Raw genomic sequence first — 112,269 nt, forward strand, 5'->3', positions numbered from 1 at the left:
CTGCTGGTTTAGCGGCTGCTTTTGGAGCGGCTTTTTTCACTGCTGGTTTAGCGGCAGCTTTCTTCACTGCTGGTTTAGCAGCTGGCTTGGCAGCGGCTTTTTTCACAGCTGGTTTAGCGGCAGCTTTAGCGGCTGCTGGTTTTTTTGCTGGAGCAGCGGCTTTAGCGGCTGCAGGTTTCTTTGCTGGAGCAGCTTTCTTGGCTGCTGGTTTCTTTGCGGCGGTTGCCATGTTTAGTTCTCCTTCATCGGGGATGGGAAAAATTCGTTTACAAGATTTAAACCCGTCCAACCCGGGATTGGGCCAGGCGAATTATTCATCGGCGCAAACAGCATTCCGTTTGCGCTAATGAATTCGGCACTAGCTGAACTGCTGCATCTCCTCACAAGTGCAGCGCTTCAGCCATCGATCCACCCGCCGTCCGAGGCCGGCGCGGCGTGTGGATACAAATCTTGTCGCGACGTTTTGCGGTGGTCCGGGCGTGTCCTCAGCTCCTGGAACCTGCGTCGCAGCCACGTCGCGGTTTTCGTTTTCAAACAAAAAACCGCCCGGCCTGAATTGAATCAGGCAAGACGGTTGAACAAAAACGACGTGGTCTTGTGCATATCTGTGTGAATCTATGTCCCGTATCGCGGTCATCACTGCGTGGTGCGCCTTCAAATTTTTCGCACTTTTTAAATCACGCATTTTCAAGTTCGTAAAGTACACGAAAACCTTGTCGGTGCGCAACCAGCACGATAGAGATTCACGCGCTTTTTTTACGTTCGACGTGCGCCGGTTCACGCATGCATACCGATTCAAGCTGCTCGACTGCTTCGCTGCGCGCACTTCACGCGCGCTCAATCGGGTTCGGGAAGTGCCGCGCGCATCGCGCTGAAAAAACGCACTTCAAAGTAAGCCTTATGCAGACTGGGTTTCTTTGACGCCGCCAAAATCGGCCAGAAAATCACGCCACCCGCTTCCGAATCCGAGAGCGCTGGCGCAGGGTTCACGCGTCGTCGCAGCTCGCTGTTTTTAATTCGTCGCGATTATGAGACAGAGTAAGGCGAATAGCAAGCGGAATACAGCGCGAAGCCGCAGCGCATCTGCGTTTTAGTGCGTGTGTTCGAACGCGTTTGATCGCCGGCGCGATCATGTAAATCGACGTTAAGGCATGCGGAGACAGGCCGCGTTTGAATTGGTGCGCGCGCTTACTCGGCGTCTTCCAGCTTGCGGCGGGCCACCCACTCGTTCATGCCGGCGGCCATGCGCTTGAGCAGGCGGGCGAGGTCGCGGCGCTCGGCGCTGCTCCAATCGGCCATCAGTTCGCCGACGATCTCTTCGCGCATACGGTCGATGGCGTCCGCCATCTCGCGTCCGAGCTCCGTCACTTCCGCTTCGCGCACGCGCTTGTCGCGGGTGCCGGCGCGACGCACCACCAGTCCCAGTTCATCGAGACGCGCCACCTGGCGGCTGACGGTGGTGTAGTCGCGGCCGACCAGATCGGCCAGCTCCACCACGCCGATCGGACCGCGCCGGTCGATGCGCACCAGCAGGGGAAGCAGTGCACGCTCGAGCGGCATGGCCATCTCGGACATCAGTTCGACGTCGGGCTCGGGACGGCTCATGAAGCCGATGATGTCGAGCAGCGCGTCATGCAAATCGCGGATATCTTTATTCATATGTGCATTATACACATAGTTCTTGACACGATTTTTCGACCGGAATAATATGTGCAAAATACACATACATGGAGAGCAGCATGCACACTGATATTCTGATCTGCGGCGCCGGTGCGGCCGGCATGACACTGGCGATCGACCTCGCGCGCCGCAACGTGGACTTCGTTCTGATCGATCAGGCGGATGAGCCGTTCAGTGGTTCGCGCGGCAAAGGCATCCAGCCGCGCACCCTGGAAATCTTCGAAGCGCTGGACGTGGCCGACCGCATGATCGCCGCTGGTGGACGCTATCCGTCGCAGCGCCACTACGCGGCCGACGGCAGCTACCACGATGAAGTCTCGGTGCAGGCCAGCGCCGCCACGCCGGCCGAACCCTATGGCGAGCCGCTGATGCTGCCGCAGCACCTGACCGAAGGCATCCTGCGCACACGGCTGGCGGAGCTGGGACATGCGCCGCGCTATGGCCATGCGCTGCTGGGATTTGAACAGGACGCCAACAGCGTCACCGCACGCGTGGCGTCCGTCGAGGAAGAGATCACGATACGCGCCCGCTACCTGATCGGCGCCGACGGCGGTCGCAGCACGGTGCGCAAAACCCTGGGCGTGGATTTTCCCGGCGAGTCGCTGGGCGCCCGCGCGGTGGTGGCCGACCTCACGCTCAGCGGCTTGACGCGCGAGGTATGGCATCGCTGGGGCAAAGGCGCTGGCCAGATTAGCCTCTGCCCTTTGCAAGGGACCACGCTATTCCAATTGCAGATGCCGATTCCGCTGGAAGGTGAGTTCGATCTGTCGGACGCCGGCCTCGCCGCCGCCATTGTCGAACGTACCGGGTGCGATGACATCGCGCTGCATGCCGTCCACTGGCGTTCGGACTACGCGATGAGCGCGCGGCTAGCAGAGCGCTATCGAGTGGGCCGCGTGTTCCTCGCCGGCGATGCGGCGCACGTGCATCCGCCGACCGGCGGGCAAGGCTTGAACACCAGCGTGCAGGATGCCTGGAACCTGGGGTGGAAACTGGCGGCCGTGCTGCGCGGCGCCGATGACGCGCTGCTCGACACTTATGAAGAAGAGCGGCGTGAGATCGCCGCCGGGATGCTGGGCATGTCCACCCGCCTGCTCGACGCCGCCCGCGAGCGTGGCGACCTGCGGCGAGGGCGCGAACAGCAGCAGCTGGATCTCGGCTATCCGGCATCCTCGCTGTCGCTCGACGAACGCGGCGACGATGCACCGCTGCGCGCCGGCTACCGCGCACCGGACGCACCACTGCTTGGCGCCGGTGGACAGCCGTGCCGTTTGTTTTCGCTATTGAAATCGGGAGATTGGATCATGCTGCGCTATGAAGCGCGGAGTGAACCGGTGATCGCTCCTCGCCGTGGCCTGCGCATCATCGACATCGGCCAGCATGCCGCCTTGCGCGATCAAGAGGGCCACCTGCGCACCGCCTACGGCTTCGCACCCGGCGACATCGCCCTGCTCCGCCCCGACGGCTATCTCGCCGTCCTCACCCACGACGAAAGCAGCGCGGCGCTGGCGGCATACATTGGCCGCTCATTGCATTAGGCGACGACGCTCCAGCCGTTCGCGGGCATCGGCCAGCGCGGAGCGCAGCTGGCGCTCCAGTTCCGCCTTGGGCGGCAGCTCGGTCCAATACTCGGCGACCGTGATGCCGTCCTTCTGCACCTGCAGCAGCTCGACCTGCTCGTGGCTCGACTCCGCGCACAGGATCAAACCAATAGGCGCCTCCTCGCCGGGCTGGCGCTCGTAGCGGTCCAACCACTTGAGATAGAGCTCCATCTGCCCCTTGTGCGCCGCCTTGAAGCGTCCCAGCTTCAACTCAATCGCCACCAGCCGCCGCAAACGCCGATGAAAGAACAGCAGATCAAGATAAAAGTCCTCACCATCAATCACCATCCGCTTCTTCCGCTCGACGAAAGCAAAGCCCTGGCCTAACTCCAGGATGAACGCCTTCAACTGAATCAGAATGGCCGCCTCCAGATCCGCCTCATCGTGACCATCGCGCAGACCAAGGAAATCCAGAAAATACGGATCCTTGAACACCGCTTCGGGCGCACCCTCTGGCGCTGAAAGTTCGGCACTGGCGATCTCGTGACGCTCATAGGCTTTCCGCTCAATCTGCCGACGCAGCTCGCGCATGCTCCATCGCTCCGCCGCGCTTTGCCGGGCATAGTACAAGCGAGCGGCCTCTTTTTTTAGTGGTATGAGATACAGAAAGTGTGTCCAACTCAATTGTCGCATCAGTGATGCGACAATTTCCTGGTCGGAAAAGGCTTGAGAAAATTGCACCATACGGCGAAGATTCTGCACCTCGAAGCCGCGGCCAAACTCCCGTTCCAGTTTCTGGGCTCAGTTCGGCATTGACTGTGGCAGCCAATCGCTGCCGGCTGGCGCAATGAGACTGCGTAACTCCGCATGCAAGGACTCCACATCACCGGTCAGCAAATGGGAACGCCTGAAATGACAAAAGCCCTGCAATGCAGGGCTTTTGGTTCGGGGCTGAGGGAGATTAGTCCCAGTTCAGCGCGCCGCCGGTCTGGTATTCGATGACGCGGGTTTCGAAGAAGTTACGCTCTTTCTTCAGGTCGATCATCTCGCTCATCCACGGGAATGGGTTTTCTTCCTGATCGAACAGCGCTTCCAGGCCGATCTGGGTGGCGCGGCGGTTGGCGATGAAGCGCAGGTAGCCTTTGAACATGGTGGCGTTCAGGCCCAGCACGCCGCGTGGCATGGTGTCTTCGGCGTAGGCGTACTCCAGTTCCACCGCTTTCAGGAACAGCTGCTTGATCTCTTCCTTGAAGGCCGGGGTCCACAGCAGCGGGTTTTCCATCTTGATGGTGTTGATCAGGTCGATGCCGAAGTTGCAGTGCATCGATTCGTCACGCAGGATGTACTGGTACTGCTCGGCGGCGCCCATCATCTTGTTCTGACGGCCCAGCGCCAGGATCTGGGTGAAGCCGACGTAGAAGAACAGGCCTTCCATCAGGCAGGCGAACACGATCAGCGATTTGAGCAGTTTCTGGTCCTGCTCCACGGTGCCGGTGGTGAAGGCCGGGTCGGTCAGGGTGTCGATGAACGGAATCAGGAACTCGTCCTTGTCGCGGATCGATTTGACTTCGTTATAGGCGTTGAAGATCTCTTGCTCGTCCAGGCCCAGCGATTCGACGATGTACTGGTAGGCGTGGGTGTGGATCGCTTCTTCAAACGCCTGGCGCAGCAGGTACTGGCGGCACTCAGGAGCGGTGATGTGGCGGTAGGTGCCCAGCACGATGTTGTTGGCGGCCAGCGAGTCGGCGGTGACGAAGAAGCCCAGGTTGCGCTTGACCAGGCGACGCTCGTCGTCGGTCAGGCCGTTCGGGTTCTTCCACAGCTCGATGTCGCGCTGCATGTTCACTTCCTGCGGCATCCAGTGGTTGGCGCAGCCGGCCAGGTATTTGTCCCAGGCCCATTTGTATTTGAACGGCACCAGCTGATTGACGTCGGTTTTGCCGTTGATGATGCGCTTGTCGTCCGCGTTGACGCGCAGCGCGACTTGCTCAGCGCTGCCCTCGGTGGCCAGCGCGGCTTGATTTACTACTGGTTTGGCCGATGCGGCCTCGTCGTCCCAGGACAGCGACATAATGAGTTCCTTCTGAGTTCTGTATATATTAGTACCAATGTCGTCCCCGCGCAGGCGGGGACCCAATTGGATTCCGGCCTACGCCGGAATGACGGCTGTTATTGGCAGGCTTCGCATTCCTCGAAACCGTCGTCGCCTGGACGCAGGTAGCAGGCGGCGCCGTCTTCTTCGGTCGAGGCGGCAGCGACAGGCGCTGGCGCCGGTGCTGCACTTGCTGCAGCCAAGCCGCCATCCACTGGCACCGCGTTCAGGGCGCCGGTCTTGGAGGTCGACTTCTCGGTGTGAGTGGCCGAGGTGGTGCGCAGGTAGTAGGTGGTTTTCAGGCCACGCAGCCATGCCAGCTTGTAGGTTTCGTCCAGCTTCTTGCCCGAGGCGCCAGCCATGTAGATGTTCAGCGACTGTGCCTGGTCGATCCATTTCTGGCGACGCGAGGCAGCTTCCACCAGCCAGCTAGGCGACACTTCGAACGCGGTTGCATAAATGTCACGCAGGTCGTTCGGGATGCGGTCGATCTTGGCCAGCGAACCGTCGAAGTATTTCAGGTCGGCGATCATCACCTCGTCCCACAGGTCGCGTGCTTTCAGGTCACGTACCAGGTAGGCGTTGATCTCGGTGAACTCGCCCGACAGGTTGGACTTCACGTACAGGTTCTGGAAGGTCGGTTCGATGCAAGCCGACACGCCGATGATGTTCGAAATGGTCGCGGTCGGAGCGATCGCCACGCAGTTCGAGTTACGCATGCCGAACTTCTTGATGCGCTCGCGCACCGGGGTCCAGTCCATCGCCGACGACAGGTCTTGCTCCAGGTAGCCGCCGCGCTCTTCGGCCAGCAGTTTGATCGAGTCCTGTGGCAGGATGCCGCGATCCCACAGCGAACCTTTGTACGAAGCGTAGTGGCCGCGTTCTTCAGCCAGTTCGGTCGAGGCCAGGTAGGCGTAGTAGCAGACGGCTTCCATCGAGGTGTCGGCGAACTGCACCGATTCCATCGACGAGAACGGCACACGCATCATGTGCAGGCAGTCCTGGAAGCCCATCACGCCCAGGCCCACCGGACGGTGACGCATATTGGCGTTACGCGCTTTTTCCACCGCGTAGTAGTTAATGTCGATCACGTTATCCAGCATGCGCATCGCGGTGCGGATGGTTTTCTGCAGCTTGACGTGATCCAGCTTGCCCTCTTTCATGTGGGCCGGCAGGTTGACCGAACCCAGGTTGCAGACGGCGATTTCGTCCGGACCGGTGTTCAGGGTGATCTCGGTGCACAGGTTCGAGCTGTGGACCATGCCCACGTGCTGCTGCGGCGAACGGATGTTGCAAGGATCTTTGAAGGTGATCCAAGGGTGGCCGGTTTCGAACAGCATCGACAGCATCTTGCGCCACAGGTCCAGCGCCTGGATTTTCTTGAACACGCGGATTTCGCCGGCGGCCGCCTTGGCTTCGTAGCCCAGGTAGGCTTTTTCGAAGGCCTTGCCGACCAGGTCGTGCAGGTCAGGCGTGTCGGATGGCGAGAACAGGGTCCATTCGCCTTTTTCCATCACGCGCTTCATGAACAGGTCTGGAATCCAGTTGGCGGTGTTCATGTCGTGGGTGCGGCGGCGGTCGTCGCCGGTGTTCTTGCGCAGGTCCAGGAACTCTTCGATGTCCATGTGCCAGGTTTCCAGGTAGGCGCAGACCGCGCCCTTGCGCTTGCCGCCCTGGTTGACCGCCACGGCGGTGTCGTTGACCACTTTCAGGAACGGCACCACGCCTTGCGATTTGCCGTTGGTGCCCTTGATGTGGGCGCCCAGTGCACGCACAGGGGTCCAGTCGTTACCCAGGCCGCCGGCGAATTTCGCCAGCAGGGCGTTTTCCTTGATGGCGTCGTAGATGCCTTCCAGATCGTCCGAGACGGTGGTCAGGTAGCACGACGACAGCTGCGAACGCAGGGTGCCCGAGTTGAACAGGGTCGGGGTCGACGACATGAAGTCGAAGGTCGACAGCAGGTTGTAGAACTCGATGGCGCGCGCTTCGCGGTCGGTTTCGTTCAGGGCCAGGCCCATTGCGACCCGCATGTAGAAGGCCTGTGGCATTTCGATGCGGACATCGCGCACGTGCAGGAAGTAGCGGTCGTACAGGGTTTGCAGGCCGATGTAGCCGAACTGCAGGTCGCGGTCGGCGACGATGGCTTTGGCCAGGCGGGCCAGGTCGAATTCACCGAGTTTGGTGTCCAGCAGTTCGGCCGCGATACCTTTGGCGATGTACTGCGGGAAGTAGGTCACGTATTCGGCGGCGGCGGCGGCTTGCGCGACTTCCTTGCCGAAGACTTCCTTGCGGATAGTGTGCAGCAGGATGCGGGCGGTCACTTGCGAGTAAGCCGGATCCTTTTCCATCAGCGCGCGGGCAGCCAGGATGGCGGATTTGTGCAGCTCTTCGACCGGCACGCCGTCGTACAGGTTTTTCAGGGTTTCAGCGACGATGGCGTCGGCATCCACGTGTTTTTCCAGGCCCTGGCAGGCAGCGCCGATCAGGCTGGTCACGCGGCTCAGTTCCAGCGGCTTGCGCTCGCCGTTTTCCAGCACGTGGATTTGCGGTGCGGCGATGGTGGCGGCGCCCGAAGCTTCCTTGGCGGCGCGGCGCTCTTCCATTTGCTTGGCGCGGTACAGCACGTAGGCGCGGGCAACGTCATGTTCGCCCGAGCGCATCAGGGCCAGTTCAACCTGGTCTTGCACGTCTTCGATGTGGAAAGTGCCGCCCGATGGCTGGCGGCGCACCAGTGCCGACACCACGCTGGCGGTCAGCTGTTCCACCAGTTCACGGATGCGGGCCGAAGCTGCGCCCTGGCCGCCATTCACGGCCAGGAAGGCCTTGGTCATGGCGACTGCAATTTTCGACGGTTCAAACGCCACAACCGCGCCGTTACGGCGGATGATGCGATAGTCACCGAGGTCGCTCGCTGCCGTTGCCGGGCTGCTGGCGGTACTCGCAGCCACTGCTGGTACCAGTGCTGGATTGATGGTGATGTCTTGAGTAGATTGCATTTAAGCTCCCCGGTTACAACGCGCAGTCGTTGCTGCCCGCATATGTATGTTTAACAAGAATTAGTGTCACGGCAACCACTAGATCTAGTGCCGGACCCAACTCGATCCACTGATTGTAGTAGCCGCCTTTTCCCCGTGCAAGGGGAAATTTTGTCGTTTACGGCAATTTTTCTATTGACTTTGCGGAAGGCCCTTTACTACGCGCAATCCCGCGATAGCGCTCACTAACGCGGGCTCTTGCAGTGCCTTTTGATTAAGCAGTTTTTGATAATATTCCCAATCAAACAACGGCCCCGGATCGGTTTTCCGGCCCGGCGCGATGTGTTCATGTCCCTGCACGTCGGCCAACGGATAGTGCTGCTTCAGCGCCAGCGTCAGTTCGGCCAGCGCGTCGTACTGCGCCGCCTCGAACGGCACGAAATCGCTGCCTTCCAGCTCCACACCGATAGCAAAATCATTACATTTCTCGCGCCCGCAAAAGCGCGACACGCCGGCATGCCAGGCGCGATCGTTGGCGGAAACGTATTGAATTACCTTGCCGTCCCGGCGGATAAAAAAGTGGCTGGAAACCTTCAGGCCACGCAGGTCGGCGAACGAGGGGTCAGCATTATAATCGATCCGGCCGGTGAACAGGTCGGACACGTGCGGACCGCCGAATTGGCCGCCCGGCAGCGAGATGTTGTGCACCACCAGCAGGGTGATGTCGTCCGGCGCCGGGCCGGGGCGCGCATCGAAATACGGGCTGTCGTAGCGCTGCGCCAGCGGCAGCCAGCCATCAAATCCACTCACCGCATTCACGTCTCCGGCTCCTGGATGTTCAGTTTCTGCATTTGATAGCGCAGCTGGCGGAAGCTGATGCCCAGCAGCTGCGCAGCTTGCGTGCGGTTGAACTGGGTCTGCGCCAGCGCCCGCAGGATGATGTCGCGCTCGATCTGGTTCAGGTAGTCGGGCAGGCTGGCCGGCAGCGCATCGAGCGGCAGCGGCGGCGTGGCGACAGCCATCGGCGCGGTCGGCGCCGGCATCGGCACTATCGCCTCCACGGCTTCGGCCGGCTTGCCGCCTTTCAGCGCCAGGTCGCCGACCTCGATCACGCCATCGTCGGCAAAGGCCAGCGCCCGTTCGAGGATGTTTTCCAGCTCGCGCACATTGCCGGGGAAGGAATAGCCTTTCAACGCTTCCAGCACGCCGGTCCCCAGCACCACCTTGTGCTCGAAGGTGCCGAGCCGTTCGAGGATGGCGCCGGTCAGTTCGCCCAGATCGTCGAGCCGCTCGCGCAGCGGTGGCAGCGTCAGTTCGATCACGTTCAGGCGGTAGAACAAATCCTGGCGGAAGCTGCCCTGCTCCACGCACTGCGCCAGGTTCTTGTGGGTGGCGCTGACGATGCGCACATCGACCGGCTCCTCGGCGGTGGCGCCGATCTTGCGCACGCGCCGCTCCTGGATCGCGCGCAGCAGCTTGACCTGCATCGCCAGCGGCAGGTCGGCCACTTCGTCGAGCATCAGGGTGCCGCCATTGGCGGCCTGGAAGAAGCCTTCGCGGTCGTCGGCCGCGCCGGTGAAAGAGCCCTTGCGGTAGCCGAAGAACTCCGCTTCCATCAGCGCTTCCGGGATCGCGCCGCAGTTGACGGCGATGAAGGGCTTGCCGGCACGCGAGCTTTGCGCATGGATTTCGCGCGCCGCCAGTTCCTTGCCGCTGCCCGATTCGCCGTGGATGTAGACCGGCGCCATCGAGCGCGCCAGCCGCGCGATCTGCGCGCGCAGCGCCTGGATCACGGCCGACTCGCCGCGCAGGCGGCTGGTGACCGGCGTCGCGCTTGGCGCCGGCGCTGCTTCCGGTCCGGCGTTCAGGCGCAGCGCCGACTGCACCATCACGCGCAGCTGGTCCAGCGCCACCGGCTTGGAGATGTAATCGAAGGCGCCGGCTTTCAGCGCCACCACCGCGTTGTCGGCGCTGCCGAAGGCGGTCACCACCGCCACCGGCGTGTTCTTGTAGGCGGCCGTGACTTCGCGCACCAGCTCCAGCCCCAGGCCGTCCGGCAGGCGCATATCGGTCAGCACCAGTTGGTATTCCGTCCCTGCCAGCAGCGCGCGCGCCTCGGCCAGCGTGGCCGCGCTGTCGACGTCCAGCCCCATTTTCAGCAGGGTCAGTTCCAGCAGTTCGCGCAGGTCGGCCTCGTCGTCGACGACCAGCACGCGCGGCGAACGCGGGGCCTGAGGGGAACGTGCACTCATTAAACAGCCTTTCCTTGCGTCTGCCCGTGCGAGGCGAAAGTAATGACAAAGCGCCCGCTCAACGCCGGGCTGCCGTCGGCGCTGTCCCTGTTATCAAAACGGTATTCATAGTCCAGCCGCGCTTCGTTATTCAAACACAATTCCCGCGCCAGATACAGCCCCAGCCCGGTGCCCTTGCTGGAGGTGGTGTAAAACGGCTCGAACAAGTGGGCCCGCACTTCGGGCGAAATGCCGGGGCCGTCGTCCTGCACATGCAGTTCCAGCCGCTGCGCCTTGTCGCGCACCGCGTCGAGGCGGATCGAAGCCGGCCCGCCGCTGGCGTAGCGCACCGCGTTGTTCAGCAGGTTGAGCACCACCTCGCGCAGGTGCAGCGCATCGAAGCGCACCAGCGTGCCCGGGGCCACCGTGACGTCGACGATCTCCGGCGCCAGCCCGTGGGTGTCGATGAATTCCGCGCGCAGCTCGGCCAGGAAGACGTCCAGCGCCAGCGGCTCGCTGTGCTGCTGCGCCTTGCGCGACAGCTGCAGGATGTCCTCCACCATGCGGTTGACGCGGCTGACGTTGTCGCCAACGATCTTCAACAGGCGCTGGTGCACCGGGTCGCTGATGTCCTCGCCCAGCAGCGCGGTGGCGTGGCCGATGGCCGACAGCGGATTGCGCACCTCGTGCGCGATGCTGGCGGTCAGGCGCCCCATCGAGGCCAGCTTCAATTGCTGCGCCTGATTTTCAATGCCGGTCACGTCCTGCAGGAAGATCACGCTGCGCGGCGCGCCCAGCCCGTGGGTGTCGGCGGCGGCGAAGCGCACTTTCAGATGCGCGGCCAGGTCGCGGCGCGCGCTCCAGGCGGCGGTCATGCCTTCCAGTGCGGCGTCGTTGAATGGTTTGATGGCCAGGAATGCGGTGGCCTGCGTGGTGTCTTCGCGCCAGGCGTGATAGGCCTGCGCCAGCGGCGCCAGCGCCACGGCGGCCGACAGTTTGAACTTGAGCTCCGGCCCGACCAGGCCAAGCATCTGCTGCGCCGCCGGATTGCCGGCCACCACCTGCCCGTCCGCATCGACCACCAGGATGCCGTCGCCGATGTTGGCCATCACCAGCCGGTTGACGGCCTGCTGCACGCTGATCTCGACCCCGCGCTGGTTGGCCAGTTCCTCCTGCCCGATCAACTTGGCGGCCATGCGGTTCACCACCAGCACGGCGGCCAGGAAGGCGGCGCCGTACAAGCCGGCCTGCATCACATCGCGGTCGCTGTCGAACAGGAAGATTTGCCAGGTGGTGTCGCCGAGCAGGAACAGCGTCACCAGCGAGGCGCAGAACAGCGCCACCACCAGCGGCGCCAGGATGGCCAGCCCGGCCAGCGGGAACAAATACAGGATCGCCAGCCCGCTGCGCATGCCGCCGCCGGCCAGGTAGAGCAAGGAAATGATCGCCAGGTCGCAGGCGATCTGCGACAGCAGTTGCAGCACGAAGCGGCGCTGCACGTACACCGCCGACAATGCAAAGCCGATCGCCAGCCCGAGGTAGACCAGGCAGATTTGCAGGTAAAGATACTGGCCGGAGGCGCGCAGGCCGCGATTGTCGAAACTCAGGTAGACCAGCAGCACCAGCGCGATCACCACGCGCGTGGCGTTCAGCGTTTGCAGCGAGCGCCAGAAGGTAGCGCGCGATTCGGCCGACAGGGCTTGCAGGCGCGTGGTCACGGCCGCCGGGCGTTATGCGGACGGCAGTGCGGCGTGGGCCGCGCTGCAATAGTCACGGCCGTTGGCCTGCACCGTTTCCGAGGCCGGATAGAAGATGCCGCAGTGCGCGCATTGCAGCATCACCTCGGCGTCGTTGGCCGCCTGCGAACGCGAACGCGCTTGCGGCGACGGCGACGGCGCCGGCTGCTGCGGCGGCTGTTGTTGGCGGAACTGCTGCTGGTGGCGCTTCTGCGCCTCGCGGATCTTGGAACGGATCGCGAAGATCACCAGGAATACCAGCGCCAACCAGAAAATAATACGGCTCATGCCCAACCCTTATGCAAAACCACTTCAAACACAAAACGGCTGCCGACGTAGGCCAGCAGCAAAGTCGCAAAGCCGGCCAGCGTGAAACTCAGCGCCGTCTTGCCGCGCCAGCCACGGAAGCGGCGGCCGGCCAGCAGCGCGGCAAACAGCACCCACGACAGCAGCGTGAACACCGACTTGTGATCCCATTTCAGCGCCTGCCCGAACAGCTGTTCCGAGAACACGATGCCCGACAACACGGTCAGGGTCAGGAAGGCGAAGCCGAAGCCTATCATGCGGAACAACAGCTTTTCCATCGTCAGCAGCGCCGGCAGCTGGTCCAGCGCGCCGGACAAAAAGGACTGGCGGTCGGTGCGCGCATGCAGGCGCGCCTCCTGCAAGGCCATCAGCACGGCGTGGAAGGCGGCGATGGTCAGCGTCGAATACGCCATCGTGGCGATCGCGATGTGCCAGCCGAACAGCGGCGACTTGCCCTCCAGCGGCACCAGGTTGCCGGGGAAGAGCAGCTGCAGCAGCGCCGCCACGGCGGCCACCGGCATCACCAGCCGGCGCAAGCCGTCCAGGCTGAAGTTCTGGTTCTCGATCCAGTAGGCCGCTACCGACACCCACAGGGCCGACGACAGCATGGCGGCAAAGCCGAAGCGCAGCGCGCCGCCGGCGGCGATTTCCGACCACAGGCCGGCGCCATGCAGCAGCCATGCGGCCAGGGTGACGGCCGAAATCAGGCCGCCCCGGCGCGATGGCAGCGCGGCGCACACTATATACAGCACGATGGCTGCGATAAAAGAATAAGTCTGCATCCCGGCAGTCTACACCATCATTTAAACCAGCATCAGTCCACGGCAGCCATGCGCAGCTCGTCGTGATGATGGCGCTGCTGCTCTTCCATCACCAGCTGGCCCAGCTCGCGCTTGAGGGCATTGAATTCGGCGGACGCCGGATCGCGCAGGCGCGGCAGGTCGATCAAGATATCGCGCTTGACGGTGCCGGGGCGATAGGTCATCACCACGATGCGGTCGGCCAGGTAAATCGCCTCCTCGATCGAGTGGGTGACGAAGATGATGGTCTTTTTCAGCTCGGACCAGATGCGCAGCAGTTCATCCTGCAGGTTGCGGCGCGTGAGCGCGTCCAGGGCGCCGAACGGCTCGTCCATCAGCATGATGGGCGAATCGAGCGCCAGCACGCGGGCGATCGCCACCCGCTGGCGCATCCCGCCCGACAGGTCTTTCGGGTAGCGGTTGCGGAAGTCCTGCAGGGACAGCATGTTGAGCAGCTTGTCAACCGTGGCCGTGACCTGCGCTTTCGGCTGGCCCTTGATCTCCAGGCCGAAGCCGATATTGTCGGCCACCGTCATCCACGGGAACAGCGCGTATTCCTGGAACACCATGCCGCGCTCCGGACCGGGCGCGGTCACCAGCCTGCCGTCGGCGGTGATGCTGCCGGACGACGGCGGCGCAAAGCCGGCCACCGCGTTCAGCAGGGTCGACTTGCCGCAGCCGGAAGGACCGAGCAGGCACACGAACTGGCCCTGCGGGATTTCCAGGTTGATGTCCTTGAGCGCCACCACTTCGCGTTCGGCGGTCTGGAACACCTTGTTCACTTGCGAGACGAGGATGTGCGACATCAGTTCTCCAATCCACGGTGCCAGCGCAGCAGGTAGTTATTCAGCTTGTTCATGCCGACGTCGATGGCCAAGCCGATCAGGCCAATCGTAATCATGCCGGCGATGATTTTGTCGGACCAGAAGTACTCGCGCGCTTCGAGGATGCGGAAGCCGAGGCCATTGTTCACCGCCACCATCTCGGCCACGATCACCACGATGAAGGCGGTGCCGATGCCGATCCGCACGCCGGACAGGATGTAAGGCACGGCCGCCGGCAGGATCACGCGGGTGAACATGGTGAAGCCGGAGGCGCCGAGGTTGCGCGCGGCGCGGATGTAAATCCCGTCGACCTGGCGCACGCCGGCGATGGTATTCATCAGCACCGGGAAGAAAGCGCCCAGCGCGATCAGGAACACGGCCGGCGGGTTACCGAGCCCGAACCACAGCATCGACAAGGGGATGTAGGCGATCGGCGGGATCGGCCGCACCATCTGCACCAGCACATTGAACCAGTCGTAGACGCGGTTGCTCATGCCCATCGCCAGCCCGAGCGGCAGGGCCAGGCCGCCGCCGATCAGGAAGCCGACCACCACGCGGTACAAGCTGCTCAGGGAATCGGTAATCAGCTCGCCGGAGACGGCCCAGTGCAGCCAGCTGCCGGCGGCCGGATCATACGGCTGCAGCGGCAGCAGGTAGGCGATCCACTTCTCCGCCACCGCCAGCGGCGACGGCAGCACTTGCGGGTTGACCCAGCCCAGTGCGGCCACCGTTTGCCACACGGCCACCACCACGGCCGGCAGCACCAGGCCGATGCCGATCTGCCGCAAGGAAGACGCGCGCGCGGAGGCCGTCATTACTTCACGCCCAGCGATTTCTTGGCCGCGTCCAGCAGGTCGGTCTTGACCCAGTCCTTGGCCACCGGCGGCTTGGCCATGCGGCCGACGCCGGTCTTGACCATCACGTCGGTGGTGATCTGGATGTGCTCGGGCGTGATGTCGTAGCTGTACGGCGAATTGCCGATGGCGTCGTCGAAATCATCCTTGGTGATCTGGCCTTTAAAGACCACCTCGCGCACATACTTCTCGGCCACCGCCTTGTTCTCGATGAACAGCTTGGTGGACTGGACGAAGCAGTTCATGAACTTCTCGGCCAGCGGGCGCTTCTCTTTATAGAACTTCTCGGTCATCACCATCGTGCGCACCGGCTCGCCGATCGGGGTGTCGTAGGGCTTGAGGATCTCGGTGCCGAAGCCCTTGTTGATGGCTTGCGAGGATTGCGGCTCGGACTGCATCATGGCGTCGATCTGCTTGCCGAGCAGCGCCTGATTAAGGTCGGCGTAGGCCAGGAACACCAGCTGCACATCCTTGCCCGGCTGGTCGGACACGGTCAGGCCGTTTTGCTGCAGCTCGGCCAGCAGCAGCACTTCCTGGATGCCGCCGCGCGTGACGCCGACTTTCTTGCCCTTGAGGTCCTTGACGGTTTTCAGTTTGAGGTCGGCGCGGCTGACCAATTGCGCGCCGCCCTTGGCAAAGCCGGCCACCACGAAGATCGGCGCGCCGCCGGCGCGGCCCGAGATGGCGGCCTCGGAGGCGGTGGTGCCGACATCGAGCTCGCCGGCGATAATCGCCTGCATCACATCGAGGCCCTTGGCGAACACCCGCTCCTCGACCTTGATGCCGCACTTGGGCGCGATTTCCTTGATATACGAGACGGCGCCGTAGTGGGCGAACTTGAGGTTCCCCAGGCGGACGACTTCCTGGGCCTGGGCGCTGCCAACGGCGGCGGTCATGACTACGGCGGTGCAAAGCGCTTTCAGTTTCATCCGTCTCTCCCAAAAGGTGGTTTGAAGAAATCATACCAAGCCCGGCAGGTCTTGCCTATCAGCGCATTCTGACCCCGCGTATGCGCTCAAGGCGCTCGCTGCTGGGCGGGTGGCTGGACAGGTAGCCCATATCGCCACCCTGCTGCTGTTCCAGCTTTTGCAGCTGGGTGAAGACCTCGACCAGCGGTTGCACGCCGAGACCGTTGTGCAGCATCATGGCGACCGCGTAATCGTCGGCGTCGCGCTCGGCGTCGCGCGAATACTTCATGTCCAGCAGCAGCGCCGGCGCGGTGGCCATCAGGGCCGACATGTCGCCGAACACCAGACCGGAAATCGCCGTCACCACCGAGCCCTGGATCAGGCGGCGCATGCCGTGGTGATGGTGCAGGTGGCCCAGCTCGTGGCCCAGCACCGCCATCACGGCGTCGTCGCTGGCCAGCAGCTTGACCATCTGGTCGGTCATCACAATATCGCCCGACGGCAGCGCGAAGGCGTTGGGACCGACCCGGCTGCTACGGAATTGCAACCGCCATGCCGGCGCCGCGCCCTCCCCCGGCGGCTGCAACTGGCGCAGACGCGCGGTCAGCGCGGCCTGCCGTTGCGGCGTCAAGGCCGACGGCGCGAGGATGTGTTTGTCGAGCAGCGCCAGCACGCCGTCGCCCAGCTGCCGCTCCACTTGCGGCGGCAGCGCGGCGGCGATGCCGGCCGCCAGCGCCGGCAACAGGTACAGATAGCCGAGCCACAGCAGTGCCACTGTGGCGGCGGCCGAGGCCAGCACCGCGCGCCAGCTGTGCTGCAGGCGCACCACCAGGCCGTCGCGGTGGCCGGTCTCGTGCAACAGCGCGGCAAAAGCCTCGCCGTCGTCCACTTCGAGGAAGGCGCCGTCGGCAAAGCTGACTTTGCGCGCGGCGTGGCGGCTGCGCTCGGACACGTGCAGCGCCTGCAGCGGTTCGCGCCGTTCGGCCTCGCCGCGCAGCACGGCGTGGCCGTCTTCCACGCTCAGCGTGACGCGGTGCAGGCGCGAGCTGCGGCCGTCGAAATAGCGGGCGGCGACTGCGCTCATTTACATCGACAAATCGAAATCGAAGAAATCGGCCGCGCCTTCGCCGGTGGCGCCGACGTCGTCCTGTGGCGCAGCCAGCACATCGTCCAGCGAACCTTCCGGCAGCAGCGCGATCGATTCAAGGCGGTAGCGCAGCGTGCGCACGCGGGCGAACGGCAGGAACAGGCCCAGCGTGCAGATCACGGCCAGGTAGTTGGTCAGCGTGATGAACACCATGCGGCCCCACTTCATGTCGGACTGGAAGCGGTGCTGCTCCAGGCTGGTGTGGTTCCACACCAGGTTTTGCGTCAACTGCATGAACAGCGGGTAGACCAGGAAGAACCAGGCGTAGCCTGCCAGCACCACGTAGCCGGCTTCGGCGGCGTGGGCGTCGGCGGCGCCGGCCGTGCCATCGGCCGGCGACACGCCCGCCATGATCAGCCACGCCAGCGCGCCAAAACCACCGAGGCCGATCAGCACAAACCAGCCATACAGTTTATAAAAATCGCTGACCTCGGCGTCGAAGGAAAAGCGCGCAGTGCCGTAGCGGGCGCTGTTGTGGGTCCAGGCCTTGGCGCGCTGGTGCACAAACGGGATGGCCAGGCCGGCGGTCACGCCGCTCAGCCACGGGCGCACCATGTAGTTGATGTAGGCGTCGTGCAGGTCGCCGGCAAAGCGGAAGCGCAGACCGCGGTAGCCGGTGTTGTGCAGGCGGAAGCGCACGCTCTTCCACATGAACCACGGCGCAACCGCCACCAGCAGCAGCACGCCCAGCACGGCCTGGCCGGGCGAGCCGCGCAGCGCCAGCGCATAAATGCCGACAAACAGCCCGGCCAGGATGCGGCCCTTGAGGATGGACACCGGATTGCCGTGGTACTCGAAGCTGCTGCCGGCCAGCTCGGTGCTGGAATAGAAGTACTGATTGCGGCGCACCTTGGCCCAGGCCGAATAGATGCCCAGCGTAACGATGGTCAGCAGCAGGTTGACGATCCAGATGCGGAAATACTCGCTGCCGCTGGCGCGGAACGTGATGCGCTGCGGCCCCGGCGTCTCGGCGGCGGGCGCCGGCGGCGCGGTCGGGGCGGCGTCCAGTAACTGCTCCATGCTGTCTCCTGTCAGGAATCAAATAGTTGCCAAGACGATGCGCTTTTTAGTCAATATTGTCAACGAGAAATTGTAATTTTTGACAACACCAGCAAATCCGCCGGGTGCGGAGCGATGCGGTAAAATGGCGGCCAAATCTTCAACTGACCGATCACCATGCTAGATAACCTGACTCAACGCCTTGCCAAGGTCGTCAAGACCATGCGCGGCGAGGCCCGCCTGACCGAAGCCAACACCGCCGAGATGCTGCGCGAAGTGCGCATGGCGCTGCTCGAGGCCGACGTCGCCCTGCCGGCGGTGCGCGAATTCATCGCCCGCGTCAAAGAAAAGGCCCTGGGCGAGGAAGTGATTTCCTCGCTGTCGCCGGGCCAGGCGCTGGTCGGCGTGGTGCAGCGCGAGCTGGCCTCCCTGATGGGCGCCGACCTCGGCCCGGAAGCGGCCCAGCTCAGCTTTGCCCAGCAGCCGCCCGCCATCATCCTGATGGCCGGTCTGCAAGGTGTGGGTAAAACCACCACCGTCGGCAAGCTGGCCAAGTATTTAAAAGAAGAAAAGAAAAAGAAAGTGCTGACGGTGTCGGCCGACGTCTACCGTCCGGCCGCGATCGCCCAGCTGCAATCGGTGACCGCGCAGGTCGGCGCCGACTTCTTCCCGTCCACTGCACAGGACAAACCGGTCGACATCGCGCTGGGCGCGCTGGACTGGGCCAAGAAGCACTACCACGACGTGCTGATCATCGACACCGCCGGCCGTCTCGGTATCGATGAGCAGATGATGCAGGAAATCGCCGCCGTGCACGGCGCGGTCAAGCCGATCGAAACCCTGTTCGTGGTCGACGCCATGCTGGGCCAGGATGCGATCAACACCGCCAAGGCCTTCAACGACGCGCTGCCGCTGACCGGCATCGTGCTGACCAAGCTGGACGGCGATTCGCGCGGCGGCGCGGCGCTGTCGGTACGCCACATTACCGGCAAGCCGATCAAGTTTGCCGGCGTCTCGGAAAAGCTGGACGGCCTGGAAGCCTTCGACCCGGCGCGCATGGCCAACCGGGTGCTGGGCATGGGCGACATCCTGGCGCTGGTGGAAGAAGCCCGTAAGGGCGTGGACGCCAAGGCGGCCGCCGAGCTGGCGGCCAAGGTCAAGTCGGGCGCCAAGTTCGACATGAACGACTTCAAGGCGCAGCTGAGCCAGATGAAGAACATGGGCGGCATGGCCAGCCTGGTCGACAAGCTGCCGGCGCAGTTCCAGCAGGCGGCCGGCAACGCCAACATGGACCAGGCCGACAAGCAGGTGCGGCGCATGGTCGGCATCATCGACTCCATGACCAAGGCCGAACGCGCCAAGCCGGAGCTGATCAAGGCCACCCGCAAGCGCCGCATCGCGGCCGGCGCCGGCGTGCAGGTGCAGGAAGTAAACCGCATGCTGAACCAGTTCGAGCAGATGCAAACCATGATGAAGAAGCTGTCCGGCGGCGGCATGATGAAGATGATGCGCGCCATGAAGGGCATGATGCCGGGCATGCGCTAGGGGCGAAAACCACGTAAACCGGGGCTACGCCCCGTGTTTACGTAGTGTTTCCGGGAAAAAACGCAAAAAACAGTTGCGCATAGGTTAAATCCCCACCAATATTAGCCGGTGCGATCAATTGCGCAATTTTCCATGTGTTCGTTAAGGAGGCTCGAATATGGCAACAGCCAAAAAAGCAGCACCAGCTAAGAAACCGGCAGCGAAGCCTGCCGCGAAGAAAGCAGCACCAGCAGCAAAAGCAGCAGCCAAACCAGCCGCAGTGAAAAAAGCACCCGCAGCACGCAAGCCTAACGCCGCTTTCATGAAAGCGATGACGCCGTCCGCCTCGCTGGCCGCGATCGTCGGCGCAGCAGCCCTGCCGCGCACCGAAGTGACCAAAAAAGTGTGGGACTACATCAAGAAGCACGACCTGCAAGATCCAGCCAACCGTCGCAACATCAACGCCGACGACAAACTGAAAGCCGTGTTCGGCGGCAAAGCCCAAGTCTCCATGTTCGAAATGACCAAGCTGATTTCGGACCACCTGAAATAATCAGGCACAAAAAAACCGGGAACTTCCCGGTTTTTTTATTTCCAGTTATTCCACGCCTTCAGCACCGCATTCGGATACTCGGGCTTGCCCCGGCTGCCGTTGTAGCGGCCCAGCGCCAGGTACAGATTCCCCGCTTCCATATCGAGATACATGCGCAGGATGGCGCAGCCGTAGCGCAGATTGGTCTGCATGTCGAACAGCGCCCGGCGGTTGCGGTCGCCGATCACATTGGTCCAGAACGGCATCACCTGCATGTAGCCGCGCGCGCCGACGATCGAGACGGCGTATTTGCGGTAGGCCGACTCCACCTGGATCAAGCCCAGCACCATGCCCGGATCGAGCCCGGCGCGGCGCGCTTCATACCATACGGTGGCGAGGAATTCGTTGCGGGTCTGGTCGTCCGGCAGCTTGCGCTTGAGCCGGTAGGACATGGTCTCCAGCCAGTTCTGGTAGCGCGCCTGGTCGGACGGATTGCGGAAGGTCGGCGTCGGCGGCGTGGCGTCCTTGATGGCGTTCGACAGCGCCAGCCGCACCGAGTCGGCCAGCGCTTCTTCCTTCTGGTTGCCGGCCAGCGCCAGCGGCGCTGCTGCCAACAGCAGCGCCACGGCCAGCCAGCGCGACAGCGCGTTCATCACTGCGCCATTTTGCCTTTGATGAAGCCGAGGATGTCGGCCACCGGCACGGCGGTCGCCTCGGTGTCGCGGCGGCCCTGGTATTCCAGGTTGCCTTCCTTCAGGCCGCGGTCGCCGATCACCACGCGGTGCGGCACGCCGATCAGCTCCCAGTCGGCAAACATCTGGCCCGGACGGTGGCCACGGTCGTCGATGATGACGTCGATGCCGGCCGCCACCGCGTCGGCGTACAGCTTCTCGGCCGCTTCCTTGACCGCTACGCTGCGGTCCATGCCCATCGGGCACAGCACCAGCTCGAACGGCGCCAGCGCGGCCGGCCAGATGATGCCCTTGTCGTCGTAGTTCTGCTCGATCGCCGCGCCCAGGATGCGGGTGATGCCGATGCCGTAGCAGCCCATCTGCAGCGGCGCCGGTTTGCCGTTCTCGTCCAGGAAAGTGGCTTTCATGGCTTCCGAGTAGGCGGTGCCCAGCTGGAACACGTGGCCCACTTCGATGCCGCGCTCGATCGCCAGCACGCCCTTGCCGTCCGGCGAAGCGTCGCCTTCGACCACGTTGCGCAGGTCGGCCACCAGGGTCGGCTCGGCGCAGTCGCGGCCCCAGTTGGCGCCGGTGTAGTGGTAGCCGGCGTCGTTGGCGCCGCAGACGAAATCGGCCATGTTGGCCACGGTGCGGTCGGCCACCACGGTGACCGGGGCCTTGGTGCCGATCGGGCCCAGGTAGCCCGGCACGCAGCCGTACACTTCGAGGATCTCCGCCTCGGTCGAGAAGCGGTGCGCGGCCAGGCCCGGCACCTTGCCGACCTTGACTTCGTTCAGCTCGTGGTCGCCGCGCAGCAGCAGCATGAAGTACTGCTTGCTGACCTTGCCGTCGGCTTCCTGCTCGACGGTCAGGGCGATGGTCTTGACGGTGTTTGCCAGCGGCAGCTTGAGCAGCTCGGCCACGGCTTCGCACTTGGTGGCGTTCGGCGTGGCGGTCTTGGTCAGCGCCTGCGACGCGGCCGGACGGCTGGCGTTGATTGGCAGCGCTTCGGCCGCTTCCATATTGGCCGCGTAGTCCGAGCTCGGGCAGTACACCAGCGCGTCTTCGCCGGTGGAGGCGATCACGTGGAATTCGTGCGAACCGGTGCCGCCGATGGCGCCGTTATCGGCTGCTACCGCACGGAACTTCAGGCCGAAGCGGTTGAAAATGCGCACATAGGCGTCATACATGATCTTGTACGAGGCTTGCATGCCGGCCAGGTCGCGGTCGAACGAGTAGGCATCCTTCATGGTGAACTCGCGGCCGCGCATCAGGCCGAAGCGTGGACGGCGCTCGTCCCGGAATTTGGTCTGGATGTGGTAAAAATTCAACGGAAGTTGACGGTACGATTTAATTTCCGAACGGACAACATCGGTGATCACTTCCTCGGCGGTCGGCTGGAACGCGAATTCGCGGCCGTGGCGGTCTTTCACGCGCAGCAGTTCGGCGCCCATCTTGTCCCAGCGGCCGGTCTCCTGCCACAGCTCGGCCGGCTGGATCAGGGGCATCAGGAGCTCGATGGCGCTCGATTGGTTCATCTCTTCGCGCACGATGGCTTCCACCTTGCGGATGATTTTCAGGCCCATCGGCATGTAGGTGTAAATGCCGGAACCCAGGCGTTTGATCATGCCGGCGCGCATCATTAACTGATGGCTGACGATCTCGGCATCGGAAGGAGCTTCTTTAAGCGTGGAAATAAAAAAACGTGACGCGCGCATACGGTGAATTCTTTTTAAAAAGAGAGGGTTATAATCAACCTAATTTTAAAGGATTAGCTGGCTGATGCGTCCATACTTTATACAAATGCGTTCAATAATCGGCCCTGCCACCGCTTTCCTACCCGGAAATGCCCGGTGGGCGGCCTTTTTGTGGACAAAAATATAAGAGGGCTCACAGTCGCAGAAAGTTTGAGGTGCAATATGCTCGATCGGGAAGGGTTCCGCCCCAACGTCGGCATCATCCTGCTGAACGCCCATAACGAGGTGTGGTGGGGCAAGCGGGTGCGCGAGCACTCATGGCAGTTTCCGCAAGGCGGCATCAAATATGGAGAAACGCCGGAACAGGCGATGTACCGGGAGCTGGAAGAGGAGATCGGTCTGCGGGCCGAGCACGTCAAGATTGTCGGTCGCACCCGCGACTGGCTGCGCTATGAGGTGCCGGACCATTTCATCAAGCGGGAAATCCGCGGCCACTACCGTGGCCAGAAGCAGATCTGGTTCCTGTTGCGCATGTGCGCCCGGGACAACGACGTCAACCTGCGGTTGACCGACCATCCGGAATTTGACGCCTGGCGCTGGCATGACTACTGGGTGCCGCTCGATGTCGTGATTGAATTCAAGCGCGAGGTCTATCAGCGCGCCTTGCAGGAGCTGTCACGCTTCCTGACCTGGCCGCCGAATGGGCACGACCGCCGGCAACACGGTTCGCGCTATCTGCGCCAGCCGCATGCGCCGCGCACGGCCAATGGCAGTGCGCCAGCGGCGCCGGCCGCCGTGCCGGCCTGCGCGGCGGAGGAAGAGAAGAAGTAAAGCAAAACGGGACAGCGTGCTGTCCCGTTTTTTTTTCGCTTACAGAATCTGGCACGCCTCGTCGAACGCCAGGCGCGGCGCGCGCGGGCGGATCTTGGCCGGGTCGCCGTAGCCGATGTTGCAGATGAAGTTGGACTTGATGGCGGTGCCGGCAAAGAAGGCCGCGTCGACCTTGGCGTTGTCGAAGCCCGACATCGGGCCGACGTCCAGGCCCAGCGCGCGCGCCGCCAGGATCAGGTAGCCGCCCTGCAGCGAGGAATTGCGGAAGGCGGTCGACTGGATCGCCGCGTCGTTGCCGGCAAACCACGAGCGCGCATCGACCGCTGGCGACAGCTGCGGCAGCTTCTCGTAGAACTCCAGGTCCATGCCGACGATCACCGTGACCGGCGCGGCCAGCGTCTTGGCCAGGTTGCCTTCCGACAGCGCCGGCGCCAGCTTGGCCTTGGCCTCGGCCGAACGCACGAACACCAGCCGCGCCGGCGAACCGTTGGCGGCGGTCGGCGCCCAGCGCAGCGCGTCGTACAGCTGCTGCAGCTGTGCATCGGTGACGGCGCGGTCTTGCCAGCCGTTGTGGGTGTGGGCGTTGTAGAACAGGGTATCGAGGGCGGATTGGTTCAGCATGGTCTGCTCGTCAAGTTGGTGAAGGTGGCATCATAACAGCCCGCACACCATGCCCGCCTCCGGCAAGAGGTACAATGGCGCCATGTTTAATCCCTCTTCCGACGATGTGCGCCGCTTTTTCTGCGAGACCTTCCGCAAGCAGCGCGCCAATGAAATCCTGACGCCGCTCGAGACGATGGCGTCCGACTGGATCCGCCACCATCCCGAGTACCACGACGTCCTGAGCGACGTCGAGACCGCGCTCACCCGCGACTACCAGGTCGAGGGCGCGCAGGCCAATCCGTTTTTGCACCTGTCGATGCACCTGTCGATCGACGAGCAAATCTCGATCGACCAGCCGCCCGGCATCCGGGGACTGGCGACCGAACTCACGCTCAAGCTCGACGACGCGCACGCGGCGCAGCATGAAATCATGGAATGCCTGGGCGAGATGATCTGGAACGCCCAGCGCACCGGCACCCAGCCCGACGGCCTCGCCTACATCGAAGCAATCAAGCGCCGCCTCTAGAAGTCGTGCCGGCGAAGGCCGGCATCCAAGGTCAGGCCGCGCAAGATTGGGTTCCGGCCTGCGCCGGAACGACGCGGTTAGCGGTGGGTGGCCAGGCTGGTGGGCAGGCTGTGCAGGTAGGCCGCGACGTCCTTGATGTCCTGGTTGCTCAGCGGCTTGACCTGGCCGGTCATGATGGCGTTGTTGCGGCCGTTGGCGCCGTCGCCGCGCTTGTAGGCGGTCAGCGCGTGCTCAAGATAATCCCGGTGCTGGCCGGCCAGCTTCGGATAGCTGGGGTCGATCGGGGTGTTGAAGTCCTTGCCGTGGCAGCTGAAGCACGCGTATTTCTCGGTCAGCGCCTTGCCCGCGTCGACGTTGCCGCCCGCCTGCGCGGCGCCGGCCATCAGGGCGATGCCCACTACAGCGATCAGTTTTTTCATGTACTCAGTCCTCATTTCGGGTCGGCGCTACGGGTCTGCTGCGAGTAGAACGCCGCCACGTCGGCGATGTCCTGGTCCGACAGGCTGGCCGCGATGCCCTTCATGGACGGATGCTTGCGGTCCCCTTTTTTGTAGGCCTGCAACGCACTCTCGATGTATTTGGCCGACTGGCCGCCGATCATCGGCACTTGGTACACTTCAGGGAAGGTGGCTTTGTAGCCGGGAATGCCGTGGCAGCCGATACACATTTCTATCTTGGCCTTGGCGTTCTGGGCATTGCCCACAACTTCCGCAGCAACGGCGACGTGAGTCAAGCCTGCGAGCACGAGGAGTGCGGTGAGTTTTTTCATGGTGTCTCTAAGTAAGTAATCGGATACTGCTGTATATCGGATACTTCTACCACGGTGTCACTATATTGACTTTTGTACTATTTGTGCAGGGATTCTAACCCAAGTACTTTCCAGAAACAACAAAGCCGCCACCGGGCGCCACCGCCAAGTCGAGCACCGGCTCTAGCGTTTCCCCCTATACTGTTTTATCTTTTTCATTCTGGACCACGCACATGCAAGCACGTTTTGAAGGCTCCGACCAGTACGTCGCCACGGCCGACCTGAAACTGGCCGTCAACGCCGCCCTCACCCTGCAACGCCCGCTGCTGATCAAGGGCGAACCCGGCACCGGCAAGACCATGCTGGCCGAGGAAGTGGCCGCCGCGCTCAATATGCCGCTGATGCAGTGGCACGTCAAATCGACCACCAAGGCCCAGCAGGGCCTGTACGAGTACGACGCCGTGTCGCGCCTGCGCGACTCCCAGCTCGGCGACGAGCGCGTGCGCGATATCCACAACTACATCGTCAAGGGCGTGCTGTGGCAGGCCTTCACCGCGCCGGAGCCGGTGGTGCTCTTGATCGACGAGATCGACAAGGCCGACATCGAGTTCCCCAACGACCTGCTGCGCGAGCTCGATCGCATGGAGTTCTACGTCTACGAGACGCGCGAGATGGTGCAGGCCAAGCACCGCCCGCTGGTGATCATCACCTCCAACAACGAGAAGGAACTGCCGGACGCCTTCCTGCGCCGCTGCTTCTTCCACTACATCAAATTCCCCGACCGCGACACGATGGAGCAGATCGTCCAGGTGCACTACCCGCACCTGAAGCAGGAATTGCTGGCGCAGGCGCTGCAAACCTTCTATGAACTGCGCGAGGTGCAGGGCCTGAAGAAGAAGCCGTCGACCTCGGAGTTCCTCGACTGGCTCAAGCTGCTGATGGCCGAGGACATCCCGCCGGAAGCGCTGCGCAGCCAGGACCAGAAGGCCATCGTGCCGCCGCTGCACGGCGCACTGCTCAAGAACGAGCAGGATGTCCACCTGTTCGAGCGCCTGGTGTTCATGTCGCGGACCAACCGATGAATACCGTCCTGCCTGCCACGCTGGAACTGCACGGCGTGCGCCTGGAGCCGCTGGGCGCGCACCACGCCGACGGCTTGCGCGCGGCCGCCGGCGACGGCGAATTGTGGAACTTGCGCATCACCTCGGTGCCGGCGCCGGACGAGGTGGACGCCTACATCCACAAGGCCAGCCAGCAGCGCCCTACCCGGCTGGCGTTTGCCGTGATCGACACCGCCAGCGGCACCTTGATCGGCACCACCAGCTACCACGACATCGTGCCCGACATCGGCCGGCTCGAAATCGGCTACACCTGGTACGCCAAACGCTGGCAGCGCACCCACGTCAACACCACCTGCAAGCTGCTGCTGATGACGCACGCGTTCGAGACGCTGGGCGCGGCGCTGGTCGGCCTGCGCACCGATAATTTCAACCACGCCTCGCAGGCCGCGATCGAGCGGCTCGGCGCCAGGAAGGACGGCGTGCTGCGCCATCACGCGCTGCGCCGCGACGGCACCGTGCGCGACACCGTCATGTACAGCATCGCCGCCGGCGAGTGGGCCGAGATCAAGGCGCACCTGCGCTACAAGCTGGCGCAGCACGGGATGGAATGACATGCTGATCGATTTTTTCTTCACGCTCAAGGACGCCAAAGTCCCGGTCAGCATCAAGGAATTCCTGACGCTGCTGGAAGCCATGCAAAAACAAGTCATCAGCGGTTCGCTCGACGACTTTTACTACCTCGCGCGCCTGACGCTGGTGAAGGACGAAGCCCACTTCGACAAGTTCGACCGCGCCTTCGGCCTGTATTTCAAGGGCATCGCCGCCCGCTTCGACGACAACGGCAGCGTGCCGCTGGACTGGCTGGTGCAGCGCATGAAGCGCGAGCTCACGCCCGAGCAGATCGAGGCGCTGGAAAAATTCGGCTACGACAAGCTGATGGACCGCCTCAAGGAGCTGCTCAAGGAGCAGAAGGAACGCCACGAGGGCGGCAACAAGTGGATCGGCACCGGCGGCACTTCGCCGTTCGGCCACGGCGGCACCAACCCGGAAGGCATCCGCATCGGCGGCAAGGGCGGCAACCGCTCGGCCGTCAAAGTGTGGGAGGCGCGCAGCTACAAGGACTACGACGGCGAGCGCGAAATCGGCACGCGCAATATCAAGGTGGCGCTGCGGCGCCTGCGCAAGTTCGCGCGCCAGGGCGCGGCCGAGGAACTGGCGCTGGACGACACCATCCGCGCCACCGCCAGCAACGCCGGCTACCTCGATATCAAGATGCAGCCCGAGCGCAAGAACAATATCAAGGTGCTGATGCTGTTCGACGTCGGCGGCACGATGGACGACCATATCGAACGCACCGAGGAATTGTTCTCGGCCTCGAAGTCGGAGTTCAAGAACATGGAGTTCTTCTACTTCCACAACTGCGTCTACGATTATGTGTGGAAGAACAACCGGCGCCGCCATTCGGAGCGCTTCCCGACCTGGGATATCCTGCGCAAGTACCCGCCCGATACCAAGCTGATTTTCGTCGGCGACGCCACCATGAGCCCCTACGAGATTTTGCAGCCGGGCGGCTCGGTCGAGTACAACAACGAGGAGGCGGGCAGCGCCTGGCTGGCACGCTTCACGGCCGCCTTCCCCAAGTTCATCTGGCTCAATCCGGAGCCGGAGAATATCTGGCAGTACCGCCAGTCGATCGGCATCATGCGCCAGTTGATGAACAACCGCATGTTCCCGCTGACGATGGACGGCCTCGAACGCGCCATGCGCACGCTCAGCAAGTAGTCAAGGCAGCTGCAGGCGGTAGCCGACGGCCGTTTCCGTTAGCAGATACCGTGGCTGGGTCGGGTCGGCTTCCAGCTTGTGGCGCAGGTGGCCCATGTAGATGCGCAGGTAGTGGCCGTTCTCGGCCTGCGACGGCCCCCACACGGCGCGCAGCAGCTGCGGGTTGGTCATCACCCGGTTGGCATTGCCGGCCAGCACCGCCAGCAGCCGGTATTCGGTCGGCGTCAGGTGCACATGCTCGCCGTTGCGCGTGACGCGGCGCTGCTGCAAGTCCAGCGTCACTTCGCCGAAGCGGATCAGGCCATCGCTGGCGGCGGCCGGCTGGCGCTGGCGGCGCAAGGTGGCGCGCACCCGCGCCAGCAGTTCGCCGGTGCCGAATGGCTTGGTCAGGTAGTCGTCGGCGCCGGCGTCGAGCGCGCGGATTTTCTCGGCTTCGCTGACGCGCGCCGACAGCACGATCACCGGCACCGTCGACCATTTGCGCAAGTCGGCGACGAAGTCGACGCCGTCGCCGTCCGGCAGCCCGAGGTCGAGCACGATCAGGTCGGGCTGGCGCGTGCCGGCGTCGATCAGGCCGCGCTGCAGGCCGGCCGCCTCGTGCACCTGCCAGCCCTCCTGCTCCAGCGCGGCGCGCACGAAGCGGCGGATTTGCGGTTCGTCTTCGACCAGCAAGGCGGTCGGCGCGCTGTCAGTCATCTTGATCACTCATATGCTTCCTCGTCCGGCATGGCCGGCGGTGTGCCCAACGGCAGGGTAAAGGTGAAGGCGGCGCCGCCGGCGGCTTCGTTGGCGACTTCGTTGGCGGCGCTGATGCTGCCGCCGTGCGCTTCGACGATGGCGCGGCAGATCGCCAGCCCCAGTCCCACGCCCGGCTTGGCCGATTCGCGCTCGCCGCGCGTGAATTTTTCAAACAGCAGCTCGGCGCGGCCCGGCGGCAAGCCCGGACCGTCGTCGGCCACCGTCACTTGCAGCCAGGCGCCGTGCAGCGCGGCGCGGATGGCGATGCGCGCGCCGGGCGGCGTGTACTTGGCGGCGTTTTCCAGCAGGTTGGCCAGCACCCGCTCGATCAGCACCGCATCGTAGCGCACCAGCGGCAGGTCCGGCGCCAGCGCGGTGCTGACGCGGTGCGCCGTCAACTGGGCGGCGCTGGCGCGCAAAGCACTCCCCACCACCTCTTCCAGCGGCTGCCATTCCAGATGGAGTTTGACTTCGCCGCTCTGCAGGCGCGCCATGTCCAGCAGGTTGGCCACCCTTGTACTCATGCGCAGCGCTTCGGCGTGCAGCGCCTGCGCCGTCTCCTGCTGCGCCGCGCTCAGCGCCGGCGTCGAACCGGCCAGCCCTTCGGACAGGCCGACCAGCGAGGTCAGTGGCGTGCGCAGGTCGTGCGACAAGGCGGCCAGCAGCGAGTTGCGCAAGCGCTCGGACTCCATGCTGACCAGCGCCTGCTGCGCCACTTCGATGTAGTGCACGCGTTCCAGCGCGATGGCGGCCAGCGCGGCGAAGGTGTCCAGCTGCTGGCGCTGTTCCGGGATCAAGAGCCAGCGCCGCTGCCGCGGCTCGATCGCCAGCACGCCGCGCGTGCGCATCGGCGCCACCAGCGGCAGGTAGAAGATGCGGCTGGCCGGCAAGGTGCCGGTGCCCAGCCCGGCCGGCTCGGCGCGGTCGTAGGCCCATTGGGCGATGCCGGTGTCGAGCACCGACAGCGGCGCGCTGGTGGCCAGCTCGGCGGCCGTCAGCGGCGGCGCTTGCAGGCGGCCGTCGGCGTCCGGCAGCAGCAGCGTGGCGCGCGCGCGGAAGGCGCGCTGCAGCACGCTGCGGGTGCTGTCGAAGATTTGTTCGGTCTGCAGCACGCCGGACAGCTCGCGGGCGAATTCGTACAACGCGCGCGCACGCCGTTCGCGCTGCGCGGCGACGCGGGCCTGGAAGCGCAGGCCGGCCGTCAGGTGGCCGGTGATCAGGCCCACGGCCAGCATCACCACGAAGGTGATCAGGTACTGGAAGTCGCTGATGGCCAGCGTAAAGCGCGGCGGCACGAAGAAGAAGTCGAAGCAGGCCACGCTGCAGCAGGTCGCCAGCACCGACGGCCCGCGCCCGAAGCGCACCGCCACCAGCACCACCACCAGCAGGAACAGCATGGCGATGTTGGCCAGGTCGAGGTAGGCCAGCAAGGGCGTGGCCGCCAGCGCGGTGGCCACGCTGGCGGCCGCCGCCGCGAGGTAGCCCACCGCCCGCCGCCGGCCCGGCGCCGCAACGCCGCCCTCGCCGCCCTCGCCGCCGATACCGGCCGCACTGGCCGCGTCGGCATCGTGGTCGGCGGCGGAGGCGCCGCCCCAGCCGCCCGGCCAGGCGCCGCGCGCAGCGCCGTCGGCCTCGCTCCCCCCTGCCGCGCGGGCGCCGGGCGCCGGGTTGCGCGGCACGCCGATTTCGATCAGGTCGAGGTCCGGCGCGTAGCGCGCCAGCCGCTTGATGTGCGGCGCGCGCCACGGCTGCGGCCACGCGCTGCGGTGCGCGCGCCCCAGCACCAGCTTGGACAGGTTATGACCGCGCGCATACTCCAGCACTGTGGCGGCGATATCCTGCCCCGCCAGCACGGCGGTGGCCGCGCCGAGCTCCTCGGCCAGCTTCAGGTTTTTCAGAATTTGCTCGCGCTGCGCGGCCGGCAGCCGTTGCAAGGCCGGCGTCTCGACGTACACCGCGTGCCAGCCGGTGCCCAGCTGGCTGGCCAGGCGCGCCGTGCTGCGCACCGTGTGCTCGCCGTCGGCGCGCGGGCCGACGCAGGCCAGCAGCGCCGCCCCGGTCTTCCAGATCTCGGCGATCGACTGTTCGACCCGATACGCCCGCACATCGCCCTCGATGCGGTCGGCGGTGCGCCGCAGCGCCAGCTCGCGCAGCGCGATCAGGTTGCCCTTGCGGAAGAAGTTCCTGGCGGCGCGCGCGGCCTGCGCCGCCTGGTACACCTTGCCGCCCTGCAGGCGCGCCAGCAGTTCGTCGGCCGGCAGGTCGACCAGCACCACTTCGTCGGCCTGGTCGAACACGGTGTCGGGCACCGTCTCGGCCACGCGGATGCCGGTGATGCCGCCCACCACGTCGTTCAGGCTTTCCAGGTGCTGCACGTTGACGGTGGTGAGCACGTCGATACCGGCCTCCAGCAGTTCCTCGATATCCTGCCAGCGCTTCGGATGGCGCGAGCCGGGCGCGTTGGAGTGCGCCAGTTCGTCCATCAGGATCAGGGGCGGCTGCAGGGCCAGCGCGGCGTCGAGGTCGAATTCGGCCAGCTGCTTGCCGCGATAGGCCACCGCGCGCGGCGCCAGCTGCGGCAGGCCGGCCAGCATGGCGGCGGTGTCGGCGCGGCCGTGGGTTTCGACCACGCCGACCAGCACCGGCTGGCCGCTGTCGTGCAGCTGGCGCGCGGCGGCCAGCATGGCGCAGGTCTTGCCGACGCCGGCCGAGGCGCCGAAGTAGATGCGCAGCTTGCCGCGCGCGGCCTTGCGCTCCTGCGCCTGCACCTGCGCCAGCAGGGCGTCGGGGTCAGGTCGCGCGGGATCGGGTCGGACGGAGTCGGAGGGGAACATGGCCATGCCGCGATTTTACGCTCAGCCGCGCGAACGCGCTCGCGCCAGCGCCAGGTTCAGCGCCAGCACGTTGACGCGCGCCTCGCCGAAGAAGCCCAGGTACTGCGGCCGCGTCTCGCGCGCGATCAGCGCCAGCACCTGCTCGACGCCGATATGGCGCGCGGCGGCCACGCGGCCGGCCTGGTAGCGCGCCGCCGCCACGCTGATCTCGGGATCGAGGCCGCTGGCCGAGGCGGTCACCAGGTCGACCGGGATGGCGGCGCTGTTGGACGGATCGGCCGCACGCAGCGCCTCGATGCGGCCTTTGACGGCGTCCAGCAAGGCCGGGTTGGTCGGGCCCTGGTTGGCGCCGCCGGAACCGGCCGCGTTGTTGGGCATCGGCGTGGTGGCCGATGGCCGGCCCCAGAAGTACTGCGGCGAGGTGAAGGCCTGGCCGATCAGCGACGAGCCGACCGCCTTGCCGTCCACCTCGACGATGCTGCCGGCCGCCTGTTGCGGGAAGGCGGCCGCGCCGATGCCGGTCACGGCCAGCGGGTACAGCACGCCGCACACCAGGGTCAGTGCGGCAAACACGGTGAGGGCGGGACGAAGTTGCGATGCCATGACGGCCTCCTTATACAAGATTGAATGCGGCCAGCAGCAGGTCGATGGCCTTGATGCCGATGAATGGCAGGACGATGCCGCCCACGCCGTACAACAGCAGGTTGCGGCGCAGCAGGGCCACCGCACCGATCGCGCGGTAGCGCACGCCTTTCAGCGCCAGCGGGATCAGCACCATGATGATCAGCGCGTTGAAGATCACCGCCGACATGATGGCCGACGCCGGGCTGGCCAGGTGCATGATGTCGAGCGCCTTCAGCTGCGGGTAGGTGCCGACAAACGCCGCCGGGATGATGGCGAAGTATTTGGCGATGTCGTTCGAGATCGAGAAGGTGGTCAGCGAGCCGCGCGTCATCAGCATCTGCTTGCCGATTTCGACGATCTCCAGCAGCTTGGTCGGATTCGAATCCAGGTCGACCATGTTGCCGGCCTCCTTGGCCGCCTGCGTGCCCGAGTTCATCGCCACCGCGACGTCGGCCTGCGCCAGCGCCGGGGCGTCGTTGGTGCCGTCGCCGGTCATCGCGACCAGCCGGCCCTCGGACTGGTAGCTGCGGATCAGTTTCAGCTTGTCTTCCGGCGTGGCTTCGGCCAGGAAGTCGTCCACGCCCGCTTCGGCGGCAATCGCGGCGGCGGTCAGCTGATTATCGCCGGTGATCATCACGGTCTTGATGCCCATCCGGCGCAGTTCGGCGAAGCGCTCCTTGATGCCGCCCTTGACGATGTCCTTCAGCTCGACCACGCCCATCACCCGGCCGCCGTCGACCACCACCAGCGGCGTGCTGCCGCGGCGCGCGATGTCGTCCACCGCGCGCGCCACCTCGGCCGGATACGGCTGGCCCAGCGACGCCACATACTTGCGCACGGTGTCGGCCGCGCCCTTGCGGATCGCACGTTCTGCGATATCGACGCCGCTCATGCGCGTCTGCGCGGTGAACGGCACGAACACCGCGTTCAGCGCCGCCATCTCGCGCTCGCGGAGGTTGAACTTCTGCTTGGCCAGCACCACGATGCTGCGCCCCTCCGGCGTGTCGTCGGCCAGCGAGGCCAGTTGCGCCACGTCGGCCAGCTGCTGCTCGGACACGCCCGGCGCCGGCACGAAGGCGGCGGCCTGGCGGTTGCCCAGGGTGATGGTGCCGGTTTTATCGAGCAGCAGCACGTCGACGTCGCCGGCCGCCTCCACCGCGCGGCCCGAGGTGGCGATCACATTGGCTTGCATCATGCGGCTCATGCCGGCCACGCCGATCGCCGACAGCAGGCCGCCGATGGTGGTCGGGATCAGGCACACCAAGAGCGCGATCAGCACCGTGATGGTCACCGGCGCGCCGCTGCCGGCGGCGGCCACCGAAAACAGCGAGAACGGCAGCAGGGTCACGGTCACCACCAGAAACACGATGGTCAACGCCACCAGCAGGATGGTCAGGGCGATTTCGTTGGGCGTCTTCTGGCGCTTGGCGCCTTCCACCATCGAGATCATGCGGTCGAGGAAGGTCTCGCCCGGATTGGCGGAGACGCGCACCACCAGCCAGTCCGACAGCACGCGCGTACCGCCGGTGACGGACGAAAAATCGCCGCCCGACTCGCGGATCACCGGCGCCGATTCGCCGGTGATGGCGCTTTCGTCGACCGAGGCCACGCCTTCGATCACTTCGCCGTCGACCGGGATCACGTCGCCCGCTTCGACCAGCACATAGTGGCCCTTGCGCAGTTCCAGCGCCGGCGCCGGCAGCCAGGTGGTGCCATGCTTGGGCGTGGCCAGCTTCTTGGCCGTCACGCTTTGCTTCAGGCTGCGCAGCGACGCCGCCTGCGCCTTGCTGCGGCCCTCGGCCAGCGCTTCGGCGAAGTTGGCAAACAACACCGTGAACCACAGCCACACGGCGGTGGCGGCGATGAAGCCGAACGGCGCCTCGCCCTGCCCGCCCAGCGCCTGCGCCGCCAGCAGGGTGGTGAGGATGCTGCCGATGTAGACCACGAACATCACCGGGCTGCGCAACTGGGTGCGCGGATGCAGCTTGCGGAAGGCGTCGGCGATGGCCGGCAGCACCAGCGTCGACTCGAACATGCGCAGCTTCCTGGCCGGCGGATTGGTAAACAATGTACTCGCTTGTGACATGGTGACTCCTTATTGGGCAAACAACTGCAGGTGTTCGACGACCGGCCCGAGCGCCAGCGCCGGCACGTAATTGAGCACGCCGACCAGCGCCACCACGCCGCACAGCAGGCCGATGAACATGGCGCCGTGGGTCGGCATGGTGCCGGCGTTGGCGGCCAGGCGCTGCTTGCCGGCCAGCGCGCCGGCGATCGCCAGGATCGGCACGATCATGGCGAAGCGGCCGAACCACATGGCCACCGCCAGCATGCTGTTGTAGAACGGCGTGTTGGCCGACAGCCCGGCAAACGCGCTGCCGTTGTTGTTGGCGGCCGAGCTGAAGGCGTACAGGATTTCCGAGAAGCCGTGCGCGCCCGGATTGGCGATGCCGGCCGTGCCGGCCGCGCACAGCACGGCAATCGCGGTGCCGGCCAGCACCAGCGTCGGCGTCACCAGGATGGCGATCGCGGTCATCTTCATTTCATAGGCCTGGATTTTCTTGCCCAGGTATTCCGGCGTGCGGCCTATCATCAGGCCGGCGATGAACACCGCCATGATGGCGAAGACCAGCATGCCGTACAGGCCGGAGCCGACGCCGCCGAAGATCACTTCGCCGAACTGGATCAGCAGCATCGGCACCAGCCCGCCGACCGGCATGAAGGAGTCGTGCATGGCGTTGACCGCGCCGCACGAGGCGGCGGTGGTGACGGCCGCGAACAGCGCCGAGGCGCTGATGCCGAAGCGCGTCTCCTTGCCTTCCATGTTGCCGCCGGCCTGCAGCGCGCTGGCCGTCTGGTCGACGTTGAGCGCCTGCAGGCCCGGATGCGCGGCCTGCTCGGCGCCCAGCACGGCCAGCGTGCACGCCACGAACAGGATGGTCATCGCGCCCAGCACCGCCCAGCCCTGGCGCTGGTCGCCGACCATGCGGCCGAAGGCGAAGCACAGGCCGGCCGGGATCAGGAAGATCGCCAGCATCTGGGCGAAGTTGGTCAGCGCGGTCGGGTTTTCATACGGGTGCGCCGAGTTGGCGTTGAAGAAGCCGCCGCCATTGGTGCCCAGCATCTTGATCGCTTCCTGCGAGGCCACCGGGCCCATTGCGATGGTTTGCGTGGCGGCGACTGCGGTTTCGGTGGGCGACACGTTGTAGCTGACGGGATCGAGCAGTTGCACTTCTTTGTAGGCCGAGAAGTTCTGGATCACGCCCTGCCCCATCAGGAACACCGCGAACAACAGCGACAGCGGCAACAGCACGTACAAGGTGCAGCGCGTGATGTCGACCCAGAAATTGCCGATCGATTTGGCCGAGCGCGAGGCAAAGCCGCGGATCAGCGCATAGGCCACCGCCATGCCGGTGGCGGCCGAGAAGAAGTTCTGCGCCGCCAGCACCAGCATCTGGGTCAGGTAGCTCATGGTCTGCTCGCCGCTGTAGCCCTGCCAGTTGGTGTTGGCGACAAAGCTGACGGCGGTGTCGAACGCCGAATCCGGGCTGACATTGCCCAGCGCTTGTGGGTTGAGCGGCAGCCAGACCTGCACCCGCTGCAGGCCGTAGGTGACCAGCGCGCCGATCACGCTGAACAGCAGCAGCGACACGGCGTACGACTTCCAGCCTTGTCCCTGCTTGGGATCGACGCCGGCGGCGCGGTAGATCAGGTGTTCGATGCGCGCCATCCAGCGCAGGCCCGGCACGGCGGCGGCACCGGCGTCGCCAACACGCGCCAGCAGGATGCCGAGCGGCCAGGCCATTGCCAGCAGCACGGCCAGGAAGACGATCAACAGCACGATAGATTGCGTGGTCATGTTACAGGTCCTCCGCTTTCAGCAGGGCCGCCACCAGATACACCAGCAGGCAGGCCGACGCGATCGCGCCGATCACATAGAACGTGTTCATGGCTGGCCTCCCGGCGCGCTCAACTTGTCGCAGCCGGCGGCCATCGCCACCGTCAGCAGGAAAAACAGCGCCGTAGCGCCGATAAATACAAAGTCCATCACACCCTCACAGGTCTCGTTTTGATACCGGGAAGGTTAGCCAAAGCGGTCTAAAGATGGTGTAAAGACTTGGCGCCGGGGTGTAAACAAAGCGTAAAAATTTACGGCTTGTTTACGGGCGGCGCGCGATTATTGAGAACGTTTTTACGGGCCGCCCGCTACGCTGGATCCATCGCAACTACCGATGAACATCATGGACACTTGTTTACACGGCATCTGGGTGCCGCTGGTCACGCCGATGCTGCACGGCGAACTGGATCTGGCGCGCCTGCAGCGGCTGGCCGAGCGCGTGATCGACGACGGCGCCCACGGGCTGGTGGTGTGCGGCACCACCGGCGAGGCGCCGCAGCTGGACTTGTCCGAGCAGAGCGCGGCGCTGGCGGCGGTGCTGGAGGTGGCGCGCAAGCGCTGCCCGGTCTTGATGGGCATAGGCGGCAGCGATACCTTCGCCGCCGCCAGCCGGGTGCTGGAGTTTGATGACGCGGAACTGGCCGGCTATCTGGTGTCCACGCCGGCTTACGTGCGGCCGTCGCAGGAAGGTTTGCTGCGCCACTTCGAGACCATCGCCGGTGCCACCGGCCGCCCCATCGTGCTGTACAACGTGCCGGCGCGCACCGGTGTGCATCTTGAGCTGGCCACCGCGCGCAGGCTGGCGCAGCGGCCGCAGTTCGCCGCCATCAAGGAGGCCGGCGGCAGCCTGGGCCAGATCACCGCCCTGGTGCAGCAGACGCCGTTGTCGGTGCTGTGCGGCGACGATGTGCTGCTGTTCGCCGCGCTGTGCGGCGGCGCGCACGGGGCGATTTCGGCATCGGCGCATATCCGCACCGATTTGTATGTGCAGCTGTATGACCTGGTGCGCGCGCAGCGCCTGGCCGAGGCGCGCACGCTGGCGGCCGCGCTGCTGCCGATGATGCAGTTGCTGTTCTCCGAGCCGAATCCGGCGCCGCTGAAAGCCGCGCTGTCGATGCAAGGCTTGCTGCGCGATGAACTGCGCCTGCCAATGGTGGCCGCCACCACCGCCTGCAAGGGCCGGCTGGCAGCAGCGCTGGAAGCGCTCGACGCGCTGCCGGCCTACCGCGCCGCCCCGGCGGCTGCAGCGCCTGCGACGGCACATGGCGCGGCACGCTATTCGCTGGCTCACGCCGTGGTGGCCAAATGATCGTCGCCCTCACTGGTGTGGACGGCGACAGCGCCGTCGCCGATCTGGCCGAAGATCTGGCCATGCTGCGCGTGGCGGCCGGCAAGCGCGTACTGCTGGTGGCGCCGAATCCCGGCGCTTACGATGCGCAGCTGTACGACGATCTGGTGGTCAACGCCGCCCCGCAAGGTGCGCCCAAGGCCGATGCCGCGCTGGCGCGGGCGGGCGTGATTCTGGCGCTGCTGCGGCCGGAAGCGCTGGAACGGCAGGACGATTGCGCGCTGCTGCTGGCGCGCCTGCAACTGGCGCAGCGGGCCAATCCCGCTACCCGCGTGCTGGTGACGGTGGCGCATGGCCGCCGTCCGCTCACCGCGCATCAAGCGGGCAGCCTGCTGGTGTTTGTGGCCCAACTGCCGCACGCCCGCCTGGCCGACACGCTGGTGCTCGACGACAGCGCCAGCACCTACCACACGCGCCACAGCGAACTCGAACTGCCGGCCCACAAGCAGGAGCGCAAACTCTGCGCTCCAGAGGTCCGCCACCTCTACCGCGAAATTTTCCGCCCTGCCGGGAGGATATAGGGTGGGGGTCTTTTTTTTCGGCGTTTTACTAAAATTGCCTACTCCGTACTACCCACAACTAAATGCCGATATTCGGAACTAAAAGCGCGCATGCCCGCTCTAATACATATGCACCACAGATATTTTAGTAAACCATAGCGCGCTTTAGTAACGCTTAGCCGGAATTAGTAGCGCTTAGTAAAACGCCATTTTCGGAGACCCCCATCATGGGTACCTTCAGCTTTCCCTACCGCTTGCCGAATGAACTAATGGAGGAATTTGGCGCCTTTACCGGGCTGCACTGGTGCGGCTTGGAAATGGAAGCGCCCATTTGCGACGCCATTCGCGCCTATATGAAACCGCAGCCGGCGGCGCAGCTGCAACAGCAGGCCGTGACCGACACCGGTTATCAATGGAAGCAAGTCTTTCTGCCGGAAGGCACCCGGCTGCGCGCCAGCTTTGGCCGCACGCCGTATTTCGCCGTGGTGCAGGGCAGCGAAATCCGCAGCGGCGAGCAAACGCTGTCGCCGTCCGCCTTTGCCAACCTGAAGGGCAGCGGCAACCGCAACGCCTGGAAGGCCGTCTGGCTGCGTTTTCCGGGCAGCGAGCAATGGATACTGGCTGACACCTGCCGCGCGCAGCAAAAAACCCAGATCGCGCGCCTGTTTGGCGCCGCCGACCCGCAGCCAGCCGCCGCCGTGCCCGCAGCGCCGGCAAAACCGCCCGCCCGGCACAGCGCTGGCGCCTCAGGCCAAACCGTCAAGCGCAGCCGGAAAGGAAAGCGCCGCAAGCACGGCAAGCAGCACGGGCAGCACGCAGCAGCGCGCCGCCCCTCTTCCTAGAACACCTTGCTGATGGTCAGCTGCAGCGCGGTCTTGCCGAGGAATTTGCTGTTGGCGGCCGAGGTGTAGGCCGGCTCTTGCGCATTGGTGCCGATCACCGCCAGCGCGCCGGTCAGCACGCCGAAGTCCTTGCTCACGCCCAGCTTCCAGTCGGTATAGGACGCCGCATCGTTGTGCTTCACTTGCTGGCGGCCGGCATGCAGGTTGACAGTCCAGCCCTCGCCCGCATCGATATTGGCGCCGAGGTCCAGGTAGCCGCTGTTCTTGCTGTCGGCAAAGCCGAACAGATTGGTCACGGCGTGCGAATACTTCACATAGGCCGGGCCGTAGCCCAACTGGCCGTAGACCTCGGTGGTGTTGGCGCTGACCGGCAGCGCGTTGGACGCATACACATAGGTCAGCACGCCAACGTCATAGGACACCGCCTCGGCCACCTGCCCGCGCTTGCCGGCGTACAGGTCCAGCTCCACGCTGCCGTCGCCGCCCGCATCCTTGATCCAGGTGATGGTCGACGCCCACGCGCCCGCATACAGGCCGGTTGGATTATTCACATAATCCGCGCCGCCCTGCAAAGCCGGCTGCAAGCGCGTTTGCGAAATGCCGCGATAACGGTAGTCGCTGACCGCCGCCACGTTGAAGCTGACCGCGTTGTCCGGCACGGCGGCCGGCGCCGCCTCCTCGGCGTGAGCGGAAAACACAGCAGCCAGCGCCGCGACGAGTACAAACTTTTTCATAATAGTCCTATCAGTGGTTAAAAACTTCGCGGTACAGCGCGTCCATGTCGGCCGGCGCGGCGCCGCGAATGATGGTGCCGGCCAGCGTGGCCGACATCACCCGCGCCACGAAGGCGCGCACCGCGGCGCGCTCCTCGTCGCTGGGCGCGCCGTCCACGCCGACCAGTACAAACAGCACGCGCAAGCCCGGATTGAACATGCGCGCGGCATTGAGACGGGCAATCAGCTGGTACTGGCTGCCCAGATCGACCTGTCCCGGCGTCACCGGCACCACCGCAAGCCGCGCGGCGATCAGCGCGGCACGCGAATCGGCGGTGTCGCGGCCCTCGGTGTCGATCACGATGTCGTTGTAGCGGCTGCGCAGCAGTTCCAGCTGGTCCAGCAGCGCGCGGCCGGTAATGGCGCGCGCCGCCAGCTGCGGCTTGACGCCGGCCGCCGCCATCTCGCTGCACCACGCGCATGACGCCGCGCGCGGCGCGGTATCGAGCAACAGCACGCGCCGTCCGGCGCGCGCCCGCAGCAAGGCCAGGTTGTTGGCGACGATGGCCTGCCCGGCCACGCCGCACGCGCCGGCGATGGCGACGATCACGCCAGCCCCCGCGACGGCGCCGCCAGCGGCGTCATGCGGCCGAATTCGGCGCCCGGCAAGGCCCGCATCACCGCCACCATCACCTGCCCGGCCAGCGCGCGCGACAGGCACAGCCAGACCTTGGCCCGCTCGCCGTGGTCGCACGCTTGCACCCGCATGAATTGCATGGCGTCGCCGCAGGTGCGCACCACCAGCGCCCGCAGCTCGCCCAGCGCGGCCGCCTCCACGGTCAGCAGCATCAGGCAGGCGCGCGGCGCCGGTTTGGCGCGGCGCTGGGCGGCCTGGGTGTGGAAATAAGCGTGCATGACTAAGCTCCGGTTCAGCGTTTCGATACCGGAAAGCTTATCGGCCAACCCGTAAAAACGGTCTAAAAAGGCCTGCCTGCGTTGTAAACATCGTGTATAAATTGCGCGCTGCGCAATTTTTGCCGCGCAGCCTGCGCAGTTGAGGATAGAATACGCAAACAATGCATGAACTGTACATAAACCCAGTATCAAGAAAACAAGCTTGCTCGTATGGCCACTAAAAAACCCGTTTCCGACTACAGCGAATCATCCATCCGCGTCCTCAAGGGCCTGGAGCCCGTCAAGCAACGCCCGGGCATGTACACCCGCACCGAGAATCCGCTGCACATCATCCAGGAAGTGATCGACAATGCCGCCGACGAAGCGCTGGGCGGCAATTGCAGCACCATCGTCGTCACCCAGAACGCCGACGGCAGCATCACGGTCGAAGACGACGGCCGCGGCATCCCGGTCGGCCTGCACCCGGAAGAAGGCGTGCCGACGGTGGAAATCGTGTTTACGCGCCTGCACGCCGGCGGCAAATTCGACAAGGGCAGCGGCGGCGCCTACGCCTTCTCCGGCGGCCTGCACGGCGTCGGCGTATCGGTCACCAACGCGCTGTCCAAGCGCCTGGAGATCACGGTGTGGCGCAAGGAGCCCAACGGCACCGGCCTGCACCACCTGGTGTTTGAAAACGGCGACGTGGTCGAGCCGCTGACCTCCGTGGTGGCGCCGCGCGACGGCAAGAAGTCCGGCACCCGCGTCACCGCCTGGCCGGACGCCAAATATTTTGACTCCTCGGCCATCTCGCAGGTCGAGCTGCAACGCCTGCTGCGCTCCAAGGCGGTGCTGCTGCCGGGCGTGTCGGTCACGCTGAACAACGCCAAGACCGGCGAATCGCAGACCTGGCAGTACAAGGACGGCCTGCGCGGCTACCTGACCGAGGCGCTGGCGCAAGCGACCGACGGCGAGACCCTGATCCCGCTGTTCGAGGGCGAGCAGTTCGCCGGCCCCGACGCCGAAGGCTTCGCCGAGGGCGAAGGCGCGTCGTGGGTGGTGGCCTGGACCGAGCAAGGCGCCATCGTGCGCGAATCGTATGTCAACCTGATCCCCACGCCCAACGGCGGCACCCACGAATCGGGCCTGCGCGAGGGCCTGTACGGCGCGGTCAAGAACTTCGTCGAGATGCACTCGCTGCTGCCGAAAGGCGTCAAGCTGCTACCGGAGGACGTGTTCGCGCGCGCCTCGTTCGTGCTGTCGGCCAAGGTGCTCGACCCGCAGTTCCAGGGCCAGATCAAGGAACGCCTGAATTCGCGCGACGCCGTGCGGCTGGTGTCGAGCTTCTCCAAGCCGGCGCTGGAGCTGTGGCTCAACCACCACGTCGACTACGGCAAGAAGCTGGCCGAGCTGGTGATCAAGCAGGCGCAATCGCGCCTGCGCTCGGCGCAAAAAGTCGAGAAGAAGAAATCCTCGGGCGTGGCGGTCCTGCCGGGCAAGCTGACCGACTGCGAATCGAACGAGGCCGACCGCACCGAACTGTTCCTGGTCGAGGGCGACTCGGCCGGCGGCTCGGCCAAGATGGGCCGCGACAAGGAATTCCAGGCCATCCTGCCGCTGCGCGGCAAGGTGCTCAATTCGTGGGAGACCGACAAGGACCGCCTGTTCGCCAACAACGAGATCCACGACATCTCGGTGGCGATCGGCGTCGACCCGCACACCGTGCACGACACGCCCGACCTGTCGGGTCTGCGCTACGGCAAAATCTGCATCCTGTCCGATGCGGACGTCGACGGCTCGCACATCCAGGTGCTGCTGCTGACGCTGTTCTTCCGCCACTTCCCCGGCCTGATCGCCAACGGCAACATCTGCATCGCCCGTCCGCCGCTGTACCGCGTCGACGCGCCGGCGCGCGGCAAGAAGCCGATCCAGAAACTGTACGCGCTCGACGACGGCGAACTGGTGGCGATCGAGGACAAGCTGCGCAAGGACGGCCTGAAGGAAGGCGCCTGGTCGATCTCGCGCTTCAAGGGTCTGGGCGAGATGAACGCCGAGCAGCTGTGGGAAACCACCATGAATCCGGACACCCGCCGCCTGTTGCCGGTGTCGCTGGGCGGCTACGGCCACGGCGAATCGGCGGCGCGCTTCAATATGCTGATGGGGAAAGGCGAAGCGGCCGCGCGCCGCGCCTGGATCGAGGAACACGGCAACGAAGCTGAAGCCGATATTTGACGCACACCGTCATTCCGGCGCAGGCCGGAATCCATGCTGAGCCGGCCAAGACGCGCCGCATGGGTTCCGGCCTACGCCGGAACGACGAGGGACAGACAACACAAGCATACACACTATGACTCAAGCAAATCTCTTTGACGAACCGGCGCCGGAAGAAGTCCAGCCGGAGCCAGTCCAGGCGCCGCAAGTGGCGGCCATCGAAGCGCAGGCGGCGGAAGCCCTGACGGACGTTGCGGCGGAAACCGAGGCCACCGATGCAGCGGCCGATGCCGGCGGTGGCGACGACGGCAATGGCGGCAGCGGTGGCGGCGACGACGGCGGCGGCATGTTCGGCAACGGCGGCGGCGATGACGGCGGCGACTCGCTGACCCTGTCCACCTTCGCCGAACGCGCCTACCTCGACTACGCCATCTCGGTGGTCAAGGGCCGCGCCCTGCCCGACGTCTGCGACGGCCAGAAGCCGGTGCAGCGCCGCATCCTGTACGCGATGAACGAAATGGGCCTGAACAGCACCGCCAAGCCGCGCAAGTCGGCCACCGTGGTCGGCGACGTGCTCGGCAAGCTGCACCCGCACGGCGACCAGTCGGTGTACGACGCGATGGTGCGCATGGCGCAGGACTTCTCGCTGCGCTACCCGCTGATCGACGGCCAGGGCAACTTCGGCTCGCGCGACGGCGACGGCGCGGCGGCGATGCGCTACACCGAGGCGCGCCTGACGCCGATCGCCAAGGTGCTGCTGGACGAAATCAACCTCGGCACGGTCGACTTCCAGGCCAACTACGACGGCTCGACCGAAGAACCGTGCCTGCTGCCGGCGCGCCTGCCGATGGTGCTCTTGAACGGCGCCTCCGGCATCGCGGTCGGCCTGGCCACCGAAATCCCGTCGCACAACCTGGGCGAGGTGGCGCAGGCCGCCGTGGCCATGATCCGCAATCCGAAAATCTCGCACGCCGAGCTGATGGCGCTGGTGCCGGGCCCGGACTTCCCGGGCGGCGGCCAGATCATCACGCCGCCGTCGCAGATCGCCGACATGTACGCCACCGGCCGTGGCTCGATGAAGGTGCGCGCGCGCTGGAAGATCGAAGAACTGGCGCGCGGCCAGTGGCAGGCGGTGGTCACCGAACTGCCGCCGGGCACCTCGTCGCAGAAGGTGCTGGAAGAAATCGAAGAGCTGACCAATCCGAAGATCAAGCTGGGCAAGAAAGCCCTGTCGCCGGAACAGCTGGCGCTGAAATCGCTGATCCTGAATTCGCTGGATACGATACGCGACGAATCGGGCCGCGCGGCGCCGGTGCGCCTGGTGTTCGAGCCGAAATCGAAGAACCAGGACCAGACCGAATTCATGCTGATGATGCTGGCGCACACCTCGCTTGAATCGTCGGCCTCGATCAACCTGGTGATGATCGGCGGCGACGGCCGGCCGCGGCAAAAGGGATTGAGCGACATCCTGAGCGAGTGGATCACCTTCCGCTTCGCCACCGTCACGCGCCGCACGCAGTTCAAGCTGGGCAAGGTCGACGCCCGCATCCACATCCTGGAAGGGCGCCAGACCATCCTGCTGAATATCGATGAAGTGATCCACATCATCCGCAATTCGGACGAGCCGAAGGCGGCGCTGATCGAGCGCTTCAAGCTGTCGGAAATCCAGGCCGAAGACATCCTCGAGATCCGCCTGCGCCAGCTGGCGCGCCTGGAAGCGATCAAGATCGAACAGGAACTGGCCGAGCTGCGCAAGGAGCGCCAGATGCTGCAGGACCTGCTGGACAACCCATCGTCGATGAAGCGCGCCATCATCAAGGAAATCGAGAACGACGCCAAGACCTACGGCGATGCCCGCCGCACCCTGATCGAAGAAGCGCAAAAAGCCGTGGTCGAGCAGAAGGTGGTGGACGAACCGGTCACCGTGATCATCTCGGAGAAAGGCTGGATCCGCGCCCGCACCGGCATCGGCCACGACGCCACCCAGTTCACCTTCAAGGCCGGCGACGCGATCTACGGCGCGTTTGAATGCCGCACGGTCGACAACCTGCTGGCCTTTGGCAGCAACGGCAAAGTCTACTCGGTGCCGGTAGCGGCGCTGCCGAACGCGCGTGGCGACGGCGTGCCGGTCACCACCCTGATCGACCTGGCGCCGGGCGCGCGCGTGCTGCATTACTTTGCCGGCGCCGCCGCCACCCGCCTGCTGCTGGCCACCAGCGCCGGTTTCGGCTTCGAGACCAAGGCTGGCGACATGGTCAGCCGCATCAAGGGCGGCAAGTCGTTCATCACGCTCGACGACGGCGACGTGCCGCTGCCGCCGACCGTGATTCCGGACAGCGCCAGCGCAGTGGCGGTGCTGTCGTCGGGCGCGCGGGTGCTGGTGTTCGGCATGGACGAAATGAAGGTGCTGACCAACGGCGGCCGTGGCGTGATCCTGATGGAGCTGGCCGACAAGGAAACCCTGCTGGCGGCCAAGCCGATCAGCCAGAAAGGCGTGACCGTGTTCGGCACGGGGCGTGGCGGCAAGGCCCAGGAAGAGAAACTGTCGGCGTCGGCGCTGGCGGTCCACTTCGGCAAGCGCGCGCGCAAGGGCAAGGAACTGGCGACCAAGATCAAGCCGACCGGCCTGGTGCCGATCGTCTAACCCGCGTCGTCCCGGCGAAGGCCGGGACCCATAGAACGCGTGCGTCAACACAAAGCATGTGTTCTATGGATTCCGGCCTGCGCCGGAATGACGGTGCTTAGTGCTTGGCGGCGGCTTCTTTCACTTCGGCGTCGGTCTTGGCCTTGACGGCGGCGGTTTTGTTGGCGGCCAGCGCTTTGTCTTCGGTGGCGTCAACCGCCGCTTTGATGGCTTTGGCGTCAGCCTTCACGGTTTTCTTCTCGGCCTTTTCCTCGGCCTTGGCGATAGCCTTGTCGCCCTTGGCGGCGGCCTTGGCCTTGTCTTCAGGATCGGCCTTGGCGACCTTCTCGTTAGCCTTGGCAGCTTCCACCGCGACCTTGGCTTGCTGTTCCTCGTGCACCTTGTCGGCCTTGGCGATGGCCTTGTTGGCCTTCTTGTCGGCCTTGGCGTCGGCCTTCAGTTCCTTCTGTTCGGCCTTGGCCACGTCTTTGTTGGCCTCAGCTTGCGCTTTGGCGACGTCCGAGGTTTGGGCAAAAGCGGCGGTGGCGAACAGGCCTGCGATCAGGGTTGCAATGATTTTGTTCATGATGTGATCCCTTTCGGTGTGTTGTTTGAGTAAGTGAGACACAGCTTATTCCTCCAACGACACACCGACTGTACGCTAGCGTACTAAATCACCGTTTTGGCGCCGCGTACAAATCGATGATGGCGCTGATCGCATCGGCGCACACCGAGCAGAATTGCTCGCTGCGGTCGAACATGATGCACTGCATTTCAGGGCGATAGTAGCCGGTGGCTTCGTAGTTGGCGCCCTCGAACGCGCCCACCGTGTGGCGGTGCGGGTCGGCCGAGAACAAGGCCGTGCTTTGTTTGAGGTCGCGCGTGAACAAGGCGCTCATCTCGGACTCGGGGCGGTTGTTGGCGCGCAGCGCGGCGCGTTCCTGTTGATAGGCGCGCGACGCCGTCTCGTAGGTCGCTTTCGGCCACGGCGTCGGCAGCGGCGTGCCCTCCTTCACGAATTTCTTCCACTTGATATTGGCCGGGTCCTGCAGCGCGGTGGCGTTGGGCTCCCACGGTTCGCGGCGCTCGCCGCCGGTGGCGTAGGCCACCGGCGAGGTGTAGTACTCGTCGGCGAGGCCGGCAAAGTGGTGGCCGAATTCGTGCACGAACAGGTAGTTGGCCCAGTCGTTGTCGGCCGCCGCCGTGCTGAACTGGCCGAAGATGCCGCCGCCGCCGTAGGTCTCGTTGTTCACCAAGATCTCGATGAACTCATACGGCGCGTACTGCGCCAGCTCGCGCAAGGCGCGGTTGTCGGTGGTCAGCACATAACGCTCGCTGCCGAAGATGTCATAGCGGGTGCCCAGCGGCGACTCCTTGTGGACGCCGGTCGACGGCCGCGACACGCCCGATTCGCTGGTCGGCAGCGCGATGGCCCAGACGTTGAAATCCTTGGCGCGCTCCTTGAACGGCGAAGTGGCGAACAGGTGGTCGGCCAGGCGGCGTGCGGTGGCTTCGAACTTCTTCATATCGCGCCTGGTGTAGCCGTCGCCGACGATCAGCAGGTCGACCTTGTCCTCGGAGCGGCCGCTGACGCGGATGGCGATCGGCTTGACCGGCGCCGGCGGCTGCTTGCGGATCACATCCATCGCGTTCGGATCGACGTCGGCGCTCCATACCGGCACGAAGCGGTTGCCGTCGTCGCGCTTGAGGATGCGCACCTTGACCGGCTGCTCGGGACGCGGGAAGCGCACCGATTCCTGGAAGCCGCGATTGGCGTGGGCCGCTTCCTCGGTGCTGCGCCATTCGGCGAACACGGTGGAGAAGCCGCGCGAGTACAGCAGCTTGCCGGTTTTGGCGTCCGTTACTTCCACCAGGTTGTTGCCGCGATTGGTGGTGTCGATGGTCTGCGCCATGCTGCCGGGCCACGGCAGCGGCTCGACCACTACCCGCTCGACGGCGTAGTGCTCCTCTTTGGCGTTGCCGCTGTGGAGGTAGTCGAGGCGCATGGTGGCCGGCTGCGCGGCCAGCGCGGAGGCCGAGGCGCACAGCGCCAGCAAGGAGGTGAGGTAGCGGATCATGGGAGTCCTGGCGGTCAGTTGAAAACGTGACCGCCATTGTAATCCGGTGGCGGTGCCGCCGCGAGTGCGCCGCTTGGCTAGGTGCGCCACTTGCCGTTGCGGGCCGACGCGGCGACGGCGTCGGCCAGGCCGCTGATGCTCATGCCGTCGGCCAGTACCAGTCCGACCACGCGGGTCGGCTTGCGCGCAGCCACGGCGGCAGCCGCGCGGCCGCCCAGGTCGAAGCCGGCCAGCACCGCCTCGGGGATGTGCAGCGCGTCCATGAAGTCCAGCAGGTCCTGGCCGAGAACCGCTTGCTGATAGGCGCGCGGTGCGCTGGCGTCGGTGCCAGCATCGGAGACTGCGTCGAGCAGGCGCGTGCTGCCGTGGCCACGCAGGTAAGGCACCAGCACGCGGTAGCCTTGGCGTGCCAGGACAGGCGCGACTTCGGCGTAGCGCAGGATGTCGCCGGAAGCGCCGTGCAGCAGGATGATGGGATGGCCGTCGGCAGGACCGGCTTCGTGATAGCCGATGTCCAGCGTGTCGGTTTGCACCTGCTGCACCGGCAACGGCAGCAGCGGCTCTGCGCTCGCGATCAGCGGGGCGCCTACGATGGCGGCGGCGATGGCCGCGCCTCGCAGGAAGCGTCGGCGGTGATGGATCGTGTTGGTCATGGTGATGTCCTTTCGCAGATGGCGGTCACGCCGCCGAGATAATCAGTTCCGCTGCCAGCCAGCCGGCCAGCAGCTCGCCGGCTTTCGCCACGCCGTCCGCTTCGCCGCAGCGCGCGGCCAGCCAGTCGCATAGCGCGGCGAAGCTGCCGTCGGCCTGCAACTGCAACAGCGCCTCGTATTCCAGTGCATCGACCTGCTTCAGGTACGTGGTGTAGCCGCGCCGCCAGACCAGCAAGCCGCCCTGCTCCGTCAGCATTTCGCTTTCCGGCGGCGCGCGCTCATCCCACAGCGCCGACCACACCTGCTCCGCGTTGGTGAGCGCCGGCGCGCTGCGCAGCGACGGCGTCAATCGCAGCCGCGCCGTTTCCCAATCGACCTGCGCCAACGCTTCCAGCGCCAGCGGCGCGGCGTCGGCGGCCACGAAGGCCGCGCCCAGCGCGTGCTCGATCCACGCCACTTCCTGCACGTCGGGATTGTGCGGGTGCAGCGCGGCCAGTGTGTCCGCAAAACCGTCGGCATATGCGTCCAGCGTCCACGCGTGCGGCGGGTGCGCATCGATGTGCGTAATCGCCGCCGCCAGGAACAGCTCGTCGCCCAGCCACGCGTGCAGCTTGGGATAGCACGCCTTCAGACAGCCCACCAACTGCGCGCGGTAGTTGTTCTGGTAGACCGCCAGGCCGGCCATGATGCGCGCATGGCCGGCCTCCGCGTCCGCCGCGCCAGCCGAGCTAACGGCGCGTGCGGCGATATCGGGCGTGGCCGCCGTCAGCCATTGCTGGAAATCGCGCTGCAAGTCGGCCAGCATCATGCGGCCTCCCGCTGCGCGACCAGCGTACGATCCAGGGCATGCAAGGCGCCCAGCTGGCGCGCGATCGACAATTCGAACAGCAAGTCGTCCAGTGGCGGAATATGGTCATCGCGCTCGATCATGGTAGCGACCGGGCCGGTGCGCGCCATCACTTGCGCGTACAGCTGCCATACCGCCTCGCACACCGGGCTGTCGTGGGTATCGATCAGCAGGTCGGCGCCCTGGCTATGGCCGGCCAGGTGCACCTGGCGCACCGCTTCGTACGGTATGCCGTCGAGGAAATCGGCGGCGTTGAAGCCGTGATTGGTCGCGCTGACGTAGACGTTATTCACGTCCAGCAGCAAGCCGCAGCCGGTGCGCCGGCTCATCTCGCGCAGGAATTCCCACTCGCTCATGTCGGCGCCATCGAAGGCCAGGTAGCTCGATGGATTCTCGAACAGCATGGCGCGGCCCAATACCTCTTGCGCCTGATGGATGTTGGCGCACACCAGCGCCAGCGCTTCCTCGGTGTACGGCAGCGGCAGCAGGTCGTGCGAATTAAAGCCGCCCAGGCGCGACCAGCTCAGATGGTCGGACACGAACAGCGGCTCGATCTGGTCGACCAGCGCCTTCAGGCGCTTGAGGTAATCGGCGCGCAAGCTGTCGGCCGAGCCGATCGACATCGACACGCCGTGCAGCACCACCGGGTGGCGCTCGCGGATCTGGCGCAGGATGTGGCGCGGCTGGCCGCCGTCCACCATGAAGTTCTCGGAAATGACCTCGACAAAATCCACTGCCACCCGGTGTTCAAGGAAATCGCGGTAGTGCTCTTTGCGCAGGCCCAGTCCATAGCCTGAAAAGGGAGTGATATGCATCGCTGGCTCGCTGGTTGTTGGTAGAGGCCCGGCGCAAGCAATGGCCGGGCCGCGTGGGTTACTTCGGTTCGGTCAGGGTGCCGCCGGCGGCCAGGCAGGCGCTCTTGGTGCGTACCAGCACGCCCTCGCCCTTGCAGGTATTGAGGCCCTTGCAATCGTTCTTGGCGGTGGCGCACAGGCTGGTGCCCTTGCAGGTGTTGATGCCGTAGCAGCGGCCCAGCGGTTCCTTGGACGGTTCCTGTTTCTGGGTTTGCTCGGCGGCGTGGGCGTTGCCCAGGGCGGCCAGTGCCAGCAAGGCGGAAGCGGCGGCGAGGCTGAGGCGGGAATTGCTGTTCATGGTGTTACTCCTTCAGGTTATTGCGCGTTATGCGCGGCGGTCAAAATAACGTCGGCGACTTTCTCGGGCTGCGAGATGTAGACCAGGTGGCTGGCCTTGATCTCGGTGACCTTGGCGCCGGCGCGCTGGTACATCCAGCGTTGCAGATCAGGGCTGAGCGCGCGGTCCTCGGTCGAGACGATGGCGTAGCTAGGCTTGCTGCGCCATGCGGCCGACCAGACCTGGGTGCTGAACGTGGCGGTGGTGGCCGGCACTTGCGAGGCGGCCAGGAAGTTGGTGCGGTTCTCGGCCACGTCGGCGCCGAAGTCGGCGTGGAATTTGGCGCGGTCGAAGAACAGGTGGCCGTCCTGGGTGGCGATCACCGAATCGCTCGGCGACGGCATCGAGCCCAGTACCTGCGCCAGGCTTTCGCCGACATCGGGCAGCAGCGCGGAGACGTAGACCAAGGCCTTCACCTTGTCGCGCGCGCCGGCGGCCGAGATGATGGCGCCGCCCGAGCTGTGGCCGACCAGGATCACCGGGCCGACCTGCTGGTCGAGGATTTCGCGGGCGGCGGCAACGTCGTCGTCAAAGCTGGTGTGCGGCTGGTTGGCGATGCTGACGTGGTAGCCGGCGTGGTACAGGATGTCGAACACCACGCGCCAGCCGGAACCGTCGACAAAGGAGCCGGGGACGATGACGATGTTTTTGGCGCCGTCCGTGGCCGGGGCGGCGGCGGCAGCTTGCGCCGGCATCAGGCCGACGCCGGCCACCAGCAGCGTGGCGCCTATCGCGGCCGCCTTCAAGGCGAGCACGGTGCGCATTATTTCTTCTCCTTCGGCGTCAGCGAGCCGTAGCCCTTCGGCGTCTTGATCTTGGTGCAGGTGCCCTTCTCGACCAGGGTCCAGGCGTCGCCCTGGTAGTCGACGGTGGCGGTGCCGGCGCAGCTGGTGCCGGCGCCGGCGGCGCAGTCGTTGTGGCCGGCCTTGCTCACGCCGTAGCATTTTTCGGTGGCCGGCTTGGGCGCGTCGGCGGCGCTGGCGCCCAGTGCGGTCAGGCTCAGGGCCAGCGCGGCGGCCAGCGAGGTGCGGGGGATGATGGTCATGGTGTTTCCTTTCAGTTCAGGTGGTGGGAGTGATGGGATGAAAAGCGCACTCGATAACATCGCATGCGACAAACTACTTAAACAGGACGCGGTCGAGCGACCAGGCGCCGCCGCCCTGGGCGATCAGCGGCAGCAGCACGGCAGTCCACAGCAAGTGGGTCGGCCAGGCGGCGGGATAGACCAAGATTTCAATCACCGCCGTCATGCCCAGCAGCGCCAGCGCGGACAGGCGGGTGCACAGGCCCAGCACCAGCAGCAGCGGGAACAGGTGCTCGGCGTAGGCGGCGGCCGGCGCGGCGATCTCGGGCGGGATCAGCGGCAGCGCGTACTCGCTGCGGAACAATTCGTAGGTGAACGGCTTGATGGTCAGCAGGCCTTGCACCTTGGTGCGGCCGGACAGGAAGAACACGGCGGCGATGCCGACCCGCGCCAGCAGCAGTTGCAGGGCGGGTGGCAGCAGGGCCGGCAGGCGGGCGCGCAGCGGCGCGGTGAGTTGGTGCATGGGTGGCTCCGGGTTATTAATCGCATCCGTTTTCATCGGACGAGACGAATAATAAAACACGGTCGCCGCCGAAGTCAATCGCATTTGATTGAATCGGGCGCGAATTAATTATTTCTTATTGGGTGGTGAGCGACTGGCCGATGTCGAGTGGCCGGATGTCGAGCCGCATGCGCAGGATGGAGTAGCTGTGCGGCGCGGCCGAAGCGTAGCCGACGCTGTCGCGCGTTTTGCTGAGCGTGAACTGGAAGCCCAGCTCCGGCAGCGGCGTGTTGCGGCCGCTGGTGGCGATGCCGATCGCTTCGCTGCGGCGGTTGTTCATCAAGTTCTCCATCAGCTCCACCAGCGCGCCGCGCCCGAGGATGTCGGGCGAGAACACCGGGTCGGCCACCAGGTCGCGCCGCGCCGTCAGTTTGCCGCCGGCCTTGGCCGAGGACGGCGTGAAGGTGTGCGTGGCCAGGTCGTACAGATCGCCGCGATCGAGATAGCTGATCACCGCGTTGGAGACGTTGAAGCCGGCGCGGGCGGCGTCGGTGGTGGCGCGCGTCAGGTCGACCAGCAGCGCGCCCTTGCTGCCGACGATTTCCACCCGGCGATTCGGGTCCACCACCATCGCGGTGTTTTCGTCGATGCCGAGGCCGTACTTGTAGCCTTTCTTGAGCATGGCCGGGATCATGCGCGCGAAGCGGCCGCGCACCAGGAAGTGCTGGTCGACGAACACGTCGTCGCCGATGAAGCCGAGGCCGGGCGCGATCTCCTGCCCTTCGGTGACGCCGCCGCGCAGGGTGGCAAACACGGTCTTGGGCGCGTAGAACATGGTGCTGCTCATGACGGCCGCGCCGGCGCTGTTGCCGGCCACCACGCCGCCGCGCCGGTAGACGTCCCACACCGCATCCAGCACCGCGCTGCGCGTGCCGTCCTCGCGCACCAGCGCTTGCGTGATGCGGGCCTGGTCGCCGCCGGAGAAGAACACGCCGCCGGCGCCGCGCACGGCGTCGGCCAGCAGCGGGTCCTCGGCGGCCTGGCGGTAGTCGCTGTCGGCCAGCTTGACGGCCAATGGGATCTGGAAGGCGTCGGCGCCGTAGCGCTTGAGGTAGTCGACGATGGCTTGCGCCACCGGCGCCGGGTCGGCGGCGGCCGAGGCAAACACCGCGATGCGCGCGCCCGGGCCGCCGGCCAGCGCGACGATGCGCTGCCAGACGGCGTCGTTGTCGGGCTTGAGGCCGCCGCCGATGATGACCAGCGAGCCCTTGGCCGCAGCGGGCACGTCGCCGGCCATCGCGCCCAGCGGCATGGCCAGCATCAGGGCGGCGTGGAACAGGAATTTGATCGCCATGCGCATACACGCTCCAAAGAAAATGGGACGGGGCCCGCCGGTGAGCGCGGGCGCCGTCCCATTAATATACCTGAATGCGCGCTAGCGGTAGCGGTACAGCGGCTGCGCCAGCTGGATCGGCCGGATGTCCATGCGCAGCTTGAGCACCGAGTAGGCCTCCACCTCGGTCGAGCTGTAGCCGACGCTGTTGATGGTCTTGGAAAAACGGAACTCGAAACCCAGTTCCGGGTTGAAGTCGCGCGGGTTGCCGAAGGCGATGCCGATGGCTTCCTGCTGGGCGTTGTCGATCAGGTTGACCATCAAATCGAGCACCGCGTTGTTGCCCAAAATGTCGTTGGTGTAGACCGGCTCGCGGGTGTCGGGCTGGTTCGGGTCGAGCTTGTTGTCGGCCTTGTCCGGCGACGGCGTGAATTCGCGCGTGACCAGGTTGAACTTGTCGCCGCGATCGAGATAGCTGATGGTCGCATTCGAAATATTGAAGCCCTTGATGCCGCGGTCGGTCACCGCCGCCGACAAGTCCAGCAGCAGCGCGCCGCTGTAGCCGATGATTTCCACCTCGCGCTTGGCGTTCACCACCATCGCGGTGTTTTCATCGATGCCCAGGCCCATTTGGTAGCCCTTCTTCAGCATCACCGGGATCATGCGCGCGAAGCGGCCGCGCACCAGCAGGTGCTGGTCGACAAACACGTCGTCGCCGATGAAGCCGAGGCCGGCCGAAATCTCGTGGCCGTCGTTGACGCCCTGCTTGAGCATGTCCAGCGTCGACTTGGCGTCGTAGAACATGGTGGTGCTCATGATGGCGGCGCCGGCGCTGGAGCCGGCGATCACGCCGCCGTCGCGGTACACGTCCCACACCGCGTCCAGCGCCGCCGTGTGGCTGCCGTCCGGGCGCACCAGCGCGCGCGAGATGCGCGCCTGGTCGCCGCCGGTGAAGTAAATCCCGGTGGCCGAGTGGATCATGGCCACGGTTTCCGGGTCTTCGGCCGCCTTGCGGTAGTCGCTATTGGGCCAGGTCACGCCGAGCGGGATGGCAAACGCCTGGGCGCCGTACTGATTGAGCTTGTTGACGGTGGCCTGGGCGGCCGCTTCCGGGTTGATCGAGGCCGAGCCGAACACGCCGATGCGCGCGCCCTTGCCGCCGGCCAGCTGGACGATGCGCTGCCACACCTCGGCATTCTCGGTGCGCAGGCCGCCGCCGATGATGACCAGGTTGCCTGCCGGCGGCGCCAGCACCGGCTTGGGCGGCGGCACCGCCTTGGCCGGCTTGCTGCTCTTGCCCGGCACCTGCACCTTGGGCACGGCCACCGGCGTGGTGGTGGTGGCGGCCGCGTGCGCGGCGCCCCCCCACACCAGCAGCCACAGCATGCACCAGCGCATGCACAGCTGTGGCAGCGTCAAACCCGTTACTTTCATGTTCCCCTTCCGATCCCGTCCAGTGCTAGATGATACCAAGCAATTGCTTAAAAACGCATTACTTGAATGCGTAATTTACACTGGCGTAGAAGCGGCGGCCGCGGACGTCGGCATAGGTCGGGTCGTAGCCGGAGATGAAGTGGTAGGCCTGGTTGGAAAACGGCGGCGCGGTGTCGAACAGGTTCTGGATGCCGGCGCGCAGCTTGAGCGGCTTGCTCACCTGCCACGACGCGCTCAGGTCCCACAGCGAGTACGATTTCACGCGGTTGCGCGCCACCACGCTGCCGTCGTCGAGGTTGATGGCCGAGTTCTGGTCTTCATAGCCGCTCAGGAAGGTGTTGGCCAGGGTGGCGGCGTAGGGGCCGTAGTCCCAGTCCAGCGTGATGCTGTGGCGCCAGCGCTGCACCACGCCGTCGGTGACGTAGCGGCCCAGGTTGCTGACGAAGGGGCCGTCGTTCTCGTTCTGCAGCTTGGAGTCCAGCACATAGGTGCCCGACAGGCGGCCGCCGAAATTGCCGAGGAAGGTCTTGACGCCCTTGTAGTCGATGGTCAGGTCGAGCCCGGCCGCCTTCTGGGCGCCGCGGTTTTCCTTGTACAGGTCGATGTACTCGATGTACTGGTCCTCGTCGCGGTGGATCAGGTCGGCGTACTTGGTGGTGTTGGCCAGCAGCACGTCGTCGCCGATCTCGGCGATCAGGTCGGTGCGCTTGATGTTCCAGTAGTCGAGCGACAGCATCACCTGCTTGCTCGGCTGCAGCACCAGGCCGGCCGAGAACTGGCGGCTGCGCTCGGGCTTGAGGTTGGGGTTGGCGTGGCGGTGGGTGGTCCAGTTGTCGGCGCAGGAGGCGTAGTCGTAGTCGACCGTGGCGCAGTAGACCGGGTCGGGCAGCGTGGCGGTGCCGCTTTCCTGGGTCGGGCGGTACAGGTCGGTCATGGACGGCGCCCGGAAGCCGCGCCCGGCCGAGGCGCGCAGCAGGATGGTCGGCGCGGCCATGTAGCTGAGGCCGATTTTCGGGCTGGCGGCGCCGCCGACCACCTGGTAGTGGTCGTAACGCGCCGACAGCTGGGCCTCGAACTGCTTGGTGAGCGGCAGCAGCAGTTCGCCGTACACCGCCTTGATGTTGCGCGCATAGCTGGTGGCGCCGTCGCCGTCGGACCACTCGTCGTTGTTGATGTTGCCGCTCATCAGCAGCGCCGACGGGGTGTAGGTGGTCTTCTCGCGGCGCAGCTCGCCGCCGACGGCCAGCGCGGCGTCGCCGCCGGCCAGCGCGCCGAGCGCGTGCGAGAGCTTGAAGTCGAGCGAGTCCATCGTGCCGCGCGCGTGGCGCACCTCGTCGTTGACCTGGATGCTGTCCAGCAGGTCGCGGCCGGCCTGGCTCGACGGACCGAACGGGTTGATCAGGCCGGAGGCGATGCCCTCGATCAGCTTGTCCTTGAGCACGTAGCCGTGGGTGTCGCGGTCGCGCACCACGTTGACGCTGTGGTTGAAGCCGACGTCGTAGTCCCAGCCGTTGTGGCTGCCGGTCCAGCCGAGCACGTAGCGCTGGCTTTCGCTGGTCAGCTCCGAAGTGCGGCGGCCGGCCTCGCTCACGCGCATGCGCAGCAGCAGCTCGCTGTCGCCGACCGCGTCGTCCGAGCCGAGGTCGTATTTGGCCAGCGCCGGCACCATGCTGGCGTCGATGGTGGCGCCGTTGATGCGGGTGCTCGAGGCCACGTACCAGGTCTTGCTGCGGCTCAGCGCCACCTCGGCATACAGCTGGTTTTCCGGGTTCAGCTGCAGCACCCCGCGGCTCAGGAAGTTGGCCTTCTCGGCTTTCGGGTACAGCTCGGTGTCGCCCATGTAGTTGTAGGTGCAGCCATTGATGCCGCCGGTGCCGGTAGGCAGGTAGACATTGGCCGGGCCGTTGCAGGTCGGAATGGACAGATTGAAGGTGTTGCTGGCCAGCGGTTTGCCGTTGAGCAGGAAGCCATGATCGTTCAGGTATTCGCGCTGGTCGGTGCTGATGCGGATATTGGCCGGCGAGGTAAAGCCCGACAGCAGGTGCGGCAGGCGCTCGGTGATGTGCAGGTCGTCGATGAAGCTGCGCTGCGAGGTCGACAGCGCGTCGGTGCGCTGGAAGTCGGCCACCGCAAAGATATTGAAGCCGTCCTTGACCAGGTCGCCGTGGCCGGCGGTAATGGTGGCGGTGCGCTTGCCGGCGCCGCCTTCCTTGGTCTTCAGGCCGTAGGCGTTCAGCTCCACGCCCTGGAAGTCCTTGCGCGTGATGAAGTTGATCACGCCGCCGATGGCGTCGGTGCCGTACAGCGCCGAGGCGCCGTCCAGCAGCACTTCGACGCGGGCGATGGCGGCCGCCGGAATGTTGTTGAGGTCGACGCCGGTGTCGTCGCCGGGCGAGGCGAAGTTGGCCATGCGGCGGCCGTTCAGCAGCACCAGGGTGGACGAGGTGCCGATGCCGCGCAGGTTGGCGCTGTTGAAGCCGCGCTGGTCCTTGCCGTCGGTGATCGAGACGCTGTCGGTCAGGCCGCCGACGTTGGCCGACAGCCGCGCCAGGATTTCGCTGGCGGTGGTGACGCCGACCTTGTCGATCTCGTCGCGCGTGATCACCTGCACCGGCAGTGCGGTTTCCGATTCGATGCGCTTGATGGCCGAGCCGGTGATTTCCACCCGTGGCAGCGGCGCGGCGGCCGGCGCCGGCGCCTCCTGCGCCACCGCATTGCCGATCAGGCCGCTCACTGCGCCCACGCCCAGCGCCAGCCGCACGGCGCGCGTCATCATGGTGTTCCGCATATTCTCTCCCTGTTGATCGATATGTAAATAATTCATTTAAACTAACTGTACGCACATGTAGCCAAAAACTCAAGGCAACGCGCCGCCTTTGGCCGGTGCGCGATTTACTTTGTGAAAATAGTGCTACATACTCAATGCTTTATCATCCTCACGACTCCGCAGGGCACGCCATGCAAGCAATCACCCATCCCATTTCCAGCGCCCTCGCGCCGGCCGCGTACGCGCTCACCAGTTTCCACTTCGGCACGCCGGGCAGCGGCAAGAAGGTGTATATCCAGGGCTCGCTGCACGCCGACGAGGTGCCGGGCATGCTGGTGGCGCAATTCCTGCGCACCGAACTGGCGGCGCTGGAAGCGGCCGGCCAGATCCACGGCGAAATCATCCTGGTGCCGGCCGCCAATCCGATCGGGCTGGCGCAGGCCATCCACGGCGCCGCCTTCGGGCGCTTCGACCTGACCACCGGCGTCAATTTCAACCGCGCCTACAAGCACGTGGCCAACGACTTGAAGCAGTCGCTGGCGGGCAAGCTGGGGCAGGATGCGGCAGCCAATGTGGCGCTGATCCGCGCACACGCGCGCGCCTCGATCGCCGCCTGGACCCCGGCCACCGACGCCGAAACGCTCAAGAAAACCCTGATGACGCTGGCCATCGACGCCGACATCGTGCTTGACCTGCATTGCGATAACGAGGCGGTGCTGCACATCTACGCCGGCACGCCGCTGGCCGAAGCCATCGCGCCGCTGTCGGCGATTCTCGGCTCACACGCCACGCTGCTGGCCTACGAGGCCGGCGGCGAGCCGTTCGACGAGGCCTGCAGCCGGCTGTGGTGGGATCTCGACCAACACTTCGGGCACCAGTTCCCGATTCCGCCGGCCTGCCTGTCGACCACGGTGGAGCTGCGCGGCGAGCAGGAAGTCAGCTACGAGCTGGCGCGCAAGGACGCGGCCGGCCTGCTGCAATTCCTGACGCTGAACGGGGTGCTGGGCGACGCGGCGGCGCAGGCGGCGGCTACGGCGGCGGTGCCGGCGCCGCTGTGCGCGGCGACACCGCTGGAAGGCGTGGAGCCGCTGTATGCGCCGCATGCCGGGATACTGGTCTACACGCGCGAGCTCGGTGCGCGCGTGGCGGCCGGCGATGCCGTGGCCGATCTGATCGATCCGGTCAGCGGCGCGACCACGGTGTTGCGCGCGGCGGTGGACGGCGTGTTCTTTGCGCGCAGCGCGCACCGCCATGTGATTCGTGGCATGAACGTCGGCAAGGTGGCCGGCGCCAAGGCTTATCGTGAGGGCGACCTGCTGAGCGCATGATGAAGAAGAAACTCAAACTCCCCCATACCTTTGTCCTGCTGTTCATCATTCTGGCGCTGATCGCGGCGGCCACGTGGCTGGTCCCCGGCGGCAAGTACGACACGCATCTGGTCAATGGCAAGCAGCTGATTAATCCGGACAGCTTCCACTACATCGACAGCAATCCGCAAGGACTGGTGGCGCTGATGAAGGCGCCGATCAAGGGCTTCGTCGAGGCGGCGCAGATCATCGGCTTCGTGCTGATCGTCGGCGGCGCGTTTGCGGTGCTGCAGAAGACCGAGGCGATCGACTCGATGATCAAGTCGCTGGCGAAGGCGCATGCCAGTTCGAGGTTCATCCAGAAGGCGCTGATCCCGGTGTTCATCACCCTGTTCTCGATCGGCGGCGCGACCTTCGGCATGAACGAGGAGGCGATTCCGTTTATTTTGATCTTTGTGCCGCTGGCGCTGGCGCTGGGCTATGACACGGTGGTCGGCGTGTCGATTCCGTTTTTGGGCTCGCAGGTGGGCTTCTCGGCGGCGTTCCTGAATCCGTTCAACGTCGGCATCGCGCAGGGCATCGCCGGCGTGCCGGTGTTTTCCGGCTGGGGCTATCGCCTGATCGTGTGGGTGCTGGCGACCACCGTCACCATCGTGTTCATGATGTGGTACGCGGCGCGCGTCAAGCGCGATCCGACCTTGAGCCCGACCTATGCGCTCGATCTCGAGAAACGCAAGGAACTGCCGGCCGGCGGCATCGGCGAGTTCCACGGCATGATGGCGCGCCACAAGCTGGTGCTGGCGATCTTCGCCGGCTCGCTGGTGGTGATGGTGGGCGGCGTGGTGCACTACGACTGGTATATCGATGAAATCGCGGCGCTGTTCCTGTCGATGGCGATCGTGATCGGCCTGGTCGGCAAGCTCGATTCGACCCAGATCGTGGAAGGCTTCATGCAGGGTGCGCGCGACCTGGTCGGCACCGCGCTGGTGATCGCGCTGGCGCGCGGCACGCTGGTGCTGGCGCGCGACGCCCACATCATCGACACCATGCTGCATGCGCTGATGCCGCTGGTGCAGTCGGCGCATCCGGTGTTCGCGGCGTGGAAGATGTTTGGCATCCAGACCGTGATCAATTTCTTCATCCACTCGGGCAGCGGGCAGGCCGCGCTGACCATGCCGATCATGGCGCCGCTGGCCGACCTGGTGGGCGTGACGCGCCAGACCGCGATCCTGGCGTTCCAGTTCGGCGAGTTCACCACGCCGATGATCCCGACCTCCGGCATCACCGTCGGCGTGCTGGCACTGGCGCGCATCCCGTGGATCACCTGGGCCAAGTGGATGATTCCGCTGCAGCTGATTTACGCGGTGCTGGCGCTGGCCCTGCTGGTGCCGCCTTGCCTGATGAACTGGCAGTAATTCAATCGAGCTGCCGGCGCCCGTGCCGGCGGCGTTCAATGGCGTCACGGCGCGGGTTGGCCGCTTCGCCGGTGCGCCAGTCGCTGGCGCGCATCCAGCCCTGGTTGTGGTCGCGCTGTATCCAGATGTCGCGCCAGGCATTGCGCACGCAGCCGCATACTTCGTTGGCCCAGCCGCGCGGCGTGACGATGTTTCCGTCAGCGATCAGCAAGTCGCCTTCCACTTGGGCGTAGTGGCTGGTGTAGCCGTGGTTGATCCGCAGGCGCGTGCCGTGCGGCAGGAACAGGTTTTTCCACTGGTAGCCACGCTCGACCGGCCGGCCGCTATTGCGCGCCAGCCACGCCTTGATGGCGATCATGGCAATATCGCCTGGACTGCGCGGGTCGCGCTGCTTCCACAGCTCGTCGCACAGGGCGGTATATACCTTGTGGCTTACTTCCACAGTGACTGCCTCGTTTTGTCTCATTTTGCCTTCTCCGATGCCTCGTCCTTTCTATGTTAGACCGCGCGCTCCCTATGAAGGTTCAGCGGTTCGGCAAAAAAACGAGGCATATGGCGAGGCAAAACGAGACAAAACGAGGCAATGAGTGGGGAAGAGCAACCGTGTGTATATACCCGGCATCAGTTGGCGTAGATATTGGGCAGGTAGCGCTCCATCAGGGTGGCCGGGCGCGACGGCGGGGTGAAGCCGTAGCGGGCGTAGAGTTCGTGGGCGTCGCTGGTGGCCAGCATGAAGCGGCGCAGGCCCTGCAGGTCGGGATGCTCCAGCACCACCTCCACCAGCGCCTTGCCGATGCCCTGCCCGCGCCACTGCTCCACCACGAACACATCGGCCAGATAGGCAAAGGTGGCGCAATCGGTGGTGACGCGCGCAAACGCCACCTGCTTGCCCTCCAGATAAGCGCCGAAACACAGGGAATTATCGATGGCCCGCTCCACCACCGCCAGCGGAATGCCGATCGCCCAGGTCGAGTGCTCGCTCAGAAACTGATGAATCAATGGCACGTCGAGTGCCGTTTTATCGGTGCTGATGTGCAAAGTCGCCATGTTTTCCGTGATCAAATAGACAAGGTTGACGTATTTTAGTGCAGCTTGCGGTTTATAATCGCTGTTGATCCTACGCGCACTTCCTACTTTTGACTATGACTTCACAATTCTCCAAAAAGGCCGAAGCCTGGTCCGCCCGCTTCAGCGAACCCGTTTCCGACCTCGTTAAACGCTACACCGCCTCGGTATTCTTCGACAAGCGCCTGGCCAAGGCCGACATCCAGGGCTCGCTGGCGCACGCCGAAATGCTGGCCGCCCAAGGCATCATCAGCGCCCAAGACCGCGCCGAGATCGAGCGCGGCATGGCGCAAATCAGCGCCGAAATCGAGGCCGGCAGCTTTGAATGGCTGCTCGACCTGGAAGACGTCCACCTGAACATCGAAAAGCGCCTGACCGAGCTGGTCGGCGACGCCGGCAAGCGCCTGCACACCGGCCGTTCGCGCAACGACCAGGTGGCCACCGACATCCGCCTGTACGTGCGCTCGGCCATCGACGACGTGCTGGAACTGCTGAACGCCCTGCGCGCCGCCCTGACCGACCTGGCCGAAAAGAACGCCGACACCATCCTGCCGGGCTTCACCCACATGCAGGTGGCGCAGCCGATCACCTTCGGCCACCACATGCTGGCCTACGTTGAAATGTTCGGCCGCGACGCCGAGCGCATGGCCGACGCCCGCAAGCGCGTCAACCGCCTGCCGCTGGGCGCGGCCGCGCTGGCCGGCACCACCTTCCCGATCGACCGCGTGCGCGTGGCCAAGACGCTGGGCTTCGACGACGTCTGCCACAACTCGCTGGACGCCGTCTCCGACCGCGACTTCGCGATCGAGTTCACCGCCGCCGCCTCGCTCATCATGATGCACGTGTCGCGCATGTCGGAAGAGCTGATCATCTGGATGAGCCCGCGCGTCGGCTTCATCGACATCGCCGACCGCTTCTGCACCGGCTCGTCGATCATGCCGCAAAAGAAAAACCCGGACGTGCCGGAACTGGCGCGCGGCAAGACCGGCCGCGTGTTTGGCCACCTGATGGGCCTGCTGACCCTGATGAAAGGCCAGCCGCTGGCCTACAACAAGGACAACCAGGAAGACAAGGAACCGCTGTTCGACACCGTCGACACCCTGGTCGACACCCTGCGCATCTTTGCCGACATGGCCGGCGGCATCACCGTCAAGCCGGACAATATGCGCGCGGCCGCGCTGCAGGGCTATGCCACCGCCACCGACCTCGCCGACTATCTGGTCAAGAAGGGCCTGCCGTTCCGCGACGCCCACGAAGCCGTGGCCCACGCCGTGCGCGCCTGCGACGATCTGAAGATCGACCTGGCCGAAATGTCGCTGGAGCAACTGCGCGCCTTCTCGACCCTGATCGAGGACGACGTGTTTGCCGTGCTGACCCTGGAAGGCTCGGTCGCCGCGCGCGACCACGTCGGCGGCACCGCGCCGAACCAGGTGCGCCAGGCCATCGCCCGCGTGCGCGCCCAGCTGAAGTAATCCCCTCCGGCGCCGCCGTCCGGCGGCGCCGATCTGCCTGCTGTTTGATCTGGCGCAGTACCGTCCGCCGCCATCGTTCTAGCGTGAAGTCATCTACCACGGAGGATGACATGAAACCACGCACACTCACCCTGTTATTCGCCTGCATCGCCCTGACCGCGCTGCACGCCGGCGCCGCCCAACTGATGTCGGCCCCCATCACCACCGCCACGCCGCAGGACAGCGCCAGCCTGGTCGCGCGCCTCAACGCGCTCGACGCCCACCCCGGCGTCGACGCCAGCTACAGCTTCCGCATCAGCAGCCAGCACCCCGGCGTGGTCGGCCAGAAAATCACCCGCGCCCAGCACACCTACAAGGGCTTGCGCGTGTTCGGCTCCGAATCGGTGGTGGTGACCAACGCCGCCGGCGACATCCTCAGCGTGTCCGCCTCCGACCGCCGCCCCGGCCTGCAGCCGCAGGCGACCACGCCCGGCGGCGTGGCCCCGCCACCACCGCCAGCCGCGCCACTGCCCGCCGACCTCACGCCCAGCCTGAACAGCGAGGCCGCCATCGCCGCCGCCGTGCAGGCGATCGCCGCCGGCGCCAGCCACCGCTGGCCGCCCAGCGCCGAGCTGCTGATCTACCCGCTGATGAAAACCACCCGTACCGCCGCCGCCGCCAACAAGCCCGACGACCAGCTCAACGCCCTCGATGTCGTCGAGGTGGTGGACCGCTACGCGCTGGCCTGGCTGGTGCAGCTGCGCATGGCGCTTGACGGCAAGCTGGTCTACTACGACGTGGTGATCGACGCCCACAGCGGCGCCGTGATCGCCAAGTGGCCGGCGCTGCAAACCGTCACCGGCATCGGCAACAGCCAGTACAACGGGCAGGTGCCGATCAGCACCTCGGCCACCGCCGGCGGCTTCCAGATGCTCGACAGCGCGCGCGGCACGGGCGGGCGGTACGGCGGCATGGCCATCACCAACGCCAACCACAGCTCGCCCAACAACCCCGATCCCGGCGCCATCTACACCAACGCCAGCAACACCTGGGGCGACGGCCTGCAGTACAACGGCGGCAGCACCACCAGCGCCAACGGCCAGACCGCCGCCGTCAACGCGCTGTGGGGCCTGATGAACACCTACGACACCAACAAGAACGTGCTGGGCTGGCAATCGCTGGACGGCAACAACACCGCCACCTACATCGCCGCCCACGTCGGCACCGCCTACGACAACGCCTTCTACGACGACAGCTGCAAGTGCATGTACATCGGCGACGGCAACAGCTTCACCAGCCTGGGCGCGATCGACGTCATCGGCCACGAAATGTCGCACGGCGTGACCGCCTCCACCGCCGACCTGATCTACGCCGGCGAATCGGGCGGCCTCAACGAATCGAACTCCGACATCGGCGGCGAAATGGTGGAAGCCTACGCGCGCCACGGCGGCACCGGCGGCACCGTCCCGGCGGCCGGCAACGACTGGATGATGGGCAAGGAAATCAGCAAGAGCGGCCAGCCGCTGCGCTGGATGTACAAGCCGAGCAAGGACGGCCGCAGCCCGGATTCCTGGAACAGCAACCTCGGCAACCTCGACGTCCATTACTCGAGCGGCCCCAACAACCGCATGTTCTACTTCCTGGCGCAGGGTTCGAGCGCCGACCCGGCCAGCGACTACCACAGCCCCTACCTGACGCGCACGCCGGCCGCCATGAGCGGCATCGGCAGCGACAAGGCCTACCGCATCTGGTTCAAGGCGCTGACCACCAAATTCACCTCCTCCACCAACTATGCCGACGCCCGCAACAAGGTGCTGCAGGCGGCGCAGGAACTGTACGGCGCGACGTCGAAGGAAGCGATTGCCGTGCAGCGCGCCTACGCCGCCATCAACGTCGGCGCCGACATCGATGAAGCGGGCGGCGGCGGTGGCGGCGAGGCGGTCGAGCGCATCGTCAACGGCGGCTTCGAAAACGGCGTCACCGGCTGGAGCGGCACGACGTACGTGATCGGCGCCAATCCCGGCCAGCCGCCGTACGAAGGAACGCGCTACGCTTGGCTGGGCGGCAACGGCCGGCGCGCCACTGAAACGCTGACCCAGCGCGTCACCATTCCAGCCAACGCCGCCAGCGCGCAACTGAGCTTCGCGCTGCACATCGACACCGACGAAGGCGGCAACACCGTGTACGACACTATGACCGTCACCGTCCGCAGCGGCGGCAGCGGCGGCGCGGTGCTGGCCACGCTGGCCACCTACACCAACCTGACGCCGGCCGACGGTTACCAGATCCGCAGCTTCGACCTGCTGCCGTTCAAAGGGCAGACCGTCACGCTGTCGTTTGCCATGCGCGAAGACCGCTCGCTGCAAACGTCCTTCGTGCTCGACAAGGTCAGCCTGCTGACCAAATAATCAACGCAGCGACACGAACACCGGGTTCGAATAGAACCACAGGCTGCGGTAGTTGCGGTCGTTGATATCGTTGAAGCGCTGGGTGTTGTCGGTGGTGCCGGTGCGCTGGTCGGCCAGCGGTTCGCCGCCCTGCGTCAGTCCGGCGACATCCACGCCCAGGTTGGTGCCGCGCAGGCGGAAGTACTGGTTCTTGCTGGCGGTGGTTTCATAGGTGACGCTGTAATAACCGTCCGCATCCACCTTCCAGTCGGCCGCCGTGAAGCGCTTGACCACGCGCGCGCTGGCGTTGGTGGCGACGCTGTAGGCCGCGCTGCCCGGCGTCGCCCTGGCGCCGACATCGCCGGCGATCAGGTCGACGTGATCGACCACCGGCTTGACGTTGGCCGGCGTGCCGCTGTCGACCGGCTTCTCGTAATTGTTCTTCGCCGGCGACTTGAAGCGGATGGTGATGGTGACCTTGTCGCCGCTGGCCACTTTCAGTTCGCCGCCCATCTCCTTGCGGTCATCGCGGCTGGCCAGGTTGAAGTCCAGCGCGTTAATCAGGTCGCCGTAGACCGAGAACATCTTGCCCGAGCGCAGGCCGGCCAACAGGTCCCTGGCGCTGGGTGCGCCGGTGGCGCTGTTGAACACATAGTTCTTCGCATACTCGCCGGGGAAATAGCCGCTGCTGTTGCCGCCGACGATCTTGAAGTGGGTGTCGGAATCGGTCAGGTTCCAGATGCGGCGGCCCTCGCCCAGCAAGGCATCCCACGGCCCGCCCAACTTGGCGACCACGTAATCGACACCGCCATACACCCGCAGCAGCGCGTTGTCGTCGGTGTAGGCCGCCGTGTAGCCGCCGCGATCCGGCTCCATCTGGTTGCCCACCATGCCCTCGATGGCAAACATGATGTTGGGCGCGGCGTCGTTGAAGGCGCGGAAGTCGGCGATGCTGTAGCTGCCCTTGTTGCGCGACGGGTGATTGATCACCGCGTAGCTGGTATCCGGATAATTCTGTTTAAGCCAGTTGATCGCCTGCAGCGCATCGTCGGCGGTCTTGTTGTAGCGCGTCTCGCCGTACTTGGCCTTCCACGCCGCCACATCGGCGGCGTCGAACATGGCGGCGTCGCGCGTGGTGAACAGATATTCGAATTCCTTCATGCCCTTGGTGCTGGCGGCCGCGCCGTCGAACATGCCGATGCCGATATGGTCGTGGGTCGGCATATCCCATTCGAAGCCGGAGAAAATCAGCTTGTCGGCGTAGGTGCCGGCCGCCTGCAGCGCCTTCACATGCGGTGCCTCGTAGCGTTCAACGCCGAGCGACATCGGGATCGACGCCGCCAGCGTGACGCCCTTCTCGTCGCGGGTGGAGACGCGCAAGTGATTCGACACCGCCATCCAGTCCAGGCCATAGCTGGTGAAGGCCTTGGCCAGAATCTTGTCCAGCGTCTGGCTGACATCGGCGTCGGCCGACTGCGTGGTATGCGTGTGCAGATCGCCGGCGATCCAGCGGCCGGACGGCAGCGGCGGCACCACGCTTTGCGGCGCGTTGTCGCCGCCGCAGGCAGCGATGATCAGCACGGTGGCGATGACGGAAGGGAACAGCAGTTTTTTGTACGGCATGAGTGCATCCTGAAGTGTGAAACAGACGAGCGGGCACCATAACATTGGTGTATGACGGCCGAATGACCTGCTATCATCGGCAGTTCAAGCGAGCGATCCTCGCGCACAACATCAGGATATAAAAATGACTATAGGTATAGGCGGCAAGACCATCGACGAGGCATTGGCCTCCCTGTCGGACATGACTGCGGGCGCAGTCCCCATCGGCAAAGACGAACACCTGCAGCGCATCGCGCGCGCGCAAGCCTACATGCAGGCGCAAGGCATCGCCGCCATCTACCTCAACGCCGGCGCCAACCTGACCTACTTCACCGGCACCAAGTGGTACGCCAGCGAGCGCATGGTCGGCGCCATCCTGCCGGCGCAAGGCGCCATCGAATACATCGCCCCTGCTTTCGAAGAAAGCACCTTGAAGGACTTCATGCTGGTCGACGGCCCGGTCAACTGCTGGCACGAGCACGAAAGCCCGTACGCCTTGTTCGTCGCTGTGCTGAAACGCATGGGCATCGCGCCGAATCCTGCACAGCCGCCGCGCGTGGGCATCTGCGAAAGCGCCGCCTTCTTCATCTACGACGGCATCCGTCCGCTGGCCGACGGCTACGCGCTGGAGAATGCGCGCGCCGTCACCGCGCACTGCCGCACCCGCAAATCGGCCGCCGAAATCGCCCTGATGCAGCGCGCCAAGGACATGACGCTGGCGGTGCACATCGCCGCTGCCAGCATCCTGCGCGAGGGCATCACCACCAAGGAAGTGGAAGAATTCATCGACCGCGCGCACCGCAAGGTTGGCGCCTCCGGCTCGTATTTCGTGATCGTGCTGTTCGGCGAAGCCACCGCCTACCCGCACGGCGTGAGCTACGTGCAGACGCTGAAGTCCGGAGACACGGTGCTGATCGACACCGGCTGCAAACTGCACAACTACATCTCCGACATCACCCGCACCTACGTGTACGGCCCGATCAGCGAGCGCCAGCGTTCGGTATGGAACAGCGAAAAGAAAGCGCAAGCCGCCGCCTTCGCCGCCGCCCAGCTGAGCGTGCCGTGCGAGGAAGTGGACGCCGCCGCCCGCCATTCGCTGGAAGCGGACGGCTTCGGCCCCGGCTACAAGTTGCCCGGCCTGCCGCACCGCACCGGCCACGGCATCGGCCTCGACATCCACGAGTGGCCCTACCTGGTTGGCGGCGACAAAACGCCGCTGGACGTCGGCATGTGCTTCTCGAACGAACCGATGATCTGCATCCCGGGCGAATTCGGCGTGCGCCATGAAGACCACTTCTACATGACCGCCAGCGGCCCGAAATGGTTCACCGAACCAGCCCACAGCATCGACGACCCGTTTGGCTTGAAACGTTAATCTCTCAGGAGGCGTGCATGAAACGAGTGACTGGCATCGGCGGTATTTTCTTTTATGCGCAAGACCCCAAGGCGCTGGGCGAGTGGTACAAGCGCCATCTCGGTATCGACGTGCAAGCCTGGGGCGGCGCGGCGTTCGATTGGACCGACGATGACGGCAAGCCGACCGGCGGCACCACCGCGTGGTGTATCTCGGCCGCCGACAGCAACGCCTTCGCACCGGCCAGCAAACCATTCGTGGTGAATTACCGCGTGGCCGATCTGGCCGCGCTGCTGCAAGCCCTGCGCGACGAGGGCTGCAACGTGCTCGATAAAACCGACGATTCCGAGTTCGGCAAGTTCGGCTGGGTCATCGACCCGGAAGGGAACAAGTGCGAACTGTGGGAACCGCCGCCGGGCCAGTAATCAGCTGCGCTTCATCACCAGCGTGAGGATGTCGTAGCTGGCCACCAGCTCGTCGCGCTGGTTGGTCACCTGCACGTCCCACGCCACCACGCCCTGCCCCACGCCCTTGTCGTCGGTGCGGTTGCGATCGACCTTGCGCTTGCAGGTCAGGCGCGCGCGGATGGTGTCGCCGATCGCCACCGGCGCCACGAAGCGCAGGTTATCCAATCCATAGTTGGCCAGCACCGGCCCCGGCGCCGGCGACACGAACAAGCCCGCCGCCGCCGACAGCACGAAGTAGCCGTGCGCGATGCGCTGGCCGAACTGCGTGTCTTTCGCCGCCACCTCGTCGAAATGCATGTAGAAGTAGTCGCCCGAGACGCCGCCGAAGTTGACGATGTCGGCCTCGCTGACGGTGCGGCGATGGGTCAGCAGCGAATCGCCGATGGCCAGATCCTCGAAGTGCTTGCGGAACGGATGCAGCGCCTCTTCCTGCACCTTCGCACCGCGCACGTATTCGCCGGTCACCGCCGCCAGCATGGTCGGCGAGCCTTGCACCGCCGCGCGCTGCAGGAAGTGGCGCACCGCGCGGATGCCGCCCAGCTCTTCGCCGCCGCCAGCGCGTCCCGGACCGCCGTGCTTGAGCTGCGGCAGCGGCGAGCCGTGGCCGGTGGAATCCACCGCCGCCTCGCGCTCGAGCACCAGCACGCGGCCATGCGAGGCCGCCGCCATCGGCACCGCGTAGGCGGCAATCGCCGGCTCTTTGGTCACCAGCGTCGACACCAGCGAACCCTTGCCGCGCGCGGCCAGCGCCAGCGCTTCGTCGATGCCGTGATAACTGATGATGGTGCTGACCGGGCCAAACGCCTCGACGTCGTGCACCGCCTCATTGCCCATGCCGTCACGGCACAGCAGCAGCGTCGGCGCGAAGAACGCGCCTTCGCTCACGCCCTCGCCGACCGGCTTGAAGCCATCGCGCGCACTGAACAACACCTCGTTGCCGCGCGCGAGCAGTTCGACCCGCTCGGCCACATCGCGCTGCTGATCGCGCGACGCCAGCGCCCCCATGCGCACGCCGTCCACCGACGGATCGCCAACGCTGACTTTCGCCAGCCGCTCGCGCAGGCGTGTGCCCACCGCATCGACCAGATGATCGGGCACGATGATGCGGCGGATCGCGGTACACTTCTGCCCCGCCTTGCCGGTCATCTCGCGCGCCACCTCCTTCACGAACAGGTCGAACTCCGCATCGTCCGGCGTCACGTCCGGCGCCAGGATGGCGCAGTTGAGCGAATCCGCTTCGGCGGTGAACGGCACCGAGTTGGCGATCAGGTTGCGGTTGGTGCGCAGCCGCGCCGCCGTGTCGGCCGAGCCGGTGAAGGTCACCACGTCAGCGCCGCCGAGGCGGTCCAGCAGGTCGCCGGTGCCGCCGATCACCAGTTGCAGCGCGCCTTCCGGCAGCAGGCCGGATTCGTGCATCATGCGCACCAGCGCTTCGGTCAGGTAGCTGGTGGCGCTGGCCGGTTTGCCGATGCACGGCATGGCCGCCAGAAAGCTCGGCGCGAATTTCTCCAGCAGGCCCCAGATCGGGAAGTTGAAAGCGTTGATGTGCACCGCCAACCCGCCGCGCGGCACCAGGATGTGGGTGCCGGCAAAGCCGCCGTTCTTCCCGAGCGCCATCGCCGGGCCTTCATGCAGCACGTTGGACGACGGCAGCTCGCGGCTGCCCATGCTGGCGTAGGCGAACAGCGTGCCGGTGCCGCCTTCGATATCGACCCAGCTGTCGGCGCGGGTGGCGCCGGTCAGGTGCGAGATGGCGTACAGCTCTTCCTTGCGGCTCAGCAGGTACACGGCCAGCGCCTTCAGGCGCGCGGCGCGCTGCTGGAAATTCATCTGCATCAGCGCCGGGATGCCGCTCTTGCGCGCATAGCTCACCGCCTCGCCGAAGTCGATCTGGTCGGCGTGGGTGTGGTAGATCACGGCGTTGGTCAGGGCGCTGTGCAGCGGCGCGGCGGCCTCGCTGCCGATCCAGCGGCCGGCGATGAAGCTTTGTAAAGTCTGTGGCATGGTGCAGTCTCCGTTGATTATGCTGAGGCGTTCTTGTGCAAGTGCAGCGGCAGCGCGCTGTCCCACGCGATGCGCTTGCGGTCCGGCTCCGGCGCGGTGAGCGCTTCGGTCTCGCGCATGGTCTGCATGCTGCGCACCGCCAGCTCCTGGTACTGCCCGGTACCGTTGGTTTTCCATTGGATCTCGTCGTCACTCAATTCGCGCAGCACCTTGGCCGGCGAGCCGACCGCCATGCTGCGCGGCGGGATCTGCATCCCCGCGCGCACGAAGCTCATGGCGGCGACGATGCTGTCCGCGCCCACCACGGCGTTGTCCATGACGACGCTGTTCATGCCGACCAGCGCGTTGCGGCCAATGCGACAGCCGTGCAGCACAGCGCCGTGCCCGATATGGCCATCCTGCTCAACTACCGTATCGCAGCCGGGGAAGCCGTGCATCACGCAGGTGTCCTGCAGGTTGGCGCCTTCCTCCAGCACCAGCCGCCCGAAGTCGCCGCGCAGCGCCGCCAGCGGGCCAATATAGCAGCGCGGGCCGACGATCACATCGCCGATCAGCACCGCGCTCGGATGCACGTAGGCAGTCGGGTGAACCACCGGCGTGACGCCATTGATTTCATAAACCTTGACCATCGCTACTCCTTAGCCTTAGCCGCGCGGGCGCTGATCGATCACGCGGCGCGCCTTGCCGGTCAGCGTGCGCTCGATGCCGTTGGGCGGCAGCAGCGTAACCTTGGTGCTGACGCCGACGTTGGTCTTGATGCGCTGTTCCAGATCGCGGGCCAGCGCTTCGACTTCGCCGGCCGGCGCGCTGCTGGCCACCTCAGGACGCAGTTCGGCCCGCACTTCCAGCTTGTCGAGATGGCCGTCACGGCTGACAACGAGCTGATATTGCGGCGCCAGTTTCGGCATCTTGCAAATCAGTTCTTCGATCTGAGTCGGGAACACATTGACGCCACGGATAATCAGCATATCGTCCGAGCGCCCGGTGATCTTGCCGATGCGGCGCATGCTGCGCGAGGTCGGCGGCAGCAGGCGCGTGAGGTCGCGCGTGCGATAGCGGATGATGGGCAGCGCTTCCTTGCTCAGCGAGGTGAATACCAGCTCGCCCTCCTCGCCGTCCGGCAGCACCTCGCCGGTTTCGGGATCGATGATCTCCGGGTAGAAGTGGTCTTCCCATATCACCGGGCCGTCCTTGCTCTCGATGCACTCGCTGGCGACGCCGGGGCCCATCACTTCCGACAGGCCGTAGATGTCCACCGCGTCGATGCTGGCGCGCTGCTCGATCTCGGCGCGCATGGCGTCGGTCCACGGCTCAGCGCCGAAGATGCCGACCTTGAGCGAGCTGGCGGCGGCGTCCAGTCCCTGGCGCTGGAATTCCTCAATGATGTTCAACATGTAGGACGGCGTCACCATGATGATCGATGGTTTGAAGTCCTGGATCAGCTGCACCTGTTTCTCGGTCTGGCCGCCGGACATAGGCACCACGGTGCAGCCGAGACGTTCGGCGCCGTAGTGCGCGCCAAGGCCACCGGTGAACAGGCCGTAGCCGTAGGCGATGTGCACCATGTCGCCGCGCCGGCCGCCGGCAGCGCGGATCGAGCGCGCCACCACGTTGGCCCAGGTGTCGATGTCGTTCTGGGTGTAGCCGACCACAGTGGGCTTACCGGTAGTACCGCTCGATGCGTGCACACGCACCACGCGGTCTTGCGGCACGGCGAACAGGCCGAATGGGTAGTTGTCGCGCAGGTCCTTCTTGCCGGTGAACGGGAATTTGGCGAGATCGGCGAGCGTTTTCAAATCGTCCGGGTGGACACCGGCGGCGTCGAAGGCGGCGCGGTAGTGCGGCACGTTGTCATAGGCGTGGCGCAGCGTCCACTGCATGCGTTGCAGTTGCAGCGCTTGCAGCTCGTCGCGGCTGGCGCGTTCGATCGGTTCCAGATCGGACGGCGCGGGGGTGCGTTGGACCATCGGTGTCTCCTCGTTAGATGACGGTGCCGCTGATGCGGTGCGATTTGCCGCGGAACAGGGCGATGGTGCGGCCTTCCTGATTGGTGACCTTGACGTCATAGACGCCGCTCTTGCCGGCCAACGCTTGTTCGGTCGCGGTGGCGGTCAGCACATCGCCTTCGCGGCCGGGCGCGAGGTAGTCGATGGTGCAGGCTGCGCCGACGGTGGTGTGGTTATGGCTGTTGCAGGCGAAGGCGAAGGCGCTGTCTGCCAGCGTGAAAATGAAGCCGCCGTGACAGGTCTGGTGGCCATTCAGCATGTCGGCGCGCACCGGCATCGACATGCGCGCATAGCCGGGAGCGACGGCGTCGATGGTCATGCCGAGCGCTTGCGAGGCAGGATCGCGCGAGAACATCGCCGCCGCCACCGCCTCGGCCAGTGCCTGCGGATCGTCGTTCAGCTTAGTCATGAAAACGCCCTCCGCTCGCCTGCTTGCGGCGCAGCAGCGGCGAGACGCGGTAGCGGTCCTCGCCATAGCTGCTCGCCAAATTGGTCAGCACGCGCACAATGTGTTCAATGCCGACGGCGTCCGCCCACGCCAGCGGGCCGCGCGGGTAGTTGACGCCTTTCTGCATCGCGATGTCGGCGGCGGCGGCGCTGCACACGCCCTGGTTGACCGCATCCGCTGCCTCGTTGGCCAGCATGGCGACGGTGCGCATCACGGCCATGCCGGGCACGTCGTCCAGCCGCGTGACGGTGAAGCCGGCCGCTTGCAACAGGCCGACCACGGCGCGATACGCAGCCGGCGTGCATTGGTCGGCGCAGGCGACGGCGATGCGATTGGCGCCGCCGTAGTCCAGCGCGAGGTCGACCAATACCGTGTCCGGATGATGGTTGTCGCGCGCGCGCTGGGTGGCGCTGCGGCCGTCGGTCAGGTAGACGGCGGCGCCGTTGCAGTGGAAGGCCGGCGCATCGTCGTGCGGACCGGCTTGACGGATCGCCTCCGGTGTGCGGCGCTGCGCGATCTCGATACCAGCAGCACGCAGGCGCGCCGCCAGCGCATCAACCACCGCTCCGCCCACCGCATGCAAGGCTGCGCCCTGCTCCACCGTATAGCTCACATACTCCGGCTTCGGCTGCGGCGCCTCGGCCTGCGCCTGCAGCGTGGCGGCCGCATCGCCGTAGTGATAAAAGCCGCGCCCCGCCTTGCGGCCGAGGAAGCCGGCGTTCACCATCTCCTGCTGCAGCACCGACGGCGTAAAACGGGGATCGCCGAAGTAGGCGTTGAAGACCGACTGCGTGACCGAAAAATTCACGTCATGCCCGATCAAATCCATCAACTCAAAAGGCCCCATGCGGAAGCCGCCGGCCTCGCGCATCACGGCATCGATGGTGGCCGCATCGGCCGCCTGCTCATTCAACAAGCGCCAGCCCTCGGCGTAAAACGGCCGCGCCACGCGATTGACGATAAAACCCGGCGTCGACTTGGCGTGCACTGGAATCTTGCCCCACGCCGCCGCCGTGTCGTACACCGTCTGCGCAACGCCGCCATCGGTGGCGAGGCCGCTGACAACTTCACACAACGCCATCAACGGCACCGGATTAAAGAAGTGCATGCCCACCACGCGGCCCGGCAAGCGCAGCCCCGCCGCAATCGCCGTCACGGAAATCGACGAGGTATTGGTCGCCAAAATACAGTCATCCGCCACGATCGCCTCCAGCTGCGCAAACAGCCCGCGCTTGGCCTCGAGGTTTTCGACGATGGCCTCCACCACCATGCCCGCATCGGCCACGTCGTCCAGCGCAGGCGCAGCATGCAAGCGCGTCACAGCGGCCGCGCAGTCCGCAGCGCTGATCCGCTCCTTGGCGACCAGCTTGTCGAGCGCCGACGCTATCCCGGAAATCGCCTTGTCCACCGCTTCCGGGCGCGTGTCAAACAAGCGCACCGTGTAGCCGGCCACCGCCGCCACCTGCGCGATGCCCGCGCCCATTGCGCCGCTGCCGATCACCGCGACCGTGCGGCCGGTATACAGGGCCGTCATCTCAGCGCCCCTTGAATTGTGGCGCGCGCTTTTCCATGAAGGCGGCCACGCCCTCGCGGTAATCGTCGCTGCGACCCAGCTCACTCATCATGCCGCATTCCAGCGTCAGTTGCTGGTGCAGGCTGTTGTGCGGGCTGGCGTGCAAGGCCTGTTTGGTGAAGGCCAGTCCTTTGGTCGGCGCGGCGGCCAGCTGGCGCGCCATCGCCTGCACTTCGGCGGCGAAATCCTCGTCGGGAATCGCTTTCCAGATCAGGCCCCAGGCCTCGGCTTTTTCCGCCGTCAGTTTTTCACCCAGCATGGCCAGCCCCATCGCCCGCGCACTGCCGACGAGACGCGGTAGGAAGTAGGTGCCCCCAGTGTCGGGAATCAGGCCCAGTTTGCAGAACGCTTCGATGAACGAGGCCGACTTGGTCGCCAGTACGATGTCGCAGGCCAGCGCGATGTTGGCGCCGGCGCCGGCCGCCACGCCGTTGACGGCGCAGATCACCGGCAGCGGCAGGTGGCGCAGCGACTGCACCAGCGGCGCGTAGTTCTTCTCCACCGAGTCGCCCAGATCCACTGTGCGCGCGCCCGGCTCCACCGCGCGATCCGACAGGTCCTGCCCGGCGCAGAAGCCGCGACCGGCGCCGGTCAGCACCAGCACCCGAGCGGCGCCGCTGGCCGCTTCGCTGGCGACGCGCTTGAGCGCATGGCGCACTTCTTCGTGCATGGCCTGGGTGAAGCTATTCAGTTTGTCCGGGCGGTTCAGCGTCAGCGTGGCGACGCCGCCGCTGATGTCGAACAGGATGTTCTGGTAGTCCATGATGTCTCCGTGTTTTTATTCGGCCTGGTCGAAGTCGATGACGACTTTGGCGGTGGTGGGGAAGCTTTGGCAACTCAATACGTAGCCGCGCGCGATTTCATAGTCTTCCAGTGCGTAGTTGGCGTCCATGTCGACCTTGCCCTCAATGACTTTGCAGCGGCAGGTCGAGCACACGCCGCCCTTGCACGAGTAGCGCATGTCGAGGCCCGCGCGCAGGCCGGCGTCGAGCAGCGATTCCTTGTCCTGCTCCATCGTGAAGCTGGCGGCGTTGCCGTCCATGATGACGGTGACTTCGGTGTGCTGGTGCGCGGCTTCGGCGGCCGTGGCGCGCGGCTGGTGCGTGTGCTTGGGGATGCTGGCGGCGAACAGCTCGATCTTGATGTTCTGCTTCGGCATGCCGGCTTCCTGCAGCGCGGCCGAGACGCCGTGCATCATGTCTTCGGGGCCGCAGATGAAGGCGACGTCGATATCGTCGGCGCGCACCCAGTGCTGCAGGAATTGCGCGGCTTTCTCCTTGGTGATGCGGCCGTTGAACAATTCGATGTCCTGCTGCTCGCGGCTCATTACGTAGGCCAGCTTGAGACGCTCCATGTAAGTGTCCTTCAAGTCGGACAGTTCGTCCCGGAAGATGACCGAGGAGGAGGCCCGGTTGCCGTAGAAGAGCGTGAAGCGGCTGTGCGGTTCGGCCGCCAGCGTGGTCTTGATGATGGACAGGATGGGCGTGATGCCGCTGCCGGCCGCGAAGGCCAGGTAGTGCTTGCGGTTGGCCGCGTCCAGCGGGACGTTGAAGTGGCCCATCGGCGGCATCACGTCCAGCGTCTGGCCGGCCTGCAAGGTGTCGTTGGCCCAGCCGGAGAACAGGCCGCCGTGGGTGCGCTTGATGGCCACGCGCAGCGCGCCGTCCTGCACGGCGGAGCAGATCGAGTAGGAGCGGCGTACGTCTTCATCGCCGATTTTTGCGCGCAGGGTCAGGTGCTGGCCTTGCTGGAACCGGAAGCTGTTGCGCAGCTCGGGCGGCACGGCGAAGGTGACGGCGATGGTGTCGCGCGTTTCGTTGCGCACTTGGGCGATGGTCAGCGGATGGAATTTGCTCATGATCGTTTTAGTGGCACTTGAAGTAGTCGAAGGGTTCGCGGCAGGCCAGGCATTTGTACAGCGCCTTGCAGGGCGTGGAGCCGAACTGGCTGGTGATCTCGGTGTGGGTGGAGCCGCAGTGCGGGCAGGCCACGGTCGGCGCGACGGTGGCGCGGCGCGAGATGGCGGCCAGCGGGCCGGCAGCGTTGGCGCGCAGGCCGCTGATGTCGATCACTTGCTGCGCCGGTGGGGCGATGCCGTAGCCGCGCAGGGCGGCTTTGCCGGCGTCGCTCATCCAGTCTGTGGTCCAGGCGGGCGAGAGCTGGTTGTGCAGCCGCACTGTCGCTACGCCGTGCGTGTGCAGCGCTTCGGTGATGGCCTCGGCGATGACTTGCATGGCCGGGCAGCCGGAGTACGTTGGCGTGATGGTGACGTCGCACGCGCCGTCGGCGGCCACGCGTACCTCGCGTACGATGCCCAGGTCGACGATGCTGATGACTGGGATTTCGGGATCGGGCACGGCGGCGAGCCAGGCCCAGATTTGCTCAGCTTGGGTCGCAGCGGCGCACCGTCCGTCCTTCGCCGGAGCGACAGTGGCGGGTGCGGTGGCGGCGGCTTTCATGGCGGGCTCGCTGCTTACCACTCCGCGCCCGGATAGGCGCGCTGCAGGAACTGCATCTCGGCCAGGATGTAGCCAAGGTGCTCGCTGTGGCGGCCTTGCTTGCCGCCGCTTTGCATCCACGCATCGGCAGGCGGCATCGTCAGCGTGGCCTCGGCCAGAATCTCTCTGACATGCGCCAGCCAGTGCGCGCGCAGTTCGTCGGCGGCCGGCGCCACGCCGGCGGCGACCATCGCTTCATCCACCGCGTCGTAGGCGAACACTTCGCCGCTGTACATCCACAACTCGTTGACGGCGGCCTGGGTGCGCGCATGGCTGATCTCCGTGCCGTCGCCGAGGCGCACCATCAAGTCGCCGCTGCGGCGCAGGTGGTAAGTCACTTCCTTGAGCGACTTCTCGGCGATGGCGGCGATGCGCGCGTCGCTGCTGCGCGTCAGCGCTTCGATCAGGAAGTAATGCCAAGCGTCGAAGAAGAACTGGCGCACCAGCGTGTCGGCGTAGTTGCCATTCGGCTGTTCCAGCAGCAGGCAGTTCTTGAATTCATGTGCGTCGCGCAGGTAGGCCAGCTTGTCCTCGTCGCGGCCCGCGCCTTCCAGTTCGGCCGCGTACTCGTACCACATGCGGGTCTGGCCCAGCAGGTCCAGCGCCACATTGGTCAGCGCCATGTCTTCTTCCAGCGCCGGGCCCTTGCCGCACCACTGCGACAGCTGCTGGCTCAGGATCAGCGCATTGTCGCCGAGGCGCAGCAGGTAATTGACCTTGTTGTCCATGATGGTCGCGCCTTACAGGTTCTTGACTTCTTCCGGCATCGGGAAGAAGGTCGGGTGGCGGTACACCTTGCTGTTGGACGGCTCGAACAGCGCGCCCTTGTCGGCCGGGCTGCTGGCGACAATATCGGCCGCGCGCACCACCCAGATGCTGACGCCTTCATTGCGCCGCGTATAAACGTCGCGCGCGTTGTTGACCGCCATCTCGGCGTCCGGCGCGTGCAGGCTGCCGACGTGCTTGTGCGCCAGCCCGTGCTGGCTGCGGATGAAGATTTCCCACAGTGGCCATTCTTTGCTCATTGCTGTCTCCTTTATGCGGCGCGTGCGTTTTTCTTGTCGGCGTGGGCGACCAGCGCCTCGCGGAACCACTCGCCGTCGTCCCAGGCCTTGACGCGGGTGCGCAGGCGCTCGCGGTTGCACGGGCCATTGCCCTTCAGGACGTTCTGGAACTCGGTCCAGTCGATGGCGCCAAACTCGTAGTGGCCGGTCTCCGCGTTCCACTTCAGGTCCGGGTCGGGGATGGTCAGGCCGAGGTATTCGGCTTGCGGCACGGTCTGGTCGACCATGCGCTGGCGCAGTTCGTCGTTGGAGAACAGCTTGATGCGCCACTGCGCCGACTGCGCGCTGTTGACCGATTCCGCGTCCGAGGGGCCGAACATCATCAGCGACGGCCACCACCAGCGGTTCAGCGCATCCTGCGCCATCGCCTTCTGCTCGGGCGTGCCGCGCGCCAGCGACAGCATGATGTCGTAGCCCTGGCGCGCATGGAACGATTCTTCCTTGCACACGCGGATCATGGCGCGCGCATACGGGCCGTAGGAGCAGCGGCACAGCGGGATCTGGTTGATGATGGCCGAGCCGTCCACCAGCCAGCCGATCGCGCCCATGTCGGCCCACGACAGGGTCGGGTAATTGAAGATGCTCGAGTACTTGGCCTTGCCGCTGTGCAGGGCGGCCAGCAGTTCGTCGCGCGACACACCCAGCGTTTCGGCGGCGCTGTACAGGTACAGGCCGTGGCCGGCCTCGTCCTGGATCTTGGCCAGCAGGATCGATTTGCGCTTGAGGGTAGGCGCGCGCGTCACCCAGTTCCCCTCCGGCAGCTGGCCGACGATTTCCGAGTGGGCGTGCTGGGAGATTTGCCGGATCAGGGTCTTGCGGTAGGCCTCCGGCATCCAGTCCTTGGCCTCGATCTTGATGCCGTCGTCGATGCGGGCCTGGAAGGCTTGCTCTTCCGGGCTCATGTCGGCGGCCGTGCGGACTTGCTTGAGGCCGGTCTCCACCAGTTGTGCGTACATGGCTGTCTCCTCCTTCTCCACATATTACGATACGGATTTTTATTTAGCTACGATTATTTTGAATCATATTAAAATAATGTCTCTCATCAACTTTTACGTGCGCGGGCAAGTAAACTATGGTTTCCACGTCCAGCTTAATAAACCGCCTATGAATTGCAACGAATGGATCGCCAGCTTTTTGGCCACTGACCCGCCGCGCTCGAAATCGCTGGTGGTGACCATTTTTGGCGACGCCATCGTGCCGCACGGCGGCATGGTGTGGCTGGGCAGCCTGATCGAGCTGCTGGCGCCGTTCGGCGTCAACGACCGGCTGCTGCGCACCTCGGTGTTCCGGCTGGCGCAGGAAGGCTGGCTGGGCGCCCAGCGCGACGGCCGCCGCGCCTCCTACGCCATCACGCCGGACGCGATGGCGCGCTTCGTGCACGCCTACCGCCGCATCTACGCGCCGCCCAATGTGCACTGGGACGGCAGCTGGACCCTGGTGCTGAACGGCGACGGCGCACTCAACGCGGCCGAGCGCAGCGCGGTGCGCAAGGAATTGCTGTGGGAAGGCTACAGCGTGATCGCGCCCGGCATCATGGGCCACCCGGCCGCCGACGGCCCGGCGCTCGACGAGCTGCTCAAGCGGCTGGGCGTGGCCGGCAAGCTGTTCGTGGTACAGGGCAAGTCGATGCGGCAAGTGAGCGCGCGTCCGCTCAGCGACCTGGTGGCCGAAGGCTGGGATGTGGCCGGGGTGGCCGAGGGCTACAGCAAATTCATCGCCCAGTTCGAGCCGCTGCTGGCGGCCTTGCGCGCCACCGCCGATGCGGCCGACGGCCTGCCGCCGGGCGGCGCGGACGCAGATGGACTGGCCGGGGTGGAAGCCTGCGACCAGCCGCTGACGCCGGAAAAAGCCTTCGTGGTGCGCACCTTGTTGATGCACGCCTACCGCCGGGTGCAGCTGCACGACCCGCAGCTGCCGGTGGAACTGCTGCCGACGCCGTGGCCGGGCGCGCTGGCCTACGAGCTGGCGCGGCAAATCTACCTGCTGGTGTATGCGGCGGCCGAGCAACACATCGAGACTGCGCTGCGCCGCGAAGACGCCGCTGCCCCGGCCGCCGAAGCGGCCTTCTTCGACCGCTTCGGCGGGCTGGCCTGAAATCCGGGCAGGCGGGCGGACTACCCTGTATCATGTCGGCTCCGCGCCACAAGCGCGGGCGACTATTCCCATAGAATTCACCAGGATTCCGCCATGCCTATCAAAATCAGCCAGCAATTCGACGCCGGCGCCATCGAGGTGGTTCGCGCCGACGATCCGGCCGCCATCGACCTGAACATCCGCAAGGATTCCCACGCCGACATCATCCAGTGGTTCTACTACCGCGTGCAGGGCGCGCAGGGCACGCCGCTGACCATGAACTTCCTCAACGCCGGCAGCGCCGCCTACCCGGATGGCTGGAACGATTACCAGGCCGTGGCCAGCTACGACCGCGACAGCTGGTTCCGCGTGCCGACCAGCTACGACGGCAAGACCATGACCATCAACCACACGCCCGAGTACGACAGCGTGTACTACGCCTACTTCGAGCCGTATTCGTGGGAACGCCACCTGGCGCTGCTCGACAACGCCCAGCTGTCGCCGCTGGTCAAGCTGGTGGACCTGGGCAGCACGGTCGACGGCCGCGACCTCAATATGCTGGTGATCGGCGATCCGGAAGCGGAGCAGAAAGTGTGGGTCATCGCGCGCCAGCACCCGGGCGAGACGATGGCCGAGTGGTTCGTCGAAGGCATGGTCGAAGCGCTGCTGGATCCGGCCAATCCGTTCGGCCGCCAGTGCCTGAAGGAAGCGGTGTTCTACGTGGTGCCGAACATGAATCCGGACGGCTCGGTGCGCGGCAACCTGCGCACCAACGCGGCCGGCGCCAACCTCAACCGCGAATGGCTGAACCCGACGATGGAGCGCAGCCCGGAAGTGTTCCTGGTCAAGCAGAAGATGCACGAAGTGGGCGTCGACCTGTGCCTGGACATCCACGGCGACGAAGGCTTGCCGTACGTGTTCGTGGCCGGCAGCGAATCCTTGCCCAACTTCACGCCGGACCAGGCCGAAGCGCAGCAATACTTCATCGACAATTTCCTGATCGCCAGCCCGGACTTCCAGGATGAATTCGGCTACGGCGAAACGCCGTACACGCCGGAAACGCTGACGATGGGCTCGCCGCACATCACGCACGCCTTCGGCTGCCTGTCGCTGACGCTGGAGATGCCGTTCAAGGACAACGCCAACGATCCGGATCCGGAGACCGGCTGGAACGGCGCCCGCAGCGCCGAGCTGGGCAAGGCGATTCTGCAGCCGGTGCTGCAGTCGCTGTTGGCGCAGCAGTAAAGCCATCCCCTGCGGCGGCGCAAGGCGGCCGCCGCAGGGGAAAATAAACTGGACCTCAGGCGGCGCATTGGCGCGCCGCGTCTGGAGGTCCATCATGTTCCGTCCCCTCATGTTTTGCTGGCTGCTCGCTGGCTGCAGCATGCCCTGTCGTCCGCCGCAACTGGCGGATGCCCACACGACTTTTCCCGGTTTGATCGATCTGGCAGCACAGGCCAACGGCCACGCTGCCGATGTGCTGCTGGTGCACGGCATCTGCACCCATGACGCCAGCTGGGCCGGCGTGGTGGTGCCGCAACTGGCGCAAGCCTTGCGCGATGCGACGACGGCGCCGGCAGCGGCAGCGGCAGTTCCAGCTTCGGCCACCGGTGCAGCCGTGCACATCGTGCCCTCGGTGGTGGCCACGCCAGCTGGCCAACTACGCTTTGATGCGCTGATCTGGTCGCCGCTGACCGATGACCTCAAGCGCCAGCTATGCTACGACCAAAGCGGCAAGTCCTCGCTGTGCACCGGCACGCCGCCCTACCCGTACACGCGGGCGCGCCTCAACGCCCGCTTCAAGGATGGCCTGATCGATGACTGTTTGCCAGACGCCTTGATTTATCAGGGCGCAGCGCGCGAGACCATGCAGCTGCGCATGCGCGAGGCGGTCTTGCAAGTCTTGTCCGGGATGCGGCCGGAGGCGCCGCTGGTGGTGATTTCGCACAGCATGGGCAGCAAACTGTTGTTCGATACGCTGCTGCGCATGACGCAGGAACCGGCCGGTTCGATGGCGGCCACGCTGGCGCAACAAGCCATGCAGCGCATGCGCTTGCTGATCATGGCAGCCAACCAGATACCGCTGCTCTCGCTGGCCGAGCAACAGCCGGCCGCCAGCACCGCGCCCGCCGCCGTGCCGGGGGCAGACAGCCTGCAACAACTGCTGCGCCAACGCCGCGCACTGGCTGCCGCGCCGCCGCTCACCTTGGTGGCCTTCACCGATCCAAACGACCTGCTGTCCTACACGCTGCCGCCGGAGCGCTACGCAGCGCAAGGCGTCACGGTCCACAACATCCTGGTCTCCAACGCGCCGACCTACCTCGGCCTGCTGGAACGCCCCGATCTCGCCCACCTCGACTACCTGACCAATCCGGATGTGGGCCGCCTGATCGCCTGCGGCCAGCCCACGAGCAAGCTCTGCAAGTGAGCATACAGGCACGGTGTGTCTCACCCACACACCTCGCCTGAATTTGTCTGAGGCAGCGTGCGCAACGCCTGGCGCGACATCTGCATCCGCCGCACCTTCCGCGAAGGCTGGACACACGCCAGCGCATGGCGCGCCGCTGCTGGCGAGCGGCCCAAGCGCCCCGGCGTCAACCGCCGCCGGCGCTCGCGCCGCATCACCGATTAAGAACCGGCCACCACCATATTCTCGATCAGGATCGAGCCGGTCGACTTGGTGCCGCGCACCAGCACATCGTTACCGACCGCAACAATCTGCGCCAGCATATCCTTCATATTGCCGGCGATGGTGATCTCCTCCACCGGATACTGGATCACGCCATTCTCGACCCAGTAACCAGCCGCGCCACGCGAGTAATCGCCGGTGACGTAGTTGGTGCCCTGCCCCATCAGCTCAGTCACCAGCAAACCGGTGCCCATCTTGCGCAACATCCCCGCAAAATCATCACCAGCCGTGGTCAGCGAAGAAGTCAGCGACAAATTATGCGAACCGCCCGCATTGCCAGTCGTCTTCATGCCCAGCTTGCGTGCCGAGTAAGTCGACAGGAAATAGCCCTGCACCACGCCATCCTTGACCACATCGCGCTTGACCGTGCGCACGCCCTCTTCATCGAACGGCGCCGAGCCGACGCCGCCGATAATGTGTGGATCCTCATGAATCTGCACATGCTTAGGCAGCACCTGCTTGCCCAGCGAATCGAGCAGGAAGGTCGACTTGCGATACAGCGCCCCACCAGAAGTCGCCTGCACAAACGCGCCCAGCAGACCCGCCGCCAGCGGCGCCTCGAACAGCACCGGGCAGGTGCGCGTATCGATGCTGCGCGCATGCAAACGCGCCAGCGCGCGCTCGGCCGCATAACGGCCAATCGCTTCCGGCGACGACATCTTGCCCGCATCGCGCACCGACGAATACCAGTCGTCGCGCTGCATATGCTTGCCCTTGCCGGCGATCGGCGCCACCGACAGGGTGTGGCGCGAATACGGATAACCGCCGATAAAGCCACGCGAATTGGCCGCCACAAAGTGCGACTGCTGCACGTGCACGCCCGCGCCTTCCGAATTGGTGATGCGCGGATCGACCGCGAACGCGGCCGCCTCGGCGCGCTGCGCCAGCTTGACCGCCTCCTCGGTCGAAATCGACCACGGATAAAACAACTGCAAATCGCGCGGATTGCGCTCCAACTGGTCCTCATCGGCCAGACCGGCGCAATCGTCGTCGGCGGTGAAACGCGCGATGTTGTAGGCCGCCTCCACCGTCGCCTTCAGCGCGGCTGGCGAAAAATCGGACGTCGAGGCATTGCCGCGGCGCTGGCCGATGAACACCGTCACCCCCATGCCCTTGTCTTTATTCTGCTCGATGGTCTCGATCTGGCTCTTGCGCACCGACACCGACAGGCCGCTGCCCTCGCTGATTTCGACGGCACAATCGGTGCCGCCCTGGGCTTTCGCATAGCCCAGCACATCGCGTGCGAGCTGCTTTAACTGGTCCTGGGTGTGGGTGAAATGGGTATCGCTCATGGGCTGTTTTCTTCGGGTGGCCGCTAAAACAGTTATCATAGCAGTCGTTTACAGTTTAAGGGCGCAGCCTCGCGCCCGCAGGAAAGTTAATAATATGGTAAATCCTAATCGCAGCGGCGGCGGCGTCGGCTTCAGCTCGTCCGAATTCGAAGACGAATACGAACGTCCTTCCAAGTCCGAAATGAAGCGCCAGTCCGACGCGCTGCAGAAAATGGGCCAGGTGCTGGTCGAAGCCCCGCGCGACCGCGTCAAGCGCGTGCCGATGCCGGAAGACGTGCTGGACGCCATCCTCGAATGCCAGAACATCACCAACCACGAAGGCCGTCGCCGCCAGATGCAATTCATCGGCAAGAAAATGCGCACCCTGGATGAGGAAGAAGTGTCCATCATCCAGAAAGCCATCGACAGCTGGAAAGGCGCCTCCAAGGCGGAAACCGCCGCCATGCACGCGCTCGAGCGCCGCCGCGAAAAACTGCTGGCCGACGACAACGCCCTGACCGCCCTGCTGAGCGAAGCGCCGCACCTCGACGTCCAGCACCTGCGCACCCTGATCCGCAACGCGCGCAAGGAGCAGGCCGAGAACAAGCCGCCGAAAGCCTACCGCGAAATCTTCCAGATCCTGAAACAGCTGGAAGCCGACAAGCGCAAAGCGGCCAAAGGCGGCGACGACGCCGACGACGAAGCCGACGACATCGACGCCGATGACGAGTAATACCGCGCCCGCCGCCGCTGCCGCCGACGCGCCGCTGGTCGTCGGCCTGGTCTCGGTGTCCGACCGCGCCAGCGGCGGCGTCTATGCCGACCAGGGCATCCCGGCCCTGCAAGACTGGCTGGCGCGCGCCCTGACCACGCCGTTCCGCGTTGAAACCCGATTGATCGCCGACGAGCGCGCGCAGATCGAAGCCACGCTGGCCGAGCTGGCCGACGTCGCCCGCTGCCACCTGATCCTGACCACCGGCGGCACCGGCCCGGCGCGGCGCGACGTCACGCCCGAGGCCACGCTGGCGGTCGGCACCAAGGAAATGCCGGGCTTTGGCGAGCAAATGCGCCAGATCAGCCTGCACTTCGTGCCGACTGCCATCCTGTCGCGCCAGACCGCCGTGATCCGCGAAAGCGCCGACCACGCCGCCCTGATCCTCAACCTGCCGGGCCAGCCGAAAGCCATCGCCGAAACGCTGGGCGGCCTGAAGGACGCCGACGGCGCCACGCTGGTGGGCGGCATCTTTGCCGCCATCCCCTACTGCATCGACCTGATCGGCGGCCCCTACATGGAGACCGATCCGGCCGTGAGCAAAGCCTTCCGCCCGAAATCCGCCCTTCGCCAAGGAAAAGCATGACGAATAGTACAACTGCGCTGCTGCAAACCATCGAAAAAGAAACCGGCGCCAACCCGACCGTGGCCATCATCTGGATGCACGGCCTGGGCGCCGACGCCAACGACTTCGTGCCCATGCTGCACGAACTCGACCTGAGCGGCCTGCCGGCCATCCGCTTCATCTTCCCGAACGCCGAGACCATGCCGGTCACCATCAACGGCGGCTACGTGATGCGCGCCTGGTACGACATCGTCGCCACCGACCTCGGCCGGCAGGAAGACGAGAACGGCCTGCGCGCCTCGCAAGCCAGGGTGGAAGCGCTGATTGCCCGCGAAAACGCGCGCGGCATCCCGAATCAGCGCATCATCCTGGCCGGCTTCTCGCAAGGCTGCGCCATGACCCTGCAAACCGGCCTGCGCCAGACCCAGCCGCTGGCCGGCCTGCTGTGCCTGTCCGGCTACGTGCCAATCGCCGCCAAGGCCGCCGCCGAGCACACGCCCGAGAGCAAGCAAACGCCGATCTTCCTGGTGCACGGCCGCATGGACCCGGTGATCCCGATCGCCCGCGCCACCGCCTCGCGCGACCTGCTGCTCGACTGGGGCTACAAGGTCGAGTGGCACGACTACGCGATGCAGCACTCGCTGTGCCAGGAAGAAGTCGACCACATCAGCGCCTGGCTGAAGCAAGTCCTGTAACAATCCGGGGTCAGGTCCTCCAATCGCACACGGGCGCTACAGTGGCGGCGCGCTGGAGGGCGGCGCCGCCGTCTGCGCCGCGTTCATCACCATCGCCAGAAACGTGTAATAGCCGTTGATGCCCATCAGGTCGACCACGCCCTGCTCGCCGAACGCGGCCAGCGCCGCCGCGTAGGTCGCATCGTCCACCCGCTGCCGCTGGTGCAGCTGCACGCAGAACTCATACACCAGCGCCTCATCGGCCAGCAAGGCCGACGCCGCCGGCCGCTCACGCGCCGCGATGGCCGCAATCACCTCCTTCGCAATCCCGTAATCGCGCGCAATCGGCGCGTGGATCGCCCACTCCACCTGCTGGCTCCAGTGGCGCGCCGTCACCAGGATCGCCAGCTCCGTCAGGCGCGTGCCGATGGCGCTGCGGTAGCGCAGGTACTCGCCCATCTGCTGCGCCGCGCCCATCAGCTCCGGCGAACGGATCAAGGGCACGAACGGCCCATACAAGCCGCCGCGCGGGCCGTCGATCACCACCTGCGCCGCCACCTGCTGCGCCGCGCTCATCTCTGCAAACGGTATCGGTCCTAATCGATCCTTCATGCGATCTTCCATGCTGCCTCCCGCGAAAATATTCGCCCATGTTCCGGGATAAATCAAAAGCGCGCAAGCCGATCGCCGCTATCGTGGACAGTCTGCCCCCTCCAGAAAGGACGCACCATGAGCCACATCATCCACCGCAACCTGCATCGCCCGCCACCGGTCGCCGTGCGCGCCAGCGGCATCACCGTCACCGACAGCACCGGCCGCGCCTACCTCGACGCCAGCGGCGGCGCCGCCGTCTCCTCGCTCGGCCACGCCCATCCCGACGTGCTGGCCGCCATGCACGCCCAGATCGAGCGCAACGCCTACGCCCACACCGCCTTCTTCACCTGCGAGGCGGCCGAACAACTGGCGGCGCGGCTGGCGGCCGACGCGCCGGGCGACCTCGATCACGTCTACCTGGTCTCCGGCGGCTCGGAAGCGATGGAGACCGCGCTCAAGCTGGCGCGCCAGTACTGGCTGGAAGCGGGCCAGCCGCAGCGCAGCGTGTTCATCGCGCGCCGCCAGAGCTACCACGGCAACACCCTCGGCGCGCTGGCCGTGGGCGGCAACGAATGGCGGCGCGCGCCGTTCGCACCGCTGCTGATCGACGTGCCGCGCGTGGCGCCCTGCTACGAATACCGCGAGCGCGCCGACGGCCAGTCGACCGAAGACTACACCGCCGCCCTGCTGCGCGAACTGGAACAGGCCATCCTCGCCGCCGGCCCCGAAAACGTGATCGGCTTCGTGGCCGAAACCGTGGTCGGGGCGACCGCCGGCGCGGTGCCGCCCACGCCCGGCTACTTCCGCGGCGTGCGCAAACTGTGCGACCGGTACGGCCTGCTGTTGATCCTCGATGAAGTCATGTGCGGCATGGGCCGCTGCGGCACCCTGTACGCGTTCGAACAGGAAGGCGTGCTGCCCGACCTGGTGGTGCTGGGCAAAGGCCTGGGCGCCGGCTACCAGCCGATCGGCGCGGTGCTGGCGCGGGCCCACATCGTGCAGCGCCTGCGCGACGGCAGCGGCGCCTTCCAGCACGGCCACACCTACATGGGCCACCCGGTCGCTGCCGCCGCCGCGCTGGCGGTGCAGAACGTGATCCGGCGCGACAACCTGCTGGGCAGCGTCACCGTGCGTGGCGCAGCGCTAAGACGCATGCTGCGCGAAGCGTTCGGCGAACATCCGCACGTGGGCGACATACGCGGACGCGGGCTGTTGCTGGGATTGGAACTGGTGGCCGACCGCGACAGCAAAGCGCCGTTCGATCCGGCGCTGCGGCTGCACGCGCGCATCAAGGAAGAAGCGATGGCGCGCGGCCTGATGGTCTACCCGATGGGCGGCACCATCGACGGCCGGCGCGGCGACCACGTGCTGCTGGCGCCGCCCTTCATCGCCAGCGAGGCCGAGCTGGCAGAGATCACCAGCCGCCTCGCGGAGTCAGTTACATCAGCGCTTACTTCTGTGCTTTCCAGGCGATGACGTCCGCCTGCTGCTCGCCGACACCCGCAATCCCCAAGCGCAGCGTATCGCCCTTCTTCAGGAAACGCTGCGGCTTGCGGCCCATGCCCACGCCCGGCGGCGTGCCGGTGGCGATCACGTCGCCCGGCTCCAGCGTCATGAACTTCGACAGATAGCTGACAATCTGCGCCACCGTGAAAATCATGGTCGAGGTATTCCCGGTCTGCATACGCTTGCCGTTCAATTCCAGGTACAAATCCAGATCCTGCACATCGTAGATATCCTCCGGCGTCACCAGCCACGGGCCGACCGGGCCGAAAGTATCGCAGCCCTTGCCCTTGTCCCAGGTGCCGCCGCGCTCGAGCTGATACGCGCGCTCCGACACATCGTTGACCACCGTGTAGCCGGCGATGTACTTGTGCGCATCGGCCTCGCTCACATACTGCGCGCGCGTGCCGATGACGATGCCCAGCTCCACTTCCCAATCGGTCTTCTTCGAGCCTTGCGGCAGCATGATCGGATCGTCCGGGCCATTGAGCGCGCTGATCGCCTTCATGAACACGATCGGCTCCTTCGGCGCCGGCAGGCCCGCTTCGGCCGCGTGGTCGGCGTAATTGAGGCCGATGCAAATGAACTTGCCCACCTTCGCCACCGGCACACCGAAGCGCGGCGTGCCGCGCACCAGCGGCAGCGAGGCGTGCGCGATCTTCTCCAGCTTGCGCAGCGATTTCGGCGCCAGCGTGGCGGCGTCGATATCGTCGATCACGCCGGACAGCGCTCGCAGCTTGCCCTCATCGTCGATCAAGCCTGGTTTTTCTTTGCCGGGACGGCCATAACGTACAAGTCGCATACTTCACCTCAAATTAAAAGTTGGCGACATTCTACCCGTAGCGCTCCTGCCGCAGCCACTTGTTGGCGATGATCTTGGTGCCGCTGACCACCGGCGCGCCGCCGTGCAGCGTTTGCGGGTCCGGCTGGTGGTTGCTGTCGGTGTTGAGGAACCACAGCGCGCTGCCCTTCTTCGGGAACACCTCCAGCCCGAGATGCGGAAACACCGTGCCGCCGCCCTGCTCGACGTCGCACAGGTACAGCACGAAGGTGGCCAGCCGCTGGCCGCCGCGCGCCAGGTGCGCGCGGTGGCCGGCGCTGTCGGGATCGAGCCAGTCGTAGTGCGGGCGGTACTCCTGCGTCTTGCCGTACTTCTGCAGCTGGAACGGCTCGCTGCATTCGGGCGACCAGTGCGCCAGCGCCGCCAGCCGGCGGTCGATGCGCTCGGCCACCTCGGTCTCGCCGCGCTGGATGAACGCCATCTCGCTGGTGCGGCCCTCGTGCACCACACTGGCGCCGTCGGCTTCCGCCGTCACCGTGGAACGGGTGTAGCGCGCGCCGCAATGAGCGACGATGGCGTCGCACTCCTCGTCGCTGAGCACATTCCCCAGCAGGATCACCTGCGGCTTTTTCAGCACGAACAGCACCTCCACCTCGCGGTCGGGGGCGGCGATGCGGTTGCTGGAGACATCGATATAAGGCATTTCGCGCGGCGCCGAAAACGCGCTGGCCACGTCCGGCGCCGTTGCCGCTGCCGCCGCCGTCTGCGCACCGGCCGCGCCGCCGGCGCGCAGGCGCAGCGCCTCGTCGATCGCCGCGCGCGCCGCCGCCATGCTGTGCTGGCCGGAGCGCGCCATGCTGTTGGCCATGTCCAGCGGGCTGCAGCCGCGGTCCAGGTTTTCCGTGATCCAGCTGCGCCAGGTCAGCGGCAGCGAGGCAAAAGCATTGTCAGGTTGGGTCATCGCATCATCAGGAGCGGGTCGGATGGGAGACCCATTCTAACGGATTGCGCACACGCCGCCATACAAACCACAGCAATCCGGGCAGCTGCAGCAACACCAGCGCCGCAAACCCCGCCTGGTAGGCCGGCGCCGGATAATGGCCCAGCAAATCCGGCCGCCAGCAGCCCACCACCAGCCCGAAGCCCGCCTGCACCGCGAACGCGCCGAGGAAGATCAGCAAATTGAGGCAGGTGGCGGCACGCCCGGTCAGCGCGCCGGGCAGGCTTTGCGCGACGATGGTGTACTCGATGCCGGTCACCGTGCCGACCAGCGTGAACAGCACCGACAGCAACTGATAGCTGGGCCGCCAGTCGAACACAAAGCCCGTTTGCACCGCAATGAACAGCGCCACCCCGGCCGCCGCCACGCGGATCGGCTCCACGCCGCGCCGCCCGGCCCACTCGGTCACCATGCCGACCGCGATGGCGCCGAAGATCACCGCCGCCATGCCGAGATACAGCAGATAACCGGCCGCCTCCTCGCTGTAGCGTGCCACGTCGCCCAGCCAGCGCGAGATCCACAAGCCCTGGATGCCGAAGAACACCGTGTGCGGAATCAGCACCAGCGCGGCCGTCTCGCGGAAGGCACGATGGCGGTACACGGCGCGCATCGCCTCCAGCAACGGTGTCTTGCGCGCGCCGGGCGGCTGCGGCGGCGGCAGCGTGCGGATCAAAATGCCGGTCAGCGCGGCGGCGGCGGCCAGCCACAAAAACAACCCGCGCCAGTCCATGTAGTGCAGCGCCAGGCGCACCGGCAGCGTGGCCGACGCCGCGCCAAGGCCGCCGACCGCGATCAGATAGCCCTGCACCGACGGCAGCCGCGCCGGCGCGATCCAGGTGGAGATGGCCTTCACCGCCGACATGAAGCAGCCGCCGAGTCCCAGCCCGATCAGCGCACGCGCCACCAGCAATTGCGAGAACGTCTGGCCGCCGGCAAACGCCAGCGCGCCGACGCCGGCCAGCAGCAGCATCGGCAGTTGCACCCTGGCCGGTCCCCAGCGATCGAGCGCGATCCCGACCGGTAGCTGCGCCAGCGCAAAGGCCAGGAAGAAAGCGCTGGTCAGCAGCCCAAGCTGGCCGGGCGTGAGCGCCAGCGCCGCCACCAGCTGCGGCGCCAGCGTCGCATTCACCGTGCGCATCAGGCTCGATAAGAAGTGCCCGAGCGCGAACGGCAAAAACACCAGCACAAACACCGCGCGGCCGGAGAGCGGTTCGGCAGTCTGATCGCGCATGGTCCCCGCCTATGCCGCGCTATGCAGTGGAATCACCTTGCGCGATCCCGGCGCCTCGTGTGACACTGCGCCGAATTCGCTGCGCGCCCCGCCCTCCTCCTCGAAGAAAAACTTCTCCTTGCCGAACGCCGGTTTCAGCTCGTCCATCCACGTCGCATGCGGATCGAACTTCGCATAAAACGGCTTGCGCACCCAGTCCGCATTGCGCGCCTGCAGGAACTGCAAGGCAAACACCTTCTCGCCGCCGATCTGCGCGATGCCGTCGATCACCACCTTGCCGGGGAAAGCGCTCATCGACGGCCCGCGCACCGTGCGCGACAAGCCGGACACCATCTGGTACGCCGCCTGGAAAATCTCATGCGCGCGCGCCAGCGGCAACTGGAAATACTCGCGCGGCCCGGTATCGCGTTCGACGAACATGTAGTACGGGATCGCGCCGAGCCGCACGCCGGTCTGCCACAGCTCCGCCCACGACGCCGGATCCTCGTTGATATGCCGGATCAACGGCCCCTGCATGCGCAAGGTCGCGCCGGTGCCGACGATGCGCTTGACCGCCTGCTGCGCAATCGCCGGCCGCAGTTCCACTGCATGGTTGTAATGCCCCATGATCGCCATATTCTTGCCGCTGGCGACCACCCGCTCGAACAGCCGCAGAAGATCATCGGCATCGCGGTCCGTCACGAAACGCTGCGGCCAATACGCCACCGACTTGGTGCCGATGCGGATATTCTGGATATGCGCCAGGTCCGGCGCCAGCAACGGCTCAATGTAGGCTTCCAGCGAGCGCGTATTCATGATCAGCGGATCGCCGCCGGTGATCAGCACATCGGTCACCTCCGGATGCATGCGCAGGTAAGCCGCCAGCTCGTGCGACTCCTTGGCGTCGAACTTCATATCCTCCATGCCGACGAACTGCGGCCAGCGGAAGCAGAAGGTGCAGTAGGCGTGGCAGGTCTGCCCCGCACTCGGGAAGAACAGCACCGTCTCCTTGTACTTGTGCTGCAAGCCGCGCAAAGGCGCGTCGTTCACGCGCGGCACATTGTGCGTCATCTGCCCCGCCGGATGGGGATTCATGCGCATGCGGATGCGCCGCACCAGCTCCACCAGCGCCGGCTGGTCGGCCTTGCCCAGCACCAGTTCCTTCAGCCGCGCGTAGTCGTCCGGCGCCAGCATGTCGCGGTGCGGGAAGGTCAAACGGTAAATCGGATCGTCCGGGATGTTGTTCCAGTCGATCAAATGATCGAGCACATACTCGTTGGTGCGGAACGGCAGCACGTGCGACACCACCTGCACCGCCTCCTGCAAATCCGGCGGGATCCACTCCCATTGGCGCGAGTGCGAAATGGTCTGTCGTATGAACGGTTTGAATTTTGGCGTATCCATTGCGAGGTTTCCTTGGGTGGGTCAGAAAACTCCATGCTAGGCCGCGCGGCGGCGGCCGGATTGCCGCGCATCAACTGACGGACGGAAATGTTCCTGAGCTTGCGCCAGCGCAATTCGCGCCCGCGCCAGCCACGTACAGTTCATAGCGCCTACTCATCACACAGGAGCCCCCCATGAAAACCCTGCTCACCGCCATTTTGCTGGCCGCCGCTGCCTCGGCCTACGCCAGCGACCCGACCGAGAAAGACGCCATCGCGATGGCCGAAAAAGGCGCCGCCTTCATCAAGGCCAACGGCCAGGACGCCTTCCTCAAGAAAATCACCAGCAAGGACCCCGACTACCTGCAAGGCTCCTTGTACGTCGACGTGCGCGACATCAAGACCGGCATCGTGCTGGCGCATCCGGTCAACCCGTCCATCGTCGGCAAGGACCTGACCGACATCCCCGACGCCAACGGCAAGAAGTACCGGCGCGAGATCATCGAGCTGGCCGCCAAAAAAGGCCACGGCTGGGTCGACTACCAGTACAAGAATCCCACCACTGGCAAGATCGAACCCAAGACCACCTACATCCTGCGCGTCGGCGACGTGGTGCTGGAAGCCGGCATCTACAAAAAATAGCGAGAGGCGCATCATGCTGAACCAACTGCGTATCGGTCCCAAACTGCTGCTGGCGCCCCTGCTGGTGCTGGTGCTGCTGATTGCCACCGCCGGCGCGGCCTACGTCGGCATGGTGCGCCAGAACGCCTCGCTGGAAAACCTGGTGCAGGTGCGCGCGGCGCGACTGAAAACCGCCGCCGACGTCAGCGGCGAAGCGCGCTACGCCCACGCCCACATCTACCAGCTGCTGGCGTGGGTCAACGGCAGCTTCGCCCAGTCCCGCCTCGACGCGCTGTCGCGCGAGATCAAATCACGCCACGCCGCCATCGACGACCAGCTGCGCGCGCTCGACGCGCTGGCCGACGCCGGCGAGCGCCAGATCGTCGCCCAGTCGCTGCAGGCACTGGCCGCCTACCGCAAGGCCGTGCTGCAGACGATGGACATGGCGCAGATGGACCAGAGCATCGCCACCAATTCGATGGCCATCGCGGAAAAGCAGTTCCTGCTGCTGAACGAACAACTGGCGCAGCTGTCGGCGCTGGAGAAAAAACTCAGCGAGCAGGCGCACGCGCAAGCCAAGGCCGACTTCCACACGCTCAACACCACGATGGCCGTCATGGTGCTGCTGTCGATCGCGCTGTCGCTGGGCGTGACGATGGCGGTGCGCGGCGCCATGCTGCGCGACATCCGCGCCATCGCCGAGGTGGTGATGGCGCTGGCGGCGGGCCGCCTGGCCGCCGGCCGTCGCAACCACGGCCGCGACGAAATCGCCGACACCGCGCGCATGCTGGACCAGACGATGGCCAACCTGACGCAGACGCTGACCACCATCCTCGGCGCCGTGCATTCGATCGACACCGCCGCGCGCGAAATCGCCACCGGCAATCTCGATCTGTCCACCCGCACCGAGATGCAAGCCAGTTCGCTCGAACAAACCGCCAGCGCCATGAACACCCTGACGCAGGCGGTGCAAGCCAACGCCGCCAACGCGCGCGAGGCCTGCCAGCTGGCGGCCGGCGCCAGCGACCTGGCGCAGCACGGCGGCGCGGCGATGGAGGACGCGGTGCAGACGATGGCCTCGATCCGCGCCAGCTCGCGCCAGATCGTCGACATCATCGCCGTCATCGACGGCATCTCGTTCCAGACCAATATCCTGGCCTTGAACGCCGCCGTCGAAGCGGCGCGCGCCGGCGAGCAGGGACGCGGCTTCGCGGTGGTGGCCAGCGAGGTGCGCACGCTGGCACAGCGCTCGGCCGCCGCCGCCAAAGAAATCAAAACCCTGATCGCCGCCTCGGTCGCCACCATCGACAGCGGCAGCGCCACCGTGCAGCAGGCCGGCGAACGCATGGGCGGCATCGTGGCCGCCGTGCGGCAGGTGAACGACATCATCGCCCGCATCAGCGCCGCCAGCGCCGAGCAGGCGCAGGGCATCGCCGAAGTCAATCAAGCGGTGGGTCAGATGGACGATGTGACGCAGCAGAATGCCGCGCTGGTCGAGCAGGCCGCCGCTGCCGCCGCCAGCCTGCAGGAGCAGTCCGGCCAGCTGTCGCAGGCGGTGTCGGTGTTCAAGCTGGAGCCATCATCGCCGGTGGGGCTTGCTCAGAAAACGCGAGCCGGCTTCCACGAATCGCCACGGCAGTTCCACCGCCTTCGAGATGCCGATGCGCGTGCCGGCTAGCACCTGCATCTGCACCTGCGCCTCATGCTCATGCGCGCGCGGCAGCAGCAGGAACGGCGGCGCATCGAGCGGCAGGTTGTTATGCGCGCGCGTCACGCCCAGCGCCTGCGCCAGCCGTCCCGGCCCGGAACACAGCAAGCGCACCTCGTCGAGGCCGCGCCGTTCGCGCATGCGCGCCAGCCCGGCGGGATCGGCCAGCGGCTCCAGCGCCCGGATCAGCACCCCGGCGCCATGCCCCTGTTCCCGGCAGACGAAATTCAGGCACCAGTGCAAGCCATGCGAGCGGTACACATAGCTGCGCCCCGGCGGCCCGAACATCGAGAAATTGCGCTCGGTCTGGCCGATGTAGCAATGCGAGGCCGGCTCGCTGGCGTCGTAGGCCTCGGTCTCGACTATGCGGCCGCCGACGCCGTCCACCAGCAGCGTCACGCCGATCAGTTGGCGCGCCACCTCGGGCGAGGGCGCGCTGAAATCAATACCTGCCAGATCCATCATCATGTCAGTATTCTAATCGCTCAAATCGTGACAAAACCATATCGATTCACGGCAATAACCGCGAAAATATGGTTCAGTGCACAGAAAATCGCCACAAATTCACGCCTGTGCCCGCCGTATCCGGCGATAATCGAGGGTACGATTGCCCCGACCCCGAATTCACAATGACGACAGTAGCTGCCCCAGCCTTGCCAACCGAAAACGCGGTGGAAGACGCTTTGATGCGCTCCATCCGGATTCCGCCTCGGCCCAGCCTGCTCGTCGACCTGCAGCGCGAGCTGGCCAGGGACGACCCGTCGCCGCGCAACATCGCCCGCATCATCGGCAACGACGTCGGCATGTCCGGTGCCCTGCTCAAGCTGGCCAATTCGCCGTTCTTCGGCGCCGCGCGCAAGGCCAAGTCGGTCGAGCAGGCGATCAATTTCCTCGGCATCAACCAGTGCGCGGCCCTGCTCACCGGGCTGCTGGCGCGCCAGGCCATCGACGGCAACGAGGCCGACCTCAACGCCTTCTGGGAAGTGTCGGCGCGCCGCGCCCAGGCGCTGGTGTTCACCTCGCGCAAGCTGCGCATCGCCCCGCCCGACATCGCCCACACCTTCGGCCTGTTCTGCGACATCGGCGTGCCGCTGCTGATGAACCGCTTCGCCGACTATGCCGACACCTACGAGCAGGCCTGCAACGACGCCGGCCAGCTGTTTACCACCATCGAAGACCAGCGCTACAGCACCAATCATGCCGCCATCGGCTGCCTGCTGGCGCGCAACTGGGGCCTGTCGCCCGACGTCTCGTGGGCCATCCTGCTGCACCACGACTACCGCGTGCTGGACGACCCGTCCACCGACGACGCCATCCGCTCGCTGGTGGCGCTGTCGGTGCTGGCCGAAAAAGGCATCCAGCGCCTGCACGGGCGCAGCAGCTATGAATGGGAAAAAGGCGGCGACGCCGCCTGCCGCCACCTCGGCCTGACCGAGGACGAAACCGAAGACCTGCTCGAAGAGCTCAACGAAACCTTCCACACCGAACGATAAGAAGCATGCCGAAAAATAAGCGCCCGGTTCCGCGCAAATCCGCCAATTCCCCTGAAGTCAAAGACGAACAGAATACCCACGAGCTGTTCAGCCTCGCGCTGGATCTGGCCGACGAATCGGCCGGCGCCGACATCGTTGCCGCCAGCACCCGCGACGAACTGAAGCAGAAGCACCTCGACTTCCAGCGCCTGCTGCGCCGCCTGCTGGCGCAGGGCAAGGATGAAGTGCTGTACGGCGCCGTCGAACTGGCGCGCGAAGAATCCACCGACGGCTACCGCTACCTGCGCAGCGCCATCGAGGACGGCGCCGCCAACCTGCTGCTGCGCCGCGAGGACGCGCCGGAAATGGAAATCGACGCCTTCGCCATTCCGGTGTTCGTGCGCAGCCAGGGCGGCCTCGACCCGGCCTTTGACTTCCAGGACAGCGAGGCCTACGAGGCGCTGCTGGCCAGCTTCACCGACGCCGGCCTCGAAAGCAGCATGGCCAAGGTGGTGCTGGTCAGCCACGCCTACGACGCCGGCGAAGTCGAGCGCATCAGCTACGGCCAGCTGCACGCCATGCTGCGCGAAGCGGCGCACTCGCTGACCGAGAAAAAAATCGCCGCCGCGCCGGCGCTCGAGCGCAGCATGAAGCACGGCTGGTCGGCCACCGCCTTCGGCCCGGACGACAGCGCGGTCGAACTGCGCTACCTGCTCGGCTTCGCGCTGAAACGCGCCGACGATCCGTTCTACAAGGTGCCGGCCGGCGAGAAAGCCGCCGACGCCTACTTCGCCAAGCGCGCCGAGGCGTACCAGAAGTGGACCGAGCAGTACGCGCCGCTGGTGGCGCGCTGCCTGGGCCGCGCGCGCGGCGCCGATCCGGCGCTGAGCCTGAGCTTCCAGTACCAGGACCTGTTCTTCGGCGCCCGCGCCCAGGCCCAGTCCGAATACGACATGCTGCACCTGCTGTCCGAACTGAACCAGGCGCTGGCCGGCCACGACCCGGCCGCCGTGCAAGCGGTGATCGCGCCGTCCGAGGACGACGACCAGCCGCTGCTGCTGGTCGAGCTGTCGCAGGGCGGCGCGGTGCTGGCCACGGCCGCCAAGCCGCACGACCCGGCCGCCGACCTCGCCCTGGCGCTGGACGACCTGGCCGACGCCCTCGCCAGCCTCGGCCTGACCGATATTTCCGTCTCGGAAGATCCGCTGGACTGAAAGCGATTTCTTGTTTGACAGCCACCCGCGAGCCGAGGATACTTTCCTGCACGCGGGACGCAGATTCCGCAGCCTGGTGCGGTGCAGGCCTTGTGCTCCGCAGCAAAGGGAGACAGTCATGACATCATGGGCCCGCATCATTGGCACGGCGCTGTGCGCCGCAGCCTTCCTCGGCGGCTGCGCCAGCCAACCGGTGGCGCACCAAGCGCCCAGGCAGCAGCTGTTCCACGACCAGTTGTTCCAGCCATCCAGCGCGCCGGTCGACACCGACAGCGTGTTTGCCATCAGCCCGGCCATGCGCGCCTACGTGCAGCACGAAATCGGCAGTCCCGGCAACGGCAAGGATGTGCGCCGCCAGCTGTTCGATGCCCTCTACCGGCGCGACAAGCTGCAGCTCGAATACGACTCCGCCGTCACCCGCAACGCCGCCCAGACCTTCGAGGCGCGCGCCGGCAACTGCCTGTCGCTGGCCATCATGACCGCCGCCCTGGCGCGCGAGCTCAACCTGCCGGTGCAGTTCCAGCAAATCCAGGTCGACGAAGTGTGGAGCCGCGCCGGCAACCTCTACTTCGCCAGCAACCACGTCAACCTGGCGCTGGGCCGCCAGCGCAGCAGCAATCCCTACAACGCCAGCTACAACACCGACGGCGCCAACTCGCTGACGGTGGACTTCATCCCGGTGCCGCCCAAGGCGCGCGAAAACGCCACCCCGCTGACAGAGACCACCATCATCGCCATGTTCCTCAACAACCGCGCCGCCGAACTGCTGGCGGCGGGCAAGGTCGACGACGCCTACTGGTCGGCGCGCAAGGCGGCCGAGGTCGACCCGCTGTTCCTCAACGCCTACAACACCCTGGGCGTGATCTACCAGCACCACGGCAACCAGGACGCCGCCGAGCAGGCGCTGCGCTACGCGCTGTCGCAAGCGCCCGACAACACCATCTACCTGGCCAACCTGGCGCAATCGCTGGAAGCCGAGAACAAGCTCGATGAAGCGGCCGTGCTGCGCGCCCGCCTGGCCCAGCTGGAGCCGTTCCCGCCGTTCCACTTCTTCCACCTGGGGCAGGAAGCGATGAAGCTGGGCGACTACGCGCGCGCGCGCAAGATGTTCGAACGCGAACTGGAGCGGGTGCCCGACTACCATGAATTCCACTTCTGGCTGGCGGTGGCCAACTACCAGCTGGGCAACCTGCGCGCGGCCGACAAGCACATGGCCTTGGCCGTCAACAACAGCACCACGCGCGGCGACCACGAGCTGTACGCGGCCAAACTGGACCGCATCCGCGCCTACGAGGCCCAGCAGCGCGCAAAGCAATGACTATCCGGTGGTATGCTGAAACGGGCTGCAAGACGCTGAAACAAGCTGAAGCTTGACACTTAGTTGCGAACACGCAACAATTGCAAGTAAATTAAGCAGCTCTTACCACAAGGATTCCGTCATGCTGAGACTCAGGCCCGCCTGCGCCGCCATCCCCTTCTTTCTGGCCGCGTTGTTGACCGCTTGCGGCGGCGGTGGCGGTGGAGGCGGCAGCAGTGGCGGCGGCACCACGCCCAACGCCAGCCCGGCGCTCACCTTCACCCCATCCACCATTACCGCCAGCGCCCTGGCCGGCACCTCGCTGACCATGAACGTGATCGCCGCCGTGGCCCGCCCGGCCGACTTCAGCGGCGCCACCGTGTTTGCCACCATCACCGACAGCAACAACGTCATCCTCCCGACCTCGAGCGTGGTGCGCGACAGCGACAGCCAGTACCACGCCGTGCTGCTGTCGGCGCCGACGCTGGCGGCCGGCAACTACAAGGGCAGCTTCAGCGTGCGCCTGTGCAAGGACAGCGCCTGCGCCAGCCAGTTCCCCGGCTCGCCGGTGGCGCTGCCCTACGACCTCACCGTGCTGCCGGCCGGCAGCGCCACCTTCAGCGCCACCCCGGCCATGCCGCTCAACGCCAGCGCGCAAAACGGCGCCGCCGCCCCGGCCCCGGTCAGCGTGGCGATCGCCGCCACCGGCCGCAGCTGGACCGCCAGCAGCGGCGCCGGCTGGCTCAAGCTCAGCGCCGCCAGCGGCACCGGCGACGCCAGCCTGACCGTCAGCTACGACGCCACCGGCCTGGCGCAAGGCAGCTACACCAGCAGCGTCAGCATCAGCTCCAACGACAACCTGACCCTGACGCTGCCGGCCGTGCTGACCGTGCTGCCGCCGGGCCTGGTCCTGGGCAGCAACAGCATGACCTTCAGCGCCATCAACGGCGCGCCGATCCCGACCCAGGTGGTCAGCCTGGACACCGACACCAAGAACAGCGCCAGCTGGACCGCCAGCAGCAACGTCGGCTGGCTCAGCTTGTCGCCAACCGCTGGCGCCACCCCGGCCACCACCGTGCTGACCGTGAACCCGAGCGTGGGCCCGCTGGCCAGCGGCACCCACACCGGCGTCATCACCATCGTGCCGGCCGGACTCACCACGCGCACCCTGCCGGTAACGCTCAACCTGAGCAAGGCCACGCTGGCCACCTCGCAGTCGACCATCACCCTGGGCGGCACCTATGGCCGCGACTTCGGCAGCGGCCAGGATCTCAAGCTCAGCCTCAACACCGGCACCCTGAGCTGGCCGTGGAACCTCCCCCTCGTGCCGGCCTGGGCCACCGCGACCGCCACCGCCGGCACCGTCAACGCGGCCGGCGCCAGCATCACCTTCAAGGCCAAGCCGGCCAACGCCGCCACCGGCATCAGCACGGCCCTGCTGACGCCGGGCGCCACCATCAATGGCGACACCGTGGTGACGCCGGTGCTGCTGGCGATTAACAAGGACCAGCACAAGCTGCTGCCGGCCGAGACCGCCGTGCCCTTCGTCAGCACGCCGGGCTGGAGCCGCCTGACCCGCATCATCAGCGTGGCCGACAACTACGGCAGCTTCGGCGGCATGAGCGCCAGCAGCGACCAGTCGTGGCTGGTGGTGGGCGTCAGCGCCGACAAGCTGATCCTGACCGCCGACCCGAGCCAGCTGCTGAGCGACACCCTGAGCACCGCCACCATCACCGTCACGCCGTCCGATCCCGACGCCAGCGCGCCGGAAGTGATCCGCGTGGCGCTGTGGAAAGGCGCGGCCGCGCCGTCGGCCGCCAGCACCGCCGCCCTGCCCTACAGCAACGTCGCCACCGACCCGGCGCGGCCGTACGCCTACCTGCACAACGGCGGCGCCGTGATCGACGTCTACAATGTGTACACCGGCCTCAAGGAAAGCAGCATCACTGGCTTCTCGGCCCACCTCGGCGACATGGCGGTCACGCCCAACGGCGACACCCTGTACGTGGTCGACATCGACAATGCGCGCCTGACCGCCGTCAACCTGAGCACCCGCACCATCAGCAAGCAGCTGCCGCTGGCCAGCCCCGGCACCGCCGCCACCCGCATCAAGCTGATCCGCCCGAACGGCGTCGAAATGCTGCTGCTCAGCGACGGCCAGCTGTTCCTGACCTCAACCCAGGCCCGCATCGGCGTGCTGCCGCTGAGCGGCGGCACGCTGGCGGCCACCAGCAGCGGCAAGCGCGTGATCCAGCAGGACGAGGGCAACGCCAGCGTGCTGCACACCAGCGCCAGCATCGACTACGCCGCCCTCAGCGGCGGCACCCTGTTTGCCGCCAAGCTGGCGCCGTCCAGCCACACCAGCCCCGGCAGCCTGGGCCAGGACGTCTGGATCAGCGCCGACGGCAGCCGCGTCTACAGCGCCGCCAGCTCAGCGAAATCGTGCGTGATCATGAACGGCAACGACCTGGCCATCCTCGGCTACATGGCCATCGGCGACGCCGCCGCCAACAACATCGAAGTGGCGCTGGACGGCCGCATCTTCTGCGGCGGCGCGGCGCGCCCCGGCAACAGCGACATCTATATGTACGACAGCACCGGCGCCAAGATCCTGCAGCAGTACAAGCTGAGCACCACCGGCAAACAGCTGCTGCCGCGCCAGATGGCGGTCTCGGGCGACGGCTGGGTGGTGGTGGCGATCACCGACGACAAGGTGGTGACCTTCCTGCCGATCGGGCCGTGAACGGCGCATGAACGGCATGGAACGCGACGCGCAGCTCGGCAACATCTTCTGGGCGTCGCTGAACGGCCCGCACCGGCACTGGTCGGACGGCACCGACGCCGTGCGCCGCTACACCCAGGGCTTCTCGCCCATCATCGCCTTTGCCGATCCGGCGCAGCCGGACCTGGCGGCGCTGGCGCCGTGGTGCGCCAGCGGCGAGCGCTTCTACTGCGACGGCTGGAGCGGCGCCGCGCCGCCGGGCTGGCACATCGAGGTCGAAAGCACCATGTTCCGCATGCTGTGGGATGGCGCCGGCGCTGGCGCACTGCCGGCCGCCGACCCGGCGCCGGACGCGGTGCCGCTGCGCGCCGAACACGCGGCGCAGGCGCTGGCGCTGGCGACGCTGTGCAAGCCGGGGCCGTTCGGCATCCGCACCATCGAGCTGGGCGACTACTTCGGCCACTTCGACGGCGGGCGGCTGGTGGCGATGGCAGGCGAACGCCTGCGCGCCACGGGCCTGTGCGAAATCAGCGGCGTCTGCACCCATCCCGACTACCAGGGGCGCGGGCTGGCCAAAAAACTGATCATCAAACTGTTGCAGCGCCACGCCGCGCGCGGCGAACGCTCCTTCCTGCACGTCATGCGCAACAACCCCGCCCACCAGCTCTACCTGAACATGGGCTTCCACGACTACCTCGAATCCACCGTTCGCGTGATCAGCCGCCAAGCGCTGGCTTGAGGAGCAACCAGCTTTCCAGCTTGGCGGCGTAGGCCAGGGTATGCGCCGGGCTGCTCGACGGCAGCGCGAAGATGCGGTAGCGCGCGGCTTGTTCACCCAGCACTTTGCGGCCCAGCTTGGCGGCCGTGCCGCCGTTGAAGGCCAGCGTGTCGATGGCGGGATAGCGCGCCAGCAGGCCCGGCAGGTCGTTGTCGTCGCGGTTGCGGATCGCGCTGTCCAGGCTGCCGGGGCGGTGGGCTTCGGCCACCACGTCCCACAGGCCCACGCCGTGCTCGAGCAAGGTGGCCAGCCGCGCTTCGTAGTCGAGCGCTACCAGCTCCACGCCCAGCACGGCCGACATCAGCAGCCAGAATTTATTCTGCCGGTTGGCATAGTATTGTTGGGCCGCGAGGGATTTTTCACCGGGCAGGCTGCCCAGCACCAGCAGACGGGTGCGCTGGTCCACCACCGGGTCGAAACAGCGCTTGCGCAAATTTTCAGTCATGCGAAATTGTAGGTGTAGAATCGTTGGGCAGTCGATAACTCGCCGTTAAAAACTATAACGCCCTGGAGACCAACATGCCGGAAAACCGCACCATCGACACCCTGCTCGCCCAGTACAGCGAAAGCCACCTCAATCCCACCAACGAAGTGATCCACTTCGTCTGCGTGCCGGTCATCATGTTCACCTTGCTGGGCCTGCTATGGTCGCTGCACCCGCTGGTGGCGCTGGCCTTCAGCGCGGCGGCGATGGTGTACTACTTCAAGCTGTCGCGCCCGTTCGCGCTGGGCATGCTGTTGATGGCCGCCGTGATGCTGTCCATCCTGGCCGCGCTGCCGCCGGCCACGGTGCTGCCGCTGTCGATCACGGTGTTTGTGCTGGCCTGGATCGGCCAGTTCATCGGCCACAAGATCGAAGGCAAGAAGCCGTCCTTCTTCGACGACCTGCGCTTCCTGCTGATCGGACCGTTGTTTGTGCTGAGTTTCCTGTACCGCCGCCTGCACTGGGCCTACTGAATCAGCGCAGCCAGGCGTGGGCGAACAGCGCCTGCGCCGCGCCCTGCATTTCCCCGTCAGCGAGCATCAGCACCAGCGCGGTGCTCAGTGCCACATAGCCCAGCAGCGAGATGACTTTGATTGGCAGCGGGGCCTTCATGACGCTCTCCTGGAATGAGAATAAGAATAACAAGCTGTGCATTCACTATACTTGGTCTTCCGGAGCACACTGCTGAATTTACAACTCAGATACAACTTATTTCACCGGCTGTTGCGTCGCAACAAAAAACTGGCCGCTAGGCAAGAAGTAGCCGGGGCAGCTATACTGGTTTGATGTCCTCTCCTTTGCTATTCATCATTGCCTGTTTGATCTGGGGCTCTACGTTTTTCGCCATTACGCTACAACTGGGTGAAGTGCCGCCCGCCGTTTCCGTGGTCTATCGCTTCGCGCTGGCGTCGGCCGTGCTGTTCGCCTGGTGCGCCGCGCGCGGCCACCAACTGCTGCTGCCGTGGCGCGCCCAGCGCTGGCTGATCCTGCAAGGCTGCGCCACGTTTGCCGTCAGCTACATCTGCACCTACACCTCCGAGCAATACCTGGTGTCCGGCTTGGTGGCCGTGCTGTTCGCGCTGATGGTGTTCTGGAACCCCATCCTCAACCACTTCAGCTTTGGCACCGCGCTCGGCATGCGCACCTGGGCCGCCGGCGGCGTCGCCATCGCCGGCGTGACCCTGCTGTTCTACCACTCCATTTTTGGCGCATGGAATGAAATCCTGAACGGCGGCAACGGACACTTTCTGCTGGGCCTGGGACTGGCGCTGTGCGCCACCATTGCCAGCTCGGTCGGCAACATGCTGGTGATCAAGGTGCGCGAGCAATCGGACAACGTGCTGCTGACGATGGCCTGGGCCATGCTGTGGGGCAGCCTGCTGGTGGCGCTGTGGGTGCTGGCCAGCGGCCAGTCCTTCGTGATGCCGACCACCGCCAAATACTGGGGCGGCCTGCTCTACCTGTCGCTGCTGGGCTCGGTGATCGCCGTTGCCGCCTACTTCACGCTGATCCACCGCATCGGCTCCGACAAGGCGGTCTACATCGGCGTGGTGACGCCGGTGATTTCCGTGCTACTGTCGATCCAGCTGGAACACTATCGTCCCGGCCTGCTCGAATGGCTGGGCATGGCGCTGTGCCTGTCCAGCGTGGCCTGGGCGCTGAAACCTACTTCTTCCACTACCGCAAAAACCTGATGAGTACTACCGAACTGACCATCCGCCCGGCCACGCCGGCCGACATCCCCGCCATCTTCGGCATGATCTTCGAGCTGGCCGTGTTTGAAAAGCTCGAGCACATGGTGGTCGCCAACGAAGCCGCCCTGCACGACAGCCTGTTCTGCGACAAGCCGGTGTGCGAAGCGCTGGTCGGCGAAACCGGCGGCGAGGTGGTCACCTTCGCGCTGTTCTTCCACAACTTCTCCACCTTCCTGTGCAAGAAAGGCCTGTACCTGGAAGACCTGTACGTGCAGCAGGCGCATCGCGGCAAGGGCTACGGCAAGCAAATGCTGGTGGCGCTGGCCCGCCTGGCGCAGGAACGCGACTGCGGCCGCTTCGAATGGTCGGTGCTGGACTGGAATGCCAACGCCATCAAGTTCTACGAAGGCATGGGCGCGACCGTGATGCCGGACTGGCGCATCTGCCGCGTCACCGGCGAGGCGCTGGCGCAGCTGTCGGCGCAGGCGTAAAAAAAATCCCACCCAGCGGCAAGCGCTGGATGGGCAGAACCCGTTGTCAGTGGGAGGGAGATTGAATCAACGGGTTCACTATATCTTGTGGCTGAGTTCGCCGCCGCACGCCTTACAAATCATTACGGCGACTTTACAGAAAGCCGATGCCTGTTAATCACCATGCGTTCGAGCAACTCAAACAGCCCTTGTGTCAGCAATGCCAACATGGCTGCGGGGATGGCGCCGGCTAGCAGCATGTCGTTATCGTTGAGCGCCAGGCCGATGGTGATGCGTTCGCCGTAGCCGCCGGCGCCGATGAAGGCCGCGATGGTGGCGGTGCCCACGCTCAGCACGGCCGCCGTTTTGACACCCGCCAAAATGACCGGCAACGCCAGTGGCAATTCAATGTGCGTGAGCCTTTGCGCCGGGCGCAAGCCGAGCGCCTTGGCTGCCAGCGTCAAGCCCTTGGGCACTTGCAGCAAGCCGGTGCAGGTGTTGCGCACGATGGGCAGCAGCGCGTACACCACCAGTGCCACCAAGGCGGGCGCAGTGCCGATCCGGCCGAGCAAGGGAATCAACAACGCCAGCAAGGCCAGCGAGGGCACGGTTTGCAGCATGCCGGTCAGGCCGAGCACCGTCTGCCGCAGGCGCGGCATGGACGCGGCCAGCACGCCCAGCGGCACGCCGATCACGCACGCTGCCGCCACCGCCAGCAGGACCAGCGTCAAGTGCTGCTGCGTCAACCGCCAGAAATTGTGGTCGAAGATTTTGGCCAGCAGGCCGTCGCGCGCGGAGCTGGTGGCCGATGCGGCCGGCGGACGGGCGGCGAGCCAGTCGCTCGCCACCCGCGCAAACGGCTTGCCGTCGATTTCCGCCGCCGCGTTCATGGCGATCATATCCGCCTCGCTGATGCGACCCTCCAGCATGCTGATCGCCTGCCACGCCGCCGGAAAGCGCTGCACCGCGTCGAGCCGGTACAACAGCACCGCATCGTAGCGCGGGAAATAACCGCGATCATCTTCCAGCACCCGCAAGCCATACTGCCCGATGCGCGCGTCGGTCGAATAAATATCGATCACATCGACCTGCCGCCCGTTCAGCGCGTCATACGCCAGGCCGTGATCCAGTCCCGCCGGCTGCTGCGGCAAGCCATAGCGTGCCGCCAATCCCTGCCAGCCATCCGCGCGGCCGATAAACTCGTGCGACAAACCAAAGCGCAGCGAACCGCGCGTCGCCAGCTCGCTCAACTTGTGCGGCGCATCGGTCCCGCCGCGCATCGCCAGCGCATAGGTATTGTTGAAGCCCAGCGGCACCGCCACACCCAAGCCCATCGCCCCCAGTTCCTTTCGCATCTGCTCCAGCGTTGCAGGCTGCTTGTGCTTGAGGATCTCCAGATCGATCGTGCCCACATACTCGGGATAGACGTCGATCCGTCCCGCTTGCAGCGCCGCCAGCACAATCGCCGTATTACCCAGTCCTTGCAAGTGCTCGACCTGCGCATGCGGCGCGGCAGTCTGCGCCAATACCTCGCCCAGAATGTACGATTCCGTAAACCGCTTCGATCCAACATGCAGCACATCGTCCGCCACCGCGTAGCCCGCGCACAGCAGCAATCCGGCCAGCGCGATGCGCGCGGCTGCGGCGGCGCTTTGCCGCCATCGTCGCAACAACGCCATCAAGCCCCCGCGCGCAGCATCGACGCCTTCAGCGCCTGCCCCAGCGTCTCAAGACTTTCCGACAGATGCGCCTTGGCCTCGCGGCTGATCGGCTTGGCCATCGCCGCTTGCAGCTCGCGCTGCAACTGCAAGGCATTCTCACGCTGCAAACTACGCACGTCGGCCGGCGTACCCGCCGACACCCGCAGCAGAGCCGCCACCAGCCGCTTCAAATGCTCGCGCTGCAAATTGCGCCGCATGCCGTTGATATCCTTGCCCGACTTGAGCTCACTCCACACCGCGTTCTGCACCGATCCATACAGCTCGCCGAGACTCAGCGCCTGCTTGCTGTCTTCCAGCTTTTCCTGCGAATCCAGCAAGCGCACCGCCACACCGTCCGACATCAACTGATCCAGCGCCGCCGATTGCAGCGCCAGCACCCGTCCGCCGACTGACACATCCGGCCGGCCGCGCGTGCCGAAACGATCCACCGCCAGGCGGCTGATGGTGGCCGGCGAAAACTTGAAGCTATCCGCCTTGAACAAGCTATCCGTCAGCATCTGCAAAGCCGCGCGCTGGCGCGGTAGCGGCACCGGTGTGAAGGTCGCACGTCCGGTGCCGGCATGGTCGCTCAGGTAAGTCACACCGCCCACATACTTCACCACCACCGGCAAGGTGCGCGCAAACTGCTGGAAGCCGTAATCGAAACTGCGGCGCAGCACCTCATAACTTTCGCCCGGCTTGAGCGTGCGGTTCTGCACCCGGTCCCACAGCTCGCGCGAAATCGCCAGACGGCGCTGGAAGAACGCCAGCGGATCGCTGCCCAGGTCATACAGATTCACATCAGGATCGAGATTGAAACCGCTCGCATCCTGGTCGGTGCCGAACGCCAGTTGCGGCTCGTTCGAGCGTGCGGCAATCTTCGCCAACTCCTGCTTTTCCTGCGCCGGATCGATCGGCTTATACGCATACTCAATGGCCCAGAAATCGTAAGGCCCCAGCGTGGACGCCACATACTCGCCCTGCTTCTCGCCCTTCAGCGAGAGGTTGAACGGCGTATAGTCCATCACCGAGCCAGTCATGCTGTTCTTCCTGGTGAACTCCGGATCTTGCAACTGCTTCAGCGAATAGATGGTCGAGGCGCGGAAGTTATGCCGCAAGCCCAGCGTGTGCCCGACTTCGTGCATGATCACCGAGCGCACATAAGCCTGCGCCAGCGCATCGGCTTCCGGACCGTCCATGTCGAGCAGGCCGCGCGCTTCCAGCACGTCCATCGCAAAGCCCATCTCGGTCGCCGACTCCTGCATGTAGTCGCAGCGCGTTTCCGACGGCTGCTGCGACAGCGAGAAATTAAAACTATCCTCGCCGATCAAGCGCCGCGCACCGCGCGCAAACACGTCCGACATACCGATGTCCGCGTCAAGAATCTCGCCGCTACGCGGATCGACCTGGCTAGGCCCAATGGCAAAGCCCACATCGCTGCCGACGAACCAGCGGATCGACGCATGGCGCGCATCCATCGTATCGAAACGGTCGTTCTCGGTCTGCTGCTTGACCACGATGGCGTCCTTGAAGCCGATGCGCTCAAACGCCTCGTTCCACGCCAGCACGCCCTGCTTCACCGACTCGCGGTACTTCTCCGGCACATTGGCGTCGATCCAGTAGACGATGGGCTGCTTCGGTTCCGACAACGGCGCCGCCGGGTCCTGCTTCTCCAGACGCCAGCGTTCAACCAGATGCACCGCCGTCGTCGGCATCACATCGTCCGAGTAATCCTGACTGGTGCTGACGAAATGGCCGATGCGGTCATCGGCGCGGCGGCCGTGCATGGCGTGCGCCGGCAGCGGCATGAAGCTGTAGTAAAAACCGAGGAACATGCTGCGCGGGTCCGGCAGCGTGGTCGGCGGATGCGGCACGGCGGCCGGCACCGGCGGCATCACGGCAGGCGGCGCGGGAATGCGCGGCGTGAAGTAATGCGCGTTGACCTGGAAACCGGTCATGCCCTCATCCGAGCGGATGGTGAGGAAGCTGCTGTTGCGCGCATCCATCGCATAGGTCATGCGGAACGCCGCTTCCAGCCGCGTGGTCATCGCCATGATGTCGCCGAACAGCAGCGCGTTGGCCTCCACCAGTATCGACTTCGATTGCGGATGCGGGCTGCTGACCACCGGCGCAATCGCCAGCAGGCTGTCCGAGAAAGCCTGCTGCACCACCAGCGCCTGCGGCGTGCCGCCCTTGGCGCCGTAGTCCGTGTTCTTGGCGATCATCTGCACCAGATTGCCGACGCGGTGGAACACCACCACCTGGCTGGTTCCCATCTGGCTGCCGTAGATCCCGCGCTCGCCGATCCCGTTCGGCATATTCACCGACATGAACAACGGCCGGTCGAATTGGTCGGGCCGCAGCTCGATCCAGACCTTTTCTTCTTTTTGATACAGGCTCAAAAATCCCGGTAGATGTGAAGCGCCGCGCACGATGTCGACAAAGGGACGCAGCGCGGCCGCCGGCAATGGAGCCACCGGCGTAGGCGTCGCTGCCGCTGGCGGCGCTGTCGCAGTAGCGGCAGCTGGCGCCTCCGGCGTTGGCGGAACGGGTGGGGTTGGAGTCGGCTCCTGCGCCAGCGCATGGGCGCTGAGCGCTGCCAGTACGGCGGCGCGAACGGAATTCAAGGCGAACATGGTAATCCTGCTTCGTTATGTGGCATCCGGATAATGTAACCGAAAGCACAACGCAACGAAGGGATTTTTACATGGCCGGGGAGCGCAATTTACCTGCGTTGACGACACCACGGCACGGATTCAGGCCGATGGCGTAAGACAGATCGGCCGGACGGGCGATGCGCCACAGGGCGAAATCGGCCCGCTTTCCCACTTCCAGGCTGCCGATTTCCGCGTGCAGGCCGAGCGCACGCGCCGCATGCACGGTGCAACCGGCCAGCGCTTCCTGCGGCGTCAGGCGCCACAGCGTGCAAGCCATATTCATCGCCAGCAGCAGGGATGTCATCGGCGAGGTGCCCGGATTGCAGTCGGTGGCCACCGCCATCTTCACGCCGGCGGCGCGCAGTGCGGCCACCGGCGGCGGCGTAGTGTCGCGCAGGAAGTAGTAAGCTCCCGGCAGCAGCACCGCCACCGTGCCGGCAGCGGCCATCGCCTCGATGCCGCTGGCGCTCAGGTGTTCAAGGTGGTCTGCCGACAGGCCTTTGTAGTGCGCTGTCAGTTCCGCGCCGCGCTGGTCGGACAGCTGTTCCGCATGCAGCTTGACCGGCAAGCCGTGCGCCTGCGCCGCCTTGAACACGCGCTCCGTTTGTTCATACGAAAAGCCAATGCGCTCGCAGAACACATCCACCGCATCGGCCAGTCCTTCTTCGGCCAGCGGCGCAATCATGTTGCAGACTTCATCGATGTAATCGTCGGCGCGGCCGGCAAATTCCGGCGGCAGCGCATGCGCACCGAGGAAGGTGGTGGCCACGCGCACCGGCAGTTCGCGGCCGACGCGGCGCGCGGCGCGCAGCATGGCTGCTTCCGATTCCAGCGTGAGACCATATCCAGACTTGATTTCGATGGTGGTCACGCCTTCCGCCAGCAGCGACAGGACGCGCGGCAGGCTTTGTCGCAGCAATTCATCTTCCGACGCGGCGCGGGTGGCCCGCACCGTGGACATGATGCCGCCGCCAGCGCGGGCGATGTCTTCGTAAGTAGCACCGTTCAAACGGGCTTCGAATTCATCGCTGCGATTGCCCGCGTGTACGATGTGGGTGTGGCAGTCGATCAGGCCAGGCGTCAGCCAGCTGCCGCCGCCGTCGTGCACCGTGACGGCCTGCATGGCAGGCATGTCGGCCTGAGGTCCCAGCCATGCAATGCGGCCGTCTTTTACCGCGATGGCGGCGTCGCGAATTTCACCATAGCCGCCATCGGCCATCGTGGCCAGATGCACGTTCGTAAACAACACGTCCCACATACTTGCTACCCTAGTTATGAATAATCTCGGCCACCAGAACGGTGGCATGCTGCGCTTCCAGCGTCCAGTCTTCCTCGTTCTCCATCACCACCGTATCGTAGCGCACCATTGCGATGCGTTCGCGCGCGCTGCTCAGGGTCAGGCTTTCGCCCTCGGCCAGGAACAGGATGGTGGTGCCGGCGCGGCGCTTGAGCGCTTCCTTGCCGCGCACCGTGCGCAGCTCCAGCCGGTGGCGGCACACGCCGCGCCGCGTCATGACGTTGAAATCGGTGGTGAGCTGGCCGGTGACGGTGGCGTGCACCGCATCCTCACCGGCGAATTCGATCAGCGGTTCGCTGGGACTGAGCACAATGCGCTCGTCGCCGAAGTCGAGCAGCACGCCGTCGCCGTCGACCAGCGCCAGCGAACGATCGATACCGGGGAAAGCAGAGAACGGGCCGTCCTGCGCAATCGTCGCCAGGCTGACACGCCACTCGAAATCATCGAGATGCGCGCCGGTTGGCGAAACGGCGATTTCCGTGGTGCTGCCGCCGCCATTCTTCCACGGCGCGGAGCGCAGGTTTGCATACTGGATTAGCTGGGTCATCGGAACTCCCTCAGTTCGGCCAAGGTCTGCTTGAAGCGCGCAGCGATCGCCTGCTGCGCCACGTGCTGCTGATTGCGCACTACCCACTGGCCGCCGACCATGACGTCCTTGACCAGATTGTCGTTGCCGCTGAAGACCAGGCTGCCGAGTACCTCGTCCAGCGCCAACCCAAACATATTCGGATGCGCGTCATCCAGCACCACGATGTCCGCGCGCAGCCCCGGCGCCAAGGCGCCTACCGGCCGTCCCGCCGCCTGCGCGCCGCCGCGCAAGGCGCCCTGCCATAAAAAGTCGCCAACGTTGCGCTGCGCATCGGACACCGCGATATTGCGGCGCTGGTGCTGCAGGCGCTGCCCATATTCCAGCCAGCGCAGCTCTTCCACCGCGCTTTGCGACACGTGGCTATCGCTGCCGATGCCGAACACGCCGCCCTGCGCCGTGAAGCCCTCCAGCGGGAACAAGCCGTCGCCGAGATTCGCTTCCGTGGTCGGGCACAGGCCCGCCACCGCGCCGCTGCGGGCGATACCGCTGACTTCCTCTTCCGTCAAATGCGTGGCGTGGATCAGGCACCAGCGCTGGTCCACGTCCAGATTCTCCAACAGCCACTGCACCGGGCGGCGGCCGCTCCAGTCCAGCGATTGCTGTACTTCCGCCATCTGCTCCGCAATGTGGATGTGCACCGGACGCGCCTTCGGCAGCGTCGCCAACACCTCCTTGATCTGCTCCACCGTGGCCGCGCGCAGCGAATGCGGCGCCACGCCGACTTCGGTTTGCGCATCGCGCAGCGGTTCCAGCGCTTCCACAATGCGCAATACATCCTGCGCGTCGGTGCGGAAACGTTGTTGTTCTGGCTTCAACGGCTTTTCACCAAAGCCGGAATAACTATACAACACCGGCAGCATGGTCATACCGATTCCCGTCAAACGTGCGGCGGCAATGACACGTTCCGCCGTTTCGGCCGGACGCGGGTACATGGCGCCGTCCGGCGCGCGCTGCACGTAGTGGAATTCGCACAACGAGGTGTAGCCGTGGCGCAGGCATTCACTGAACAGCTGCGCGGCGATGGCCTCGATATGCTCGGGCGTGATGTTGCGCGCGAAGCGGTACATCAGTTCGCGCCAGGTCCAGAAACTGTCCTTGCTATCGCCCGCCTTCTCAGTACGGCCGCCCAGCGCGCGCTGGAAGCTGTGCGAGTGCAGGTTAATCATGCCCGGCAGCGCGTATTCGACACACTCCACGCCGGCCAGCGCGGCATCCACGTTCGCGCCGGCCGCACCGACAGTCACCGCGACGATGCTGCCGCCCGCGCCCCACTCGATCAACACATCTTTCGC

The 112,269-nt window shown here is 65.5% G+C and carries 108 protein-coding genes (1 of these 108 running past the window's edge); 38 read left to right on the forward strand and 70 right to left on the reverse strand.

Annotation, left to right across the window (positions count from 1 at the left end; all coding sequences use genetic code 11):
• A partial coding sequence (locus BMZ70_RS28365) for a hypothetical protein (RefSeq protein WP_175500779.1) occupies window positions 1-347 on the forward strand: 347 nt, incomplete at its 5' end.
• A gap of 11 nt (window positions 348-358) precedes the next feature.
• On the opposite strand, the gene BMZ70_RS28035 is transcribed toward BMZ70_RS28365, so the two are convergent.
• Window positions 359-841, reverse strand: a complete 483-nt coding sequence (locus BMZ70_RS28035; protein WP_130300764.1) for a hypothetical protein — start codon at window positions 839-841, stop codon at window positions 359-361.
• Window positions 842-1,188: 347 nt separating this feature from the next.
• Complete coding sequence (locus tag BMZ70_RS15270; RefSeq protein ID WP_165403469.1) at window positions 1,189-1,659, reverse strand: MarR family winged helix-turn-helix transcriptional regulator; 471 nt, start codon at window positions 1,657-1,659, stop codon at window positions 1,189-1,191.
• An 80-nt stretch (window positions 1,660-1,739) separates the two neighbouring features.
• Here BMZ70_RS15270 and BMZ70_RS15275 point away from each other — a divergent pair, with 80 nt between their 5' ends.
• Window positions 1,740-3,218: an FAD-dependent oxidoreductase gene (locus BMZ70_RS15275; protein WP_229205418.1), complete on the forward strand. Its 1,479-nt coding sequence runs from the start codon at window positions 1,740-1,742 to the stop codon at window positions 3,216-3,218.
• Here BMZ70_RS15275 and BMZ70_RS15280 read toward each other — a convergent pair.
• The 13 genes from BMZ70_RS15280 to BMZ70_RS15340 all read right to left on the reverse strand — a co-directional run bounded on the left by BMZ70_RS15280 (window position 3,207) and on the right by BMZ70_RS15340 (window position 18,114).
• Window positions 3,207-4,013 carry a PDDEXK nuclease domain-containing protein gene (locus BMZ70_RS15280; RefSeq protein WP_092275876.1) on the reverse strand — a complete coding sequence of 269 codons (807 nt, stop codon included), beginning with the start codon at window positions 4,011-4,013 and terminating at the stop codon, window positions 3,207-3,209. The two genes, BMZ70_RS15275 and BMZ70_RS15280, sit on opposite strands and share 12 nt — an antisense overlap.
• A 169-nt stretch (window positions 4,014-4,182) precedes the next feature.
• Entirely contained in the window at window positions 4,183-5,292 is a 1,110-nt protein-coding gene (locus BMZ70_RS15285) for a ribonucleotide-diphosphate reductase subunit beta (RefSeq protein ID WP_092275879.1), read from the reverse strand.
• 98 nt (window positions 5,293-5,390) lie between these two features.
• On the reverse strand, window positions 5,391-8,309 hold the full coding sequence (locus BMZ70_RS15290; protein ID WP_092275882.1) for a ribonucleoside-diphosphate reductase subunit alpha: 2,919 nt from the start codon (window positions 8,307-8,309) through the stop codon (window positions 5,391-5,393).
• Window positions 8,310-8,480: 171 nt separating this feature from the next.
• Window positions 8,481-9,107: a 1,6-anhydro-N-acetylmuramyl-L-alanine amidase AmpD gene (gene ampD, locus BMZ70_RS15295; RefSeq protein ID WP_092275885.1), complete on the reverse strand. Its 627-nt coding sequence runs from the start codon at window positions 9,105-9,107 to the stop codon at window positions 8,481-8,483.
• A complete protein-coding gene (locus tag BMZ70_RS15300; RefSeq protein WP_092275888.1) occupies window positions 9,104-10,540 on the reverse strand; it encodes a sigma-54-dependent transcriptional regulator in 1,437 nt (478 codons plus the stop codon). The genes ampD and BMZ70_RS15300 overlap by 4 nt, the downstream gene beginning before the upstream one ends.
• Window positions 10,540-12,237 carry a sensor histidine kinase gene (locus BMZ70_RS15305; protein WP_092275891.1) on the reverse strand — a complete coding sequence of 566 codons (1,698 nt, stop codon included), beginning with the start codon at window positions 12,235-12,237 and terminating at the stop codon, window positions 10,540-10,542. Before BMZ70_RS15305 ends, BMZ70_RS15300 begins: the two co-directional genes overlap by 1 nt.
• Before the next feature lie 12 nt (window positions 12,238-12,249).
• Entirely contained in the window at window positions 12,250-12,543 is a 294-nt protein-coding gene (locus BMZ70_RS15310; protein WP_092275894.1) for a PP0621 family protein, read from the reverse strand.
• Window positions 12,540-13,343, reverse strand: a complete 804-nt coding sequence (locus BMZ70_RS15315) for a cytochrome C assembly family protein (protein ID WP_092275897.1) — start codon at window positions 13,341-13,343, stop codon at window positions 12,540-12,542. The genes BMZ70_RS15310 and BMZ70_RS15315 overlap by 4 nt, the downstream gene beginning before the upstream one ends.
• Window positions 13,344-13,375: 32 nt before the next feature.
• Entirely contained in the window at window positions 13,376-14,167 is a 792-nt protein-coding gene (locus BMZ70_RS15320) for an ABC transporter ATP-binding protein (protein ID WP_092275899.1), read from the reverse strand.
• Window positions 14,167-15,000: an ABC transporter permease gene (locus BMZ70_RS15325; RefSeq protein WP_092275902.1), complete on the reverse strand. Its 834-nt coding sequence runs from the start codon at window positions 14,998-15,000 to the stop codon at window positions 14,167-14,169. The genes BMZ70_RS15320 and BMZ70_RS15325 overlap by 1 nt, the downstream gene beginning before the upstream one ends.
• A complete protein-coding gene (locus tag BMZ70_RS15330; protein ID WP_092275905.1) occupies window positions 15,000-15,968 on the reverse strand; it encodes an ABC transporter substrate-binding protein in 969 nt (322 codons plus the stop codon). Before BMZ70_RS15330 ends, BMZ70_RS15325 begins: the two co-directional genes overlap by 1 nt.
• A gap of 58 nt (window positions 15,969-16,026) precedes the next feature.
• Window positions 16,027-17,031, reverse strand: a complete 1,005-nt coding sequence (locus BMZ70_RS15335) for a M48 family metallopeptidase (protein ID WP_092275908.1) — start codon at window positions 17,029-17,031, stop codon at window positions 16,027-16,029.
• The gene (locus tag BMZ70_RS15340; RefSeq protein ID WP_092275911.1) at window positions 17,032-18,114 is read right to left on the reverse strand and encodes a YjgN family protein; all 1,083 of its coding nucleotides are present in this window, start codon (window positions 18,112-18,114) and stop codon (window positions 17,032-17,034) included.
• A gap of 156 nt (window positions 18,115-18,270) precedes the next feature.
• Here BMZ70_RS15340 and ffh point away from each other — a divergent pair, with 156 nt between their 5' ends.
• On the forward strand, window positions 18,271-19,638 hold the full coding sequence (ffh, locus tag BMZ70_RS15345) for a signal recognition particle protein (RefSeq protein WP_092275914.1): 1,368 nt from the start codon (window positions 18,271-18,273) through the stop codon (window positions 19,636-19,638).
• A gap of 157 nt (window positions 19,639-19,795) precedes the next feature.
• The gene (locus BMZ70_RS15350; RefSeq protein ID WP_092275917.1) at window positions 19,796-20,170 is read left to right on the forward strand and encodes an SWIB/MDM2 domain-containing protein; all 375 of its coding nucleotides are present in this window, start codon (window positions 19,796-19,798) and stop codon (window positions 20,168-20,170) included.
• 35 nt (window positions 20,171-20,205) lie between these two features.
• On the opposite strand, the gene BMZ70_RS15355 is transcribed toward BMZ70_RS15350, so the two are convergent.
• On the reverse strand, window positions 20,206-20,802 hold the full coding sequence (locus tag BMZ70_RS15355; RefSeq protein ID WP_092275920.1) for a lytic transglycosylase domain-containing protein: 597 nt from the start codon (window positions 20,800-20,802) through the stop codon (window positions 20,206-20,208).
• Window positions 20,802-22,538, reverse strand: coding sequence for a proline--tRNA ligase (locus tag BMZ70_RS15360; protein ID WP_092275923.1), 1,737 nt, complete (start codon window positions 22,536-22,538; stop codon window positions 20,802-20,804). The genes BMZ70_RS15355 and BMZ70_RS15360 overlap by 1 nt, the downstream gene beginning before the upstream one ends.
• A 201-nt stretch (window positions 22,539-22,739) precedes the next feature.
• Between BMZ70_RS15360 and BMZ70_RS15365 the strand changes: the two genes are divergently transcribed.
• Window positions 22,740-23,348 carry an RNA pyrophosphohydrolase gene (locus BMZ70_RS15365; RefSeq protein WP_092275926.1) on the forward strand — a complete coding sequence of 203 codons (609 nt, stop codon included), beginning with the start codon at window positions 22,740-22,742 and terminating at the stop codon, window positions 23,346-23,348.
• Window positions 23,349-23,387: 39 nt separating this feature from the next.
• On the opposite strand, the gene BMZ70_RS15370 is transcribed toward BMZ70_RS15365, so the two are convergent.
• Window positions 23,388-23,969 carry a malonic semialdehyde reductase gene (locus tag BMZ70_RS15370; RefSeq protein ID WP_092275930.1) on the reverse strand — a complete coding sequence of 194 codons (582 nt, stop codon included), beginning with the start codon at window positions 23,967-23,969 and terminating at the stop codon, window positions 23,388-23,390.
• A gap of 82 nt (window positions 23,970-24,051) precedes the next feature.
• On the opposite strand from BMZ70_RS15370, the gene BMZ70_RS15375 reads away from it, so the two are divergent.
• Complete coding sequence (locus BMZ70_RS15375; RefSeq protein ID WP_092275933.1) at window positions 24,052-24,477, forward strand: DUF1841 family protein; 426 nt, start codon at window positions 24,052-24,054, stop codon at window positions 24,475-24,477.
• 77 nt (window positions 24,478-24,554) lie between these two features.
• Here the strand turns inward: BMZ70_RS15375 and BMZ70_RS15380 are convergent, their stop codons facing one another.
• Both BMZ70_RS15380 and BMZ70_RS15385 read right to left on the reverse strand, forming a co-directional pair.
• Window positions 24,555-24,896: a c-type cytochrome gene (locus BMZ70_RS15380; protein ID WP_092275936.1), complete on the reverse strand. Its 342-nt coding sequence runs from the start codon at window positions 24,894-24,896 to the stop codon at window positions 24,555-24,557.
• A gap of 11 nt (window positions 24,897-24,907) precedes the next feature.
• The gene (locus tag BMZ70_RS15385; RefSeq protein WP_092275939.1) at window positions 24,908-25,246 is read right to left on the reverse strand and encodes a c-type cytochrome; all 339 of its coding nucleotides are present in this window, start codon (window positions 25,244-25,246) and stop codon (window positions 24,908-24,910) included.
• 212 nt (window positions 25,247-25,458) lie between these two features.
• Here BMZ70_RS15385 and BMZ70_RS15390 point away from each other — a divergent pair, with 212 nt between their 5' ends.
• Genes BMZ70_RS15390 through BMZ70_RS15400 form a run of 3 tightly spaced genes read left to right on the forward strand, consistent with a single transcriptional unit; the run spans window position 25,459 to window position 28,068 of the window.
• The gene (locus BMZ70_RS15390) at window positions 25,459-26,307 is read left to right on the forward strand and encodes an AAA family ATPase (RefSeq protein WP_092275942.1); all 849 of its coding nucleotides are present in this window, start codon (window positions 25,459-25,461) and stop codon (window positions 26,305-26,307) included.
• A complete protein-coding gene (locus tag BMZ70_RS15395; protein WP_092275945.1) occupies window positions 26,304-26,897 on the forward strand; it encodes a GNAT family N-acetyltransferase in 594 nt (197 codons plus the stop codon). The genes BMZ70_RS15390 and BMZ70_RS15395 overlap by 4 nt, the downstream gene beginning before the upstream one ends.
• A 1-nt stretch (window position 26,898) precedes the next feature.
• Complete coding sequence (locus BMZ70_RS15400; RefSeq protein WP_092275948.1) at window positions 26,899-28,068, forward strand: vWA domain-containing protein; 1,170 nt, start codon at window positions 26,899-26,901, stop codon at window positions 28,066-28,068.
• Here BMZ70_RS15400 and kdpE read toward each other — a convergent pair whose 3' ends face one another.
• Genes kdpE through BMZ70_RS28585 form a run of 7 tightly spaced genes read right to left on the reverse strand, consistent with a single transcriptional unit; the run spans window position 28,069 to window position 36,312 of the window.
• Window positions 28,069-28,764: a two-component system response regulator KdpE gene (gene kdpE / locus BMZ70_RS15405; protein WP_092277882.1), complete on the reverse strand. Its 696-nt coding sequence runs from the start codon at window positions 28,762-28,764 to the stop codon at window positions 28,069-28,071.
• Between the two features lie 5 nt (window positions 28,765-28,769).
• On the reverse strand, window positions 28,770-31,640 hold the full coding sequence (locus BMZ70_RS15410; protein WP_092277884.1) for a DUF4118 domain-containing protein: 2,871 nt from the start codon (window positions 31,638-31,640) through the stop codon (window positions 28,770-28,772).
• 21 nt (window positions 31,641-31,661) lie between these two features.
• The gene (kdpC, locus tag BMZ70_RS15415; protein WP_092275951.1) at window positions 31,662-32,243 is read right to left on the reverse strand and encodes a potassium-transporting ATPase subunit KdpC; all 582 of its coding nucleotides are present in this window, start codon (window positions 32,241-32,243) and stop codon (window positions 31,662-31,664) included.
• Window positions 32,244-32,253: 10 nt separating this feature from the next.
• Window positions 32,254-34,350: a potassium-transporting ATPase subunit KdpB gene (gene kdpB, locus BMZ70_RS15420; RefSeq protein WP_092275954.1), complete on the reverse strand. Its 2,097-nt coding sequence runs from the start codon at window positions 34,348-34,350 to the stop codon at window positions 32,254-32,256.
• A 9-nt stretch (window positions 34,351-34,359) separates the two neighbouring features.
• A complete protein-coding gene (kdpA, locus tag BMZ70_RS15425; protein ID WP_092275957.1) occupies window positions 34,360-36,123 on the reverse strand; it encodes a potassium-transporting ATPase subunit KdpA in 1,764 nt (587 codons plus the stop codon).
• Between the two features lies 1 nt (window position 36,124).
• Window positions 36,125-36,214 (reverse strand): potassium-transporting ATPase subunit F, encoded by a 90-nt coding sequence (locus BMZ70_RS15430; protein ID WP_092275960.1) that lies wholly within the window; start codon window positions 36,212-36,214, stop codon window positions 36,125-36,127.
• Window positions 36,211-36,312: a potassium ABC transporter ATPase gene (locus BMZ70_RS28585; protein WP_207231502.1), complete on the reverse strand. Its 102-nt coding sequence runs from the start codon at window positions 36,310-36,312 to the stop codon at window positions 36,211-36,213. The genes BMZ70_RS15430 and BMZ70_RS28585 overlap by 4 nt, the downstream gene beginning before the upstream one ends.
• Window positions 36,313-36,505: 193 nt before the next feature.
• On the opposite strand from BMZ70_RS28585, the gene dapA reads away from it, so the two are divergent.
• The 3 genes from dapA (at window position 36,506) to BMZ70_RS15445 (ending at window position 38,852) form a co-directional block, all read left to right on the forward strand.
• Complete coding sequence (gene dapA / locus BMZ70_RS15435; RefSeq protein ID WP_092277886.1) at window positions 36,506-37,471, forward strand: 4-hydroxy-tetrahydrodipicolinate synthase; 966 nt, start codon at window positions 36,506-36,508, stop codon at window positions 37,469-37,471.
• Entirely contained in the window at window positions 37,468-38,031 is a 564-nt protein-coding gene (locus BMZ70_RS15440; RefSeq protein WP_092275962.1) for a hypothetical protein, read from the forward strand. The genes dapA and BMZ70_RS15440 overlap by 4 nt, the downstream gene beginning before the upstream one ends.
• A 206-nt stretch (window positions 38,032-38,237) precedes the next feature.
• Window positions 38,238-38,852 carry a hypothetical protein gene (locus BMZ70_RS15445; protein WP_092275965.1) on the forward strand — a complete coding sequence of 205 codons (615 nt, stop codon included), beginning with the start codon at window positions 38,238-38,240 and terminating at the stop codon, window positions 38,850-38,852.
• Here BMZ70_RS15445 and BMZ70_RS15450 read toward each other — a convergent pair.
• The 3 genes from BMZ70_RS15450 to BMZ70_RS15460 are packed head-to-tail and all read right to left on the reverse strand — an operon-like array spanning window position 38,849 to window position 40,480.
• A complete protein-coding gene (locus BMZ70_RS15450; RefSeq protein ID WP_092275968.1) occupies window positions 38,849-39,586 on the reverse strand; it encodes a TorF family putative porin in 738 nt (245 codons plus the stop codon). The two genes, BMZ70_RS15445 and BMZ70_RS15450, sit on opposite strands and share 4 nt — an antisense overlap.
• A gap of 10 nt (window positions 39,587-39,596) precedes the next feature.
• Window positions 39,597-40,175, reverse strand: coding sequence for a P-loop NTPase family protein (locus tag BMZ70_RS15455; protein WP_092275971.1), 579 nt, complete (start codon window positions 40,173-40,175; stop codon window positions 39,597-39,599).
• Entirely contained in the window at window positions 40,172-40,480 is a 309-nt protein-coding gene (locus BMZ70_RS15460) for a hypothetical protein (protein ID WP_092275974.1), read from the reverse strand. The genes BMZ70_RS15455 and BMZ70_RS15460 overlap by 4 nt, the downstream gene beginning before the upstream one ends.
• Window positions 40,481-40,690: 210 nt before the next feature.
• On the opposite strand from BMZ70_RS15460, the gene BMZ70_RS15465 reads away from it, so the two are divergent.
• Complete coding sequence (locus tag BMZ70_RS15465) at window positions 40,691-42,688, forward strand: DNA topoisomerase IV subunit B (protein WP_092275977.1); 1,998 nt, start codon at window positions 40,691-40,693, stop codon at window positions 42,686-42,688.
• Window positions 42,689-43,013: 325 nt separating this feature from the next.
• Complete coding sequence (gene parC, locus BMZ70_RS15470) at window positions 43,014-45,311, forward strand: DNA topoisomerase IV subunit A (RefSeq protein WP_092277888.1); 2,298 nt, start codon at window positions 43,014-43,016, stop codon at window positions 45,309-45,311.
• A gap of 97 nt (window positions 45,312-45,408) precedes the next feature.
• Here the strand turns inward: parC and BMZ70_RS15475 are convergent, their stop codons facing one another.
• The 12 genes from BMZ70_RS15475 to BMZ70_RS15530 all read right to left on the reverse strand — a co-directional run bounded on the left by BMZ70_RS15475 (window position 45,409) and on the right by BMZ70_RS15530 (window position 57,140).
• Entirely contained in the window at window positions 45,409-45,876 is a 468-nt protein-coding gene (locus BMZ70_RS15475) for a hypothetical protein (RefSeq protein ID WP_092275980.1), read from the reverse strand.
• Between the two features lie 88 nt (window positions 45,877-45,964).
• Window positions 45,965-47,368, reverse strand: a complete 1,404-nt coding sequence (locus BMZ70_RS15480; RefSeq protein WP_092275983.1) for an IgA Peptidase M64 — start codon at window positions 47,366-47,368, stop codon at window positions 45,965-45,967.
• Window positions 47,369-47,445: 77 nt separating this feature from the next.
• A complete protein-coding gene (locus BMZ70_RS15485) occupies window positions 47,446-48,021 on the reverse strand; it encodes an alpha/beta fold hydrolase (protein WP_130300762.1) in 576 nt (191 codons plus the stop codon).
• Window positions 48,022-48,046: 25 nt separating this feature from the next.
• On the reverse strand, window positions 48,047-48,829 hold the full coding sequence (locus BMZ70_RS15490; RefSeq protein WP_092275985.1) for an HvfC/BufC N-terminal domain-containing protein: 783 nt from the start codon (window positions 48,827-48,829) through the stop codon (window positions 48,047-48,049).
• The gene (locus tag BMZ70_RS15495) at window positions 48,826-49,683 is read right to left on the reverse strand and encodes an MNIO family bufferin maturase (RefSeq protein ID WP_092275988.1); all 858 of its coding nucleotides are present in this window, start codon (window positions 49,681-49,683) and stop codon (window positions 48,826-48,828) included. Before BMZ70_RS15495 ends, BMZ70_RS15490 begins: the two co-directional genes overlap by 4 nt.
• A 58-nt stretch (window positions 49,684-49,741) precedes the next feature.
• Window positions 49,742-50,020 (reverse strand): BufA2 family periplasmic bufferin-type metallophore, encoded by a 279-nt coding sequence (locus tag BMZ70_RS15500; RefSeq protein WP_092275991.1) that lies wholly within the window; start codon window positions 50,018-50,020, stop codon window positions 49,742-49,744.
• Between the two features lie 17 nt (window positions 50,021-50,037).
• Window positions 50,038-50,823 (reverse strand): alpha/beta fold hydrolase, encoded by a 786-nt coding sequence (locus tag BMZ70_RS15505; protein WP_092275994.1) that lies wholly within the window; start codon window positions 50,821-50,823, stop codon window positions 50,038-50,040.
• Entirely contained in the window at window positions 50,823-51,104 is a 282-nt protein-coding gene (locus BMZ70_RS15510; protein WP_092275997.1) for a BufA1 family periplasmic bufferin-type metallophore, read from the reverse strand. Before BMZ70_RS15510 ends, BMZ70_RS15505 begins: the two co-directional genes overlap by 1 nt.
• Window positions 51,105-51,177: 73 nt before the next feature.
• Window positions 51,178-51,606 carry a DoxX family membrane protein gene (locus BMZ70_RS15515; RefSeq protein ID WP_092276000.1) on the reverse strand — a complete coding sequence of 143 codons (429 nt, stop codon included), beginning with the start codon at window positions 51,604-51,606 and terminating at the stop codon, window positions 51,178-51,180.
• A 115-nt stretch (window positions 51,607-51,721) separates the two neighbouring features.
• Window positions 51,722-52,945 carry a cyanophycinase gene (locus BMZ70_RS15520; RefSeq protein WP_092276004.1) on the reverse strand — a complete coding sequence of 408 codons (1,224 nt, stop codon included), beginning with the start codon at window positions 52,943-52,945 and terminating at the stop codon, window positions 51,722-51,724.
• 75 nt (window positions 52,946-53,020) lie between these two features.
• On the reverse strand, window positions 53,021-54,352 hold the full coding sequence (locus BMZ70_RS15525) for a cyanophycinase (protein WP_092276007.1): 1,332 nt from the start codon (window positions 54,350-54,352) through the stop codon (window positions 53,021-53,023).
• A gap of 58 nt (window positions 54,353-54,410) precedes the next feature.
• Complete coding sequence (locus BMZ70_RS15530; protein ID WP_092276010.1) at window positions 54,411-57,140, reverse strand: TonB-dependent receptor; 2,730 nt, start codon at window positions 57,138-57,140, stop codon at window positions 54,411-54,413.
• A 170-nt stretch (window positions 57,141-57,310) separates the two neighbouring features.
• Here BMZ70_RS15530 and BMZ70_RS15535 point away from each other — a divergent pair, with 170 nt between their 5' ends.
• Entirely contained in the window at window positions 57,311-58,447 is a 1,137-nt protein-coding gene (locus BMZ70_RS15535; protein ID WP_092276013.1) for a succinylglutamate desuccinylase/aspartoacylase family protein, read from the forward strand.
• A complete protein-coding gene (locus BMZ70_RS15540; protein ID WP_092276016.1) occupies window positions 58,444-59,841 on the forward strand; it encodes a YfcC family protein in 1,398 nt (465 codons plus the stop codon). Before BMZ70_RS15535 ends, BMZ70_RS15540 begins: the two co-directional genes overlap by 4 nt.
• Before the next feature lies 1 nt (window position 59,842).
• On the opposite strand, the gene BMZ70_RS15545 is transcribed toward BMZ70_RS15540, so the two are convergent.
• Both BMZ70_RS15545 and BMZ70_RS15550 read right to left on the reverse strand, forming a co-directional pair.
• A complete protein-coding gene (locus BMZ70_RS15545) occupies window positions 59,843-60,307 on the reverse strand; it encodes a hypothetical protein (protein ID WP_092276019.1) in 465 nt (154 codons plus the stop codon).
• 155 nt (window positions 60,308-60,462) lie between these two features.
• On the reverse strand, window positions 60,463-60,888 hold the full coding sequence (locus BMZ70_RS15550; protein WP_092276022.1) for a GNAT family N-acetyltransferase: 426 nt from the start codon (window positions 60,886-60,888) through the stop codon (window positions 60,463-60,465).
• A 95-nt stretch (window positions 60,889-60,983) separates the two neighbouring features.
• On the opposite strand from BMZ70_RS15550, the gene argH reads away from it, so the two are divergent.
• Together argH and BMZ70_RS15560 are read left to right on the forward strand one after the other, a co-directional pair.
• Window positions 60,984-62,378: an argininosuccinate lyase gene (gene argH / locus BMZ70_RS15555; RefSeq protein WP_092276025.1), complete on the forward strand. Its 1,395-nt coding sequence runs from the start codon at window positions 60,984-60,986 to the stop codon at window positions 62,376-62,378.
• Window positions 62,379-62,488: 110 nt separating this feature from the next.
• On the forward strand, window positions 62,489-64,765 hold the full coding sequence (locus BMZ70_RS15560) for a M4 family metallopeptidase (protein WP_092276028.1): 2,277 nt from the start codon (window positions 62,489-62,491) through the stop codon (window positions 64,763-64,765).
• Here BMZ70_RS15560 and BMZ70_RS15565 read toward each other — a convergent pair whose 3' ends face one another.
• Window positions 64,766-66,367 (reverse strand): CehA/McbA family metallohydrolase domain-containing protein, encoded by a 1,602-nt coding sequence (locus BMZ70_RS15565; RefSeq protein ID WP_092276031.1) that lies wholly within the window; start codon window positions 66,365-66,367, stop codon window positions 64,766-64,768.
• Between the two features lie 130 nt (window positions 66,368-66,497).
• Here BMZ70_RS15565 and BMZ70_RS15570 point away from each other — a divergent pair, with 130 nt between their 5' ends.
• The gene (locus BMZ70_RS15570; protein WP_304529074.1) at window positions 66,498-67,721 is read left to right on the forward strand and encodes a M24 family metallopeptidase; all 1,224 of its coding nucleotides are present in this window, start codon (window positions 66,498-66,500) and stop codon (window positions 67,719-67,721) included.
• A 17-nt stretch (window positions 67,722-67,738) separates the two neighbouring features.
• Window positions 67,739-68,125 carry a VOC family protein gene (locus BMZ70_RS15575; protein ID WP_092276037.1) on the forward strand — a complete coding sequence of 129 codons (387 nt, stop codon included), beginning with the start codon at window positions 67,739-67,741 and terminating at the stop codon, window positions 68,123-68,125.
• Here the strand turns inward: BMZ70_RS15575 and paaZ are convergent, their stop codons facing one another.
• From paaZ to paaA, 11 genes are read right to left on the reverse strand one after another with little or no spacing between them, the layout of a single operon-like run.
• Window positions 68,126-70,171: a phenylacetic acid degradation bifunctional protein PaaZ gene (paaZ, locus tag BMZ70_RS15580; RefSeq protein ID WP_092276041.1), complete on the reverse strand. Its 2,046-nt coding sequence runs from the start codon at window positions 70,169-70,171 to the stop codon at window positions 68,126-68,128.
• Window positions 70,172-70,188: 17 nt separating this feature from the next.
• Window positions 70,189-70,800, reverse strand: coding sequence for a phenylacetic acid degradation protein PaaY (paaY, locus tag BMZ70_RS15585; protein ID WP_092276044.1), 612 nt, complete (start codon window positions 70,798-70,800; stop codon window positions 70,189-70,191).
• Window positions 70,801-70,815: 15 nt separating this feature from the next.
• Complete coding sequence (paaK, locus tag BMZ70_RS15590) at window positions 70,816-72,138, reverse strand: phenylacetate--CoA ligase PaaK (protein ID WP_092276047.1); 1,323 nt, start codon at window positions 72,136-72,138, stop codon at window positions 70,816-70,818.
• 13 nt (window positions 72,139-72,151) lie between these two features.
• The gene (paaI, locus tag BMZ70_RS15595) at window positions 72,152-72,586 is read right to left on the reverse strand and encodes a hydroxyphenylacetyl-CoA thioesterase PaaI (RefSeq protein WP_092276050.1); all 435 of its coding nucleotides are present in this window, start codon (window positions 72,584-72,586) and stop codon (window positions 72,152-72,154) included.
• A complete protein-coding gene (paaH, locus tag BMZ70_RS15600; RefSeq protein WP_092276053.1) occupies window positions 72,579-74,159 on the reverse strand; it encodes a 3-hydroxyacyl-CoA dehydrogenase PaaH in 1,581 nt (526 codons plus the stop codon). The genes paaI and paaH overlap by 8 nt, the downstream gene beginning before the upstream one ends.
• A 1-nt stretch (window position 74,160) precedes the next feature.
• Window positions 74,161-74,961: a 2-(1,2-epoxy-1,2-dihydrophenyl)acetyl-CoA isomerase PaaG gene (gene paaG, locus BMZ70_RS15605; protein WP_092276056.1), complete on the reverse strand. Its 801-nt coding sequence runs from the start codon at window positions 74,959-74,961 to the stop codon at window positions 74,161-74,163.
• Window positions 74,962-74,976: 15 nt separating this feature from the next.
• Window positions 74,977-76,056 carry a 1,2-phenylacetyl-CoA epoxidase subunit PaaE gene (gene paaE / locus BMZ70_RS15610; protein ID WP_092276059.1) on the reverse strand — a complete coding sequence of 360 codons (1,080 nt, stop codon included), beginning with the start codon at window positions 76,054-76,056 and terminating at the stop codon, window positions 74,977-74,979.
• Between the two features lie 7 nt (window positions 76,057-76,063).
• Window positions 76,064-76,657, reverse strand: a complete 594-nt coding sequence (paaD, locus tag BMZ70_RS15615; RefSeq protein WP_092276062.1) for a 1,2-phenylacetyl-CoA epoxidase subunit PaaD — start codon at window positions 76,655-76,657, stop codon at window positions 76,064-76,066.
• A 14-nt stretch (window positions 76,658-76,671) separates the two neighbouring features.
• Entirely contained in the window at window positions 76,672-77,424 is a 753-nt protein-coding gene (gene paaC / locus BMZ70_RS15620; RefSeq protein ID WP_092276064.1) for a 1,2-phenylacetyl-CoA epoxidase subunit PaaC, read from the reverse strand.
• A gap of 12 nt (window positions 77,425-77,436) precedes the next feature.
• On the reverse strand, window positions 77,437-77,721 hold the full coding sequence (paaB, locus tag BMZ70_RS15625; RefSeq protein ID WP_092276067.1) for a 1,2-phenylacetyl-CoA epoxidase subunit PaaB: 285 nt from the start codon (window positions 77,719-77,721) through the stop codon (window positions 77,437-77,439).
• A gap of 11 nt (window positions 77,722-77,732) precedes the next feature.
• The gene (gene paaA / locus BMZ70_RS15630; protein WP_092276070.1) at window positions 77,733-78,716 is read right to left on the reverse strand and encodes a 1,2-phenylacetyl-CoA epoxidase subunit PaaA; all 984 of its coding nucleotides are present in this window, start codon (window positions 78,714-78,716) and stop codon (window positions 77,733-77,735) included.
• A 148-nt stretch (window positions 78,717-78,864) separates the two neighbouring features.
• Between paaA and BMZ70_RS15635 the strand changes: the two genes are divergently transcribed.
• The 4 genes from BMZ70_RS15635 (at window position 78,865) to BMZ70_RS28370 (ending at window position 82,465) form a co-directional block, all read left to right on the forward strand.
• Window positions 78,865-79,854 carry a PaaX family transcriptional regulator gene (locus tag BMZ70_RS15635; RefSeq protein ID WP_092276073.1) on the forward strand — a complete coding sequence of 330 codons (990 nt, stop codon included), beginning with the start codon at window positions 78,865-78,867 and terminating at the stop codon, window positions 79,852-79,854.
• Window positions 79,855-79,947: 93 nt separating this feature from the next.
• A complete protein-coding gene (locus tag BMZ70_RS15640; protein ID WP_092276076.1) occupies window positions 79,948-81,078 on the forward strand; it encodes a M14 family metallopeptidase in 1,131 nt (376 codons plus the stop codon).
• A gap of 139 nt (window positions 81,079-81,217) precedes the next feature.
• Entirely contained in the window at window positions 81,218-82,261 is a 1,044-nt protein-coding gene (locus BMZ70_RS15645) for a hypothetical protein (RefSeq protein WP_130300760.1), read from the forward strand.
• 57 nt (window positions 82,262-82,318) lie between these two features.
• Window positions 82,319-82,465: a hypothetical protein gene (locus BMZ70_RS28370; protein WP_165403467.1), complete on the forward strand. Its 147-nt coding sequence runs from the start codon at window positions 82,319-82,321 to the stop codon at window positions 82,463-82,465.
• Here the strand turns inward: BMZ70_RS28370 and pmbA are convergent.
• Entirely contained in the window at window positions 82,462-83,814 is a 1,353-nt protein-coding gene (gene pmbA, locus BMZ70_RS15650; protein WP_092276082.1) for a metalloprotease PmbA, read from the reverse strand. The genes BMZ70_RS28370 and pmbA overlap by 4 nt on opposite strands.
• Before the next feature lie 94 nt (window positions 83,815-83,908).
• On the opposite strand from pmbA, the gene yjgA reads away from it, so the two are divergent.
• The 3 genes from yjgA to BMZ70_RS15665 are packed head-to-tail and all read left to right on the forward strand — an operon-like array spanning window position 83,909 to window position 85,825.
• A complete protein-coding gene (gene yjgA, locus BMZ70_RS15655) occupies window positions 83,909-84,526 on the forward strand; it encodes a ribosome biogenesis factor YjgA (RefSeq protein ID WP_092276085.1) in 618 nt (205 codons plus the stop codon).
• Entirely contained in the window at window positions 84,516-85,151 is a 636-nt protein-coding gene (gene mog, locus BMZ70_RS15660) for a molybdopterin adenylyltransferase (RefSeq protein ID WP_092276088.1), read from the forward strand. The genes yjgA and mog overlap by 11 nt, the downstream gene beginning before the upstream one ends.
• Window positions 85,148-85,825 (forward strand): alpha/beta hydrolase, encoded by a 678-nt coding sequence (locus BMZ70_RS15665; protein WP_092276091.1) that lies wholly within the window; start codon window positions 85,148-85,150, stop codon window positions 85,823-85,825. The genes mog and BMZ70_RS15665 overlap by 4 nt, the downstream gene beginning before the upstream one ends.
• A 36-nt stretch (window positions 85,826-85,861) precedes the next feature.
• Here the strand turns inward: BMZ70_RS15665 and BMZ70_RS15670 are convergent, their stop codons facing one another.
• Window positions 85,862-86,416, reverse strand: a complete 555-nt coding sequence (locus BMZ70_RS15670; RefSeq protein WP_092277890.1) for a carboxymuconolactone decarboxylase family protein — start codon at window positions 86,414-86,416, stop codon at window positions 85,862-85,864.
• A gap of 117 nt (window positions 86,417-86,533) precedes the next feature.
• Here BMZ70_RS15670 and BMZ70_RS15675 point away from each other — a divergent pair, with 117 nt between their 5' ends.
• On the forward strand, window positions 86,534-87,874 hold the full coding sequence (locus tag BMZ70_RS15675) for an aspartate aminotransferase family protein (protein ID WP_092276094.1): 1,341 nt from the start codon (window positions 86,534-86,536) through the stop codon (window positions 87,872-87,874).
• Here the strand turns inward: BMZ70_RS15675 and BMZ70_RS15680 are convergent.
• The 4 genes from BMZ70_RS15680 to BMZ70_RS15695 are packed head-to-tail and all read right to left on the reverse strand — an operon-like array spanning window position 87,849 to window position 92,296.
• A complete protein-coding gene (locus BMZ70_RS15680) occupies window positions 87,849-88,703 on the reverse strand; it encodes a fumarylacetoacetate hydrolase family protein (protein ID WP_092276097.1) in 855 nt (284 codons plus the stop codon). The genes BMZ70_RS15675 and BMZ70_RS15680 overlap by 26 nt on opposite strands.
• 31 nt (window positions 88,704-88,734) lie before the next feature.
• Window positions 88,735-89,643, reverse strand: coding sequence for a 2OG-Fe(II) oxygenase (locus BMZ70_RS15685; protein ID WP_092276100.1), 909 nt, complete (start codon window positions 89,641-89,643; stop codon window positions 88,735-88,737).
• A 7-nt stretch (window positions 89,644-89,650) separates the two neighbouring features.
• The gene (locus BMZ70_RS15690; protein WP_092276103.1) at window positions 89,651-90,913 is read right to left on the reverse strand and encodes an MFS transporter; all 1,263 of its coding nucleotides are present in this window, start codon (window positions 90,911-90,913) and stop codon (window positions 89,651-89,653) included.
• A 9-nt stretch (window positions 90,914-90,922) separates the two neighbouring features.
• Window positions 90,923-92,296 (reverse strand): KamA family radical SAM protein, encoded by a 1,374-nt coding sequence (locus tag BMZ70_RS15695; RefSeq protein ID WP_229205420.1) that lies wholly within the window; start codon window positions 92,294-92,296, stop codon window positions 90,923-90,925.
• 173 nt (window positions 92,297-92,469) lie between these two features.
• Between BMZ70_RS15695 and BMZ70_RS15700 the strand changes: the two genes are divergently transcribed.
• Both BMZ70_RS15700 and BMZ70_RS15705 read left to right on the forward strand, forming a co-directional pair.
• Window positions 92,470-92,916 carry a cache domain-containing protein gene (locus tag BMZ70_RS15700; protein WP_092276106.1) on the forward strand — a complete coding sequence of 149 codons (447 nt, stop codon included), beginning with the start codon at window positions 92,470-92,472 and terminating at the stop codon, window positions 92,914-92,916.
• Between the two features lie 13 nt (window positions 92,917-92,929).
• Window positions 92,930-94,573 carry a methyl-accepting chemotaxis protein gene (locus tag BMZ70_RS15705; protein ID WP_092276109.1) on the forward strand — a complete coding sequence of 548 codons (1,644 nt, stop codon included), beginning with the start codon at window positions 92,930-92,932 and terminating at the stop codon, window positions 94,571-94,573.
• Here BMZ70_RS15705 and BMZ70_RS15710 read toward each other — a convergent pair.
• On the reverse strand, window positions 94,475-95,071 hold the full coding sequence (locus tag BMZ70_RS15710; protein WP_092276112.1) for a DNA-3-methyladenine glycosylase: 597 nt from the start codon (window positions 95,069-95,071) through the stop codon (window positions 94,475-94,477). The two genes, BMZ70_RS15705 and BMZ70_RS15710, sit on opposite strands and share 99 nt — an antisense overlap.
• Before the next feature lie 161 nt (window positions 95,072-95,232).
• Between BMZ70_RS15710 and BMZ70_RS15715 the strand changes: the two genes are divergently transcribed.
• The 5 genes from BMZ70_RS15715 (at window position 95,233) to BMZ70_RS15735 (ending at window position 102,047) form a co-directional block, all read left to right on the forward strand.
• Complete coding sequence (locus BMZ70_RS15715; RefSeq protein WP_092276115.1) at window positions 95,233-96,096, forward strand: HDOD domain-containing protein; 864 nt, start codon at window positions 95,233-95,235, stop codon at window positions 96,094-96,096.
• A 5-nt stretch (window positions 96,097-96,101) separates the two neighbouring features.
• On the forward strand, window positions 96,102-97,289 hold the full coding sequence (locus tag BMZ70_RS15720) for a hypothetical protein (RefSeq protein WP_092276118.1): 1,188 nt from the start codon (window positions 96,102-96,104) through the stop codon (window positions 97,287-97,289).
• Window positions 97,290-97,407: 118 nt separating this feature from the next.
• Complete coding sequence (locus tag BMZ70_RS15725; RefSeq protein ID WP_092276121.1) at window positions 97,408-98,607, forward strand: tetratricopeptide repeat protein; 1,200 nt, start codon at window positions 97,408-97,410, stop codon at window positions 98,605-98,607.
• 121 nt (window positions 98,608-98,728) lie between these two features.
• Entirely contained in the window at window positions 98,729-101,329 is a 2,601-nt protein-coding gene (locus BMZ70_RS15730) for a BACON domain-containing protein (RefSeq protein ID WP_092276124.1), read from the forward strand.
• A gap of 7 nt (window positions 101,330-101,336) precedes the next feature.
• Window positions 101,337-102,047, forward strand: coding sequence for a GNAT family N-acetyltransferase (locus tag BMZ70_RS15735; protein WP_229205421.1), 711 nt, complete (start codon window positions 101,337-101,339; stop codon window positions 102,045-102,047).
• On the opposite strand, the gene BMZ70_RS15740 is transcribed toward BMZ70_RS15735, so the two are convergent.
• Window positions 102,025-102,531 (reverse strand): DNA-deoxyinosine glycosylase, encoded by a 507-nt coding sequence (locus BMZ70_RS15740; protein ID WP_092276127.1) that lies wholly within the window; start codon window positions 102,529-102,531, stop codon window positions 102,025-102,027. The genes BMZ70_RS15735 and BMZ70_RS15740 overlap by 23 nt on opposite strands.
• A gap of 74 nt (window positions 102,532-102,605) precedes the next feature.
• Here BMZ70_RS15740 and BMZ70_RS15745 point away from each other — a divergent pair, with 74 nt between their 5' ends.
• Window positions 102,606-103,043: an Mpo1 family 2-hydroxy fatty acid dioxygenase gene (locus tag BMZ70_RS15745; RefSeq protein ID WP_092276130.1), complete on the forward strand. Its 438-nt coding sequence runs from the start codon at window positions 102,606-102,608 to the stop codon at window positions 103,041-103,043.
• A 1-nt stretch (window position 103,044) separates the two neighbouring features.
• Here BMZ70_RS15745 and BMZ70_RS28375 read toward each other — a convergent pair whose 3' ends face one another.
• The gene (locus tag BMZ70_RS28375; RefSeq protein WP_165403466.1) at window positions 103,045-103,182 is read right to left on the reverse strand and encodes a hypothetical protein; all 138 of its coding nucleotides are present in this window, start codon (window positions 103,180-103,182) and stop codon (window positions 103,045-103,047) included.
• Between the two features lie 173 nt (window positions 103,183-103,355).
• Here BMZ70_RS28375 and BMZ70_RS15750 point away from each other — a divergent pair, with 173 nt between their 5' ends.
• Complete coding sequence (locus tag BMZ70_RS15750) at window positions 103,356-104,264, forward strand: DMT family transporter (RefSeq protein ID WP_092276134.1); 909 nt, start codon at window positions 103,356-103,358, stop codon at window positions 104,262-104,264.
• A complete protein-coding gene (locus BMZ70_RS15755) occupies window positions 104,264-104,755 on the forward strand; it encodes a GNAT family N-acetyltransferase (protein ID WP_092276137.1) in 492 nt (163 codons plus the stop codon). Before BMZ70_RS15750 ends, BMZ70_RS15755 begins: the two co-directional genes overlap by 1 nt.
• Before the next feature lie 122 nt (window positions 104,756-104,877).
• Here BMZ70_RS15755 and BMZ70_RS15760 read toward each other — a convergent pair whose 3' ends face one another.
• The 5 genes from BMZ70_RS15760 to BMZ70_RS15780 form a co-directional block, all read right to left on the reverse strand.
• Window positions 104,878-106,413 carry a glycine betaine ABC transporter substrate-binding protein gene (locus BMZ70_RS15760; protein ID WP_092276140.1) on the reverse strand — a complete coding sequence of 512 codons (1,536 nt, stop codon included), beginning with the start codon at window positions 106,411-106,413 and terminating at the stop codon, window positions 104,878-104,880.
• Window positions 106,413-109,070: a zinc-dependent metalloprotease gene (locus tag BMZ70_RS15765; protein ID WP_092276143.1), complete on the reverse strand. Its 2,658-nt coding sequence runs from the start codon at window positions 109,068-109,070 to the stop codon at window positions 106,413-106,415. Before BMZ70_RS15765 ends, BMZ70_RS15760 begins: the two co-directional genes overlap by 1 nt.
• A gap of 67 nt (window positions 109,071-109,137) precedes the next feature.
• Window positions 109,138-110,349 carry an imidazolonepropionase gene (gene hutI / locus BMZ70_RS15770; protein WP_092276146.1) on the reverse strand — a complete coding sequence of 404 codons (1,212 nt, stop codon included), beginning with the start codon at window positions 110,347-110,349 and terminating at the stop codon, window positions 109,138-109,140.
• A 10-nt stretch (window positions 110,350-110,359) separates the two neighbouring features.
• Entirely contained in the window at window positions 110,360-110,935 is a 576-nt protein-coding gene (locus tag BMZ70_RS15775) for a HutD/Ves family protein (protein ID WP_092276149.1), read from the reverse strand.
• On the reverse strand, window positions 110,932-112,269 hold the 3' portion of the coding sequence (locus BMZ70_RS15780; RefSeq protein ID WP_092276152.1) for a formimidoylglutamate deiminase. 45 nt of this gene lie beyond the right edge of the window; 1,338 of the gene's 1,383 nt are visible here — the last part of the coding sequence; the start codon falls outside the window, past its right edge; the stop codon is at window positions 110,932-110,934. The genes BMZ70_RS15775 and BMZ70_RS15780 overlap by 4 nt, the downstream gene beginning before the upstream one ends.

Source organism: Duganella sp. CF402 (assembly GCF_900109645.1).
Classification (GTDB): Bacteria; Pseudomonadota; Gammaproteobacteria; order Burkholderiales; family Burkholderiaceae_D; genus Rugamonas.

Coding starts and splice junctions, on each gene's coding strand:
- BMZ70_RS15270 (WP_165403469.1), bottom strand. CDS start 1,659: ATGAATAAAGATATCCGCGATTTGCATGACGCGCTGCTCGACATCATC.
- BMZ70_RS15275 (WP_229205418.1), top strand. CDS start 1,740: ATGCACACTGATATTCTGATCTGCGGCGCCGGTGCGGCCGGCATGACA.
- BMZ70_RS15285 (WP_092275879.1), bottom strand. CDS start 5,292: ATGTCGCTGTCCTGGGACGACGAGGCCGCATCGGCCAAACCAGTAGTA.
- BMZ70_RS15290 (WP_092275882.1), bottom strand. CDS start 8,309: ATGCAATCTACTCAAGACATCACCATCAATCCAGCACTGGTACCAGCA.
- BMZ70_RS15300 (WP_092275888.1), bottom strand. CDS start 10,540: ATGAGTGCACGTTCCCCTCAGGCCCCGCGTTCGCCGCGCGTGCTGGTC.
- BMZ70_RS15310 (WP_092275894.1), bottom strand. CDS start 12,543: ATGAGCCGTATTATTTTCTGGTTGGCGCTGGTATTCCTGGTGATCTTC.
- BMZ70_RS15315 (WP_092275897.1), bottom strand. CDS start 13,343: ATGCAGACTTATTCTTTTATCGCAGCCATCGTGCTGTATATAGTGTGC.
- BMZ70_RS15320 (WP_092275899.1), bottom strand. CDS start 14,167: ATGTCGCACATCCTCGTCTCGCAAGTGAACAAGGTGTTCCAGACCGCC.
- BMZ70_RS15325 (WP_092275902.1), bottom strand. CDS start 15,000: ATGACGGCCTCCGCGCGCGCGTCTTCCTTGCGGCAGATCGGCATCGGC.
- BMZ70_RS15330 (WP_092275905.1), bottom strand. CDS start 15,968: ATGAAACTGAAAGCGCTTTGCACCGCCGTAGTCATGACCGCCGCCGTT.
- BMZ70_RS15335 (WP_092275908.1), bottom strand. CDS start 17,031: ATGAGCGCAGTCGCCGCCCGCTATTTCGACGGCCGCAGCTCGCGCCTG.
- BMZ70_RS15340 (WP_092275911.1), bottom strand. CDS start 18,114: ATGGAGCAGTTACTGGACGCCGCCCCGACCGCGCCGCCGGCGCCCGCC.
- ffh (WP_092275914.1), top strand. CDS start 18,271: ATGCTAGATAACCTGACTCAACGCCTTGCCAAGGTCGTCAAGACCATG.
- BMZ70_RS15350 (WP_092275917.1), top strand. CDS start 19,796: ATGGCAACAGCCAAAAAAGCAGCACCAGCTAAGAAACCGGCAGCGAAG.
- BMZ70_RS15355 (WP_092275920.1), bottom strand. CDS start 20,802: ATGAACGCGCTGTCGCGCTGGCTGGCCGTGGCGCTGCTGTTGGCAGCA.
- BMZ70_RS15360 (WP_092275923.1), bottom strand. CDS start 22,538: ATGCGCGCGTCACGTTTTTTTATTTCCACGCTTAAAGAAGCTCCTTCC.
- BMZ70_RS15365 (WP_092275926.1), top strand. CDS start 22,740: ATGCTCGATCGGGAAGGGTTCCGCCCCAACGTCGGCATCATCCTGCTG.
- BMZ70_RS15370 (WP_092275930.1), bottom strand. CDS start 23,969: ATGCTGAACCAATCCGCCCTCGATACCCTGTTCTACAACGCCCACACC.
- BMZ70_RS15375 (WP_092275933.1), top strand. CDS start 24,052: ATGTTTAATCCCTCTTCCGACGATGTGCGCCGCTTTTTCTGCGAGACC.
- BMZ70_RS15380 (WP_092275936.1), bottom strand. CDS start 24,896: ATGAAAAAACTGATCGCTGTAGTGGGCATCGCCCTGATGGCCGGCGCC.
- BMZ70_RS15385 (WP_092275939.1), bottom strand. CDS start 25,246: ATGAAAAAACTCACCGCACTCCTCGTGCTCGCAGGCTTGACTCACGTC.
- BMZ70_RS15390 (WP_092275942.1), top strand. CDS start 25,459: ATGCAAGCACGTTTTGAAGGCTCCGACCAGTACGTCGCCACGGCCGAC.
- BMZ70_RS15395 (WP_092275945.1), top strand. CDS start 26,304: ATGAATACCGTCCTGCCTGCCACGCTGGAACTGCACGGCGTGCGCCTG.
- BMZ70_RS15400 (WP_092275948.1), top strand. CDS start 26,899: ATGCTGATCGATTTTTTCTTCACGCTCAAGGACGCCAAAGTCCCGGTC.
- kdpE (WP_092277882.1), bottom strand. CDS start 28,764: ATGACTGACAGCGCGCCGACCGCCTTGCTGGTCGAAGACGAACCGCAA.
- BMZ70_RS15410 (WP_092277884.1), bottom strand. CDS start 31,640: ATGTTCCCCTCCGACTCCGTCCGACCCGATCCCGCGCGACCTGACCCC.
- kdpC (WP_092275951.1), bottom strand. CDS start 32,243: ATGGCATCGCAACTTCGTCCCGCCCTCACCGTGTTTGCCGCACTGACC.
- kdpB (WP_092275954.1), bottom strand. CDS start 34,350: ATGTCACAAGCGAGTACATTGTTTACCAATCCGCCGGCCAGGAAGCTG.
- kdpA (WP_092275957.1), bottom strand. CDS start 36,123: ATGACCACGCAATCTATCGTGCTGTTGATCGTCTTCCTGGCCGTGCTG.
- BMZ70_RS15430 (WP_092275960.1), bottom strand. CDS start 36,214: ATGAACACGTTCTATGTGATCGGCGCGATCGCGTCGGCCTGCCTGCTG.
- BMZ70_RS28585 (WP_207231502.1), bottom strand. CDS start 36,312: ATGGACTTTGTATTTATCGGCGCTACGGCGCTGTTTTTCCTGCTGACG.
- dapA (WP_092277886.1), top strand. CDS start 36,506: ATGGACACTTGTTTACACGGCATCTGGGTGCCGCTGGTCACGCCGATG.
- BMZ70_RS15440 (WP_092275962.1), top strand. CDS start 37,468: ATGATCGTCGCCCTCACTGGTGTGGACGGCGACAGCGCCGTCGCCGAT.
- BMZ70_RS15445 (WP_092275965.1), top strand. CDS start 38,238: ATGGGTACCTTCAGCTTTCCCTACCGCTTGCCGAATGAACTAATGGAG.
- BMZ70_RS15450 (WP_092275968.1), bottom strand. CDS start 39,586: ATGAAAAAGTTTGTACTCGTCGCGGCGCTGGCTGCTGTGTTTTCCGCT.
- BMZ70_RS15460 (WP_092275974.1), bottom strand. CDS start 40,480: ATGCACGCTTATTTCCACACCCAGGCCGCCCAGCGCCGCGCCAAACCG.
- BMZ70_RS15465 (WP_092275977.1), top strand. CDS start 40,691: ATGGCCACTAAAAAACCCGTTTCCGACTACAGCGAATCATCCATCCGC.
- parC (WP_092277888.1), top strand. CDS start 43,014: ATGTTCGGCAACGGCGGCGGCGATGACGGCGGCGACTCGCTGACCCTG.
- BMZ70_RS15475 (WP_092275980.1), bottom strand. CDS start 45,876: ATGAACAAAATCATTGCAACCCTGATCGCAGGCCTGTTCGCCACCGCC.
- BMZ70_RS15480 (WP_092275983.1), bottom strand. CDS start 47,368: ATGATCCGCTACCTCACCTCCTTGCTGGCGCTGTGCGCCTCGGCCTCC.
- BMZ70_RS15485 (WP_130300762.1), bottom strand. CDS start 48,021: ATGACCAACACGATCCATCACCGCCGACGCTTCCTGCGAGGCGCGGCC.
- BMZ70_RS15490 (WP_092275985.1), bottom strand. CDS start 48,829: ATGATGCTGGCCGACTTGCAGCGCGATTTCCAGCAATGGCTGACGGCG.
- BMZ70_RS15495 (WP_092275988.1), bottom strand. CDS start 49,683: ATGCATATCACTCCCTTTTCAGGCTATGGACTGGGCCTGCGCAAAGAG.
- BMZ70_RS15500 (WP_092275991.1), bottom strand. CDS start 50,020: ATGAACAGCAATTCCCGCCTCAGCCTCGCCGCCGCTTCCGCCTTGCTG.
- BMZ70_RS15505 (WP_092275994.1), bottom strand. CDS start 50,823: ATGCGCACCGTGCTCGCCTTGAAGGCGGCCGCGATAGGCGCCACGCTG.
- BMZ70_RS15510 (WP_092275997.1), bottom strand. CDS start 51,104: ATGACCATCATCCCCCGCACCTCGCTGGCCGCCGCGCTGGCCCTGAGC.
- BMZ70_RS15515 (WP_092276000.1), bottom strand. CDS start 51,606: ATGCACCAACTCACCGCGCCGCTGCGCGCCCGCCTGCCGGCCCTGCTG.
- BMZ70_RS15520 (WP_092276004.1), bottom strand. CDS start 52,945: ATGCGCATGGCGATCAAATTCCTGTTCCACGCCGCCCTGATGCTGGCC.
- BMZ70_RS15525 (WP_092276007.1), bottom strand. CDS start 54,352: ATGAAAGTAACGGGTTTGACGCTGCCACAGCTGTGCATGCGCTGGTGC.
- BMZ70_RS15530 (WP_092276010.1), bottom strand. CDS start 57,140: ATGCGGAACACCATGATGACGCGCGCCGTGCGGCTGGCGCTGGGCGTG.
- BMZ70_RS15535 (WP_092276013.1), top strand. CDS start 57,311: ATGCAAGCAATCACCCATCCCATTTCCAGCGCCCTCGCGCCGGCCGCG.
- BMZ70_RS15540 (WP_092276016.1), top strand. CDS start 58,444: ATGATGAAGAAGAAACTCAAACTCCCCCATACCTTTGTCCTGCTGTTC.
- BMZ70_RS15545 (WP_092276019.1), bottom strand. CDS start 60,307: ATGAGACAAAACGAGGCAGTCACTGTGGAAGTAAGCCACAAGGTATAT.
- BMZ70_RS15550 (WP_092276022.1), bottom strand. CDS start 60,888: ATGGCGACTTTGCACATCAGCACCGATAAAACGGCACTCGACGTGCCA.
- argH (WP_092276025.1), top strand. CDS start 60,984: ATGACTTCACAATTCTCCAAAAAGGCCGAAGCCTGGTCCGCCCGCTTC.
- BMZ70_RS15560 (WP_092276028.1), top strand. CDS start 62,489: ATGAAACCACGCACACTCACCCTGTTATTCGCCTGCATCGCCCTGACC.
- BMZ70_RS15565 (WP_092276031.1), bottom strand. CDS start 66,367: ATGCCGTACAAAAAACTGCTGTTCCCTTCCGTCATCGCCACCGTGCTG.
- BMZ70_RS15575 (WP_092276037.1), top strand. CDS start 67,739: ATGAAACGAGTGACTGGCATCGGCGGTATTTTCTTTTATGCGCAAGAC.
- paaZ (WP_092276041.1), bottom strand. CDS start 70,171: ATGCCACAGACTTTACAAAGCTTCATCGCCGGCCGCTGGATCGGCAGC.
- paaY (WP_092276044.1), bottom strand. CDS start 70,800: ATGGTCAAGGTTTATGAAATCAATGGCGTCACGCCGGTGGTTCACCCG.
- paaK (WP_092276047.1), bottom strand. CDS start 72,138: ATGGTCCAACGCACCCCCGCGCCGTCCGATCTGGAACCGATCGAACGC.
- paaI (WP_092276050.1), bottom strand. CDS start 72,586: ATGACTAAGCTGAACGACGATCCGCAGGCACTGGCCGAGGCGGTGGCG.
- paaH (WP_092276053.1), bottom strand. CDS start 74,159: ATGACGGCCCTGTATACCGGCCGCACGGTCGCGGTGATCGGCAGCGGC.
- paaG (WP_092276056.1), bottom strand. CDS start 74,961: ATGGACTACCAGAACATCCTGTTCGACATCAGCGGCGGCGTCGCCACG.
- paaE (WP_092276059.1), bottom strand. CDS start 76,056: ATGAGCAAATTCCATCCGCTGACCATCGCCCAAGTGCGCAACGAAACG.
- paaD (WP_092276062.1), bottom strand. CDS start 76,657: ATGAAAGCCGCCGCCACCGCACCCGCCACTGTCGCTCCGGCGAAGGAC.
- paaC (WP_092276064.1), bottom strand. CDS start 77,424: ATGGACAACAAGGTCAATTACCTGCTGCGCCTCGGCGACAATGCGCTG.
- paaB (WP_092276067.1), bottom strand. CDS start 77,721: ATGAGCAAAGAATGGCCACTGTGGGAAATCTTCATCCGCAGCCAGCAC.
- paaA (WP_092276070.1), bottom strand. CDS start 78,716: ATGTACGCACAACTGGTGGAGACCGGCCTCAAGCAAGTCCGCACGGCC.
- BMZ70_RS15635 (WP_092276073.1), top strand. CDS start 78,865: ATGAATTGCAACGAATGGATCGCCAGCTTTTTGGCCACTGACCCGCCG.
- BMZ70_RS15640 (WP_092276076.1), top strand. CDS start 79,948: ATGCCTATCAAAATCAGCCAGCAATTCGACGCCGGCGCCATCGAGGTG.
- BMZ70_RS15645 (WP_130300760.1), top strand. CDS start 81,218: ATGCCCTGTCGTCCGCCGCAACTGGCGGATGCCCACACGACTTTTCCC.
- pmbA (WP_092276082.1), bottom strand. CDS start 83,814: ATGAGCGATACCCATTTCACCCACACCCAGGACCAGTTAAAGCAGCTC.
- yjgA (WP_092276085.1), top strand. CDS start 83,909: ATGGTAAATCCTAATCGCAGCGGCGGCGGCGTCGGCTTCAGCTCGTCC.
- mog (WP_092276088.1), top strand. CDS start 84,516: ATGACGAGTAATACCGCGCCCGCCGCCGCTGCCGCCGACGCGCCGCTG.
- BMZ70_RS15665 (WP_092276091.1), top strand. CDS start 85,148: ATGACGAATAGTACAACTGCGCTGCTGCAAACCATCGAAAAAGAAACC.
- BMZ70_RS15670 (WP_092277890.1), bottom strand. CDS start 86,416: ATGAAGGATCGATTAGGACCGATACCGTTTGCAGAGATGAGCGCGGCG.
- BMZ70_RS15675 (WP_092276094.1), top strand. CDS start 86,534: ATGAGCCACATCATCCACCGCAACCTGCATCGCCCGCCACCGGTCGCC.
- BMZ70_RS15680 (WP_092276097.1), bottom strand. CDS start 88,703: ATGCGACTTGTACGTTATGGCCGTCCCGGCAAAGAAAAACCAGGCTTG.
- BMZ70_RS15685 (WP_092276100.1), bottom strand. CDS start 89,643: ATGACCCAACCTGACAATGCTTTTGCCTCGCTGCCGCTGACCTGGCGC.
- BMZ70_RS15690 (WP_092276103.1), bottom strand. CDS start 90,913: ATGCGCGATCAGACTGCCGAACCGCTCTCCGGCCGCGCGGTGTTTGTG.
- BMZ70_RS15695 (WP_229205420.1), bottom strand. CDS start 92,296: ATGGATACGCCAAAATTCAAACCGTTCATACGACAGACCATTTCGCAC.
- BMZ70_RS15700 (WP_092276106.1), top strand. CDS start 92,470: ATGAAAACCCTGCTCACCGCCATTTTGCTGGCCGCCGCTGCCTCGGCC.
- BMZ70_RS15705 (WP_092276109.1), top strand. CDS start 92,930: ATGCTGAACCAACTGCGTATCGGTCCCAAACTGCTGCTGGCGCCCCTG.
- BMZ70_RS15710 (WP_092276112.1), bottom strand. CDS start 95,071: ATGATGATGGATCTGGCAGGTATTGATTTCAGCGCGCCCTCGCCCGAG.
- BMZ70_RS15715 (WP_092276115.1), top strand. CDS start 95,233: ATGACGACAGTAGCTGCCCCAGCCTTGCCAACCGAAAACGCGGTGGAA.
- BMZ70_RS15720 (WP_092276118.1), top strand. CDS start 96,102: ATGCCGAAAAATAAGCGCCCGGTTCCGCGCAAATCCGCCAATTCCCCT.
- BMZ70_RS15725 (WP_092276121.1), top strand. CDS start 97,408: ATGACATCATGGGCCCGCATCATTGGCACGGCGCTGTGCGCCGCAGCC.
- BMZ70_RS15730 (WP_092276124.1), top strand. CDS start 98,729: ATGCTGAGACTCAGGCCCGCCTGCGCCGCCATCCCCTTCTTTCTGGCC.
- BMZ70_RS15735 (WP_229205421.1), top strand. CDS start 101,337: ATGAACGGCATGGAACGCGACGCGCAGCTCGGCAACATCTTCTGGGCG.
- BMZ70_RS15740 (WP_092276127.1), bottom strand. CDS start 102,531: ATGACTGAAAATTTGCGCAAGCGCTGTTTCGACCCGGTGGTGGACCAG.
- BMZ70_RS15745 (WP_092276130.1), top strand. CDS start 102,606: ATGCCGGAAAACCGCACCATCGACACCCTGCTCGCCCAGTACAGCGAA.
- BMZ70_RS28375 (WP_165403466.1), bottom strand. CDS start 103,182: ATGAAGGCCCCGCTGCCAATCAAAGTCATCTCGCTGCTGGGCTATGTG.
- BMZ70_RS15750 (WP_092276134.1), top strand. CDS start 103,356: ATGTCCTCTCCTTTGCTATTCATCATTGCCTGTTTGATCTGGGGCTCT.
- BMZ70_RS15755 (WP_092276137.1), top strand. CDS start 104,264: ATGAGTACTACCGAACTGACCATCCGCCCGGCCACGCCGGCCGACATC.
- BMZ70_RS15760 (WP_092276140.1), bottom strand. CDS start 106,413: ATGGCGTTGTTGCGACGATGGCGGCAAAGCGCCGCCGCAGCCGCGCGC.
- BMZ70_RS15765 (WP_092276143.1), bottom strand. CDS start 109,070: ATGTTCGCCTTGAATTCCGTTCGCGCCGCCGTACTGGCAGCGCTCAGC.
- hutI (WP_092276146.1), bottom strand. CDS start 110,349: ATGTGGGACGTGTTGTTTACGAACGTGCATCTGGCCACGATGGCCGAT.
- BMZ70_RS15775 (WP_092276149.1), bottom strand. CDS start 110,935: ATGACCCAGCTAATCCAGTATGCAAACCTGCGCTCCGCGCCGTGGAAG.